Here is a 110,494-nt window from a genome sequence, read left to right as displayed (position 1 = left end):
TCACAACGTCGTGTTCGCGGGGTTCTCGGCGGAGGCGCTGGCCAACCGGATGGGGCGCGCCGAGTCGCGATTTCTCGTCACCTGCGACGGCTACTACCGACGCGGGGCCGCGACCAACCAGAAGAACAAGGCCGACAACGCCCGCATCGGCCTGGATCACGAGGTCGAGGCGACGGTCGTCGTCTCCCGCCTGGGCGACGAGACGCACCTGGGCGACCGTCAGTACGGCTACGTCGACCTGCTCGCGGCCCACGAGGGCGACCGGGTCGACCCGGTCGCCCGCCGCGCGGCCGATCCGCTCTTTCTCATCTACACCTCGGGCACGACCGGCGCGCCGAAGGCCGTGACGCACACCACCGGGGGTTACCTCGCACACGTGGCCTGGACCGCCCGCGCCGTCCTCGACATCAAGCCCGAGGACACCTACTGGTGTTCGGCCGACATCGGCTGGATCACCGGCCACAGCTACGTCGTCTACGGGCCGCTCGCGCTCGGCACGACGACGGTCCTCTACGAGGGGACGGCCGACCACCCGGAGAGGGACCGCGTCTGGCAGATCATCGAGCGCAACGCCGTCGACGTGTTCTACACCGCGCCCACCGCGATCCGCGCGTTCATGAAGTGGGGGAGCGAGTACCCCGCCCGCAACGACCTCTCCTCGCTGCGCCTGCTGGGGACGGTCGGCGAGCCGATCAACCCCCGCGTCTGGGAGTGGTACTACACGCACATCGGCGGCGAGCGGTGCCCGGTCGTCGACACGTGGTGGCAGACCGAGACGGGGGCGATCATGGTCTCGACGCTGCCCGGCGCGGACGCGATGAAACCGGGCAGCGCGGGCATGGCGCTGCCCGGGATCGGAGCCCGCGTCGTCGACGGCGACGGCCGGCCGACGCCGCCGGGGGAGCCAGGCTACCTCGTGCTCGACCGGCCGTGGCCCGGCATGCCGACGGCGCTCGCGACCGGCGAGGGCTGGGCCGACTCGCACCCCTGGCGCTCGGCCGACGGCTGGCAGTACGTCGCCGGCGACGAGGCGACCGTCGACGAGGACGGGTACGTCACGGTCCTCGGCCGGGTCGACGACGTGATCAACGTCGCCGGACGGCGGTTCAGCACGATGGAACTGGAGAGCAGCATCGTCGAGGTCGCGGGCGTCGCGGAGGCCGCCGTCATCGGCGGCGACGACCGGAGCACCGGCCGGGCCGTCTACGCCTACGTCAGTCCCGAGCGCGACTGCCCGGGCGACGACGACCTCCGCGCCCGTATCGAGGCCCGCGTCCGCGAGGCCATCGGCCCCATGGCGACGCCGGAGGCGGTCGTCTTTACGCCCGAACTCCCCAAGACGCGCTCGGGGAAGATCATGCGTCGCCTGCTCGAGGACATCGCCAACGACGAACCGCTCGGCGACACGAGCGCGCTACGTAACCCCGAGATCCTCGGTGAGATCGAGTCCGTCGTCCGCGAGGAGCCGACGGACGAGGAGTGACGCCCCGTGGGGGTATTTCGCAAAATTCAGAATTGTCGAAACAGATTCCGCGTCGCACGGGCCGACGTCGGCGCCGTAGGGTCCGAACGTGACGGAGAGCGATCCGCGCGCCGCACATCTCGCCGAACACCGTCGGCTCCGTCCCGAAGCTTGATTTCGCAGCAGTACGATACAGCGAAACATGCTCGCAGGCGAGCGGGACGCCGAGGGGGACGACGTACTCGACGCGGCTAGCTACGAGCAGTTGCGTCGAGCGGCCGAGACGCACCGGGAGGACGTCGTCGTCCGGTTGGGCGGCGAGGTCGGGCTGCACCCGGAGGAGATGACGCGCGTCCGCCTCGTCGACGTACTCCCCCACGGGGAGCACTTCTTCCTGCGCGTCCCCGGCGGGGAATCCGACGCCCGCGAGGCGTACCTCCCGTCCGACGTCGAACACGACCTCCGCAAGTACGCCGACGGGGCCGGGATCGCGCCCGACGAACCGCTGGTGGGAGTGTCGCCGAGGCGCGTGCAGATGCTCGTCGCCGAGGTGGCCGCCCGCGCGGCCGAGACGACCGGCGAGGCGGTCTTCGACGGGCTCTCGACCCGCGACCTTCGGCGCTACTTCGCCCGGCGGCTGCTGGTCGAGCGCGGCCTCGACCCGCGCGTCGTGCTCGCCGTCGGAGCGTACGACCGTCCGGAACGGCTCGCGCCGTACCTCGAACCGGCCGGCCGAGAGGCGGTCGTCGCGGCGTTCGAACGACGGGGCGCGGGCGACGTCGGGCGACCCAACCGGGAGGGGACGGAGCGCCTCCGAACCGTCGCGACGTTGCTCCGGGACGCGAGCGCGGCGCTGACGGACGTGACGACGGAGGACGCCGTCGAGACGGTCGCCTGCGAGCGACTGATGGGGACGACCGCCTACCGGACGGCGACCGTGTTCGACCCGGCGGCCGGGACGGAGCCGCCGGAGGACGGCCCGGCGGCGCAGGACGCGCTCGCGGACGCGCTCGCGGACGACGAGTCCACCCGGACGGCCGTCCGGGCGGCCGTCGATGAGGAGAGGGTTAGCGCGACGACCGTCGAGGTGTCGACGGGGCGGGCGACGGTGATCGTCGTCCCGCTGGTGCACGGTCGGCAGACCTACGGTGCGCTGTGCGCCGTCCCGACCGCGCCGGTCGCCGACGCCGAGCGCGACCTGCTCGCGATCTACGGGGCGCACGTCGCGGCGGCGCTCGCGGGCGTCGAACACAAGCGACTGCTGCTCGCGGACACCGCGACGGAGCTCACCCTCCAGTCGACCGCCTGCTCCTTCCTCGCGACCGCCTCGAGCGAGCTCGACTGCACGTTCCGGCTGGAGGGACTCGCCCCGGCCGAGGCGGGATCGTTCCTGTGTTACGTCACCGTAGACGGGGCCTCGCCGGACGCGGCGCTCGAACGGGCGGCGGACGCCCGTGCGATCGAGGACGCGCGGCTAGTCAGCGGCAGACCGGAGGGCGCGCTGCTCGAACTCGTCGTCACCGACTCGCCGGTGAGGGCGCTCGTCGAGTGCGGCGGGACCGTTCGAGATCTCGTCGTCGAGCGCGGAACGGCCACGCTCGTCGGCGAGGTCGCGAGCGACGTCGACGTCCGCGAGGTGGTCGAGGCCGTCCGATCGGCGTACCCCCGGACGCGACTGATCGCGAAGCGGGAGGTCGAACGACCCGTCCGATCCGACGGCTCGTTCCCCGAGCGGCTCGACGACATCCTCACCGACAGGCAGCTGTCGGTCCTCCGGGCGGCGTACTACGCCGGCTACTTCGAGTGGCCCCGCGAATCGACGGCGGAGGAGCTCGCCGACTCCGTCGGGATCTCCTCGCCGACGCTGCACAATCACCTCCGGCGGGCGCAGCAGAAACTCCTGACCACCGTCCTCGATCAGGACCGACGCTAGCTGTCTAGGGGGCTCGAGTCGACTGCGCGACGACGGTCTGCCGCGAGTCACGACACGGACCGATCGGACAGCGGTCGACGGCATCTAAATCCGGTGATTCGCCGCGGAGGAAACGGTCTACGTGCATTTTTTATGCAATTAGGCACGTCGCTTATCTAATTGGTGGTACACCGCCTCAATCGTCATGCTATTACAGGGCTCGGGACAGGGAGTACGATCGGCGACCCGGTCGGCGCGCGCGTGGCGAGTGCGCGCGCGATCGCCGGCCGCGCCGCACGAACCGTCCGCGACGGGACGGGGGGAACGATGACCGACCGGGATACGGAGGTAGCGGACGATACGGGTCGGACGGTCGCGGGCGACGATTCGGCGACCGTGGCGGACGGCGGGCACGCGGCCGGGAGGAGTCCGGCCGCGGGCACGGCGGGGGCGACCGACTACCTCGACGCCGAGGTGAACCTGCTGTCGCCGAGCACGCCGTACATGCGCGATCACCTGCGGATCATCTGGACCGGGTTCGCTATCTGGTTCGTCGCCGTCTTCGGCCCGGTGACGCTGACGGCCATCGCGCCGGACGTCATGACGACGCAGATGCCCGTCATCGGGTTCCCGCTGCACTACTTCCTGATGGCCATCGGCGCTCCGACCACCGGACTGATCCTCTCGTACTGGTACGTCCGCAAGCGCGACCAGCTCGACGATAAGTACGGCATCGAACACGGTACCGGGGGTGAGGCGTAGATGAGCGCGAGCCTCCTGCTCCAGACCGGTGAGCTGCTGCCCGAGGGGCTGAACGTCTCGTTCAAGCTCATACCGGCCGTCCTCGTCCTGTCGATGCTGGGGCTGTTCCTCGCGATCGGGTTCGTCTTCCGCGTGGCCGACGCCGAGGACATGTGGGTCGCCGGCCGCTCCATCGGCAACCTCGAGAACGGCGCCGCGATCGGCGCAAACTGGATGTCTGCGGCCTCCTACCTCGGCATGGCGGCGCTGATCGCGCTGTCCGGGATCTACGGGCTGGCGTTCGTCGTCGGCTGGACGACGGCGTTCTTCATCGTGCTGATCTTCATGGCCGCCCAGATGCGCCGGTTCGGGAAGTACACGGCGCCGGACTTCGTCGGCGACCGTTTCAACTCCGACGCCGCCCGCGCCATCGCGGCCGTCACGACGTTCCTGATCGGGTTCGTCTACGCCATCGGGCAGGCCCGCGGCATGGCGCTGGTCGGCCTGTACGTGTTCGGCGACATCGGCCTGCTCGGCCTGAGCGGCTACCAGTCGATGGTCATCTTCATGATGGCCATCACGGTCGGCTACCTGACGCTGTCCGGGATGTTGGGCGCGACGAAGAACCAGGCCGTCCAGTACACCATCCTCATCGCCGCGTTCCTCGCCGGCCTGTACGCCGTCGGCTTCACGCAGGGGTACTCGACGGTCATCCCCCAGCTCCAGTACGGGCAGCTCATCGGCGAACTCGGCCGCGAGTTCTCCGAGCCGTTCGTGACCGGGAGCTACTACCTCTGGATCGCCACGTGCTTCTCGCTGATCGTCGGGACCGCGGGACTGCCCCACGTCCTCGTGCGGTTCTACACGGTCGAGAACGAGCGAACCGCCCGCTGGTCGACCGTGTGGGGGCTGTTCTTCATCTGCCTGCTGTACTGGAGCGCCCCCGCGTTCGCCGCGTTCGGGACCAAACTCTACGCGGCGAACATCGGTCCGGTGTACGGCGCCGACGGCATGGACAGCGCGGCCGCCGACGTCATCGTCGTACTGGCGACCCAGCTGGCCGGCCTGCCCGACTGGTTCGTCGGCTTCGTCGCGGCGGGCGGCATCGCCGCCGCCATCGCGACGGTCGCCGGCCTGTTCATCGCCGGCTCGTCGGCCATCTCCCACGACATCTACACCAACATCATCAACCCCGATGCGACCCAGCGCCAGCAGGTGCTGGTAGGCCGCCTCAGCATCATCCTGCTGGGCGTCATCACGACGCTGGCCGCGCTGGACCCGGCCGCGCCCATCGCGGCGCTGGTCGCGTACGCGTTCTCGCTGGCCGGATCGGTGCTGTTCCCGATGTTCTTCCTCGGGCTCTGGTGGGAGAACACGAACCGCGAGGGCGCGCTCAGCGGCATGATCACCGGGCTCGTCCTCTGGTCGATCCCGATGATCAACGAGGTCGTCCCGAACTACCTGAGCGGCCTCGAAGCCCCGCTCGCCCCGGCGCTGGCCCAGTGGATGCCCGCGATCGGGTCGGCGCTGATCGCCACGCCCGTCGTGTTCGCGGTCACCATCGGCGTCTCGCTCGTCACCGAGGAGCCGGACCTGCAGACCAAGCAGCTCGTCCGGCAGTGTCACAGCCCCGAGCCGATGCACGACACGACGGCCGCCGAGGCCGTCGCCGCGAAGAGCGGCGGTGAAACCCCCGCGGACGACTGACCATGTACGACACCATACTCGTCCCGACCGACGGAAGCGACGTCGCCGAGACCGCAGTCGATCACGCGCTGGACCTCGCCGAACGGTACGGCGCGACTGTCGACGCGCTGTACGTCGTCGACATCGACGCGATGGAGGTGAGCCTCGGCACCGAGCAGATCGACCGGCTCCGCGCGGGCAGGTTCCACGAGATGGACGAAGTCCGAGAGCGCGCGGAGGCCGCGACCGGCTACGTCGCCGCGGCGGGCGCAGAGCGCGGCGTCGAGGTCGTCGAGCACGTCAGGGCGGGCGTCCCACACCGTGTCATCGCGGACTACGTCGAGGATCACGACGTCGACCTCGTCGTGATGGGCAGCCACGGACGCTCGGGCGTCAGGCGGGCGCTCCTCGGGAGCGTGACCGAGCGCGTCCTCCGGTCGACCAAGCGCCCCGTCCTGGTCGTCGACGCGCGCGCGGACGACGAGTGACCGCGATGGTGGACGTGGACGTGACCGCCGTGGCAGACCGCCCCGGCCCCCGTAGCCGCGGCGCGGCCGCGACCTCACGTCGGGCCGGAGGTTCGACCGCGAGCGAGGACGGGTTCCGACTCGCGCCGGACGCCGGCGCTCGGGGGGGTCGCCCGCGTCCGTGAGCCTCGCAGACCGACTCCGCGAGCACGTCGCCGAACACCGGTCGGGGATGGTCGCCGACCTGGCGTTCGCCGTCGTCTGGGTGACGGTCGTCAGCCTGCTGTTCGAGGTCGTCGACGGCCCGCAGTGGGCGTACTACCTGTTCATGCTCGCCGGCGTGGGCGCGTACTTCGCCTTCTTCTGGTCGCTACGGGTGGCGCGCGAGCAACAGTAGGGGCCGGGGCGGTCGTCCCCGCTTGGCCGTCGGCGGACGACGCCGTACTCGTTCCGACGGCCAGCACCGACACCTCGGACAACGCCGTCGAACACTCAGCCCGGGCGTCCTCCATCGCTCGTCGCGGACTATCGCGGTCCGATCGGATCGCGGTCGGAATCACACCCCGAGGATCTCGGCGAGGTCGTCGAACGAGTCGATGGTGAGGTCGGGGGAGACGTCGGCGAACGACTCCCACGGACCCTTATCGCGGTTGATCCACGATCCCTGCATGCCGGCGTGCATTGCCCCGAGGACGTCGAAGGCCGGGCCGGCGACGTGGACGATCTCGTCGATCGGCGTCCCGGTCCGGGCAGCGCCGTGACGGTAGATGTCGGGGTGCGGTTTGAACGTCCGGATCTCGTCGGCGCTTATCGTGTCGGCGACGACGTCGGCGATCCCGGCGTGTCGGACCATCGACCGAAGCATCTCGGGGTTCCCGTTCGAGAGGACGTACACCGGATAGCCACCGGCGCGAAGTCGCTCGATACCGTCGCGCACGTCCGGGAAGACGTCCAGTTCGTGGTAGGCGCCGAGGATCTCGTCGCGTTCGGCTGACGAGAGGTCCACGTCGTGGGCGTCGAGCGCGTATTCGAGGGCGTTGCGGTTCATCTCGTAGAACGGCTGGTAGTAGCCGATGAAGTTACCGACCATCGTATACATCAGCGAGCGCGAACGCCACAGCTTCGAGACGGGTTCGGGGTCTGGCACACGCTCCGCGAGGCGTGCCTCGACGGCGTCGGTGTCTACGAGCGTGCCGTAGGAGTCGACGGTGATGGTCGTGACGCGATCCGGATCGAACGTCGTTGTCGTGTTCATAGTCGATGTGTCGTGGGTTGATCTGTCGTCGATGCGCTGTCGAGTACCGCTACGGCCAGGGGAGCAATCCCCACCAGAGGACGGGAACGGCGATACACACGAGTGCGACCAGCGGCCACACGCTAGAGAACCGCTCGACGTCGTCGTCCGGGTAGCCGTGCATCTCGTTTACGAGACGCTGGTTGGCGTCGCGCCCCACGTCGAGTCCGCCGACGCGTTCCGCCGCCAGCGAGACGCCGATCAGGAGGATGAGCGAGACGGGCACGGCGACGAACGCCGCGTCGAGCCCGATCGCCGAGGTGATCCCCCCGGGACCGATGGTGATCCCGGGGAGGACGTGTGGAGAGAGACCGATAACGAGGCCGGCGGAGACGAGACTCGCGGTCAGGGCACCGTACTCGTTGACGCGGCTGGACCAGACGCCGAGCACGAGCACGGGGGTGATGGCGGCCGCCGTGACCGAGAACGCCCACAGGATACTCACGACGAGAAACGCCGGCGGATTCAACGCGATGAGCGCGACGAGAACGCCCGCGCCGGCGATAGCGGCGTAGCCCAGCCGCGTCTTCCGGTCCTCGGGTAGATCGGGCTTGAAGACCTCGACGAGGTCACTCGCGACCGCCGCGCTGATCGCCATCATGTGGCCGCTGACGGTCGACAGCGCGCCGGCAATGGCGCCAGCGACGACGTATCCCGTGATGGCGCTTCCGTTGAACGCGAAGTTCAGGAAGAAGATCACCTTGTCGAGGTCGGCGTCCGGGATCTGGATCCCCTGCTGCTGCGCCCAGATGACGCCCGCGAACCCGACGGCGTAGACGGTCGTGAACAGGAGTCCGGTGACGAGGACGAACCAGAACACGGAAACGCGTCCCTCGCGCACGCTGTTGCTCGTGAACACTCGCTGGGCGAGGTGTGGAAGGCCGATCGGTCCCAGCGCCATCCCGATGAACAGCGCAACGTACCACTTCAGACCGAATTTGAGGTCGAAGAAGCCGGGGTAGGCCTGTTGCATCTGACCCGTGAGGTTCGTGTATCCAAGCGGTGGGAACCACCATCCGCTCGCTCCGAGATCCCTGAGGATGAACACCAGTGGGACGAACGCGGCGGTGAACATGATCCAGAACTGGAGCGCCGAATTGTACGAGACACCGTACATTCCGCCGATAATGACGTAACCGATGACGACGACGGCGATGACGAACAGCGACAGCTCGAACGGCCAACCGAACAGTACGTTGCCGATCTTGGCCAGGCCGATGAACTGCCCGAGTGCGTACATGACCATGACGAGGACGATGAGGAGCGCCATCAACACGGCCATACGGTCGCCGTAGCGCTCCTTGCAGAACGTCGCCGGCGTGTACGACCCGAGCCGTCGAAGCGTCTGGCCGTAGAGCAACACGATGAGCGGGATCGAGAGCAGGAAGTTCGTCCACATCGCGATGAACGGGAGTTGGAGGCTCACGATCAGCGCGATAACGCCGAGGAAGGTGGCGAGGCTCTCCCAGGTGGCCGCCATCGCACAGCCGTTCACGAACGACCCGATCGACTGATCCGCGAGATAGAGGTCGCCCGTGTCCTGAATCCGGTTCTTGAAGTAGTAGCTGACCCCGTAGTAGACGACGAACAGCGCGAGAATGATCGCCACCGGAACGGCGACCTGATCGAACGTCTGCTGGTACCCTTGCTGAAACCCGTGGACGGTTTCGAACACGGGTTACCCCCTCTCAGTTCTCGACTGCTCACCGACGACCGCGGGGGGACGATCCTCGACCCGCGCATGGTCGTCGCCGAGTCGACGCTTCTCCTCCTCGATCCCGTCGACGACGCGGTGATATCCCCAGTAGATCGCGAAGATCGAGGCCCAGGCACCGACGACGAACCAGAAGTAGTGAAACGGCCAGTTCAACACGGTCACCTCCGGAACACCGAATAGACTGAACCAGATTCCCGCGTGGACGGTACCCACGAGGGCGAGAAACGTCACCAGGGTCGTCGTCGCTTCCTTGACATGTGTTTTCATATCTCACGTCGGCAGAGCGAGAGCAACAACATAAATTATTTTTCATCTCAAATGATAGAATTGGGCCGCTCCGCTCCGTGAATACCGGCGTCAGTGAGACGTTCCCCCGCTCTACGATCCGTTCGTACCGAAGGCCAAGGTTTAAATCAAAACGAGTTTCGAATCATGACTATGTCTAAACCTGAAATTACGTCCGTCCCTCCGCCGCCGCCGCCGGACGCGCCCGACGCGTGGTACGCGCCGGACGTGTTGCGACAGGAGGAGGTCCACCCCGGCGTCGTCGTGACCGTCCGTCGCACCGGGGACGGGTTTCGCTACTCGGCCCGGGAGCCGTCGCTGTCGGCTCCCGGCGAGCGGGCACTCGAGCGCGTCCGGGCGTACTTCTCGAGGGCGAGCGCGACGCCCCCGCTGACGCGGGAAGGCGCGGTCGAGCGGATGGCCGCGGGGTTCGGCCCGAAGTACGAGCGCGCGGTCGACCGGTTGACGGACCTCTCGACCGCGATGGAGCGGCGGATGACCTACCACGCCCTCGCCGAGGCGCGGTGTCTCGGGCCGCTGACGCCGCACGCGCTCGACGACGCGATCGAGGTCGCGGACGAGCGCGACGGGGAGGTGATCGTCCACACGGCCGACTACGCGCCGGCGCTGACGGGGATCGCCGGGACGGCTCACCTCGAACGCTTCGCCAGCGAGCGCCTCTCGCGCTACTCGGTGTCGTTCCTCGACTTCGACGTCCCCGTCGTGCTCTACCGCGAGAACGTTCTCGGCAACGACCCCTTCGCGACGAAGTACGCCATCCGGGAGCCGGACCTCCTCCCGGGCGACCGCGAGCTGATCGACGAGTGCAAGGAGCGCATCTGGGAGGCCCCCGTCGAAGGGGGGCTCCTGGACGAGGGGGGCGCGGCGGGCGAGGACGCCACCGCGTTCGTCCGCGAGCGCGCCGAGGCCGTCCTCTCCCGCCGACTCACGGCGGAGGACGCCCGGACGTGGCTCGACGCGCTGCGCTACCGCGCGCGGGCAGCGCTCGCGGCGTACGACCTCGCGGTGCCGCCGGTCGACGGACGCTTCGCCCCCGACCGGCTCTCGGACCTCGTCTACTACGTCCTGCGCGACTACGTCGGCTACGGGCACCTCACCGTCCCGATCCGCGACGGTCGGCTGGAGGACATCGAGGCGAACCGCGTCGGCGAGCGCGTGAAGGTCGTCCCCCGGGGGTTCGACGAGCGCGTCCCGACGAACCTGGCCTTCGAGCGCGAGACGGAGTTCGTCAACGTCGTCACGCAACTCGCCGCGAGCGACGGCGTCGAGGTGAACGCGAGCACGCCCAGCGCGAAGGTGAACCTGCGCCCCCCGGGGTCGGAGGAGACGATCCGGTGTGCCGTCGCGCTCCCGACCATCAGCGAGGGCGGCCCCCACATCTCGATCCGCAAGCAGTCGCCCGACCCGCTCACCCCCGTGGACCTGGTCGAGGCGGGGAGCCTCCCGACCGAGCTGGTCGCCCTGCTCTGGCTGCTCTACGAGCACCACGGCGTCGTCCTGTTCGCGGGGCCGACGGGCGTCGGGAAGACGACCCTCATGAACGCCCACGTCCCGTTCATTCCCTTCGACGACCGTCCCGTGAGCATCGACGAGGGGTCGCGGGAGGTGTGGCTCCCCCACGAGACGGGCGTCTCGCTCACCACCCGCGACCACGAGCGCGAGTACAAGCGCGTGACGATGGCCGACCTGATGACCGAGACGAACTACCTCAACCCGGACGTGGAGATCATCGCCGAGATCAACACGCCCGAGAGCTTCGCCTCCTTCGCGCAGATCGTCTCGACCGGCCACGGCGTCCTCGGCACGACCCACGCCGAGGACGTCGAGAAGCTGATCAACCGCGCCGTCGAGCAGGGGCTCCCGGCCTACCTGCTCGCGGAACTCGACCTCGTCGTCTTCCCGAAGCGGGCCGGCGGCGAACGCTACGTCGGCGAGGTCGTCGAGTTCACGGACGGCCCGACGACCGGCTCCGGCGGCGGCGTCATCGAACGCGACGGGACGACGATCCACTACGACACGGTCTGCGAGCGCACCGTCGACGGCGACTTCGCGTTCGCGTACGACCATCCCGCGCTCGGCGACGAGGCGCGCGACCGCCGGACGGCGGTGTTCGACCGCGTCGCGGACCGGACCGATCGGCCCGTCGAGGCCGTAGAGCGCGAGTTCCTCCGCAAGCACCGGTACGTCGAGTACCTCGTGAGCGAGGGCGTCCGCGACGCCGACGAGTTGTTCGGCTTCCTCGCCGACCTCCGGACGAACGAGGCGGCGACGGTCGAGCGCGTCGCGCACGCGCGCCGGAGCGAACGAGGAGCGGGCGGCGGAGAGGACGCCCGCGAGGGGGAGACCGACGGCGACGGGGTGGGCGCGCGGACCGACGGTGGTGGCGATGGCGACGCGTAGGGCCGCAGGGGCGCTGGAGCGCGGCCTCCACGCGCTGTTCTCGCGCCACGCCGACCGGCGACGCCACGAGCGCGACCGACGGCGCTACCGCGGGGCGGCCGTCGGGGCGAGCTTCGATCGGTACATCGCGCGGGTGTACGGCCTCTCGTGGGCGGCGTTCGCGCTCGTCGCGGCGGGGACGACCGCCCTCGCGCTGGCGGTACCGCCGGGGGTCGTCGACGGTCTCTCGGCGTTCCTCCACGCGGGGCTCCCGATCCTGAACCGGGGAGACGCGCCGGACCTCCCGCGGGGGCCGGTCGCCGTCGCGGCGGGCCTCGCGGTCGGACTGCTCTGCAAGCGGACGGTCGTCTGGGGCGGCGGACAGTACCTCCGCTGGGTCGCGTCGGCGCGCCGGGCGAACATCGAGCGGACGCTCCCCGGCGCGGTGCGCTACCTGCGGACGCTCGCCGTCGGGGCGGACGACCACCGGACGATGCTGCGCAAGGTGGCCGAACAGGAGGCCTACGGCGAGACGGCCGCCTCCGCTCGGGCCGTCCTCAACCGGGCCGCGCTGACGGGAAGCCTCGACGCCGGGCTCAGGATGGTCGCGCGCGACACCCCCTCGCGGGACCTGCTCTCGCCGTTCCTGCTCAAGTTCCGCGAACACGCGGCCCAGGGGGAGGACGCGCTCGCGGGCTACCTCCGCCTGGAGTCGCGCATGCTCTCGCACCGCCAGGCCCGCTCGCGACAGCAGGCGACGGACTTCCTCGAACTGCTCGCGGAGCTGTTCATCGTCCTGCTCGTCCTCCCCGCGCTGCTCGTCATCATCGTCACGGTGATGGCGGTGCTCGCGCCCGGCCTCTCCGCGTCGGTCGCGACCCCCCTCGGAACGACGACGGTCAAGACGCTCGTCGTCGCCGGGAGCGTCGCCTTCGTCCTGGCGGTGGGCGCGGCGACGGCGTGGCTCATCGCCGCGCTCCGCCCGCCCGACCAGGCACCGCCGACGTACGCGTCGGCCCCGACGCTTCGGGGCGTGCTCGCCGGCGCACGGGGGAACCCCTCCGACGCGGCGCTCGTCTGCGCTCCCCTCGCGCTCGCCGCGGTCGCCTACTGCCTGCCGCTCGGCTATCACCCCGTCAACGCCGGGCTGTTCGGCTACGTCGCCTTCGGCCTCCCGGTCGGCGCGGTCGCGGTTCGGCGGGCGCGCCTGGACGACGCCAAGGACCGCGAGATCAAGGACTTCGTCCACGCCGTCGCGGGGCACGTCAGCCTCGGGCGGCCGTTCGGCGAGGCCGTCGCGCGGGTCGCCCGGGACGTCGACCTCGGCGCGCTGCAGTCGGACGTCGACGCGCTCGCGTTCAACCTCTCGCTGATGACCGGTACGGGCGACGACGTCCGCGCCGCGGCGCTCGACCGCTTCGTGGAGCGCGTGGGGACCCCCCTCGCCGCGCAGACGATCGGGCTCGTGACGGGCGCACTCGACGTGGGCAGCGACGCGGAGGAGGTGTTCGAGACGCTCCAGACGGAGGTCGGGCGGCTCTACCACGAGCGGAAGGCGCTCCGGTCGTCGATGCTCGTCTACGTCGCCGTCGGCTGGACCACCGCCCTGCTCGTCGTCGGCATCACGGTCGCCGTCAACGGCTACGTCCTCGACGGGTTCGCCCAGCTGTCGAGCGTCTCCGGGACGACGGCGGGCGTCGCGCTCGATCCCGACGCCGTCGACCCGGAGCGGGACCGCTTCCTGTTCTACGTCGTCACGCAGGCGACGATGCTCGCCTGCGGCTGGTTCGCCGGGATGGCGAGCCGGGGACGGTACGAGGCGCTGCTCCACTCGGGGGCGCTCGTCGCCGTCGCGTACGTCGTCTTCGCGGGGGCGGGGATGCTGTGACCGGGATCGTGAACTCCCCTGATCGAGGGCAGTCGCACGTCGTCGGCGTCGTCCTCCTGCTCGGCGTCGCCGTGATCTCGATGGGCGCGCTGACGGCCAGCATCGGAGCCATCGTGGAGGAGAACGCCGCCGAGGCCGACGCCGCGCGGGTCGCCGCTGACGTGGACCGCGCGCTCCGACCCGTCGAGGTCACGGGTGCACACCGCGGACGGGTCTCGTTCGCCCGGGGGGAGTTGCGGACGGTCGAGCGCGACCTCAGGCTGCTCGACGGGAACGGCGGGGTCGTCGAGACGGTCGCGGTCGACGGCCTCGTCTTCGAGTCGGGCGAGCGCCGCGTCGCGTTCGTCGCCGGGGCGATCGTCCGCGGACGGTCAGAACGCGCCCGCCTCCGACGACCGCCCCCGATCACCGCGTCCCCGGGATCGGGCGGCGTTCTCGTGATCGGCGCGCCGCGGCTGAACGCGAGCGAGACGGTCGCCGTCTCGGGCCGCGGCGGCGTGTCGGTCGCGCTCGCGACGGACGTGACCCACCGCCGAACGCGGGTCGGAAACGGGACGTACGGGCTCGCGATCGAGACGCGCACGCACGAACCGTTCGAGCGGTACCTGCGCGAACGCGGGGCGACCGTCGAGCGCCGCGACGTCGACGGCGACGGGGTCGAGAGCGTCGTCGCCTCGTTCGAGGGCGAGCGGACGACGTACCTCGTCGTCCACGACCTCGCGCTGGAGGTGCGCGATGGATAACCGCGGCGCGACGCCCGTCGTCGGGAAGGCGCTCGAAGCGGGCATCGTCGTCCTCTACATCGGCCTGCTGACGACGACCCTGTACGGCGGGGTCGTCCCGGGGTATCGGACGGCCGCGGGCGACGCGGTCGGCGACCGGACGCTCGCGGCGGCGGCCGAGCGGGTCCAGCAGTCGGTGCCGCCCGAGGCGGCGGCGGTGGACGTGCGGGTGCGGGTCGACCTGCCGCGGACGATCCGCGGGGAGCGGTACCGGATCCGCACCGACGGGAGCGCGCTCGTGCTCGATCACCCGCATCCGGAGGTCGGCGGGCGCGCCCGCCTCGCCCTCCCGCCGCAGGTCGTGCGCGTCGAGGGGTCGTGGGCGAGCGACGAGCGCGCGCTGGTGCGCGTCCGCGGGACGGACGAGGGCGTCGTCGTCCGCCTGGACGAGCGGAAGGGGGACGGATGACGAACCCCCAGCCCTCTCGACTCGCCCGACCCGCGCGCGGACAGGCCAACCTCCCGGCGCTCGCCGTCGCGCTGCTGGTGCTCACGACGACGACGAGCCTCGGCCTGCTCGTGGCCGACGGCGCGTTCGCGGGCGCGGGGCGCGACCCGGCGGAGCGGCGCGCGGCGGTCGCGCTCGGGGAGCGTCTCGTCTCGGCCGAGTCGCCGCTGACGGCGCGGCCGAACGTCCTACGGTCGAGGAACCTGAGCGCGCTCGACGCCGCGCGACTCGACGAGGCCTTTCCCGTCGCGAAGGGACGGGACGTTCGACTCCGCGTCGGGGGGGAGACGGTCGTCCAGCGCGGCGATCCCACCGGCGGGACGACGGTGCGTCGGATCGTGCTCGTCCAGCGTCGCCAATCGGTGACGCTCCCGGCGACGGCGGGCGACGCGGTGACGCTCCCGCGTCGGAGTCCGCGCGCGACGCTCCTGCTGCGGCCGCCGGAGGGGACGACGGTGCGGACGGTGCGCGCGAACGGCCGCGTCGTCCTCCACGACCCGTCGGGCCTGGAGGGACGGTTCGACATCGCGCTCTCGCGCTTCGAGACGACCCGCCTCCGGTTCGAGCACGACGGTCCGCTCCCCCGAGGGAGCGCGCGCGTCGCCTACTATCCCGCCCGGACCACGAAGGCGGAGCTGGTGGTGACCGTCGATGGCTAGGGGACAGCTGTCGCTGTCCGTGGTCGAGGCGGGCGTCGGGGCGGTGCTCGTCCTCGCGGTGACGACGGGGTTCGTCCTCGGCGTGCCGTCGCCGGACGTGCGCGAGGCGCAACTCGACGCCTACGCGAACGACGCCGCGACGGTGCTCTCGAACGAGCCGCCGCGTCACGGCGGGACGACGCGGTTGGCCGAGGTCGCGCGCTCCCCCGACGCGTTCGACCGGGAGCGCGCGGCCCTGCAGCGGCGCGTCGAGCGCCTCCTCCCGGACAACCTCGCGTACCGCGTCTCGACGCCGCACGGATCGGTCGGGTACCGGAAGCCGGCCGGCGTGGCGGTGGGGCTGGCGAGGGTGACGACCGCGCACGGCGAGGTGACGATACGGGTGTGGTACGCGTGACGCGCGATCGCGCACAGCTCGTGCTGACGGCCGCCGCGGTGATCGCCGTCGCGCTCGCCCCGGCCGTCCTCGCGTACCTGCAACTGGGCTACCACCCCGACGTGCGGGCGAGTGCCGAGTACGACGACCCGCTGGGAAACGCGGATCGGCTGCTCGAGCGGGCCGTCCACGACGCCGGGGCGAACGTGACGGGGAAGTATCGGTGGGGGGAGCGGCGGAAGGCGGCGACGGCGGTGCGCGACCGTCTCCGGCCGCGCGTCGAGACGCTCGAGTCGTCGCGCGTCGCCGCCGGAACCGGCTACGAGGTGCGGTACAACGGGAGCGCGGCGCGGACGTGGGCGACCGAGCGGTGTCCGCGCGGAGCGGGACGCCGCTTCGGGGCGTGCAGAGCGATCGACGGCGTCGTCGTCCAGAACCGCGCCGGCGAGGCGCACGTCCTCGGCGTCGCAGTGGACGTGCGCGCGACGACCGAGCGAGGGCGATACGGGGCGACGTACCGCGTCCCGGTGGTCGAATCGCTCGAGGAAAACCGCTGATGCCGCTGATGGTCGTCCGCGGTCCGTGCGCTCCTCCGGAACGCGTCAGTTCGACCCGGAGGTGTCGCTTACGGAGACGTTCTCCAGCTGGAGTCCGACGTTGTCGACGGTCAGCGAGATGGCCCCGATGCGGTAGGGCGTGTCCTGGTAGACCACGACGAACCCGTCCGTGGAGACGGTCGCGTCATCGACGGTGTACGACGCGTGGTCGACCGAGGACTCGGGAAGTCCCGTTCCCCGGATGTGCGTGTCGGAGACGGTTACCGTGACGTCACGGAGTTCGAGGTTCTGGGGTCCGATCGTGACGGCTTCGTCGCGTGCGTCGCCGGGGTGCCCCAGCGCGCTCGCGGGCATCGCACCCGCGAGCAGGACCAGCGCGAGCAGCACGGGTATAGCGCGTCTCATGGTAGTGCCACGCCGACGACTACGTCACGCTCGGTACATAATCAACGCTGTCGTTGCGTACAGTTTCCGACTGTTTCACCGATCCGAGAGGGAACGTTTCGGACGGGTTCGAACCGGTTCGCGGCGGGAGCGATCCGATCGGCGCGTCCCGGAAACCGGCGGCGCGATCGAGGGACGACGGCCGTTTATGTGCCGACTAGCCGACCGTCGGGTGACGAGCTATCCGCGGACCGACTGGTCGGCGAACGGCGGTCTCGCGGACGCGACGGTCACCTCGGCCCGACCTGCGGACGTTAGACCGGAGACCCGTACCTCTAATTCGTCGGGCGGCCATCCGCGTGACATGCATCGCCAGGCGCGAGCCTACGCCCCGGGGAGCGTGACGACCGTCTTCGCCCCCGGTGACGAACCCGGCGGCGGGTCGCTCGGCGTGAGCGTCGCCGTCGAGGACGGCGTCGTCGCGACGGTCGAACCGGCGGACGAGACCGTGATCCGACTCGACGGCGAGGCGACGTCGTTCGAACCGGTCGAACGCGCGCTCGACCGACTGGGCGTCCGCGCGGTCGTGTCGCTCGACGCGGGCGTCCCGGTCGGATGCGGGTTCGGGGCGAGCGGGGCCGCGACGCTCGCGACCGCCCTCGCGGCGAACGAGGCGTTCGTGCTCGGCGAGCCACGCGGGACGCTCGTCGGCGTCGCCCACCGGGCGGAGGTGGCGGCCGGGACGGGACTCGGCGACGTGTTCGTCCAGTCGCGCGGCGGCCTCGTCTGGAACGTCGGGGGTGGGATCCGTCGCGCTCGGTGCGACGCGCGCGTCGAGTACGCCGCCCTCGGCGGCATCGCGACCGAGGCGGTCCTGGGCGACGAGCGCGCGCTCGCTCGGGTTCGAGAGGCCGGTCGCGCGACGCTCGACCGAATCGACCCGACGGGCGCCTTCGACGCCCTGCTCGATCGATCGTGGGCGTTCGCCCGGCGAACGGGGCTGGCGACCGACCCGGTCGTCGAGGCGGTCGCGCGCGTCCAACGCGCGGGCGGCGTCGGGACGATGGCGATGGTCGGCGAGACGGTGATCGCGACCGGCGTCGAGGGCGTCCTCGACCGCGAGACGCGAGTGACGAACGAGGGCGCGCACGTCCGGTAGCGACGCGCGTACCGGTTCAGGACGGGAGCCTTCAACGCGGCGACCTCCGCTACGACGACGTCGACGTCCGCCTCGTCCACCCCGTTCTCGCGGAGCGCGGCGGCCAGGTGGTCCGCGACGGCCTCGAAGGCGGCCTCGCCGATGTCGGGGTGGGCGTGCGCCTCGCGCGTGTCCCCCCGTCGTACTCCGCGGGACCGCCCGTGACGGCGCTGACGAACTGCACCTGGTGGGCGCGGAGTTCGGTCACGCTCGCGTCAGTGAAATAACCGCGCAGGCGATCGTCGCTCAGGACGCGGTCGTAGAAGTCGTCGACGACAGTTTCGATCGCGTCACGGCCGCCCACCCACTCGTACAGCGACCGCTCTCTCACAGTACCGTCGGCGGATCGATCCGACGGACAGTGAAACCCCGGGCGAACCTGTTCGGGTTCCCCGCGTCGCTCCGAACGCAGTTCGAACCCATCCTTTGCCGACACAGCCCCAGAGACAGCAGATTCCGAGGGAATGAACTATTCGTTAAAGGTGTATTTTTCATCCTACACACGTCAATAACTAATTATCATTCACTGAAACGTGTTTTCGCTGCATTGGGGAAATCAATGAAACGAAGAAACGACGCCGAACGAGAGACTACTGAGCAACTGACGATGACTCGTCGAACGACGCTCGTCGGTCTCGGGGGGCTCGTCGGTGCGAGTGCGCTCGGCACCGCCGGGGCGCAACGCTCCGAACCGGAAGCGACCGACAGCCGGTCGGACAGTTCGTTCGACGACATCGGCGGACAGCCGTTCGAACCGATCGACCGCGACCTGTTCATCGAGGAGATATACTCTAGAACGCCCGAACGGGAACCCGAGGGACGACGATTCTGGCCGGAGTACAGGGTCGAGACGTTCCTCGCCGCGTTGTTCGCGGACCGTTTCGAGAGCCGCGAACGCGTCGAGGAGGCGGTCCAGCAGTTACACGATCCGGCCCTCGTCGAGACCGTTCCGGGGCTCCACTTACGGGCTGCGATCGTCGCGATGCAGGGGACGGCCGCCGAACCCGCGTTGGAGGCCTATCGCGACGGCACGATCTCGCACGTCGACGTCTCGCTCTTACCGACGAGTTCGCCGACGAAACCGGTCGCTCACGTCGGCTTCCCGTCCGGCGCACCGGAAGTGTACGTCAGCGACGCGTACCGGTTCGAGGACATGCGGCTCCTGTTGCCGGTCCTCGCCCTCGCGGCGCTCTACCAGGATCGACCGGTCTCGGACCGCGAGCGGCTTATCGCCCACGCGCTCGTCTCCCTGGTCTACGGGGAACTCCTGGTCGAGTCCCCGCAACTGGCGTGGAGTGGGACCGAACTCGCTCGGCGCTGGAACACGGAGCTACTCGCCCGCCTGAACACGAGGGACGAGCGCGGACGGCTTCGCCTGCTCGAGGCGGGGGAGACCGTCTACCCCCACAGCGAGGTGCCAGTGGACAACTTCGCGGCCCCGTTCGACTGGCGCGACGCCCGGTCGACGGGGGGGAACGACGTCCTTCGGGGAATGCTTCGGGAGGTCGTCGGCTGGTCGTTCCCGGGGCTGGCGTTCGACACGAGGGCCGTCAGGCTGCTCGACTACCGACAGCGGCTCCTCGACTCGTGGGAGGTCCGATTCCTCATGCACGTTCTCGGATTGACGCCCCTGGAGAACCCGATCGACGGGCCCGAGGGAGAGACTCCCGCAGTACCGGCGCTCGGATGGCCGTGGATCACGGTGGGGACGTACTGATGACGGTGCATCGGGACGCAAACGCACTCGCGATAGATCGAGAGAATGCCTACGCCACACAACATCACCTTCGATAGAACGCTGAACGCGGTCAACGATCTCGGCTGGGATCCGACTGGACGCACGCCGATCAACCTGGAACCGTACGTCCAGACCGGGACGCTCATCGAGGTGCCGCCGGGGACCTACACGGTTCCGACGAGCCAGGACGTCGTCGCGCGGAAGGACGGCATCTCACGGTTCGGGATCCGCGGAACGGGTGCCGACCGACAGGACGTCGCGTTCCGAACGGCCGGAAGCGGGTCGACGTACCTCCTCTGGCTGACCGGGGGGAGAGATCTCCTCCTCGAGAACTACCGAATCCTGTACGGTACCCGGAGTCAGCCGGGGGCCATCGGTCACGTCCTGCTCCCGAACGACGGGCTGTACGTCCGAAAACTGCAGAAAAACGGGTTCACGCCCTCGACCGCAAACGGCGACCGCTGGTTCCTCTTTCCGGCGATCAAGGATGCGGCCGGGACCGGGTACATCGAGGACATCAGGTACTGGGGACCCGCCGAGATAACGGGCCACGCCGCATCTCGCGGCTTCGGCGGCGCGTTCCAGAACCACGCCGGGACGCTCTACTGGCGGAACCTGAACATCTTCAACAATCCGGGGGACGGCGCTCCGTACGTCGGTACCCACGGGACGAACCGCTTCGAGGACTGCCTGTGGGTCAACTGCGCGATGGCGGCCGCCCGCAACGGCGGGAGCGGTTCGTACGTCCGTAACTGCCGGATTCACATCGACCTGAACAATCAACACCCTCAGAATACGGGCACCTACGAGGCCATCAACGGCGTCTACTGGGACCCGCAGACCTCCGAGGAGGCCGGCGGGCGCATCGAGAACTGCACGATCCGCATCGAGGCGCCGACGAACCCCAACGGGGCAGGCTACAGCGGCAGTTCCCTCCCGGGGTTCGGCATCGTCATCGACTCCTCCGGCGGCGACGTGTACGTCGAGCGAAACGACATCACCGTCAACGCGGACCGGGTGCCCGCGTTGATGGCCCACGCGCCCGAGAAACGGTGGGACCGCGCCCCGGCGGACGTCGACGACTGGGGGATCGTGGTGAACGACAACGACATCCGCGGGAGCGCCACGCTCCGCGAGGGCGACGGACTCAGACGGGCCGCGATCGTGCTCGAACGCAGACCCGGGTCCGGCGTGACCGACGTGCGCGTCGACTGGCCGCAGGCGGCCTACGCCGTCGCGCTCGTTCCGTGGCGGGACGAACAGACGCAGGCGATCATCGACGACCTGGAGTACGACGTTCGCGTCGCACCCATCTACGATCCCGCGAACAACGCGGACGTGGGTGACCTGACGGAGCTGTGAGGGCGCGGACACGTTCTGTCGACCTACGCTTTGGCTCGTTCTACCGTCCACTTCAGCAGCGACGGCGTCAGCAGGACCGAGACGACGAGCACGACCCCCGCGAGGATCTCCCCGAGGAACTCGGGATAGCGGAGCCGGTCGATCGCCTCGCTCGGGCCCGGCGAGAGCAGGACTCGTTACGATGACGAGGTAGATCTCGAGCGACGACGGCTACGGCGATCGACCCGTGATCGCGTCGCGTCCCCGCGCTCGTCCCACGTCGAGCGGTAGTCGTCGACCGCCGGCATGGTTATACGGTGCGAACGGACGGTTAATACCGGATTTCCGACGACGGTGACGGCTTCGCCGCGGCGGGGTTCGACGAATCGATCCGCACTACTGCGCGTCGACGACCGCCACCGTGGCGAGGTTGACGATGTCCTTGACCTCGTCGCCGCGCTGGAGGACGTGGACGGGACGATCCATCCCCACCAGCATCGGCCCGATCGCCTCCGCACCCCCGAGGTCGTGGAGCAGTTTGTAGGCGATGTTGCCGGCTTCGAGGTTGGGGAAGACGAGGACGTTGGCGGGTTCGTCGAGTTCCGCGAAGTCGTAGGTGCCGGTGAGCATCTCCTCTATGACCGCCGTGTCCGCCTGCATCTCCCCGTCCACCGGGAAGTCGACCCGGGGGTCGCTACGGAGCGACCTCGCGGCGCGGCGGGGTTTGGCGGTGCCCTCGTTTCTGACGGAGCCGAAGTCGGAGTACGAGAGGAAGGCGACGCGCGGTTCGACGTTGAACCGGCGGGCGAGCTCCGCCGTGTGGCGCGCGATCTCCGCCAGTACCTCCTCGTCGGGGTCCTGATTGACGGTGGTGTCGGCGCAGAAGACGACGCGGTTCTTGAAGGTGAGCATGTAGACGCCGGCGGCGTAGTTCGCGTTCCCGGCGGTGCCGACGACCTGGAGCGGCGCGCGAAGGGCCGTCGGGTAGTGGTGGGTGATCCCCGTCAGCATCGCGTCGGCGTCGCCCATCTCCACCATCACGCTCCCCAGGTAGTCGCCGTCGCGTTCGACGAGTTCCCCGGCCTCCCTGCGCGTGACGCCCTTGCGCCGGCGGAGTTCGTGGAGCCGGTCGGCGTACGGCGCGAGCGACTCCTCGCCCGGATCGACGATCTCGGGATCGAAGTCGAGGCCGAGCGACGCCGACAGCTCCCAGATGCGGTGGCGGTCGCCGACGAGGACGGGTTCGGCGATCTCCTGCTCGATCAGCTGGTAGGCCGCGCGGACGATCCTGGGGTGATCGCCCTCCGCGAAGACGAGGCGCTTCGGATCGCTCCGGGCCTTCGCGACGACGACCTGCATCATCTCGCGGGACGTCCCGAGGCGCGCCTCCAGTTCCCGGCGGTACTCGTCGATCTCGACCGCCGCGCGGGCCACCCCGCTGTCCATCGCGGCCCGCGCGACCGCCGAGGACACCTCGAAGAGGACGCGGGGGTCGAGTGGTTTGGGGATGATGTACTCGGGGCCGTACTGTAGCGGCTGGTCGCCGTAGGCCTTCACCACCGCGTCCGGCACGTCCCGTTTCGCCAGGTCGGCCAGGGCGCGGGCGGCGGCGACCTTCATCGCCTCGTTGATCTCGGTGGCGCGGACGTCGAGCGCGCCGCGGAAGATGAACGGGAACCCGAGGACGTTGTTCACCTGGTTCGGGTAGTCCGAGCGCCCCGTCGCCATGATCACCGTGTCCCCGCGGGCGCTCTTCGCCGTCTCGTAGTCGATCTCGGGGTCCGGATTGGCCATGGCGAAGATGATGGGATCGTCGGCCATCGAGCGGACCATCTCCCGATCGACGATCCCCCCGACCGACAGACCGACGAACACGTCCGCGCCCGCCATCGCGTCGCCCACGTCCCCGGGCGGGACGTCCCGCGCGAAGGGTTCGTTGTAGGGGTTGAGGTCGCCCGCCTCGGCGCGCTCGGCCGTGAGGATGCCGTCCACGTCGACCATCGTGATATTCTCGCGCCGGACGCCGAGCGAGACGTAGAACCGGGCGGTGGCGGTCGCGGCGGCCCCGGCCCCCGAGAAGACGACGTCGAGGTCGTCGAGGGACTTGCCGGCGATGTCGGCGGCGTTGAGCAGCGCGGCCCCCGAGATGATGGCGGTACCGTGCTGGTCGTCGTGGAACACCGGGATCGACGTCTCCTCGCGGAGGCGGCGCTCGATCTCGAAGCACTCGGGGGCCTTGATGTCCTCCAGATTAATCCCCCCGAACGTCGGCTCTAGGGCGGCGACCGACTCGACGAACGCGTCCGGGTCGGCGTGATCGAGTTCGACGTCGAAGACGTCGATGTCGGCGAAGCGCTTGAACAATACGCCCTTGCCCTCCATGACCGGTTTCGACGCCTGTGCGCCGATGTCACCGAGTCCCAGGACCGCGGAGCCGTTCGAGACGACGCCCACGAGGTTGCCCTTCGCGGTGTAGGCGTAGGCGTCGTCGGGGTCGGCGGCGATTTCGAGGCAGGCGGCGGCGACGCCCGGCGAGTAGGCCAGCGAGAGGTCGCGCTGGGTGTTCGTCGGCTTCGTCGTCGAGATCTCGATCTTGCCCGGCGGCTCGCGCCGGTGGTATTCGAGCGCGTCTTCGTCGAGTCCCATACGGGTCCATTCGCCCGAGCGGTAAAACGGGCTGTCATCGAGGCGTGCGACGAGCGGCGCGGCGGGAGCTCACGCCCGCACGAAGGTCACCGGACACGGCGAGTTCAGCATCACCTCCTGGGCCGTGCTCCCGAAGACGGCCTTCCCGGCCGGCGTACGCTTTCGCCCGCCGACGACGACGAGGTCGGCGTCGGTTCCCCTCGCCAGCGCGACGATGCGCTCGCCGTGCGGACCGACGGCCCCGCGGATCACGTACTCGACGTCCGCGTCGTCCAGCGCGGACGTGAGCTCTCGGACGGTGGCGTGCCGGGAGGCGACCTCGTCGGCGTCGATCGGCCCGTCGGGGTCGTAGGCGAGCTGTTCGGTGACGGCGGCGAACTCCGCCTCGGTGAACACGTGCGCGAGCGTGACGGTCGCGCCGGCGGGGCCGGCGACGTCGGCGACGGTCCGGGCGAGCGCGTCGGTGCGATCGGCGTCACCCTGTCCGATCGCGAGCAGGACTGACTCGAGTGGCATGTCGATAGCGAACGCGGCGCAGACCAACATACTTTCGGCTCGTGATGGTGAGCAAGGAGATCAGAGCGCTATCAGGTGCGCGTCGCACGCCCGACAGGCGAGGACGGACTGCGGCCCCTCCCGCGGGTTCGTGACGCCGCCACAGCAGGACGCCGACGACGTCTCGACGACCGGATCGCCGCACGTGGGACAGGTGTCCAGAAAGAGCCGGAACGCCCGGGCTGCGGACAGCCGCGCCGCGTCGTCGAGTCGGGCGACCGCGGAGAGCGCGCGGACGGCGGCGACGTCGGCAGTCGCGGCGGGGCGCGGCAACCACGCCCCCCGCGCGGGCGCGTCGGTCGGCGCGTGGACGGCGACGTACCGTCGCCCGTCCACCGACACCGGCGTCGCCGTACGACCCTCGCCGACGACCGCGTCGGCGGCCGCCGCGAGCGCGTCGTCGTTCAGTTCGGCGAGCGCCGCCATCTCGTCCTCCCACCGCTCGCGGATCGGCGGCGACAGCGCGAGGTCGTCGCCGGCGGGGACGACGACGCCGGCGGCGATCAGCGCCTCGAGCACCCGCTCGCCGTCCCCGTCTCCCGCTCCATCTCCCCCCTCGGGCGCGAAGGACGACGCGAGGGGTGGCTCCCGCGGCGGTCGCCCGAGCGCCGCGCGGACGCGACGGACCACCGCGGGCGCGAACCGCGGCGTGTACGGGACGAGGTACCCCCTGATCGCGACGAGCGCGCCCCCGACGACGCCGACGACCGCGGCGAGGAGTGGCCGACCGGCGAGCGCCAGCGCGAGGCACGCCGCGACGAGCAGGGCGCCGTTCGCGACCGTACAGGGCCAGCAGCGCCGCTCGCCGGTGTGCTCCGGGCGCGCGAGCGACGCGAGCGGCGATCGCATACCCACCCGTTACCGCGCGGGGTACTTCAACGTCCACCCGCGGGGCGGCAAGGGTTTACGCCGCGCCCGTCGATTAGTACGACATCCATGGAGACCGAGGCCCTCATCGAGACGTTCCGCGAGGCGGGACTGTCGCCCTACCAGGCGAGCACGTACGTCGCCCTGCTCGACGTCGGCGCTACGTCGGCGACTGAACTGGCCGCCACCGCCGACGTTCCGTCGGCACGCATCTACGACGTCCTGCGGGCCCTCGAATCGCGAGGATACGTCGAGACCTACGAGCGCGAGCACCTCTGCGTGCGGGCCCACAGCCCCGCCGAGGTCCTCGACGACCTCCGCTCGCGCGCGCGAGAATTCGAGGAGGCGGCGGAGGAGGTCGAGACGCGCTGGGAGCAACCGGACATCAAGGGCGCGCGGGCGAGCCTCGTGCGACGGTTCGACACCGTCGTCGATCAGGCCCGGGCGTTCATCGAGGCAGCGAGCCACCAGGTCCAGCTCTCGGTGTCGCTCGACGAGTACGAGTCGCTGCGCACGGCGCTGCAGTCGGCTCACGATCGCGGCATCTCCGTGCGCGTCACCGTCTACACGTCGCCGGACGAGGGCGCGCCGCCCGAGTCGCCGTTCGCGGGCGTGTGTACCGAGGTCCGCCACCGCCGCCTCCCTGGCCCGTTCGTCGCGCTCATCGACCGCCACCAGACGTGCTTCGCCCACCACGCCGACTCGGTCGACCGTTACGGCGTCCTCGTCGACGACCGCGCGCACACCTACGTCTTCAACTGGTACTTCCAGACCTGCCTCTGGGACCCGTGGCCCCTCGTCTACTCCGACCGCCCGAGCGACCCCCCGATGGAGTACGTCGACCTCCGCCAGTGCATCCGGGAGATCGCCCCGATGGTAGCCGACGGGGCGGCCGTCCGCGTGACAGTAGACGGCCGGGATCTCACCACGGGCACGGCGCGCTCGGTTCGGGGCGTCGTGACGGACGTACTGGTCGCGGAGGGCGTCCCCGAAGGGGACGTCCCGATGCGGGACCTCGTCGGCCAGGCCGCGATCGTCGTGGAGAGCGAGGGACGGGACGGCGGCGGGATCGATCAGGGGACGTACACGATCGGTGGGTGGGGCGCTATCCTGGAGGACGTCGAGGCCGAGCGCGTGACAGTCACGTCTATCGACCTGAACTGAACGGGGGGTGGCGCGACCTCTCGGATTTCCTATTTACTACTGCCGTTGTAGTACAGTAATTATATTGATGAGACGGGTGATTCCAGACTGGTAATGTCACGAGGTAGCAGGGGGGAACGTCAGAGCGGCGGGGTCTCCCGCCGTCGCTTCATCGCGGCGGCGGGGGCGTCCGGCGTCACTGCGAGCCTCGCGGGATGTATCTACAGCGATGTCGAGACGGCGGGCGGGACGACGCTCGTGCGATGGGGATTCGACGCGGCGGCCTCGCGGCAAGTCGGCGACGAGATACGCGCGTTGTTCCACGAGGAGGGCGGCCTCTCCAAGGACATCCGCATCGAGTTCGAACCGGGGGTGCAGGACTCCGGAGCGCGCAGGGACCAGTACATGCGACAGCTCAGCGGTGGGGAGGACGACCCCGATATGTTCCTGATGGACTCGGGGTGGACGAAGACCTTCATCGACCGCGAACTGGTACTCAACCTGACCCAGTTGCTCCCCGAGGGGTTGTTGAAACGGATCCAGTCGAACTACCTGGATCCGAGCCTCTCGACCGCGACGAGCACCGACGGCGACCTCTACGGCGTGCCGCTGTTTCCCGACTTCGCCGTCATCCAGTACCGGAAGGACCTCGTCCGCAACGCGGGGTTCGACCCCGACGGGGAGAACTGGGCGACGGAGCCGATGACCTGGAAGCGGTTCGCCGACGTCATCGCGAGGACGCTGGAGGCGAACGCCGACGACGAGTCGCTCAGGTACGGCCACGTCTTCCAGTTCGACGCCTACGAGGGGCTCTCGTGCTGTACGTTCAACGAGTTCATGACCTCGTGGGGCGGCGCGTACTTCGGCGGCCGGGACAACCTCTTCGGCCCCATCGGGGAGCGCCCCATCACGGTGGACACGGAGCCCGTGACGAACGCCGTGCGTATGGTCCGGTCGTTCATCTACGGCCCGGACGACCCCCACGGACTGGACGGCTACCGGCGCATCACCCCAGAGAGCGTCCTCTCGTGGTCCGAGCCGAACACGCACAACGCGATGGTGAACGGACAGACCGTCGCGCAGCGCAACTGGCCCTACTCGATCGCGGAGAACGCGAAGGAGGAGAACTACGGCACCGACTACGGCGCGATGCCGCTGCCCTACGCGACCGAACCGTCGAACGCGCAGGCGTCCGGAACCGGCGGATCGACGTCGGCGCTCGGCGGGTGGAACATCACGGTCAACCCGAACAGCACGAGCCTCGACGCCGTCACGGAGGTCATCGAGGCGGCAGCCACCGACGAGGTGATGCTCGGGCTGTTCCGCATCTGGGGGTGGCTCCCGCCGAACCTCGAACTGCTCAAGACCCAGGCGGCGAGGGACATCGAACCGACCGGGCGGTACGCTGACACCCTCTACGTGGCCGGGCAGAACAGCATGCCCCGGCCGGTGACGGTGCTCTGGCCCCAGGAGTCGAGCGCCATCTCGGGGACAGTCAACGCATCGGCGTCGCGTAAGAGCGCGCCGGACACGGCCATGACCGAACTCAAGAACGAGCTGCGAACGATCGAGGAGAGCATCTAACGATGGGAACGGAGACAGATCAGCGAACCGCGCGCGAACGTCGGTCGGACCGTTCGGGCGTGTACGTGTCCGCGGTACGGTGGATAGAGACGCTCGACGAGACGCAGTTCGCCTACCTGTTGCTGACGCCGGTGTTCCTGCTACTCGGGCTCATCGCGTTTTGGCCGCTGCTCAGCACGTTCCAGATGTCGCTGCTCGCGGACCAGGTCACCGGCGCTCAGCGTCTCGGCGAGTTCGTCGGCTTTCAGAACTACGTCGAACTGTTCACGGGGCAGAAGGCGCTCGTCAATCCGTTCTTCAGCCTCGAGACGCCGCTCCAGAGCGCGCTGGTGGTGACGCTCGTGTTCACCGTCGTCAGCGTCTTCTTCGAAACCATCATCGGATTCGGCCAGGCGCTGGTGCTCGATCAGGACTTCCGCGGTCGCCGGTGGGTGCGCGTCGCCATCATCCTCCCGTGGGCGGTGCCGATCGTGATCCAGGGGATGATCTTCTACCTGATGTTCCAGCCGGGGGTCGGCTTCGCGGTCGAACCGCTCGCGAACCTCGGGCTCATCACGAGCCAGCCGCTCAACGACCTCGGCAGTTCGTTGCTGCTCATCATCGTCGCCGACATCTGGAAGACCTCGGCGTTCATGGCGCTGCTCATCCTCGCGGGGCTACAGAGCATCGACCGGTCGCTGTACGACGTGGCGCGCGTCTCGGGGGCGAGCCGCGTCCAGCAGTTCCGGTTCATCACCCTGCCGCTCGTCCTGCCCACCGTGGTGGTCGCCATGCTCTTCCGGACCATCGACGCGGCGCGCGTCTTCGGCCTGATCGAGGCCTCCGGCGCGGGCTGTACGACGGTGCCATCGCTGTCCTGTCAGGTGGTGACGACGTTCCTCACCGTCGGTCGCTACGGCACCGCGGCCGCCATCGCGTTCACGACGGCGGCGCTCATCGGGCTACTCGTCGCCGTGAACATCTACCGACTCGCCAAGGAGGGGATCTGAATGTCGACCGAGTCCAACGACGGGCCGTTCACCCGCTGGGTGCAGGGGTCCATCAGCGACCCCCGGAAGACCTACCGGGCGCTGTTCTACGTGGCGATGATCTTCTTCCTCGTCACGACGCTGTTCCCGCTCTACTACCTGCTGGTCATCGCGCTCACCCCGACGAGCGCCATCCAGGACATGGGGCTCGCCCCGAAGGGGTTCAACCCGGGGGCGTTCGTCGAGATCTTCGAGGTGGTGCCGCTCCACTTCTACCTGTTCAACAGCTTCGTGCTCGCCACGATCACGACGGTCATCATCATCGTGCTGGCGTCGCTCGCGGGCTACGTCTTCGGCCGCCTCGACTTCCCCGGCCGGACGCCGCTCATGCTCATCGTACTCGCCATCTCCTACTTCCCGCCCGCGGCGTTCCTGCTCCCGCTGTACCAGCTGTTCCAGGGGGACGTGATCGTCTTCGGCGTGCAGGTGTTCCCGCGGGTGATCAACACGCCGCCCGCGATGATCCTCCCGTTCAGCGCGCTGTTCCTGCCGCTCTCGATCTTCATCCTGACGACGTTCTACAGCCAGATCCCGGACGGACTCGAGGACGCCGCGCGCGTCGAGGGATCGACCCGACTGGGCGCGCTCTTTCGGGTCATCATTCCGCTCTCGGCACCGGGCGTCGCGACCGCCGCCGTGCTGACGTTCATCGCGGTGTACAACGAGTTCTTCTTCTCGTACCTCATGGTCACGAGCGGGAAGTACACGAACTGGGCACCGCTTCTCTGGGGCATCCTCAACTACCAGACGCAGTACTCGACGCTGTACAACCTGATGGCGGCCGCGTCCATCGTGGGCGTGATCCCGATCGCGATCCTCGTCGTCATCGCACAGGAGAAGATCGTCAGCGGCCTCACGGCAGGGGCCCTCAAGGAGTGATACAATCATGGCAACCGTCACACTCAACGAAGTCTCGAAACGCTACCAGGACGTCGTCGCGGTCGACGACATGAACCTCGAGATCCGGGACGGCGAGTTCCTCACGCTCGTCGGCCCGTCGGGCTGCGGGAAGTCGACCACCATGGAGATGGTCGCCGGACTCACCATGCCCACCGAGGGCGAGGTGTACATCGGCGACCGGGAGGTGACGAACCTCCCGCCGAAGGACCGTGGGGTGGCGATGGTGTTCCAGAACATCGCGCTGTTCCCCCACATGAACGTCTACGACAACATCAGCTTCGGGCTCCGTCTGCGGGACTACGACAAGGAGGAGATCGACCGCCGGGTGAACCGGGCCGTCGAGACCGTTCAACTGGAGGGGATGCTCGACCGCATGCCGGACGAACTGTCGGGCGGGCAGCGCCAGCGCGTCGCCATCGCCCGCGCCATCGTCCGCAACCCCGACGCGTTCCTGATGGACGAGCCGCTCGCGAACCTCGACGCGAAGCTGCGGGTCCACATGCGGACCGAACTCCAGCGCCTGCACAGGGAGCTGGAGACGACGACGATCTACGTCACCCACGACCAGGCGGAGGCGATGACGATGTCCGACCGCATCGCCGTCATCGACGGGGGGGAACTCCAGCAGCTCGCCCCGCCGCTCGTCTGCTACAACGAACCGGCGAACCTGTTCGTCGCGGGCTTCATCGGATCGCCGAGCATGAACCTCGTCGACGGCGTCTTCGAGAACGAGAGCTTCGCCTGTCCGGCGTTCTCGGTGGAGGTCGACAGCTCGGTCCGGATCGCCGACGGAACGGCGGTCACCCTCGGCGTCCGTCCGGAGGACATCTACGCCGTCGAGCAGGTCGAGGAACTCGACGCGCCCTCCGAGGTGATCCAGGCGCGGACCGACGTGCTCGAACCGATGGGCGACGAGATCTTCGTCACGCTCATCGTCGAAGGCGAGGGCGAGGGCGAGGACGATGAGACGGAGTTGCTCATGAGCGTCTCGCCGGACAGCGACCTCACCGAGAACGAACCGGTCGAGATCGTCCTCGATCGATCGAAGGTGCACCTCTTCGACACCGAGAGCGGCGACGCGATCGTCCACGGCGTCACCCGTTCGCCCGAGGTGGCCGCAGACGGGGGTGACCGCTGACGTGGATCCCGCGCTGTACGTCGGGGGCGTGACGCTCCTGTTTTTCTTCTGGGTCTACGGCATCGTCGCGTTCGTCCGCGACGTCCGGCGGCGGTTGATCCCGACCGTCAGACAGTTCTGGCGCGGCCGCCAACGGTTGCGTGAGCAGGCACAGAAGGAACGCGAGCGCGAGGAACGCGAGCGGCAACTGTACTAGCCCTCGTGCTCATCTCGTCAGGGGTATTGTACTCTAGAACGTAGGCACAACACGACGATCACTGTATGAACACGAGCACGAACAAAACAACATCTGCACCACCGAGAGTCGGCCTCATCGGCCTCGGAAGCATCGGGCACATCCACGCGGAGCACCTCCAGTCGCTGGCCACCGAGGGGGTCGTCGAACTCGCGGGGGGTATGGATATATCCTCCGAGGCGTGCGAACGCTTCGAGAATCGCTTCGGCGTCCGCGCGTACGAATATCCCGAAGAACTCTACGAGACCGTCGACGCCGTCATCGTCGCGACGCCGAACCGATTCCACGAGGAGTACGCCGTCGACGCGTTCGAGGCGGGGCTCGACGTCTTTCTCGAGAAGCCCCTGGCACACAACCTCCAGAGCGCCGAGCGCATCGCCGACGCCGCCCACGCGGCCGAGGGGATCGGGATGGTGGGCTTTCTCAATCGTTTCAACGACGCCGTCCGCGTCTTCAAGCACTACCAGCGACAGGGTCGTTTCGGCGAGGTGACGCACGTCGAGGCCAACTACGTCCGACGGCGGGGCGTCCCCGGCCGCGGCTCCTGGTTCACCGACAAGGCGGTGTCGGGCGGCGGCGCGCTCGTCGACATCGGCGTCCACGCCATCGACCTCGCGCTCCACCTCCTCTCGTTCCCCGAGGTCCGCGAGCTGACGGGCGTGACCCGCTCGCAGTTCGGCCACCAGGAGGACTACACCTACCTCGAGATGTGGGGCGAGGACGGCGAGGGGGTCTTCGACGTGGACGACTCCGCGAGCGCGTTCATCCGCTGTGCGGAGGATCGAACGGTGTCGCTCGAGGTCGCGTGGGCGACCAACCGTCCGCCGACGACCGAGTTCGTCGTCCACGGGACGGAGGGCGGAGCGACGCTCGACCTGGACGGCAATCTCACCATCTACGAGGCGAGCAGCGGCGGCGCGCCCCACTTCGAGGACACGGAGGTCGCCACCCAGCGGCTCCCGGCGATGCGCTCCGAGCTGCGCGCGTTCCTCGCCGCGGTCGCCAGCGACGAACCCCCGACGCAGAACACTGTCGACGAGGCGCTCGTCGTCCAGCGCGTCCTCGACGGCATCTACCGCTCCGCCGAGACCGGTACCGCCGTCTCCCTCCACGAGACCCCCATCTCGGCCAGCGACTGATCACGCAACTGATCACCGCGGCGGGTCGACCGTCGGCGCACCGACGCCCGAACGACTACGTACACTACCCACGATAGGGGACGACACGAACCATGCATATCGGCGTACTCACCGTTCCGCTCGGCGATGAATCGCTCGAAGACGCGCTCTCCTACCTCTCGGGGATCGGGGTCGGCGCGGTCGAGCTCGGCTGCGGCGGCTTCCCCGGCGAGGACCACGTGGACCGGGAGGCGCTGCTCGACGACGACGACGCGCGGGCCGCCCTCCGCGAGACGCTCGACGAACACGACCTCGTCGTGAGCGCGCTCGCGACGCACAACAACCCGCTCCACCCCGACGACGAGCGCGCGGAGCGCGCGGACGCCGAACTGCGCGAGGCGATCCGCCTCGCCGACCAGCTCGGCGTCGACGCCGTCACGTGCTTCTCCGGGTTACCCGCCGGCGGGCCGAACGACGAGGTTCCCAACTGGATCACCGCGCCCTGGCCGAGCGAGCACGCCGAGGCCCACGACTACCAGTGGGAGGTCGCCACGGAGTACTGGTCGGCGCTCGCCGAGCACGCCGCCGAGCACGGCGTGAACGTCGCGGTCGAGATGCACCCGAACATGCTCGTCCACGAGCCGACGGGGCTGCTCCGCCTCCGCGAGGCGACCAACGAGTACGTGGGCGCGAACTTCGACCCATCGCACCTCTACTGGCAGGGGATCGACGTGCTCGCGGCCATCCGCCTGCTCGGCGAACGGGGTGCCATCCACCACGTCCACGCCAAGGACACCCGCGTCTACGACTCGGTGGCCCGGGAGAAGGGCGTCCTCGACACGACGCCCTACACCGAGGAGCCGGATCGCTCGTGGCTGTTCCGGACGGTGGGATACGGCCACGGCGAGGCCCACTGGAAGGACGTCGTCTCCACGCTGCGGATGGTCGGCTACGACGGCGCGCTCTCGATCGAGCACGAGGACTCGCTCACCTCCTCGCGCGAGGGGCTGGAGAAGGCCGTCGAGCTGCTGGACCGCGCCGTCTTCGAGACGACTCCCGGCGACGCCTACTGGGCGGAGTAGCGCGAGTCGCCCGTCTCTCGACCACCCCGAACCACTTTCTCCCCTCCGCGCGAGGTGACCACGAGATGACGCTCCGAATCGGAATGCTGGGGTACCGCTTCATGGGGAAGGCGCACGGCAACGCGCTGGCCCGCCTGCCGATGTTCTTCCCGGACGCGCCGGAGACCGAGCGAGCGGTGCTCGTCGGGCGCGACGAGGAGGCGCTGTCGGCGGCCGCCGACCGCCTCGGATTCGCGGCCACCGCGACCGACTGGGAGGAGGCGATAGAGGAGGTGGACGTGCTCTACAACCTCGGGCCGAACTACCTCCACCCGGAGCCGTCGATCGCGGCGCTCGACGCGGGCGTCCACGTCCTCTGCGAGAAGCCGCTCGCGCCGACGCTCGAGGGGGCAGAGGCGATGACCGAGGCGGCGCGGAGGAGCGACGCCGTCGCCGGCTGCGCGTTCAACTACCGCTACGTCCCCGCGATCCGCCACGCCCGGCGGTTGATCGACGACGGCGACCTCGGCGAGATCCGCCACGTCCGCGGGCGCTACCTCCAGGACTGGCTGGTCGCTCCCGACGCGCCGTGGTCGTGGCGCAACGACGAGGAACTCGCGGGCAGCGGCGCGCTCGGCGACCTCGGGGCGCACTCGCTCGACCTCGCGCGCTTCCTGGTCGGCGACCGCGTCGGCGAGGTCGAGCGCGTCAGCGGTCACCTGCGGACGTTCGTCGAGGAGCGCCCGGTGGAGGGCGAAGACGAGAGCAGGCCGGTCACCGTCGACGACGCCTACTCCGCGCAGGTCGCCTACGAGGCCGGCGCGATGGGCACCTTCGAGGCGACCCGCGCCGGGACGGGGCACAAGAACGACCACACGATCGAGGTCGAGGGGACCGACGGCGCGCTCCGCTTCTCGCTCGAACGGCTGAACGAACTCGAGGTGCTCCGGGAGGACGACCGGGGCTTCGAGACCGTGCTCGTCACCGACGCGGACGACCCCTACGTCGAGCACTGGTGGCCGCCGGGCCACGTCCTCGGGTGGGAGCACACCTTCGTCCACGAGAACTACGAGTTCCTCCGCGCGGTCGCCGGCGAGACGGAGTTCCACGCGAACTTCGAGGACGCCCTGGAGGTCCAGCGCGTCCTCGACGCCGTCGAGCGGAGCGACGAGGCGGCCGAGTGGGTCGACGTCGAGCGCTCATGAGTCCGGAGGCCGGCTTCGACTGGCGCGAGCGGACGGACCGCCTCGACGCCTACCTCGACGGGAACGGCCTCGAGGCCGTCTGGTTCGCCCGTCCGAACGGGTTCGCGTGGCTCACCGGCGGCGACAACGTCGTGGACCGCGCGGGCGACGTCGGCGTCGCCGCGGCCGGCTACGACGGCGACGGGCTGACCGTCGTGACGGACACGATCGAGGCCCCGCGCCTGCGGGACGAGGAGCTACCGGCCGACGCCGACGTCGTCGCGTTCGACTGGTACGCCGACGACCTCGCGGGAGCGATCGCGGACGCGAGTCCGACGCCCGCCGCCGCCGACTTCCCCGTTCCCGGCTTCGAGACGGTCGACGCGAGCGCGCTCCGGCAACCGCTCGCGGACGCGGACGTCGAGCGCTACCGGGCGCTCGGTCGCGACGCGGCCGAGGCCGTCGAGGCGGTCTGCCGAACGTGCGAGTCGGACGAGACCGAGCGCGCCGTCGCGGCCCGCCTCCGGGGTGACCTCGCCGCGCGCGGGATCGACTCGCCCGTCGCGCTCGTCGGCGGGGCGGAGCGCGCGGGGAGGTACCGCCACTACACGCCGAACCCCGTCGAACTGGGCGACTACGCGCTCGTCTCGGTCACCGCCGAGCGCGGCGGCCTGTTCGCCAGTTGCACCCGGACGGTCGCGTTCGACCCGCCCGCGTGGCTGGCCGAGCGCCACCGCGCCGCGATGCGCGTCGAGGCGTCCGCGCTCGCGGCGACCCGGCGCGTCGGGCGCGAGGGCGGCACCGCCGGCGACGTCTTCGCCGACGTGCGGCACGCCTACGACGAGGTCGGGTTCGACGGCGAGTGGCGGCGTCACCACCAGGGCGGGGCCGCCGGCTTCGCGGGCCGGGAGTGGATCGCCACGCCCGGTCACGGGGCGACCGTCGAGCTACCGATGGCCTACGCCTGGAACCCGACGGTGCAGGGTACGAAGAGCGAGGACACGACGCTCGTGACCGCGGACGGCTTCGAGGTGCTCACCCGGACCGGCGACTGGCCGAGCGAGGCGGTCGAGTCCGTCGGGGGCGACGCGACGACCGAGCGGCACCTGCCCCTCGACCGCTCCTGACCGGAGTGCGGGTCAGTCCCGCTCTTCCGTCGTCTTCGACCCGACGCGATCGCGGAACGCCTCGACCGCCCCCCGGTCGGGGAGGGCGGTCATCGCGCCCGACCCCGTCGTCGTCCGCGCGGCGACCGCGTTGGCGAACCCCAGCACCTCCTCGAGCGAGCGCCCCTCGGCGAGCGCGGCGACCGTCCCCGCGAGGAAGGCGTCGCCCGCGCCGGTGGTGTCGACCGCGTCGACCGCGTACCCGGGGTGTGCGCGCTCCGCGGGACCCCACGGCGCGTCGGCGGCGGCGACCGCGATCGAGCCGTCGCCCCCGAGCGTGAGGAGGGTCGTGTGCGGGCCGCGCCCGCAGACCGCGCGGGCGAGCGCCTCGGGATCGAGACCGGCGTCGAACCCCGCCAGTTCGAGGTCGTCCGGGCTGGCCTTCACCACGTCCACGAGCGGGAGCACCTCGTCGATCGCCCGCGCGAACTCCCCCTCGTCCCACAGCTCCGGGCGGGCGTTCGGGTCGAAGACGACGGTGCAGTCGCGCTCGCGGGCGCGGCGGACGAGGTCGAGCAGCGCCCGCCAGCCTGCGCCCGTCGAGAGGACGACGCCGCCGAAGACGACCCAGTCGACGGCGTCGAGGGCGTCGTCCGGGACGGTACCCGGCTCGAACCGCGCGTCCGGCCCCTCCGCCCGGTAGAAGGAGAAGGTGGGAACCGCGTCCTCGTCGTGCGTGACGAGCGCGAGCGTCGTCCTCGCGTCGGCGTCGCGCTCGACGAACCGCCCGGGGATCCCCTCGGCGTCGAGCGTCCGCCCGAGGAAGTCCCCGAGCGGGTCCGTCGCGAGGCGCGTCCAGAACCACGGCACCTCGTCCAGTCGGGCGAGCGCCACCGCCACGTTCGCGGGCGCGCCGCCGGGGCGACGGACGAACCGCTCGACCCGGTCGAGCGGCCCGCTGCGCTCGGGCAGGAGGTCGACGAGCGTCTCGCCCGCGACGAGGACGCGAGGGGTTGACATGGGTTCGAATCTCCTCGGGAACGAAAAAAGCTCACGCTTCCCCCGCCGGATGAGCCTTTCCCCGGTGTGCGCTCGTCGCCCCCGACCGCCCCGACGGCTATATGCCCGCCGCCCCTCGGTTCGGGTATGTCACTCGAAGGAGAGCAGGCACCGGAGTTCACGCTCGAGAGCACCGCCGGCGGCCAGGTATCGCTCTCTTCCACCCTCGATTCGGGTCCGACGATCGTCCTCGTCAACCGCGGCCACTGGTGCAGCTTCTGCGCCGAACAGCTCCAGACGTTCAGCGAGGTGTCCTACGACCTGTGGTTCAACGAGGGCGTTGACGTGCTTCCGGTGGTGACGAGTCCAACCCCGAAGCTGGTCGAGATGCGCGACCGATTCGACCTCGACTTCCAGTTGCTCGCCGACCCCGACGGCGAGGTCGCCGACGCGTACAGCGGCACCGAGGAGACGAGCCACGGGGTGACGGGTATCGCCGGGACGTACGTGATCGACACGGACGGCGTGGTGCGCTACGAGCAGGTCGCCGACCACCCCGCCGACCGAACCTACGGCAACTGGGTGCGCTACTTCGTCCGCAACGACTTCGAGGACCCGTTCGGGGAGTGAACGCCCGGTAACTCCGCGGTCGTAGATCCGGTCACTACAGTGGTTCGAGTCGCCCCTCGAGCGACGCGTCGTCGATCCCCCCCGGCTCCGCGGCGAGGGCGGCGACCGCGTCGAGGAAGGCGATCTTGTAGCTCGCCGGACCGCCGTACTCCGCGTCCGCCGCCCGCTCGCCCGCCAGCCCGTAGGCCAGCACGGCGTCGAGGGTCGCTCCCAGCGGGTCGGCGACGGCCCCGCTGAAGGCCGCGAGCGTGACCCCCAGCATGCACCCGGTGCCGACGACCCGGCCCATCATGGGGTGGCCGCCGTCGACGGCGTAGGCGTCGCCGCCGGTCGCGACCACGTCGGTCTCCCCGGAGGCGACGACCACGGCGTCCGTCTGGGCGGCGCAGGCCCGCGCGGTCGCCGCGATGTCGGCGTACTCGCCGACCGACTCGACGCCGCGCACCGCCGACTCGGCACCCGCGAGCGCGCTGACCTCGCCGTAGTTACCCTTCACGACCGCGAGGTCGAGTTCGTCGGCGAGTCGCGTCGCGACCGCCGTCCGGGTGGGCGTCGCCCCCACGCCGACGGGGTCGAGGACGACCGGGACGCCGCGCTCGTTGGCCGCGCGACCCGCCGTCAGCATCGTCCGCTCGCCGCGCTCGCTCACGTCGCCCGCGTTCAGCAGGAGCGCGTCCGCCGCGGCGACCATCTCCGCGACCTCCCGCTCGTCGTCGGCCATCACGGGCAGACCGCCCCAGTGGAGCGTGACGTTCGCCACGTCGTTGACCGTCACCGCGTTCGTGATCGACTGGACGAGCGGCCGGGCGGTCGCGAGCACGGCGAGCGAGTCCGAGAGCGAGGGCGTCGGCGGTCGCTCGCTCACCGGTTCTCACCTCCGGCCTCGTCGGCCAGCGCCCGCGTCGCCTCGCGCACGTCCGTCGCCCCCGTGATGGCGCTGATGACGGCCACGCCGTCCGCGCCCGCTGCGAGCACGTCCGCCGCGTTCCCGGCCGTCACCCCGCCGATCCCGACGAGCGGGAGGTCCACCGCCTCGGCGATCTCCCGGACCCGTTCGAGCCCGATCTCGGCGTCCTCGGGGGCGACGTCCTTCGAGCCGGTGGCGAACACCGCCCCGACGCCCAGGTAGTCCGCGCCCGCCTCGCGGGCGGCGCGGGCCTCCCCGACCGAGGAGGCCGACCGGCCGACGATCGCTTCGGGCCCGAGCAGGTCGCGGGCGACCGACACCGGCAGGTCCTCGTCGCCGAGGTGGACCCCGTCTGCGTCGAGCGCGAGCGCCAGGTCGACGCGGTCGTTGACGACGAACGGAACGCCCGCCTCGGCGGTCAGCTCGCGGACCCGCAGGCCGACCTCGTACCGTTCCCTGGCCGGGCGACCCTTCTCGCGCAACTGGACGAAGGTCGCGCCGCCGTCGAGCGCGGCCGCGACCACCTCCGGCGTCGTCCGCCCCGCCGAGAGGCTCTCCTGGGTGACGAGGTAGACCCGCAAGTCGTCGGGATTCATGGGTGATATCTCCCGGTGATTTCGGGGCCGGGGCGATGAGCGTTGCGGTCGGCGGTCCGGCCGATCAGCGCCGGGGCTCGTCGCTCACGTCGCGCTCCGTCCGTTCGGCGACGAGGCGGAACGGTCGCGTTCGCGCATTCGTAACACTCGCCACACTCCGCCGTTATAAACTTACTCAAGTCCGGAAACATTATTCTGCAATACATACGAAACCATGTAGAGTCATACTTTGCCACGATACCAACCCCCATGGTCGTTCGGGCCGTCGCTCAGGACGGTTCCACAGTTACCGTCTGTCATTCCACCGCGGAACGGGAACCACGGCACTCTGGAGCGCGAGCGCTCCAGTCGTCTGCCGTCATGTATCCACACGGACGCTGGTGGGCGTTCCCCCCACCACGTGTTCCGGTCGCGAACGGACGCCGACAGGTCGCCGAGTGGCGACGCGGACCGCGAGGCGCGACGGGGTCGTTCGCGTCCTGGATCCGTAAGTGATATGGTAGCGAGGTACGACCGTTGGGTAACGTGCGTTTTCGCGGCGGTGCGCCCCGTCGCACCCCGTCCGCCGCCCGATGAGGCCGGTATCGGCTGAGGGCCGGCGGTGCGCGGACGGGCGGTCGCGAACCTCTGACGCGATCCGACCCGAAGGCCCGTGCGACCGTGCGACTCGCGCGGGGTCGTCCGTCCGCGCCGCGCTGTTTCGCCAGGGTGCACCCGGTCACGGTGTGCGACCGGGGAACCCCACCTACGAGGTGACGCCCCAGAGGACGTAGATGCCGACGACGGTGACGACCGAGAGTAGCGCCTGTAGCGGCGCGCCGACGCGGAAGTAGTCGGTGAAGCGGTAGCCGCCGGGGCCGTAGACGAACAGGTTCGTCTGGTAGCCGATGGGCGTGAGAAACGCCGTCGAGGCGGCGAACGTCACGGCGAGGACGAACGCGAAGGGATTTGCGCCGATCTCGGTCGCGGCCCTCGCGGCGACGGGGATCATGAGGACCACGCTCGCGTTGTTGCTGATGACGTTCGTCAGCACCGCCGTCGCGACGTAGAACACCCAGAGCACGCCGACCGCCGGGAGCGCGCCGGCCGTCGACGCCACGAGCGCCCCGAGGAGGTCGGCCGCGCCCGTCTGCTGGAGGGCGTTACCCAGCGGGATGACGCCCGCGAGCAGGAAGATCACGTTCCACTCGACGGACTCGTACAGTTCGTTCGGCCGGAGGACGCCCGTCGCCACCATCGCCACCACCCCCGCGAGCGCGCTGACGAGGATCGGAACGAGTCCCAGCCCCGCCGCGGCGACGACGCCCGCGATGACGGCGAACGCGGGGACGATCTTGTCCGTCCGGTACTCGGGTCGGTCGGGTTCGCGCGCGACGATGAAGTCGGGGTTGCGCGCGAGGCGGTCGAGCGTGTCCGGCGTCGTCTGGACGAGCAACGTGTCGCCCACCTGGATCTGGACGTTCTCGAGGCGGTCGTGGAGGAGCTCACCCCGGCTGCGGAACGCGAGGACGTTCGCGTCGTACCGCTGGCGGAATCCCGACGACGCGAGCGTCTCGCCGACGAGGAACGACCCGCGGGGGACGACGATCTCGACCAGCGTCGGGTCGGCCTCCACCGGGGTGAGGTCGGACTCCGTCTCCGGGCCGCCGCGCAGGCTGAGCCCGTCGGCCCGCATGAGCCGACGGAGCGTCGGCCGGTCCGTCCGGACGCGGAGGACGTCGCCCGCGCGCACCTCCTTCTTCCCCAGCGGTTCCATGAAGCGCTCGCCGTCGCGCTCCAACTGGAGGATGTCGGCGTCGAACGACGCGTGATCGATCGCCGCCTCCACTGTCGTGCCGACCAGCGGCGAGCGCTCGCCCACGACCACGTCGGTGAGGTAGCCCTCGATCTCGTACTCCTCGACGAAGTCCTCCTCCGGCGGGACGCGCTCGGGGATGAGCCGCGGGGCGACAAAGAGGAGGTAGGCGGAGCCGACGACGAGGACGATCGCGCCGAGTTCCGTGAACTCGAAGACGCCGAACGCGTGGAGTTCGGGGTACTCCCCGGAGAGCTCCCGCGAGATCTCGCTGGCGAGGATGTTGGTCGAGGTGCCGATCAGGGTGAGCGTCCCGCCGAGCATCGAGGCGAACGAGAGGGGCATCAGCAGCGTCGACGGGGAGGTCCTGCCCTTGTGCGCGAGGTCGGAGATGACCGGAACGAGGATCGCCACGACCGGCGTGTTGTTGATGAAGCCGGACGGAACGCCCGTGACGCCGATCGTCGCCGCGAGCTGCTTGCGCCGGTCGGTACCCGCGAAGGCGGCCATCCGCCGCCCGAGGATCTGAACCGCCCCGGAGCGGCTGATGCCGGCGCTGAGGATGAGCATCGCCAGCACCGTGATCGTCGCCTCGTTGGCGAACCCGGCGATGCCCTCGGCCGGGGAGATCCGCGTCCACGGCTCCAGGAGAATGAGGAGCACCATCACGACGATGGCGGTCACGTCGACCGGCACCAGTTCGGTGGCGAAGAGCGCGAGCGCGACGAGGATGACCCCGAACACGACGACCATGTCCGCGGTGAGCGGCGGGACCTGTCCGCCGCTCTGTAGCAACGCTCCCCACATAGGTACCGATAACTTATTCGCAACGAATATTAAACGCTCGGATAATTCACAAAACGCTGTCGGACGCCGTCGCAGTCGTCGCTCGCGTCGATCCGCGACGGTCTGACGACGGACTGGACCCCGCGATCAGGCGAGCGAATCGAAGACGCGCTCGGTGATCGTCTCGCCGACGAGCGAGCAGAGTTCGTCGCTCTCGTCGGCGAGGATGCCGAAGAGCCCGAGCGGGAGCGTTCCCCCGGCCATGTCCTTGTGACCGCCGGCGTTCCCCACGTCGTCGAACGTGCGCCGCATCACCGCGCCGATGTCGACCCGCGAGTCGCGCGAGCGCGCGCTTATGTGGACGGTGTCGCCGACGACGCCGAAGACGACGGTCGTGGTGATGCCCTCGAGGTTGAGGAGGTGATCCGCCGCCTGCGGGAGCGCGTCGCGCTCCGCGGTCCGTCCGACGTTCGAGACGAGCGCCGAACCGCGGACGACGCGATTGCGCGTCGCCTCGGCGATGGAGTCGAGCGTCGCGGGCGTGAACAGCGAGTCGGAGAGCCGTCGCAGGAGGTCGACGTCCGCGAACGGGTGGAGGAACTCCGCGGCGTCGTACTCGGCCTCGGTGACCCCGCGCATGAACCCGAGCGTCTCCCGGCGGATGCCGAACAGCAGGCCGGTGGCGACGCGCTCCTCCACGTCCACGTCGGTCACCCGGAGGTACTGCGCGAGGATCGACGCCGTCGCGCCGACCTCCTCGCGGCGGTCCACGAACGTCCCGGCGACGCCCTCCATCGGGTGGTGATCGATGACGATGTCGGGAACGTAGTCGGGCGGGACGGCGTTGTTCACGCCGGGGATCGAGTGGTCGACGAACGCGACGAGCTCCGTCGACGCGAGGCGGTCGTGGGCGTACTGCACCGCGTCGATGTCGAGGAGGTTCACCATCGCGCGGTTCTGCTGGTGGGTGATCTCGCCGGCGTAGAGGATGTCGACCCGTCCCACGTCGCACGCCTCGGCGATCGCCTCGAGGGCGAGGGCGCTGCCGAGACAGTCGGGGTCAGGGTTGTTGTGACAGACGACGGCGAGCGAGTCGTGGGACTCGAGCAGGTCGAACAGCGCGCCGACGTCGTCCGACGTACCGTCGGCGCGATTCGACGAAGTGCCCTCATTCGCCACCGTCTGTGGGTGTGAGGATTCGGTCATGCCGACCTCGGTGCTTTGGGTGCACGGCGCGATGCACTAAAGCACTGCTGGTCTAGATTCGTACAAGTCACGTATCCGATCCGAAGAGTATTCCGCCGGAGTCCGCCGATTTCACCGAACCGCCATCATGTCATACTAGTATAATTTAAAGAGAGTGTTGTTATTCTGAATCTATGGTGATGGGTGAGGTGTCGGTCGCTCCGAGTGCGCGGGGCCGACCGAACGCGCCGCTCGTCGACTCACCCCTAGAGCCCCGATGAACGTCCCCGTCAGCGCCGATCACGCCCGTTCGCCCTCGATACGACTCCGCCGGCGCGTCGAGCGAGTGTCCGCCCTCGTCGGCCGTCCGACGGCGCGGGCAGAGAGCGGCGGTCAACAGAAGTTCTGCGTGACGTACACCGTCACCGGGACGCCCTCGGCGACGGCGACGCCGATGCCCTCGCGCCGCCAGAACTCGGCGAGCAGGTTGCGCCGGTGTCCGGGCGACTCGAGCCAGCCCTCGACCGCCCGCCGGGCGATGGCGTCCTCGTCGAGCGACGACGGCGCGAACCCCACGTAGAACAGGTTCTCGCCGCCCGTCGCGTACTCGAACGCGCCGGTCGGGGCGCGACAGTCGTAGCCGAAGCGATCGTAACGGTCCTCGACCGTCTCGCCCTCCGGCGACTCGTGGGCGAAGTACTCCCGCTTGGCCATGTCGGCGCTGTGGTAGCGCGCGATGCGGCGCAGGGCGGTGTCGAAGTCGAGCGTTCCGAGGTCGCGCGCGCCGCGGGCGTCGTTCACCTCGTCGTGGACGCGTCGTTCGAGCGCGACGGGATCGATTCCCGCGGTCGGCGTCGGTTCGGGGACTGACGGGGGCGGACCGTCGCGCTCGGGGGAACCCGGGACCTCGGGGAGCGAGGGATCGCCCGGAGGGAGGTCGAGGTCGGCGCACCCCGCGAGCGACGACGCGCCGGCGGCCAGCGCCCCGAGGAAGGTTCGGCGTCGCATCGGCTCACTCGCGACGGTCGCGGTCCCACCAGCGAAGCCACTCCGCCAGCGTGGCGCGCATTCCCTCCGTCCGCACCGTGACGGTGCCGTCGAAGCGCCAGCTCGCGTGCTCGGCGTCGGGACCCATCTCCAGCGGGACGTCGATCCGCAGGTCGGAGAGGGTCGCTTCGAGTTCGTCTTCGTCGTCGATGGCGGCGTCGAGGACCTCGTCCACGACGTCGAGCCACGACGTCGATCCGCGAGCGCCGTCGGCGGGGGCCGGTTCCGCGACAGCGTCGTCGTTCCGTTCCATACCCTACTCACGACCCCCGCACCGATATGCTTCACCCGCGTTCCGCCCACCGTCTCGGAGCCGTGAGGGACACGGAAGGCGAACGGAGACGCGCGGTTTTTCCCGCCGTTTGTCATACACTGACGCATGAGTACGGAGCGCGGAGCGGCCGAACGCATCCGCATACAGATCGACCGGCGGGAAGTGGGCTGGTGGCTCCTCGGCTTCGTCATCGCGGGGATGCTCCTCCTCGTCGGCTACCGGTTCGTCGGGACGCTCGTGCTGGGGCTGTTCGCCTACTACGCGGCGCGTCCGATCAACCGGCGGCTGGCGGCGCGGACGGGCCGGACGAAGGCCGCGACGGTGACGCTGTTCGTCCTCGTCGTGCCGTTCCTGGCGCTGCTCGCCGGGCTCGTCGCCGCCGCGGTCGGACAGCTCCAGGCGCTCGACCTGCTCGATCCGGGCGTGTACGCCCGGTTCGTCGAACCGTACGCCGACCTCTCCGCGCTCTGGAACGATCCGCAGCGGCTGTTCGCCCGGGCGCAGGAGCTGCTGCGGGAACCCATCGTCAAACGGGGCGTCGACACCGCCTTCGGGGTCATCGGGACGCTCGGCAGCGTCTTCCTGCACACGACGCTCGTGCTCGCGCTGGTCTTCTACCTCCTGCGCGACGACGACAGGCTGGCGGCGTGGTTCCGGGACGAGGTGGCGAGACCGGGGACGGTCCTCGAACGCTACCTGGAGAACGTCGACCGCGGACTCTCGACGGCGTACTACGGGCAGATGCTCACGGTCATCGTCGTGATGTTCGTCGCGGCGGTGGTCTACACCGGACTGAACCTCGTCGCGCCGCCGGGACTGACCATTCCGCAACCGGTGCTCCTCGCCGTCCTGACCGGCCTGGCGACGTTCATCCCGCTGATCGGCCGGGGGATCGTCTACACCGCCGTCCTGCTCCTGCTGATCGTCCAGGTACTCGGCCGGGGGGAGCTCGTCCTCCTCTGGTTCCCCGCGCTCTACTACGCGGTGACGTTCTTCGGCATCGACTCGCTCATCCGCTACTTCGTCCGCCCGTACCTCTCCGGCCGGTCGCTGCACACCGGCCTGATGCTGTTCGCGTACCTCCTCGGGGCCGCCATCTTCGGCTGGTACGGCGTCTTCCTCGCCCCCCTGCTGCTCGTCGGATCGCTGGAGTTCGTTCGCGTCGTGTTCCCCCGCCTGCTCGCCGGCGATCTGGGGTCCGAGTCGCCCGCGGACGCCGCACGACCGGGGGCGGGCGACGCCGAGCGGGCGAGCCCGCCGCCGACCGGCCCGAGCGACGAGGAGACGCCCGCGCCGGGCGACTGACCGGAACGCCGCTGTCGCTCGCCGGACGGTCTCGCTCCCGGCGGGCGACGGCGCGCCGGGAACGAACGTGTCGGTAGAGTCTCAGTCGGAGAACGATCGGATGGAGTGGCGGGCCGCTCCGTCGGCGGACGTCCCCGCGGCGGGACTCGGTCGGACGTCGAACGTACCGTCGCCCCGGACGCGAACGGCGTAGCCGCGGTACTCGAACGAGACCACGAGGTCGCAGGGGCTCACCGCACAGAGTTCGTCGAGCGCGTCGGCGTCGATCACGTCGTTGAGCGGGGGATCGAGTTCGAGGGGATCGACCCCCTCGAGTTCCGCTATGCGTTCGATGAGGACGACGCTCGGTCTCGCGGAGTCGTCTCGTGACGATGGCTGCATACACCACCACTCGTGTGGAAGAACGACATAAACTCGCCGTCAATACGTATAGCGCGGGCTCGGTACCGCGTCCCACGGCGCTCGTCTCGCGCGATTAGCGCAGGTGTCATCGATTCGAACTCTCTCGCTCCGGCGAGCGCGTCAGCGCCGCCGGAGCGCGAACAGGGCGGCCGCGACGACCGCCAGCGCGCCGCCGCCCAGCGTGAAACCGGGACCGCTCCCGCGGGTCTCCGGTTCGGGCGTCCGCGGTTCGATTCGGGCCCCGGCCTCGCTCGTTTCGTTCCCCGCGTTCCCGCCGGTCGCCTCGCCCCCCGAACCCTCCTCGGTCGTCGTCTCCGTCCCCTCGGCGGGCTCGGATTCGGTCGGCCGCGGCGTCTCGGTCGCCGTCTCCGTCGCCGTCGCCGTCGCCGTCTCCTGGGGCGATTCGGTGGGCGTCGGTTCCGGCGTCGGCGTGGCCGTCCGGTTCGGCGTGGGCGTAGGAGTCGGGCTGGGAGTCGGCGTCTCCGTCCGGTTCGGCGTCGGCTCGGGGGTCGGTTCCGGCGTCGGCGTCTCCGTCCGGTTCGGCCCCCCGAGCACGAAGTTCACCGTCGTCCGGCCTCCCGACCGCCACTCGACGGTCCGCGAGCGGTCCTCCACGGAGATGGTGACGGCGCTACCGTTGCCGTCGACCGCCCGGCGCGGAACGTCGAACGCGTACTCACCCCGCCCGTCGGTGATGTCGGTGGCGACGACGGTCCCGTCGTGCGTCGCCGTCACGATCTTTCCGGGGACCTCCTCGCCGCCCGGGTAGGTGACGGTACCCGAGTAGCGGTGCGGTTCGGCCGCCGACGCGACGGCGGGCGCGACCGCGACGACGACCAACAGCGCCAGCGCGAGCGCTCGCCGGGAGCGCGCTCGACCGCGTTTCTGGTTCGCTTCTGACCCCTCGTTCATGCGTCGGCGACCGTACGACCCGGACGACAGTTCGCCGTCCGTGTATCTACCCCGACGCTCGAAAACCACCCACATGAAGGAATCGGTTCCGCGATAGCCAGAACAGCTATAACCCCGTCGGACGCCCCCGACGGATCGCTCCGGCGACGGGCTTTACACGCCCGCCGCGGAAGGACGGCCGTGACACGTCACGAACGCCGGGCGCTCGCCTGCCGGGATCGGCTCGACGCCCTCGACGCCGACGCAGTGGTGCTGTTTCCCAGTCGCAACCTGTTCTACCTCACCGGCTTCGACGAGACGCCGGGCGAGCGCCACCTCCTGTTCGTCCTCCCGCGGACGGGCGATCCGGTCTTCCTCGTCCCGGAGCTCTACGGCGAGCAGGTCCGCGAGGCCACGCGGGTCGCGGACGTCCGGACGTGGGCCGACGACGACGACCCGCTCGCGCACCTGGAGCGGGCGGTCGCCGACTGCGACCTCTCGGGCGGCCGCGTGCTCGTCGACGACACGATGTGGGCGCGGTTCACCCAGGACCTCCGGCGCGTCCTTCCCGACGCGAGCTTCGGACTGGCGAGCGAGGCGATCGCCCCGCTGCGCCTGCGCAAGGACGCGGCGGAGGTGGACGCCCTCCGGCGGTCGGCGGCCGTCGCCGACCGGGTCGCGGAGGAGGTGCGCGCGCTCGGCGGCGACGCCGTCGGGATCACGGAGGCCGAACTCGCGCGGGAGATCGAGCGCCGCCTCGCGGACGCAGGGGGCGAGGGCGTCCCGTTCGAACCGCTCGTCGGCAGCGGTCCCAACGGGGCCAAGCCCCACCACGCCCACGGGGACCGCGAGATCGGGGCGGGCGACCCCGTCGTGCTCGACTTCGGAACCGTCGTGGACGGGTACCCGAGCGACCAGACCCGCACGGTCGTCTTCGCGGGCGAGCCGCCCGAGCGGTTCCGCGAGGCCCACGGGGTCGTCCGCGAGGCCCAGGAGACCGCCGTGCGCGCCGTCGCGCCGGGCGTCGAGGCGGGGGCGGTGGACGCCGCCGCCCGCGGGGTCATCGAGGACGCCGGCTACGGGGAGTACTTCGTCCACCGGACGGGCCACGGCGTCGGACTCGACGTGCACGAGGAGCCGTACCTCGTCGCCGGAAACGGGCGCGAACTGGAGTCGGGGATGGTCGTAAGCGTCGAGCCGGGCGTCTACCTCCCCGGCGAGTTCGGCGTCCGGATCGAGGACCTCGTGCTCGTGACCGAGGACGGCGCGGAGCGGCTGAACGACGCGGATCGCGGGTGGCGCTGTTCCGCGCCGAGCGCCTGATCGCGGTCGAGATCAGGCGCTCTGACGATCGGACGGTCAGGCGTACTGTTCGGGGCTCTCCTGGAAGTCGTCCTGACAGTTGGGACAGCAGACGTAGTACGTCTCCCCGTCGCGTTCGATCTCCTCCTCCATGAGCTGTTCGGCCAGGGTCTTCCCGCAGACGGCGCACTGGGGCATACGCCTCCTGTAGGGCGGCGTGGTCCTCAGTGCGGTGCCTTCACCTGCAGGCGCACATGTAGGCCGCAGCATTTTAACGGCGCTCGGCGAAGGCCGACCATGGCGAACACCGTCGGCTGGTCGCTGGCCACCTCGGGCGTCGTGACGCTACTGCTCGTCTGGTTGCCCGGCGACTCGCTCTACTGGGGGATCGGACTGCTGCTCGTCGGACTGCTGTTGCTGGCTCGACGCTTCTAAAAACGGCGAACGGGGGTTACCGCTCGTTTACCTCGAGCACCTTCCCGGCGGCGATGGTCTGGCCCATGTCGCGCACCGCGAAGCTCCCGAGTTCCGGGATCTCCGACGACGGCTCGATGCTCAGCGGCTTCTGCGGACGCAACGTTACGACGGCCGCGTCGCCGCTCTTGAGGAAGTCCGGGTTCTCCTCCTCGATCTCGCCGCTCGCCGGGTCGAGCTTCTGGTCGAGCGACTCGAACGTGCAGGCCACCTGCGCCGTGTGGGCGTGGACGACCGGGGTGTAGCCGGCGGTGATGACCGAGGGGTGCTGCATCACGACCAGTTGCGCCTTGAAGGTCTCGGCGACCTTCGGCGGGTCCTCGGCCGGACCGCAGACGTCGCCGCGGCGGATGTCGTCCTTCCCGATGCCGCGCACGTTGAACCCGACGTTGTCGCCCGGTTCCGCCCGCGGCACCTCCTCGTGGTGCATCTCGACGGTCTTGACCTCGCCGCTCACGTCGGAGGGCTGGAACGAGACGCTCGCGCCCGTCTCCAGGACGCCCGTCTCGACGCGCCCCACCGGAACGGTTCCGATGCCGGAGATGGTGTAGACGTCCTGGATCGGCAGCCGCAGCGGCGCGTCCGTCGGCGGCTGCGGTTCGGGGAGGTTGTCGAGCGCCTCCAGGATGATCGGGCCGTCGTACCACGACATGCTTCCCGTTCGCTCGGCGACGTTGTCGCCCTCGAACGCCGAACAGGGGATGAAGCTCGCGTCGTCGGTCTGGAAGCGAACCTGCTGGAGGAGCTTCTTCACGTCGTCGACCACGGCCCGGTAGCGGTCCTCGTCGTAGTCGACGAGGTCCATCTTGTTGACCGCGACGATGAGGCGGTCGATGCCGAGGGTGCGCGCCAGGAAGACGTGCTCCTGGGTCTGGGGCTGGACGCCGTCGTCGGCCGCCACCACGAGCACGGCGTGATCGGCCTGGCTCGCGCCGGTGATCATGTTCTTCACGAAGTCGCGGTGGCCGGGCGTGTCCACGATCGTGAAGTAGTACTTGTCCGTGTCGAAGCGCTGGTGGGCGATGTCGATGGTGACGCCGCGCTCGCGCTCCTCGGCGAGGTTGTCCATCACGTAGGCGAACTCGAAGCCGCCCTTGCCCTTCTCCTCGGCTTCCTCGCGGTACTGCTCGATGACGTGCTCGGGTACGTTCCCCGTCTCGAAGAGCAGTCGACCGACGAGGGTGCTCTTCCCGTGGTCGACGTGGCCGATGATGGCGAGGTTCTGGTGTGGCTTGTCGCTCATGTGTACCTCCCGTCGCGGGCTGACCCGCTCGGTAGTATCGATTATTGCGTAGCCGAGGGCAAAACGATTGTGCAGACTACAGGAGTAATCACGCCGATCGAATCGTCTCGGCGAGGAACCCGTCGAGCCCGCGTCCCGGTCGACGCCGTCGACGGACGAGCCGCTTCCCCTACGCGACGCCCGACTCGTCGAAGAACAGGACCTCGCGGACGAGCACCTCGTGTCCGCGCCGCAGGCGTTCCGAGAGCGCCTGGTGGGAGACGTCGAGCTCGTCGGCGAGCTCCGAGAGGCTGATCCGCCTCGGGACGTCGAAGTAGCCGCGCTCGCAGGCGGCGCGCAGCGCCTCGCGCTGCTCGTCCGTGAGGTCGTCGATGCGGTAGGGCGACCGCGTGAGGTCGCCCACGTTCTCGTTCCCGTCGGCGAGCGTGTGGACGTGCTCGATCTCCATCGAGGGGCCGTACCGCGAGCAGCGTTCGAACGCCTCGGAGAACGCCTCCCGGCTCGAAAACACCAGCCGCAGGTGCCACACGGCGTCGGTCGCCGTGGCGCTCGTGACGGAGCCGCCGCGCGTGAGCGTCCGGAACGCCGCGTCCACCCCGGGCGCCCAGTCGAAGTCGTAGAGCCATCCGCCGTCGAACGAGGTGAGCAGCGACCAGCGCTCGACGCTCACGTCGGCGTCGAGCGCCGTCTCGAGCTCCCACCGGTCGTCAACCACCGCGTGCAGCAGGGAGAGCTCCGCGTACTCACACAGGACGAGCGGCTTGCACTCGAACCTGAGGTCGGGGACCGTCGCGAGACTCTCGTGAAGTGCCAGCTCCTCCGTCGGTACCCGGACGCTGGCGATGGTCGCCATGGTTGTTCTGTCATACGGCGGGGGATAGTAAACCGTGCGGCCCGGCCTATGTATTTGAGCCGCAATCTCGCGAACTCCGCGAGTCGGACGTCCGCCAGTCGGGACACTGACGAACGCGAGTCGGTCCCGGCTCCGTGGCCCGGCCGATCAGCGGTGGAGGGGGAGTCCGGTACGGGACTCGGTCGGGGTCGATCCGGCGCGGGGGTCGATGCCTGCCTCGTCGACGAGGGGGAACGCGTCGAAGTAGCCGCCCTCCGCGTTCTCGAGGAGCGTTCCGTCGCGCGCACCGTCACGCGCGGCGTGGTCGACCGCCTCCCGGGCTCCCGCCTCGTCGGCCAGCGGGACCAGCGAGACGGAGGTCCCCCCGGGGGAGACGTCGAACAGGAGGTAGGCCGGCGGGAACGAACAGCCCGCGGGGGTGGTGAGGTGGGACACCCCGTCGACCCGCGCGGCGGCGGGCCAGTGGACGTGCCCCGAGACGACGAGGTCCACGTCGTTGCGCGCGAGCGCCGCGTTGACGGCGGCGGCGTTCGCCAGTTGCAGGTGGTCGGAGTCGGAGAACGTCGGGACGTGCTCGCGGATCGAGAAGATCGGGTGGTGGAGGACGACGACGGTGGGGCGGTCCGGTTCGACGGTCGCGTCGAGCCACTCGATCTGGTCGTCGCTGATCCGACCGCCGTGGGTGTCCTCCAGCGATCCGTCGGGGGCGGCGGCGCTGTTGAGGCCGATCACGTCCACGCCGCCGAAGCGGGTGCGGAAGGGGAGCGATCCGGGGGTGTAGGACTCGACGAACGCGTCGAGCGCGGGCGTCTCGTGAGGATCGAACGACTTCGGAACGTCGTGGTTGCCGGGGACGGCGACGTACGGGACGGCGAGTTCGTCGAGCAGGGAGTCGACGGCGGCGAATTCCGCCGGAGACCCGTCCTTCGTGAGGTCGCCGGCGAAGACGACGCCGTCGAGGCCGAGGCGGTTCGCGTCCGCGACGGCCGTGGCGAGCCTCGACTCCGTACGGTGAAACACCTTCCACGTGCCCGTCTCCTCGGAGGAGACATGGACGTCGGACACGACGGCGAGCGTTACCCCGTCTGCGGTCGGTCGCGCGAACCGAGCGAGGACTCGGTCGCGCTCGGAGGCGAACGTCGGTTGCGTTTCCACGCATAACGATAGAAGGCCGATTTACTATAAACACAGCGCATTTTATATATAGTGAGATACGTAGACACGGACAGGGGTGACTCGGAGTTCCGGGCGGTCGCATGAGCGTCAGCGAACGCGATCAGGGAGCGACCGGCAGGAGCGACGGCAATCGCAGTCGCTCCCGGCAAAACAACCGGACGCGACGACGAAAGCGTTTTTTGTCACGGACGATATCGACAGACGAGACAAGGGTCCCATGATCGACATCACCCTCGACATGGAGCAGTACGACTGCCCGTTCATCGACGCGAGCGACGAGTGTGCGGCGTCCTTCTCCGCGTCGCAGTGGGAGTTCGACCGCCGGACGGACTGCCTCGAGACGCGGATGATCGCCGAGGGGGCGGACAGGGACGCGCTCGACAACGCCCTCGAGGTCCTGCGGACGCACCCGCACCTCCACGAGTACGAGTTGCTCTCGCGGCGCGGCGCGGCCGCGCACATCCGCACGACCATCGACGAGACGGCGGCGATGCACACCATCCGCGAGTCCGGGGGTTACGTCACGGGGCCGTTCCACATCGAGGACGGAAGCGAACTCTGGCACGTCGGGTTCGACCGGGAGGACGGCGCGAACGGGACGCTCTCCCGGTTGGAGCGGGACAACGAGTTCGACGTCGTCTCGCGGCGGAGCGTCGAACTGGCCGACCTCCGGGGGTTCGTTCGGAACGCGACGGCGGCGATGACGCTCATCGAGGGCTGTCGCGACCTCTCTCCGACCGAGCGCCGGACGCTCGAGGTCGCCGTGAACGAGGGCTACTTCGAGAGCCCCCGCGGCGCGACCCTCGGAACGCTCGCCGAGCGCTTCGACGTCTCGAAGCCCGCCGTCTCGAAGACGCTACGTCGCGGGCAGTCGAAGACCATCTCGCGGATCACGGAGGCGCTCGAAGCGCTGGAGTGACGACCCCCGCGCCGGCGGCTACTTTCACTTTCACCGCGCGCATGGCTGACGTTCAAGTCCGTTCCCGCGAACCGACAGGTATGGACATCGACGTCGTCAGGACGCGTGCAACGGGCGAGAACGGTCCCGCACAGACGTCCGACCGGTCGGACAGTCGCCGCGCGATCGACATCTCCGACGTGCCCGCCACGCGCCTCGAGGAGTACGCTCGAACCGCCGTCGACCACGACCGCGTCCACCTCGAACACCGGGGCGGTCGCACCTTCCTCGTCGCCGACGACTGATCGCCGTGGCGGCGCCGGGGACGCGCCGCCGTACCCCATCCTCCCGTACTCCGTCGAATCGTACCACGGCCTACCGCCCGGTCGCCTCGGCGGTGCGTCCGCTCCGAACTCACCGCCGAGGCGCGCGTTCGGAGCGTCTATGAATACAAAAACAGTTCGTTCAAATATTCATAACCCGTAACACGCGCGTGAGCCGACGATGACCGCCATCGAGACGAGGGGGTTGACGAAGTACTACGGCGACGTCCGGGGCATCGAGGACCTCTCGCTGACCGTCGAGCGCGGCGAGGTGTTCGGCTTCCTGGGACCCAACGGGGCCGGGAAGACCACCACGATCCGCACCCTGCTCGGGTTCCTCTCCCCGACCGCCGGCGAGGGGCGCGTCCTCGGGCGCGACGTCACCGACGAGCGCGCCCTGCTCGAGGCCAAGCGGCGCATCGGCTACCTGCCGAGCGATCCCGGCTTCGACGAGGGCGTCACCGGTCGGGAGTTCGTCGCGTACCACGCGTCGCTGAAGGGCGACGAGCGCAGCGAGGAACTGATCGAACTGTTCGACGTGCCCGTCGATCGGAAGATACGCGAGTACTCGCGGGGGAACAGGCAGAAGGTGGCCATCGTCCAGGCGTTCATGCACGAGCCGGAGCTGGTGATCATGGACGAGCCCACCTCCGGGCTGGATCCGCTCGTGCAGGAGCGGTTCAACGGCCTCCTCCGCGAGGAGCGCGACCGCGGCGTGACGCTGTTCACCTCCTCGCACGTCCTGAGCGAGGTGCGGAAGGTCTGCGATCGCGTGGGCATCGTCCGCGACGGGCGGCTCGTCGCCCTGGAGGACGTGGAGGCGCTGCTCGACCGCAGCGGCAAGCGCGTCCGCGTCCAGGTGGCGGAGTCCGTCGCGCCCGACGACTTCGCCCTGCCGGGCGTTCACGACCTCCGCGTCGACGACTGGGTGCGCTTCACCTACACCGGCCCCTACGACGCCCTGCTCGAACGGCTCCTCGACTACACCGTCGTCGACCTCGACATCGAGGAAGCGCCGCTCGAGGACGCCTTCATGCGCTTCTACGGCGACGAGGGCGGCGGTAAGGGGGACGACGGTAAGGGGGACGGTGGGGACGGCGGGGCCGCCATCGAGGAGGGGGACGACGGCGCGACGACGGGGTCGACCGATGTTTGAGATCGTCGCCTACGAGGGGCGACGGCGGATCCGCGGGACGATCGCGCTCGTCGTCGCGCTGGGGCTGTTCGCGGCGCTCTACATCGGCCTGTTTCCCTCCGTCTCCGCGGGCTTCGACTTCGAGCAGTACGCCGAGAGCCTGCCGCCCGCGATCAGGAACGCGTTCGGCATCACCGCACTCGGCACCATCGAGGGGTACCTCTCGACGCAGCTCTACCGCTTCGTGTGGACCATCCTCCTCGGCCTCTACTTCGCGTACGCGGCGGGGTCGCTGATCGCGGGCGACATCGAGCGCGACCGGCTCGAACTCCTGCTCGCGACGCCCGTCTCCCGCGCCCGCGTCGTCGTCGAGAAGTTCTGTGCGCTGCTGGTTCCCCTCCTCGGCCTCTCCGCCGCGGCACCGGTGATGGTGTACGCCATGACGGTGCTCATCGACGATCCAGTCCCGCTCGCCGACCTCGTGACGGTCACCCTGCTCGCGATCCCCTACCTCCTCGCGTGCGCGGCCGTCGGGTTGCTCCTCTCCGTCCTGGTCAGCCGGGCGGACCTCGCCCAGCGCGGCGCGATGGCGGTCGTCTTCGGCCTGTTCACGCTCGACTCGGTCGTCGCCGACACCGACGTGGAGTGGCTCGGTCGGGTCAGTCCGACGCACTACTTCGACCCGTCGGCCGTACTCGTCGAGGGCGAGGTACCCCTCGCCGACCCGCTCGTCCTGCTCGCGGCGACGGCCGCCCTCCTCGCCCTCTCGGCGCTGTGGTTCCGACGGAGGGACGTCCCGTGACCGGGCGCGGGTTCAGCGAGGACGAGCGCGAGCGCGTCGCCGCCGAGATCCGCGAGGCGGGCCGCGAGTGCTTCGCCCGCTACGGCCTCGATAAGACGACCATCGCCGACCTCACCGAACCGGCTGGGATCGCGAACAGCACGTTCTACCGGTTCTTCGAGTCGAAGGAGGCGCTGTACGTCGAGATACTGCGCGAGGAGGGCGAGGAGATCGCGGCGCGCACGCTCGCCCCCTTCGAGGAGACGGCCGACCCGGAGACCGCCATCCGACGCTTCCTGCGGCTGATCGTCGGGGAGATCGAGACGAACCCGCTCACGCGCCGGTTGCTCGTCGGCGGCGAACTGGACCGCATCAGGGCCTCGCTCACCGAGGCCGAGCGCGAGGCGCTGCGCGAGGAGAAACTCGCGTTCGTCGTTCCGCACCTCGCCCGCTGGTTCGAGGAGGGTCGCCTGCGCGGGCCCGATCCCGAGACCGTCGCCGGGGCGATCCGCGCCGCCACGTTCGTCACCCTCCACCGCGAGGACCTCGGCGAGGAGCGCTACCCCGCGGTGCGTGATCTGCTCGTCGAGAGCGTGGCGGCGGGCCTCGTCAGAGACGTGGCGGGGGGATCGAACGCGGGAGGGAAGGCTGACACGCGCGGGGAGGCCGACGCGGGTGGGAGTAGGAGGACTGACGCGGGTGGGAGGACTGACGCGGAGGAGGGGTCGGACGCGGACGCTACATGATGGACCGTTCGTCGGACCCGATGCGGTCCTCGTCGAGCACCGCGATGAGGTTCGCGTAGGGGACGAACGCGATGAACTCCTCCGCGTCCGTGTAGAGTTCGACCCCGTGATCGCGCTCCTGATACTGACTGCACTCGATGTCCCCGTCCGGCAGGATGGCACGGTACGCCATACCCACCCATCGGGTCTCGACGCACTTGAACGTACCACCGAAGGCTCGGCGGCCGCCGTCCGCGACGATCCGCTCCGCGCGACGATCTACCCCGACGGATCGCCGCCTCCAGTCCCCGAGTCGAGGTGTCCCGCGAGTCCCCACTCGGCGGCCCGCCGCTCGGCCTCGGCGCGGGCCTCCTCGCGGATGGCGTCGATGCGCGCCTCGTCCTCGAGGAACGCCTCGAGCGCGTCGAGGCCGTCCCCGCCCTCGTCGAGCCGATCCGCCGGCGCTCGCTCGCGCGTCCGGTCGACGAGCGACGGGTCGCCGGCGAGTCGCTCCGCGGGCATGCCCGGCGGGACGCGCACCTCGGGGGTGTCGTGCGCCTCGCGGAGGTGTCGCGGCGCGAGTTCGTACAGGTCGAGGCGACAGGGACCGCAGGGCGCGAGGTCCGCGAGCGCCCGCGGCCCGCCCGCGTCGGTGCCGACGTGGTAGGCGAGCACCGGCACGCCGTCCTCGAACGTCAGGACGGCGCGGTCGTCCTCGTCGAGCAGGAGCGTCTCCTGGGGAACGAGCACGGCGTACCCGGTCAGCGCTCGCGAGAGCGCGTCCGCGAGGACGACGTCGACGCCCTCGACCACCCGCGAGCGGACGAGGCGGCCCCGCGGGATCGAGAGCGCGTCGACGCTCATGGCGGGTCGGGGATGACGGCGCTGCGGAAGCGGGCGGCCACGTCGTCCGCGTCCCCGGTCCGCACGTCGAGCGCCCGGGCCGCCTCGCGGAACGCGCGGGCCGCCGGGGCGTCGGGCGCGTGCGCGAGCAGGGGCTTGCCCGCGCGCCTGGCCGCCCCCGCCGCGTCGCTCTCCGGCACGGTACCGAGCGTCGGACCCTCGAAGTAGCGCTCGGCCTTCGACGCGATCCGATCGATCGCGCCGTCGTCGCGCACGCGGTTGAACAGCACCCCGGCCGTCCCCGTGCCGTAGGAGCGGGCGTACTCCTGGACCTTCAGCGCGTCCGACAGCGAAGGGATGGTCGGCTGGAGGACGACGACGATCCGATCGGCGAGCACCACGGGCAACACGGCGCTCCTGCTCCCCAGCGCGGCGGGCGAGTCGAGCAGGAGGACGTCGGCGTCGCTCGCCAGGTCCGCGACGACCTCGCGCAGGCGGATCGGATCGGCCTCCCGGAAGGCCGCGAGGCTCGTCCCGCAGGGGACGACGCGCATCCCGAAGCGGTCGTACGTCGCGCGCTCGACCGGCGCGGCCCCGAGCAGCACGTCGTGCAGCGTCGTGTCGGCGTCGTCGAGCCCCGTGTGAAAGAGCAGATTCGCCATCCCCGTGTCGGCGTCGACGACCGTCACGTCGTGCTCCTCGGCGAGCGCCATGCCGAGCGCGAGCGTGCTCGTCGTCTTCCCCGTGCCGCCCTTGCCGCTGGCGACCGCGAACGCCTCGACCATTACCGTCCCTGGGCGCTCGATACTATCTAAACCTTGAGGTTCACTCCTGGCGAGGAGTCGCCGCGAGGAGCGGGTCGAGCGTCCCGTCCCCATCGAGGAGGACTAGGCCGGCGCGGAGGACGAGGGGAGCGAGAGCGCCTCCAGATCGACGTGTTCGCGGACGAGGGCCGCGGCGCGGTCGTACGGCGAGTCGGCCGCCCGCCCCGCCGGGCGCTCGAGTCCCGCGTGCGCGAAGACCGCGTCGAGGAACGCCTCGCGCGCGCTCCGGTTCTCGAACAGCCCGTGGAGGTACGTGCCGAACACGCGGTCGGTCGCCGCACCCTCGGCTCCGCGCTCCCCCTCCGCGGGAAACGGCCGTTCGATCGGCGCTCGCGGCCGCGTCCGACCCATGTGGATCTCGTACCCCGTCACCGGACCCGACGCGCCGTCGAGCGGCCCGCACCCCGTAAGGGTACGCGTCACCGGTTCGACCCGCTTCGCCCTCTCGAATCGGGTCTCGACCGGGAGGAGCCCGAAGCCGTCGAGGTCGTCCGCGTCGCCCGTCCCCTCGACGCTCGCGTTCGCGAGCCGTTCGCCGAGCAGTTGATAGCCGCCGCAGAGCCCGACCACGGGGCCGTCGAAGGCGGCGAGGCGGTCGTCGAAGCCCGCCGCGCGGAGCGCGAGCAGGTCGTCCACGGTGTTCTTCGTCCCCGGGAGCACGAGCGCGTCCGCGCCGTCGAGCGGCGCGTCGAGCGGGAGGTAGGCGACCCGGACGCCCGGTTCCCGCGCGAGCGGGTCGAGATCGGTGAAGTTCGAGATGCGCGGGAGCCGGGGGACGGCGACCGTGACCGCGCGGTCGTCGGGGACGCCGTCGTCCTCGCCGCGAACCGCCGCCCCGCCCCCCGCCGGGAGCGAGACGCTGTCCTCCTCGGGGAGGCCGGGGTCGTCGTACGGGAGGACGCCGAGGACCGGCACGCCGAAGCGGTCCTCGAAGGCCTCGACGCCGGGATCGAGCAGCGAGCGGTCGCCGCGGAACTTCGTGATCACGCAGCCGGCGACGCGCTCGCGGAGGTCGTCGGGCATCAGTTCGAGGGTGCCCGCGAGGCTGGCGAAGACGCCGCCGCGCTCGATGTCGGCGACGAGGACGATCTCCGCGCTCCCCGACCCGCGGTCCGCGAACCGCGCCGTCTCGACGTTGGCGAGGTCGCGGTGGTGGAGGTTGATCTCGGCGACGCTGCCCGCGCCCTCCGCGACGACCACGTCGTGGTCGGCGGCCAGCCGTCGCCAGGACGCCTCGGCCGCGGCGCGGGCGCGCTCCCAGTGCTCCTCGTAGTAGTCGCCCGCGGCGAAGTGACCGACCGCGCGTCCGTCGATCACCAGCTGCGACTCGCCCCCGCCGCGCGGTTTGAGGAGGACGGGGTTGTGGTCGGTCGTGGCGGGGATCCGGGCGGCCCGCGCCTGCACGTACTGCGAGACGCCGATCTCGCCGAACCCGCCGTCGGGCGTCGCGACCGCGCGGGCGTTGTTCGACATGTTCTGGGCCTTGAACGGCGCGACGCGCACGCCGGCGTCGGCGAGGACGCGACACAGGCCGGCGGCGACGGTCGACTTTCCGGCGTGGGAGGCGGTCCCCGCGATCAGGTACGTGCGAGCCATCAGTCGGCGTCCCCCCCGCGCGGTCGAAGCGCGACACCGGCGACGAGGGGCGTCCGTGCGCGTGACATGTTCGGGACGTGGGCGGCCGTCGGCCTGAACCTGTCGGGGGCGCTTCGATTCTACGGAACTGGGAACCGGCGTCCGGGTATATCGGAGTGGGGGGACTATCCTCATCCGTAAGGTGAGAACAATGACCCAAACGACCGCGAACCGGTTCGAGACCCGCCTCGGCGGCGTGACCGTCACGGGCCGCGCGCACAGTCTCAGCGCGTGGTTCGTCCTCGCGCTCCGGCTCATGATAGGCTACGCGTTCCTCCACTCGGGGTGGACGAAGATAGCCGCCGCCGAGCCGTTCGGCGCACAGGGCTACCTCCTGAACGTCGCCGCCACCAACGGCAACCCGCTCGAAGGGCTGTTCTACTGGATGGGCACCACCGACTGGTTCGTCGCGTTCGCGAACCTCGCCGTCCCGTGGGGCGAGCTACTCATCGGCCTCGGGCTCATCGTGGGCGCGCTGACCCGTCTCGCGGCGTTCTTCGGCGCGCTGATGATGCTCACGTTCTACTTCGGGAACTGGGACGTCGCCCACGGCCTGGTCAACGGCGACCTCGCCTACATGCTCGTGTTCCTGACCGTGGCCGCCCTCGGCGCGGGCCGCATCCTCGGCCTCGACGCGCTCATCGAGCGCTACGAGATCGACGGCGAGGCGCTCATCGAGCGCTACCCCGCGCTCGAATACGTCCTCGGCTAGTTCCCGGGGGACTCCGGGATCGCCTCCCCCGCTCTCCGCTTCCCTCTCCTCTCTTCTCCCTCCCGTTCCTCCGCTGTGACCGATCCGGCCGTCAGTACTCCGTCCCCTTCCGGGCGCGCTGCCCGGCGTCGATGGGGTGTCTCTCCTTCGCGACGCGCGTCACGAGGTCGGCGCGCTCTGCGAGGTAGTCCGGTCGCGCGTGGCTCCCGGTGAGGACGAGTTCGAGCGCGTCCGGCTTCGACTCGACGAGTTCGACGACCGCCTCGGGCGAGACGAGGCCGCGGTCGGCGGCGTAGAGCAGTTCGTCCAGGATCAGCATGTTGACCCCCGCCTCCGGCGGCCCGTCGGGGTCGAGCGGCCGCGAGAGGTCGGCGTCGCGGGCCGCCTCGACGAGGTCGGTCGCGCGCGCGAGGCCCGCTCGCGCCTCGCGCTCGTGGTCCTCGTCCGCGCTCCCGTCGTTCATCGCGTGCCAGCCGTAGTGACCCGCGTTCTCGTAGGAGAACCCGGGAAGGGCGGCGATGGCGTTGTACTCGCCGCGGACGGCCTCGACGCTCGACGCGCCACCCTTCATGAACTGGAGCAGGTGAACGCGGTAGCCGTGGCCGACCGCGCGCATCCCCATCCCGAGGGCGGCGGTCGTCTTCCCCTTCCCGTCGCCCCACCAGACCTGCACCAGGCCGAACTCTTCGGGGGCGGCGGGGTCAATGGTCCGTGCTTCGGGCGTGACGCCCCGTCCGGGGGTGGCGTCGAGCCGCGCGTCGCGGGCGTCGGTGTCCGGGTCGTCGGTCATGATCGTTCGGGTTCGAGAGGGTACGGTGAGGGTCGGGATGAGAGTACCGACTGCCCCCGCCGCGTAACGGAGCGGATAACCGTGACTGTCGTCGGTTACGAATCGCGTAACTATGCCCGACCGCGGCCTTCGACGCGTCGTGTCTCCGATCGTCTCCGTCCGCTGTCCGAACTGTACCGCGGTCGTGGAGGCCGAACCCGACGACGCCGGAGCGAAGCGCCGCCTCCGGGGACGGGAGGTCGGCTGCGACTGCGGCCACCGGATCGACCTCTACTACTACTGAGCGCGGGCCACGGCCGGTTGCGTCCGCGTCGCGACCGCGTCCGTCCGGAGCGCGGCCGGTGCGTTCGTGACGGTCACGCCGTCGGACCGCTTCCGGCCGGGTAGCCACCGATAACCTGTGGATCTTCATGCGTAGGATACGGGGATATAGTATTGTGTAGTTGACCCAAAACCGTTAATACGAGCAGCCGGCTAGCCGGTGACGGAGAGGAAAGCATGATTCGCACACGATCGCTGCGACGGCCGACGGAATGGAACTGACGATGCTCGGGTCGGAGCCGCTCGCCGGGTTCGTACAGGCCGCGACGCCGGTCGGACTGGTACTCGTCGAATCCCTGGTACTGTACGTCGGATACGGTGGACTGTCCCGGTTCGCGGGCCCGCACGTGAAGGAAGCGCTGGTACGCGAGTGAGATGTCGGTCGAGTTGTTCGGCGTGAGCGCCGTCGCGTTCGCGCTGTTCGTCGGGTTCGGGACGCTCATCGGCGTCCTGTTCGGCTTCTTCGGGATGGGCGGGTCGTTCCTCGTGACGCCCGCGCTCCTCGCGATGGGGTATCCGTCGAGGGTCGCCGTCGGGAGCGGGCTCGCGTTCGTCTTCGGAACGTCGGTCATCGGGGCGCTGCGCCACCGGGATCTGGGACAGGTCGACTACGGACTCGCGGCGCTCATGACCGTCAGCGTCACCGCGGGGATCGAGGTCGGAAAGCGGGGCGTGCTGTGGCTCGAAGCGCTCGGCCTGGCGGACGCCGTCGTCTCCGGCGCGTACGTCGTCCTGCTGACGCTCGTCGGCGCGTTCGTCGTGCGCGACTCGCGATCCCGGCGGACGGACGAACGCGAGCCCGAGGGGCCGAAGGGACTGTTCGAGAGCGTCTCGATCCCGCCGACGATGTCTCTCACCGGCGGCCCGGCGGTATCGGTCTGGGTGATCCTCGCGATCGGCACCGTCGTCGGCGTGCTCGCGGGGTTCCTCGGCGTCGGCGGGGGGTTCCTGCTGATGCCCGCGATGACGTACGGGTTCGGCGTCCCCGCCGCGGTCGCGGTCGGAACCGACATCCTCCAGATCACGGTGTCGGGGGCCGTCGGCAGCTTCCTCTACGCGCAGTCCGGCGGCGTCGACCTCGGCGTCGTCGCCCCCCTGCTCGTCGGCAGCGCCTTCGGTGCCCGGATCGGCTCGGCCGCGACGCGGCTCGTCGACGAGGAGGGGATCACGGGCTACTTCGGCGCGATGCTCCTGCTCGGCGCGCTCGCGGTCGCCGTCCGCCAGGTCGGCGTCGCCTACGGCATCGACGGCCTCGACGCAGTGAGCCTCGCCATCATCGTCGTGGCCGCGCTGCTCGTGAGCGGGGCCGTCGTCTACAGCAGCGTCGCCGCGCTCCGCGACGAACGGACGTCCGCGCCGTCGGCGGACTGAACGGGCTGCCCGCGGCGGCACACCGTCGATCCGGGGCGGCTCACCGGTTCCGGCCCGCCGGTGTGCGCGGTCGTGCATACACTGCACAACCCTTTTCAGGGCCCGATACCTACCTCGAGCCGAGATGGCAGACTCGATGAGCGAGTACCTCAAGCAGGACATGGAGTGCGAGGGCTTGCTCGAGTGCATTCACGGGCTGAAAGACCTGGACAAGGAGGTCTTTCGCGTCCTCGTCGAGAGCGACGGCTCCCTCACCGTCGACGAGGTGGCCGACAGGGTCGACCGCGAGCGCTCTACCGCCTACCGGTCGATCCAGCGGCTCCTGCAGACGGGGTTCGTCCAGAAGGACCAGGTGAACTACGAGCAGGGCGGCTACTACCACGTCTACCGGCCGACCGACCCTGACGCGATCGCGGACGACATGCAGCGGCTGCTCAACGACTGGTACGCGAAGATGGGTCAGCTCATCGGCGAGTTCCGCCGGAAGTACGACGAGACGGCCGCCTCCCCGCCCGTCGAGCAGTAGCGGAGACGGATCGATGAAGGTACCGTCGGCCGCCGGTCGCGACGATTTATAGGGTCGTCATATCCGGGCAGTGCCGCTTTGCGGACGAATCGCCAACGACGATCGAGGATCGACGACGGAGAGACGATGGCCCGACACGACGACACCGACTCCGAGTTCGACCCGACCGGGGAGCGAGAGCGCAGCGTGGGCGAGGGGTTGTTCGACGAGACGATGAGCCCCGGGTCGGCGTTCGCCCACCTCTACCGCGGCGAGATCCACCGCATGAAGTTCTGGCGCGAGCGCCTCGACCGCACGACCAACTGGGCGGTCACGATCATGGCCGCCATCCTCACGTGGGCGTTCAGCAGCCCCGACCGACCTCACTACATCATCCTCGTCGGCGTGGCCGCGGTGACGATGTTCCTCGTCATCGAGGCGCGCCGGTACCGCGGCTACGACATCTGGCGATCGCGGGTGCGCCTGCTCCAGGAGAACGTCTTCGCCAACGCGCTCGACCCGAGTTCGGGCGTCGAGGACCGCCAGTGGCGGCGCGAGCTGAGCGAGGACTACCGCCGCCCCGTCGCGAAGATCGGCAGGGAGGAGGCGATCGTCCACCGCCTCCGGCGGATCTACCTCCCGCTGCTCTCGCTGCTCCTCCTCGCGTGGCTCCTCCGCGTCGCCGTCCTCACGCCCGACGCCGAGTGGCCGGCGAGCGCCGCGGTCGGGGCGATATCGGGACTGCTCGTGACCGCCGCGGTCGCCCTGTTCTACGCGCTGCTCGCGTTCGTCGCGTTCCGGCCCCGACAGTGGCACGCGATGGGCGAACTCCGTCGGCAGGACGTCGGCGCGTGGGAGGACGAGGACTAGAGCGACTCGACGAAGCGGTCGAACGCGCCGCTCTCGGCGTGGACGTGCGCGTACGTGCCGAGCGTCCGGTACTCGAGGAGGCCGTCGCGCTCGCCGTCGATCCCCCGGCCGCGCGCCACGTCGAACGCGAAGCGGGCGTCGCCCGCGGGGCGCGCCTCGGAGTAGTGGAACTCGTGACCGCGCAGCGTCTCGCCCGCCCGCGCGGTGGGTGCGTCCCGCCGCGCGAGGAGTTCGACGTGATCCAGCGCCCGATAGCGGTCGCACATCCGCACGTCCGCCGGGAGGACGCCGGCCATCTCGTGGGTCTCGCCGTCCGCTTCGAGCGTCTCCGCGAGCGCCATCAACCCCCCGCACTCCCCGAAGACGGGGAGCCCCTCCGGCGCGCGCTCCCGGATCGTCTCGAGCGCGGGACTCTCCGAGAGGGCGGCGGCGTGGCGCTCGGGATAGCCGCCGGGGAGGTACACCCCGTCACACTCGGGGAGGTCGTCGCCGGCGGTCGGCGCGAACGTCTCGACGACCGCTCGCTCGCGCAGGCGCTCGACCGTCGCCGGGTAGAGAAAGCGGAAGGCGTCGTCGCGGGCGACGGCGACGCGCGCGCCGGTCTGCGGCCCCTTCTCTCGCGGTTCGGGGCGGGGCGGCGCGCGCGCCAGTTCGCGCACGCGCTCCGCGTCGAGGTGCTCCGCGGCGGCCGACAGCGCCTCCCGGTCGAGCGGTGCCTCGTCGCCCATGTGGAGGCCGAGGTGGCGGTCGGGGATCTCGAGGTCCTCGCGCGGCGGGAGCCGCCCGAGGTACGCGATGTCGGCGGGCAGCGCCTCGCGGATCCCCCGCTCGTGGCGGCCGCCGTGCGCGCGCTGGGCGATCAATCCCACCACGTCCACGTCGATCCCGGCGTGCGCCGCGTACTCGCGGAAGCCGAGCGCCGTCGCGGCCACGCTCTCCATCCCCGCGCTCGCGTCGACGACGAGCACGACCGGCAGGTCGAGGAGCGCCGCGACCCGCGCCGTGCTCACGTCCCCGTCGTAGAGTCCCATCATCCCCTCGACGACGCAGACGGGGGTCGATCCCGCGCTCCGGGCGGACGAGCGCGACCCACAGGCGTCTGCCGCGCCGCGGTAGTAGTTGCGACGCATCCCCTCCTCGCCCTCGAGCCACGGATCGAGCGTCCGCGAGGGGCGGCCGGCGACCGCGGCGTGGTGGCTCGGATCGATGAAGTCCGGGCCGGCCTTCGCGGGCTGAACCTCGTACCCGGCGGCCGAGAGCGCGCGCAGCGTCGCGAGCGTGGCGACCGTCTTCCCCACGCCGGAACTCGTCCCGGCGACGACGATACCGTCCATACCGGGGGTTCGCGCCGGGGGGTAAGGAGGCTACGGCCGGGGGCGAAAGGTAAGTTGGGGTCGGGGGAAAGTGCGCTGGGATATCTGACAAACTACTTGCGCGGGGGGACACAAAGGGAGGTATGACAGACGGCGACCGCGACGTCTCGGTCCTGCGGAACAAGCGGGACGCCTCGCGCTACCAGATCCTCGTCGCCATCGCCGCCCGCCAGCCGGCGGTGAGCCAGCAGGAGATCGCCGACGCCGTCGGCGTCACCGCGCAGGCGGTGAGCGAGTACGTCCGCGACCTCGTCGACGCCGAGTACGTCGAGAAGCACGGCCGGGGACGCTACGAGGTGACGAAGGAGGGCGTCGACTGGCTCATCTCCCGGACCGAGGACCTGCGGGACTACACGGAGTTCGTCACCGAGGAGGTGATCGGCCAGGTCGAATCCGAGACGGCGATCGCCGACGACGCCGTCAGAACGGGCGATCGCGTCACGCTCTCGATGCGCGACGGGACGCTCCACGCGATCCCCGGCGGGACGGACGGCGCGCTAGCCGTCGCCATCACCGACGCCGAGGAGGGCGAGGACGTCGGCGTCGCGGAGTTCGAGGGACTGCTCGACTACCGACCGGGACGGGTGACCGTCGTCGTCCTCCCCGGCGTCCGCGAGGGGGGTAGCCGCGCGATCGACGCGGACCGCCTCGCCGCCCTCGCCGCCGACCACGATCTCGTCGCCGTCGCGGGGACGGAGGCGCTCGCGGCCGTGAGGCGGGCGGGGCGCGAACCCGACGTGCGCTTCGGAACCGCACTCGGGGTGCAGGAGGCCGCCGTGCGTGGGCTGTCGGTCCTGCTGGTGCTCACGGCGCGCGAGCGCTCCGCGCACACCGACCGCCTGCGCGAGCACAACGTGAGCTACGAACTGGTGGACGCGAGGGAGTGAACGGCGGACGACTGACCGCGCCCCGTCGTCCGGCGCTACTCCTCGCCGGCGTCCCACCGCTGTGCAACCCGCCGTTCCACCGCCGCGAGTACCGTAGACAGGACGTCGAGCGGGTGGATCGACCCCAACGAGAGGCCCTCGACGCTCGTTCCGTCGGGCGGTCGATGAAAGTGAAGCCGAGGGTCGTGCGAGTGGGGGTGGCGATCCCACCGACAGGTCAAGCGCGCGCCGTTCGCCGCCGTCTCGACGTACTGGACGGAGAAGTCGCCGCTCGTGAACCACCGAACGTCGAGCCGAGCGGCCTCGACCGTCGGCGGGTACCGCGCGGCGTCGAGTCGCCCGACGCGCTCTACGATCTCGTCGATCGAGAGGTCGGCGGCGATTCGGCTGGCCTCCTGCCACTCCAGGTAGGCGTCGTTGCGCTCGTAGCGCACCGGGCGACTCCCGCGATCGGCCCGGACGATTCCCATGTCCGCGAGGCGGTCGAGGTGCTTCTTCGCCGCGTTCGGCGAGCACTCGGCGCGCTCGGCGATGCGGGGAGACGGCGTCGGTTCCGAGATTCCGAGGACGACGTCGTACACTCGCCCGACCGTGTCGGTCCGATCGCGCCAGCGACGACGGACCGCGTCGACGGCGTCCTGCGGAGGCGCGGGGTCAGGGTCGCCAGCGCCGCGACCGACGATAGTGAATCGGCCGCGGGCGAGGCGTTCCGGCAGGAGTCGAACCTGCGTATGGGTTCCCGACCGGCGGGCGGAACGCGCGACCCGAGTTCGCGAGCGAGGTCACGCCTCCGCCTCCACCGTCGCCTCCGCCTCGATGACGCCGAAGCCCGCTTCGAGGTCGGCGGCCTCCGCGTCGGCGACGAGCACGACCTCCGCGCGGAGGTCGACGCGGATGTCCGTCGCCGTGGGGCGAAAGCCGCGGACGTCGAGCGATTCGACGCGTTCGATCGCCGCTACGCCTTCGAGGACGCTCCGCGCGCCGCCGGCGAGATCGCCGGCGGCACCGCGGGGCACCCAGAGCCTGACGGCCACCGACGTGGCCGCGAGTTCATGCAGGGGCATGAGGCGTCCGCCGGGGGTCGAACCCGGAGCGTGGCCGCTCCACGCGGACGCGGCCCACTGGACGAGTCGCGGGGACTCGCGTCCGCTCGCGAAGAGTGGCGTCGGGGAGAACGCTGGCGCACTCGGTCCCACCCGACACCGTACGGACGGGGCGTCGCCGTCCGGTTACGCGAGACGGGTGGACCGAGTGCAGCGGTGCTTCGCCGCGCCGACCACATACCCCCCGCTGACCGGGATGGCGAGCGTCGGGATGTGGTTGAACGCGGTCATGTGCGAGCACCGGCGCCCTGAGTCGGGCGCGTGGCACGTCCTCTCGTATCGGCGGCACCCCCTTAGTCGTTGTGCAGGACTGACACGAAGTGTCACACCCCGGCGCTTTTCGTCGTCCGGCGCGGTGTCACGGCACGTGGACCCGATCGCACACACCGTCGAGGCCCGCGACGGCCTCGCGCTGAACCTCTGGGAACGGACCGCCGCGGACGCCGAGGAGGCCGTCCTCTACGTCCACGGGAGCATCACCTGCTCGCGGGCGCTGTTCGACCCGCCCGTGACCGGCGACGACTCCCACTCGTGGCTGGCCGCGACGGCCGATTCGGGTCGGACGGCGTTCGCCCTCGACGTGCGGGGGTACGGCGACTCCGAGCGCCCGCCCGAACTGGAGGAGCCACCGGGGGAAAACGGTCCGCCCGTGCGCGCCGACCTCGCGGCGAACGACATCGCCGACGCCTACGCGGTCGTCCGCGAGGAGTACGACGCGGTCCACCTCGTCGGCGTCTCCTGGGGAACGAACACCTGCGGGCGGTTCGTCGAGCGCGACGCGCCCGACGCGCGCTCGCTGACGCAGGTCGCGCCGGTCTACAACGTCCCCTACGACGTGGAGGAGGGCCTCGCCGCGCTCGGCGTCGATCCCGACTTCGGCGCGTACTACTACCAGGAGTACGAGACGGTGAAGGAGCGCCAGGGGGAGGCCGACGAGCTGTTCGAGGCGATCTGGCGGACGCAGGTGGAGTCGAACCAGGGCGTCGACGAGGACCGCTACCTCGCCCAGACCGGGGCGCTCGCGGACTACTACGACTGCGGGCGGGGCGAGCCGCCGTACGACGCGGCGAACGTCGAGGTGCCGACGCTCGTGATCCGGGGGAGCGCGGACGCCATCTCGGTGCGCGAGGACGCGACGACGCTCTACGACGAGTTGGGAAGTCCGGACGACGAGGCCGAGTACCACGAACTCGCGGGCGCGGACCACTACGTCATGCACGGCCACCGCCGGCGGGCGCTGTACGACGTGGCGGGGGCGTTTCAGGATCGGGTCGGACGGATCTGATCGGTATCGAGGGTCACAGACGATCGGTGAGTCGATCGAGAACGGCCCAGAGTGTTCGTGACGGCGTCTCTCCACCGAAGGTAGCCGTCTCGTACTCGTAGCCGTCGGGCGCATCACGCTCTTGATAGTGTGTCTTCCCTTCGACGTGTGGATTCGGTTCGCGATGCCAACCGCAGTCGAAGCCCGTACTGTCGCTGTAATGAAACGCGAATCCCGGGTCGTCGGGTGCAGGCCACCACGCAACGCGAAGCGTCGCACGCTCGGCACCGCGACCGAGTGCCGTAGGGTCGAGATCGGCGTGGAGTTCGCGGAATTTTCCGTCCGGAACGCCGCGTGCTCGCTGTACGGCCGGATGCCGTTCGAGCTCGCGTCGCAATTCACGGAGGATACGGTGGCGTTCCTGGCCGAGATCGCGCGTCGAATCTCGACCGTCGTCTGCGACTGCGGCGACGGCCTCGCGCCCCGATACTGGCTGGCTCATACCGGCGCTAGGCGCGCAGTGAACTCGGCGTAGCGTTCGAGCGCATCTTCGATGAGAGAGAGGCGGTACCGGGCGTGCTCCCAGTCGCTCACGACGCGCCGACGCTCGCAGGCTTCCTCTGCGGACACATCTCCGGCGGCCACGCCGCCGCGGACGTCGTCCGGCACTACCGCATCGTACTCGTCCTGCCACCGTTCGATGTCGACTTTGAGGTCCACGGCGAGGCTGGTGAGTTCGTCTCGGTCGTGTTCATCGACGAGCGACCGTAACTCCCGAGTACGCACGTATACTGGATCCGGATAGTACGTCGTCGCATCGCCGTCGGTATCGGCGGTGAGCACGTTCAACTCGGCGAGTCGGGTGAGGTGGCGACGTGCGGTGTTCTCCGCGACGAAGGCCTCCTCGGCGACCCACGATGCGGTGTGAGGCTCAGACACGGTGAGCGCGACGCTCTGTACGCGGTCGAACGCGGTAGTGTGCTCCTTCCACGTCGTAGCGCCGCGCGAGTCGTCCGCGGAGCCACTCGTTCCCATCTCTGGATATCAGCACCCCAAGTAGATAATCGTTCTCCCACCTCAAATTATTGACCGCCATGGGCGGAGCCTCGGACCCCCTCCGCATGCTCGTGGTAGTACGCGAGCGCCGAGTACATCTCGCCCAGCTAAAGGTCGAGTCGGCCAGAGCGGACGGATTTCGGGCTGAACGCCCGCCACGGGGTCTCTCTCGGTCCGCTATCCGCGCCAATCGGTCGGGACGTACTGTCGGAAGTTCGGCTCCGGGGCGGGGCCGAGGGGACGGAACGCTCGCTCGCCACCCACTCGGAAGCCACCGATGCGCGACTGACCGGGACCGGTGAGATAGCCGACGTACGCCATTGCGAGCGGATACGCCACGTCGTGTCGGGCAGGGTTAACGGGAATGATCGCGTACTCGTTTCGAAGCAGTCGCGGCGGATCGTCGATGCCGTGGTCGACGTGGGCCGCAAGGACGCCCTCGTCGCTCACCGTGAGGAAGGTCCCGCGGTCGGTCAGCGTGTACGCCCCCGCCTGTCCGGCGGCGACGAGCGTGTCACCCATCCCCTGGCCGGTCTCCCGGTACCACGACCCCGAGGGGTCGACACCCGCTTCGTCCCACAATCGGCGCTCGCGGAGGTGCGTCCCCGAGCGGTCGCCCCGCGATAGGAACGTCGCCTCCGCCCCGGCGATGCCGCGGAACGCCGCTACCGGGGTCCGTCCGGACACGCCCGCTGGGTCGTCTGTCGGGCCAACTATCAGGAAGTCGTTGACCATGACCGTCCGTCGATTGATACCGTATCCGCTCCGGAGGAACTCGTCCTCCAGGGGACGGGCGTGGACGAGGACGGCGTCGCAGTCGCCGTCACGGGCGATCCGAAGGGCGGCGCCGGTCCCGCGCGCGACCGTCTTCACCGACGCACCGGAGGTCTCCTCGAACCCCGGAGTGAGTGCCCCGAGCAGGCCACTGTCGTGTGCGGTCGTGGCGGTCGCGAGCGTCAACGTCCCCTCGGTCGCCGTTGCCTCCCTGACCGAAGTGGAACCGCCGGTGCACCCGGCAACCGACAGCACACCGCCGAGACCGAGCACCTGGAGGCACCTCCGTCGGTCCATACGATGAGTAACTCATTCCGGTTACAAATCAGTTCTGTAGTAACCTAGCATGGTTCCCCGGCGTTCGAACGGCTCGCCGGACGGAGAAGGCGACCGGTAGACGGAGCGGGCGGAGCGGACGGCGACCTGACGCCGTGGCGTGTCTTCACTCCAGTTCGAAGACCGCGGCCCGCTCGTCGGTCACGACGCCGTACTCCGCCGCCGCGACCGTCCCCGGCAGTTCCCAGCCGTCCTCCGCGTAGCGCGACGCGAGGCTCGCCCGGACGGCCTCCCTGACACACGCCCGCGCCGCGCCGCCGACCGCGGTGGCGCTGCCGGCGAACGGGTCGGGATCGTCGCCCGGCGGACAGCCGACCGCCGCGGCGTCCGTCGTCGTCCCCGGAAAGCCCGTCTCGGCGAGCAGCGCGGCCGTCTTCGCCTCGACGACCACCCCCAGCAGCGACGCGAGCGCCCCGTCGGTCAGGGGCGTCTCCGCGCCGAGGAGGACGTTCACCGTCCCCGGCGGCTCGTCGGCGGGCGAGGCGTCCGACGAGGCGTCCGGCGGGTCGATCGGGGCCGCCCGGACGGTCGCCTCCGCCGTCCTCCGCGGCTCCATCGGGAGCGCCGCGGGGTTCGAGACGCCCGCCGTGGCGAGACAGACGACCCCGCCGAGTCGCGCCCCGCGGGCGTGGCGGGCGTCGACGCCGGTGAAGAGCGTCGGACCGGGGGCGTCGAACCCCGCCCGCTCGCGGCGCGATCGGCCGTACTCGTCGAGGTCCACCTCGGGCCATCCCTCGGGGACGCCGACGTTGTACGCCGCCCGCGCCCCGCGGAAGCCCCCGCGCCACCCCGAGGAGAGCCACCGGACCCGTCGGTCCGCCCGCAGGCGACACACCCCCTCGCTCGCGTCAGTCGAGTACACCGTCCACCTCCGCGAGCGCGTCGAGCAGGCGGTCGGTCGCTCCCTCCGTCCGCACCGCGACGCGGACGTGCGAGTCGAGCCCCCGGAACGTGGTCGCGTCCCGGAGGGCGATCCCGCGCTCGCGGAGGGCGGCGAGCAACGGCGCGGGGTCGCTCCCGACGTCGCACAGCAGGAAGGGGGCGTCGGAGGGGGACACCTCGAAGTGCCGCGCGAGCCCCTCGCGGAGGCGCTCGCGCTCGCGGGCGACCCGGCGGCGCGTCTCGCGGACGAAGGCCTCCTCGCGCATGCAGCGCGCGCCGACGCGCGCGGCGGGCGTCCCGAGCGCCCACGCCGGAACGGCCGTCCGCAGGCGCTCCCCGAGGCGGCCGTCGGCGACGGCGAACCCCGCGCGGAGGCCGGGCAGGCCGAACACCTTCGTCAGCGACCGGGCGACGATCACCCCGTCGGCCCCCGCGAGCGACGGGCGGTCCGTGAAGTCGAGGAACGCCTCGTCCGCGAGGAGCGGCGTCCCCGCCGCGCGACAGCGGTCGAGGAAGGCGTCGAGGCGGTCGGGATCGGGGAGGTCGCCGGTCGGGTTGTTCGGCGCGCAGATGACGGCGAGCGCGCGCCCGTCGGGGTCGGCGTCGAGGAGGTCCGCGTGCGGGACGAACTCGGGGACGCCCCCCTGCAGGCGCACCTCGCGGGCGTACTCGCCGAAGGAGGGGTACGGGACGAGCGCCGAGTCGCCCGGCGCGACCGTCACGCCGACCGCGAGGCGGATCGCCGCGAGGCCGCCCGGCGTCGGCACGACCCGCCCGGGATCGCACCCCACGTAGTCGGCCGCCGCCCGCCGGAACGCGGGGTAGTCGTCGCGGGGGTAGGTCCGGGACGCGTCGAACGCCCGGTCGTACGCCGCGCGCGCGCCGTCGGGGGCGAACGGGTTGCAGTTGGCGCTCAGGTCGAGGTCGACCGAATCGTCGCTCCCGTGGGGCACGCGGTCGACGGCGTCGACGCTATCAGCGTCCATCGTCGGTCCCCGCGTCCGTCGCGCCGGGTGCGGGTGCGTCCTCACCCGCGTCCGCGCCAGCGCCCGCGAGCAGGCGGTCGTAGACGATCCGGATCCGGTCGCGGACCGCGGGGAGCGCGCCGCGCTCGGCCGCGAGCGCCAGCGCCCCGCCCATCCCGACGCCCTCCTTGCCGACGCCCGCCAGGTAGTGGCGCGTCGCGACGTGTTCGTCGGTGAATCCCGGATCGGTGATCGTCGGGTCGAGGTCGAGCGCGGCGCAGGCCCCGCGGAGGTCGGGCGTCGAGTCCGCGACGAAGGAGGTGGTGGCGAGTTCGAGCGGCCCGTCCGCGAACGCTCTACAGACGGCGGCCGCCGCGAGCATCTGCGTTCCGCCGCCGAGGACGACCTCGGTCCCCGAATCGAGCGCGCCCACGGCGAGGCCGGCCACGCCGGCGAGGACGGGATCGCCCATCGCCCGGACGGCGAGCAGCGGGTCGTCCGCGGCGTCGCCCGGCTCCAGCCCCGAGGCGTCGAGCCCCGAGGCGACCACCTCGCGCTTCAGTTCGAGGGGGTTCTCGGGGAGCGAGGAGGAGACGCCCGCGTCGTAGCCGAGCGCGGTGAGCGTCCCGAGGGCGGTGGTCGTCCCGCCGGGGATCGTCTCCGCGAGGACGAGCGGTCCCGGCAGGGAGCGACCGAGGCGGCGCGCGCGGTCGAAGATCCCGTCGGCGTCGGGGACGGCCTCCGGGGCGCGCACGTCGCGCCCCGGTTCCGCCCCGAGCGGGACGACCGGCGCGCCCGTCGGCGCGGCGAGCCCCGCGTCCACGACGGTGGCGTCGAAGCCGAGCACCTCGCGGGCGGCGCGGGTCATCACCGCGGGCGTCGGACAGCCCTCCGGGCTGACCGGCGTCGGGTGGGTCGTCCCGTCCGGGGCGGCGACGGGCGCGCCGTAGGTCAGGATCTCGGCGTCGGCGCTCGGCGTGTGACGCATGAGCGCGGGGTGCGCCCCGGCGGCGCTGATCCCCTCGACGGCGGCGACCTCGGTCGCCCCGGCGACGAGGACTAGTCGCATCGCTCCTCCGCGATTCGGACGTCTCTCGGACGGTTCACGTTGACGGCGAGTCGGTCGTTTTCGGTGATCATGATGGAGTCTGGGTCGGCGGCGACGACGTTGCAGCCGGTCGGGGCGAGTTCGCGCCCCTCGTGCTCGAACGCGGTATCGACGCTCGCGCCGAGGGCGCGCTTCAGCGACGCGGGGACGCAGACGGCGAGTGACCCGCGCTCGGCGGCCGCGTCGAGCACGGCGTCGAGCGTCGGCCCGTCGAGCAGCGGGAGGTCCGCAACGACGGTGAGGACGGGCGGCTCGACCCGCGAGTCCGCGAGCGCGCGGTCGAGATCGGCCACGTAGCCCTCGCCGGGCGTCTCGATCGACGGGAGGTCGAGGCGCTCGCGGGCGACGCGGGCGGTCTCGGGGGCGTGCGGAGAGGTGACGGCGTAGGTCGCCTCGACGCGCGAGTCGGCGCAGGCGGCGGCGACGCGCGCGACCATCGGTTCGCCGCAGACCTCGGCGAGGGGTTTCTCGCCGCGGCCGAGGCGCGTACCCCGCCCGCCGCACATCAGGAGAGCGTCCACAGGATCACCCCCACGTGGAGCGCGCAGACGCGCCCCACCTCGTTCGCCGCGCCGAAGACGTCGCCGTTCGCGCCGCCGAGCGCCCGTCGCGCCCACCAGAGGACGGCGAGTCCGCCCGCGAGGCCGGCGAGGACGGCCCCCGCCGCGGCGATGGAGGGGCCGGTCAGCGCCAGCGCGGGGACGGCGGCGACGGCAGGCCCGACGAACTGGGCGGCGTCGGCGCGGCGGGTGAATCCCGCTCCGAGACCGTCGTGGGTCGCCTCGCCAAGGCAGGCGACGGCCGCCATCGAGAGCTTCGCGCCCACCTCCGCGGCGATCACGACGCCCGCGAGCGCGAGCGGCGGGAGCGCCGCGAGCGCGAGGCCCGCCAGCGCGAGGCCGACGAGGAGCGTCCCGAGCGCGAGAAGCGCCCCGACGCCGACGGTCGTGTCCTTCATGACGGCGCGGCGCTCCGCCGGGGAGCCGTGGACCGCCGCCGCGTCCCCGAGGTCGGCGACGCCGTCGGCGTGGTTCACCCCCGTCACGAGCGCGAGCGCGACGAGCAGGGCGAACGCGACCGTCGGCGCGGGGAGCGAGAGCGCGCCGGCGAGCGCGACGGGGAGCGCCGCGAGCGCGCCGATGGGGTACGCCGCGAGCACGAACGCGACGGGCGCGCGCCGGAAGGCCTCCCACGCCGCCTCGGTGCGGCCGACGGGGAGCCGCGAGAGGAAACCGAGCGCGCCCGACAGCGCGGTCAGGACCACCCGATCACCCCCGGGAGCGCGGGGAGGGCGAGCGCGAGCGCCGACACCGCGAACGCCAGGCGCGCGGCCCGGTCCGCGACGCGGATCCCCCGCTCGGCGGCGGCCCGCGAGGGGAGCGGGGCGTCGGGGTTGAGTGCGTAGACGCCCGGCTTCTCGAGGCGCGCGCCGGTCGCCGCGGCGAGCGTCCCCATCGGCCACCCGGAGTTGGGCGAGGGGACGCCCGGAAGCCACGGCCGCGCGGCCGCGAGCGCCGCGGGCGAGCGCGCCGACAGCGCGAGCAGGAGCGCGCTCGCGCGGGCGGGAAGCCACATGACCGCGTCGTCCAGACGGGCGCTCGCGGTGCCGACCCGTTTCGAGCGGTAGCCGAGCATCGAGTCGAGGGTGTTCACCGCCTTCACCCACGCGGCGGCTCCCGCGCCGAGGGCCGGACCGCCGACGAGCGACCCCGCGACGAACGCGAGCAGCGGCGCGACGAGCCCGTCGGCGAGGTTCTCGGCGGCGCTCTCGACGGCGGCGCTCCGGACCTGCTCGGCGGAGAGGGTAGTCGAATCGCGACCCGCCAGCGCGCGCAGTTCGCGCCGCGCGCGCGGCAGGTCGGTGGCGGACGCGGCGACCACCTCGCGGGCGACGTCGACGAGCATCCTGCGGCTGGTCGCGGAGAAGAGGGCGAGGGCCGCGAGGAGCGCCCCCGCGAGCGGATCGAGCGCGGACGCGGCACGCACTGCGCCCCACGCCGCGCCCGCGGCGAGCAGCGGGAGCGCGGCGGCGACGCACCCGCCGACGAGCCGCGGGCGTGCCCACTCGCGGTCGAAGGGGGCGACGAGACGGCCGAACCGGGCGACGGGGTGGAGGCGCGCCGGCGGCTCCGCGAGGAGCGCGTCGAGCGCCCAGGCGAACAGGACCGCGCCGGCGGCCGCGAGCGACATCTACCCCCCCTCCAGCCAGTCGGGAAACTCGGTCAGCGGTACGTCGGCCACGTCGAGAAAGCGCCCGCCGACGGCCTCGACGCCGGCGTCCGTCCGGGGGTCGTCCCCGACGTGGAGCAGCGAGTCGGGGGGGACGTCGAGCGTCCGGGCGGTCGCCTCGAAGATCCGGGCGTCGGGCTTGCGCCAGCCGCAGGCGACGCTCGTCACGACGGCGTCGAACAGCGCCCGGTCCACGTCGGCGCGGACGAGCGCGCGAGCGGCGAGTTCCGGGACGCTGCAGTTGGAGCAGACGGCGATCGGGCCGCGGGCGGCCGCGGCGGCGACCGCCCCGGGCGCGCCCGGTACCGTCTCCACGTCGGGGTCGAAGGCGGCGACGACCGCGCGGCGGGCGGCGTTCGCGGGGGCGTCCACCCCCCGACTGCGGAGGGCCGCCGCGACGTGCGCGGGGAGGGGGACCTCCGCGCCCCCCGGCGCGTCGACGTGCGGCTCGCGGTAGGCCGCCCCCCAGTCGTCGGGGACGGCGACGCCGCGGGCGGTCAGCTCGTCGGCCACGGCGCGGGCGGGGTCGCCGGGCGTCGTCGCCCGGACGAGCGTTCCGAAGAGGTCGAACGTGATCGCCACTGCCGTGTGATTATCCCAACCTGACTTGAACGCCGCGGTCCGGAGCGAGACGTACCCGGCGAAAACAGTTTATCCCCGGACGCGACAGTGTGCGCATGAGTGACGATGGGGGGTTCCGATCGTTTCTCGGCGGGGGCGGCGGCGCGAGCGACGCGGGGGCGTGGGAGGGGGTGGACCTCGAAGCGTACGAGATCGACGACCTGGAGCGGCTCGTCCGGGCGCTGTACGTGGCTGAGGGGTGTACGATCGAGCGGACCCCGCCGAACAGCGAGGCCGGCGTCGAATACGTCGCCGTCCGGTCGAAGCTCATCGGATCGACGCGGACGGTCGTCGCGGTGAAGCGCGCCGACAGCTCGGTGTCCGCCGGGACCGTACAGCAACTCGACCGGGCGCGCGGGCTGCACGGCGCGGACCGCGCCGCGCTCGTCCGACCCGGGACCTTCGACGAGCGCGCGGCGGCGGCCGCGAACGCGTCGAAGGTCGAACTCGTCGACGGGGCGACGCTCAAGGGACGACTGGCGGCCGCGGGCGTCACGCCCGACAGCTCACCGTAACGGTCGCGTATTAGATACTTGCTACCATATGGCAAAGAAATATAGCCGGCGCGCCCGAAGGGCGCGTATGTCCCGATCAGCGCTTCGGGCGGCGAGGCGCGAACTCGTGACCGCCGCCGGATGGACCGAGGGACGGATCGAACGACGACTCCACGGGGAGGTCATCGAACTGACGAAGCTGAGCGCGGAGGGGCCGCCCCCCCGCGATCGACTGGACGCGCACATCGAGACGCTCGAGGAACTCGCGCCGGACGCGGGCGACGGGGCAGATCACGTCGAGCGGGCGGTCGACCGCATCCGCGAGGTGCGCCGGGAGATCGCGGAGTGAGCCGAGGTCAACGGTTTTGTCGGACGGTCGCGTAGCGGCCGTCATGGTTCGAGAGGAACTACAGGCGGCGAGCGACGAGCTGCGCGAGGCCGCGTCGACCGCCGACGGCGAGATCCGGGATCGCATCGAGGGGCAGGCCGACCAACTCGCCACGCTCGCGAGCGCCGAGCGCGGCCCCGACCAGGGCCGGCTCGACCGACACATGAACATCCTGCGCGAACTGGCGGACGACGCCGGCGAGGGTTCCGATCACGTCGAGCGCGCCCTCGAACACGTCGAGGAGTACCGGAAGGGCGTCAGCGGTATCTAACCGCTCCGCATCGAGTCCTTCCCGCCGGGACCGCGATCGCCTCGGCGGCGTCGCTGTTCACCCGATCGGCCGCCGGAACGACGTACCGAGGGTTCACCGGCCCCAAGGGCAGCGTGACTCGCACCGAGAGCCGGCGAGTCCGCGTCGGCAGTCAGCGTAGTTCAATCGCGGTGGTCGTCACGGCGGAACACCCGTCCGAGGAACACCCAGTGGAGCGAGGGGCTTCCGTCAGGTTTGACCTCCTCGTACACGTGATACAGGTACGGGCCGTGTGGGCAGTCCGAACAGTCCTCGCCGCACGGTTCGCGCTTTATCACCTCCGTGTACCCCGGTCGTTCTTCGACCGTGATGATCTCCTCCCCGGGCGCTGCTTCTATCTCGTCCGAAACGGGCGACTGTAGCTCACGTATCCGACGCTGGACGTAGTGGACCACCTCCCGTAGTTCGTGGCGCTCGAGACCGTCGAGCGCCGTAACGAGGTGCTCCGGGAGGGCCGGATCGTCCCCCGGCATCGGGTCGTCTACCATAGTGATTGCTTGGTCCCCCCATACTTAATCTTCCCTATGGATCTACTCATCGAGTAATTATATCTCCTATTGTTTCTCGATGAGCAAATCGATGCCCTTTCAATGTGACTTCGACAATCACATCTCATGTATATCATCGTTGTCGGAGGAGGGAACATCGGGAGACCCCTCATCGACATTGCTACTGCGTCAGGGAACGAGGTAGTCGTAATAGAGAGAAACAGTTCGAAGGCGGAGACAGTCGCGGAAGAGTTTGACTGTCTCGTCATCAACGACGACGCGACGGTCAAAGACACGCTCCAAGATGCCGGCGCCCAGAGAGCCGATGCCATCATCTCGACGACTGACGAGGACGCTACGAACATCATGATCTGTCTACTCGCCGAGGAGCTTGGCGTACCCGACGTCGTCTCAGTCGTCCATAATCCCGAACATATGTCATTATTTAATCAGGTTGGCGTGAACACCATAGAGAACCCCCAGCGCCTCATCGCGGAGTACCTCTACCGGGCGGTGAAGCGCCCCACCATCGTCGACTATATGCGAGTCGGAGAGACGGCCGAGGTGTTCGAGATTCGCGTTGCGGACTCGGCACCAGTCGCAGGGAAGCGACTCGACGAAGCGGCAGAGAACGGGCTATTGCCCGAGGACATACTCGTCGTCGCCGTGGAGCGAAGCGGAGAGAAGAACCCGATAACGCCGCGGGGAAACACGGTGATACACGAAGGTGACCTCCTGACCGTCTACTCCGCTCGGGGAGCGACGCCGGAGGTGACCGATGTGTTCGGGCACTACGAAGACCACGCTGGAGCGTCCAGACGGAAGAAGTGGATGGACGAACGATGACGACCACTGCCCGAACGGTCGCACGAGACGTAGGACGGATGCTTCAGGCACTCGCCGCGATGATGTTGGTGTCGGTCGCCGTCCCTCTCGTCTGGGGGGAATTCTGGGCTATACCGTCGCTCCTCGTCGGAGGGTTGATTCCGTATCTCCTCGGTCGCGTCCTATCGAGTCACTTCGCCGACGCTCCGGAGCCAGGGAAACTCCACGGGATGGTGATTGCAGCCTCGGGGTGGTTCTTTGTCGCGCTGTTCGGGTCGTTGCCGTTCCTCTTCATCGCGTGGACTATCTACTTCAACCCCGGGTTCTTGGGTGCTCCAGATTTGACGGGGCGAGCGGCGAGCACCGTCGGCGCATTCCGAAACCCCATAAACGCGTTCTCGATGACATTCACGAATTTCCCCGTCATCAAGCAGGTTTTCGAATCAGGGGCAGACGACCGAATGTACGACTCGCTGGTGATCACTGGTCCAGTAGTCGTACTCATTGTTGCTGTGGTAGGTAGGGCAGTCTTCACGGTCGGACTCGCAGTCCTCTATCTGATCACTTTTGTTTCATACCTACTGTACAGAGCAGTCTACGACAGACACGTGACCGTGTAATCGGGTGGGCCATCTGTGAGCGCGGGGCAATGCCTTGTATCGGCGTCCCGGTGTTCGATACACGTTCGGTACGTGGCTGATTCGAACACGAACGGTGAACGGACGCCGCCGAACTTACATCCCGTAGGCTATCGAATGGGCGGCCGAATCAGCAACAACGGTGGCTGTTGGTGAGTGGATAGCTGAGGTGATCGGTCAATAAATACACGCGGTGGAGTGCGTGTCGGTTCAAATCGATTATTTCGCTGTAGACGAAAGGGCGACACATGAGCGACAGACTGGACGAAGTCGACAAACGCATCCTCTACCGGTTGGCTCAAAATGCTCGCGAGACCTCGGCTCCGGCGATCGCAGAAGAGGTGAACGTCTCGGCGGGGACGATCCGAAACCGGATCGCGGGGCTAGAGGAGGCGGGGATCATCCGCGGATACCACGCGCTGATCGACTACCAGCGCGCGGAGGGCCGCCTAACGAACCTCTACATCTGCACGAGCCCGGTTCCCGACCGGGACCGCCTCTACCAACAGGTCGCCGAGATCCCCGGAGTCGTGGGGGTTCGACAGCTCATGAAGGGGCAGAGCAACCTCCACGTGACGGCCGTCGGTGACGACATTCAGGAACTGACCCGCGTCTCGAACGACCTCTCTAGCATCGGTCTCGAGATCGAGGAGGAGAACTTGCTCCAGAGCGAGCAGATCCTCCCGTATAACAAATTCGGCCCGGATACGTCGCGCGACGGCCACACCATCGCCGATTTCATGAAGTTGAGCGGGGGCGCGGAAGTCGTCGAACTGACGGTCTCCGCCAACGCCGAGATCGCCGGGCTCACCCTGAGCGAGGCCAACCAGCGAGGCGTCATCCACCCGGACATCCTGGTCGTTTCGATCGAGCGAGACGATACGATACTGACGCCGCGGGGAGACACGACGGTCCGGTCGGACGACCTGGTGACGGTCTTCTGTCGGAGCGGACTCGACAAAGAAACGCTCGATGCCTTCGGAGAGAAGAGGTAAGACGATCGGTAGTCCCATCTCGACGTCGTAGTCGAGTGCTCCGGCGGTAGTTGTTACGCGCGCGATTCAGCCAGATGCGTCGCCTTCGCACCTCGCCCAACCCACTTTCGAATGAACCCCTTTACGGCCGACTGTACGGGTCGATGCTTCCGGACCATGACGACTTCTCCATCGAACGCCGCGCCGACGGTCTCCGGCACTTCGCCGAAGAGCGCACGCCGAAGGATTCCCTCCCCGGCCGCGCCGATTACGATCGAGTCGAAGCTCCCGTCGCGGGCATGGTCGAGGATCGTCCCCGCGATATCGTCGCCCTCTTCGACGGCGATGTCGACGTCGACGCCCTCCTCGGCCAGCGCCGCTCGTTTATCGGTGAGGAACGACGTGGCACCGTCAACGTCACCGTCGGTTACCGCGTGAAAGAGCGTCACCTCGGCACCGGATTCCGCGTACGCGGCCGCGAAGTGCTCCGCGAGTTCCGCGTTTGAACCGCCGGCAGTCGGCACGAGCACGCGGCGCGACAGGGACGTACCGCTGGTCTTTATCACGGACACGTCGCACGGGGCCTCCTCGACGACGGTATCGATTATCGAACCGAGAGCGTAGTCGGAGACCCGTTTACGCTGGCCCCGCCAGCCGAGCAGCACGAGATCGCTGTCGCGCTGATACGCGACGTTGTTGATGCTCTTCGCGACGTCGTGTCCGATCGTCACCGTGCGGTGGGCTGGCACGTCGTCCGGGACGTACTGCATCGCATCCTCGAGTAACTCTCGCTGTCTGGTGGCGTAGCGGCGTCCCTCGGAGAGCGGCGTCTGTTCGGGGACGGTCGCTACGCTCGTGAGGAGCAGTTCGCCGTCCGCTCGTCGAGCGACTGCGCTACCCACCCGGACGAGCTGTTCCGCGTGATTCGGGTTCGCGATCGGAATGAGGACCTGGTAGCCACGGTCCTCGGGCGCACGTTCCTCGGTGATGAGGCGCGTCTCCTCTCTCGCTTCCGTCTCGCGAACGCGACCCTGCGAGTAGAGGAAGAAGATACCGACGCCGACGAGGATCCACGCGATCGCGCCGTACCAGGCCAGCGGGCTGTAGTTGAACAGGTAGACCGCGAGGGCGAGCTTGGTGAGGATTCCGATGATCGGGACGTACGGGAAGTACGGCATGACGTAGCCGTAGTCGATCTGGTCGCCCCACCGTCGGCGTATCACGATGGCCGCGTAGTTCACCTGCAGGAACAGCAGGAGGAACATCACGTCCGTCGCGGCTGCGACCGCCTCGATCGGAAGCACGACCGCCATGAAGACGATGAGCGCCCCCGAGAGTGCGGTCGCGATGTACGGCGTTCGCTTCTCGGGATGTACTTCGCTGAACGCGTCGGGGAGGACGTGATCGCGTCCCATCGCGAACGACACTCGCGTCGACGAGTACGTCGTCGCGTTGAGGGCCGACAGCGTCGAGAAGATCCCCGCCACGAGGATGATGATCGTTCCGAACGGCATGATCTGCGCGGCGGCGCGGGCAAGCCCTAACTCACCGAGATGGCCCAGGATCTCCCAGACAGCGGCGTCTTCCATACTGGAAGGGATCTCGGGGAGGTTTCCCGCTCCGTGGCCGCCGCCCGCGGCCCCTGCCTGGGCGAGTTGGAACAACTCGGACGTGACCGCGACCGACCCGATCAGGACGATCGCCACGAGCATGTAGATCGTGACGACGATGGCCATCGAGTAGAAGACCGCCTTCGGCACCGACTTCTTCGGATTCACGACCTCCTCGCCGGACTGGACGATGATCTCGTAGCCCTCGAAGGCGATGAACGTCAGCCCCATCGCGATGAAGACGCCACCGAACCCGCGCGGGAGAAACGGTCGGAACCGCCCGGACGCTTCCGCAGGATGCCCGAAGATGTAACCGAGCCCGAATGCGATCAGAATGATGATGACCGTGACCTTGACCAGCGTCACGACGTTACCGGCGAGGCCGGTCTCTTTCGCCCCGCGGAAGTTGATGTACGCGAACAGGGCACCGGCGAAGGCGGCCAGTATCTTTTCCGGACCGACGGTGATAACGAGCAGGTCGATCGGCTGGAACAGTCGAACACCGAAGTAGTCCGTGATGAGTAGATGGACGAACGCACCGAAGCCGAGCGTGTACAACGACCCGGCGACGGCGTGAGCGAACCACGACATCCATCCCGCGAGGAACGCTTGAGATCGGCCGAGCGCCTCGCGAACCCACAGATAACCCCCGCCGGCCTCGGGGATAGCGGATCCGAGTTCTGCGTACACCATCCCGGTGAAGATCGTGATGAAGCCGTTGAAGGCGAACGCCATCACGAGTCCCGGGCCGGCCTGTCCCGCGGCGAGTCCGGTGAGAACGAAGATCCCGGCACCGATCATCGCACCGATGCCGATCATCGTGATATCGAACAGGGAGAGATCGCGGGCCAGATCCTCGGTTTCGTGATGGCCGGGAAGCCCCTCGTCGTTACTCACGCGACTCACCGCCGTTGGAGCGATCTAACGGCCCCTTCTCGTACTCCCCAGCGTCGATCCTGTCAACTACGTATTTACCGTGGATGACAGCGACTAGTAGCCCGATCCAGGCGAGTAGCGTGAGGATAGCTCCGATCACCAAGGTAGTGACCATAGGACGTTTTATCGAGGAGGTATTATAAAAGTAGTTGCTGAACCAGTAGTGAAGTTCTTAAATGAATTTGCTTATCTGTATTCGTCTGCGTGCGCTGACGAGTACCGTCGGGCGCGTGTTCGCCGAGGTGGCTGGGCGGGGTGGACTCCCCGAGAGACGCCATCGTCGTCGGGCTACCCGACGACTGCCCCCCGGGAGGGTGTGACGTAGTACACAGAGTACCCGATAGGCCGATGTCCGTCGCCGCTCCCCGCACCGCTATGTCCGCTCATCGCATACGGTCGATGGTGAACGGTCATGACAGTGGATGACTCGCCCGGAAGCGACGCGCGGGAGGAGCGCGAGTCCCGACTTGCCCTCGTCGAGGAGCACGTCCGGCACGAGAACCGACACGACCTGAACGCCGTGATGGACACCTTCGGCGCGGCCCCCGAGTACGAGGATACGCCGTGGCACGACCATCACACGGGTCGGGACGGCGTCCGCGCGTACTACGAGGGATTGCTGCGGGCGGTGCCCGACCTGCACATCGACGTACAGCGCCGTCACGTGACCGACGAGCACGTGATCCTGGAGGTCGTCATCGGCGGGACCCACACGGGACCGTGGCGAGGGCTACCGGGGACTGGCCGCCGGGTGGAGTTCCCGCTGTGTGCGGTCTACTCCTTCGATGAGCGGGGCAAGCTCGCCGGCGAGCGCATCTACTACGACCGGGCCACCGTACTCCGACAACTGGGCGTCTTCCACGAACCGGACCGCGGGATCGGTCGACTGCTCACGCCGCTCGCGCATCCGCTCACTGTCGGACGTGCTGTCTGGCGCACCGTTCGGGACTGAGAGGGGCAGGGGGAATCCGACGACCCGCTGGGCTCATCTCGGTCGGGTCTGCAAGACGAATTCACCCTCCCCCGATTTCGTGCTCGGAGGGACGTTTCGCTGCTCACACCGTTCGCAGGAAAAGTCCGCCCTCCCCGATTTGAACGGGGGGCAAGTCGATCTACAGTCGACTGCTCTGCCAGACTGAGCTAAGGGCGGTCTACCAGAAACGAGCACGGGACCGGATTTAACCCTTATCCTTCGGACTCGTGTCAGTCGTTCGTCCGACGACGCAGGAAGATTCATATGCCTCTGCCAGCATGTGATACACGATCGAATGAGCAAGATCACGTTCCGCGCCGACGACGACCTCATCTCCCGGTTGGAGGAGTACGACGCCTCCAAGAGCGAGGTCATGCGCAAGGCGCTCCGAGCGTACCTCGACGGCGCGCGAGACGCGGGCGCGGAAGACGCGGCGGATGCGTCTCCGTCCCCCGCGTCCGACGACGCCGACCGCGAGCGTGATCTCGACGGACGCATCGACCGGAGGATCGACGCCGCCCTCGACGAGCGCAGCGACGACATCGCCGACGCCGTGCTCCCCCAACTCCTCCCCCGGATTCTCCCCGACGTTCTCGCGTACGTCCGCGAGGCGAGCGCGCCCGAACCGACGGGCCGAGGGCAGGACATCAACCTCACCGTCGCGGTGGAGGGGGCGGGGACGGTCACCGAGACGTCGGAGGGGAGTTCGCGTAAGACAGCGACGCCTACGGACGCCGACGGGAGCGCGGGCGAGGCGCTGAACGCGACGGCCGGGACGGACGCGGTGGACGCGGCGAACTCGCCGGACGCGCGCGAGCGCACGCGGCCGTGCGGTCAGTGCGGGGAGGAGCTGTCGGCGTCGCACGTGTTCTGCCCGAACTGCGGGGAGAAGGCGAGCCACCGGGTCTTCTGCGACTGCGGCGACGAGGTGCGCTCGGACTGGAGCTTCTGTCCGGGCTGCGGCCGTCGCACGCCGGCGGCCGACGTGCTCGACCGTCAGTAATACGTCGAGTCGGGATCTGTCCCCCGTCGTGTCTTACACGAGGGCAAAGATTTATTATACGCCGGTATATGTAAACACCTGCGTAAGACGTTCGTCTTACACGGGGCGGTGCCGGGATGATCCCCGCGCCGTCTTGCGGTTTCGACGTGTAAGACGACGGGCCGGTGTGACAATGGCCCGCCGTCTTACCGGACACAAGGGGAAAACTAACATGGAGCGTGTGACACTACGGATTCCGAAGCAGCAGATCGAAGAGGTCGAACGCATGGTCGAGACCGGCGAATACCCGAATCGGAGCGAGGCGATCCGGGCGGCCGTGCGCGACATGATCAACGAAGAGAACGCCGAGCGTCGGCAGAACAAGCGTCCGTGGGCGAGAGCGTAGATGCAGGACATCGTCAACTCGGCGCTCGAGAACGCCGAGAAAGAACAGCGCAAGATGTCCGGATCGTCGGACGACGACGAGTTCGGTGAGCCGCGCATCGTCATCGTCGGCTGTGGCGGCGCGGGCAACAACACGGTCAACCGCCTGTACAACATCGGCGTGGACGGTGCCGAGACCGTCGCCATAAACACGGACAAGCAGCACCTGAAGATGGTCGAGGCCGACACCAAGATCCTCGTCGGCAAGTCCCTCACCGCCGGGCTCGGTGCCGGCGGCGACCCCGAGATGGGCGAACGAGCCACCGAGATGGCCCAGGGGACGATCAAGGAGGTGCTCGGCGAGGCGGACCTCGTGTTCGTCACCGCCGGGATGGGCGGCGGAACGGGGACCGGCGCGGCACCCGTCGTCGCGAACATCGCGAAGGAGCAGGGCGCGATCGTCGTCGGGATGGTCTCGACGCCGTTCAACGTCGAGCGCGCACGCACCGTGAAGGCCGAGGAGGGCCTCGAGAAGCTCCGCAACGAGGCCGACTCCATCATCGTCCTCGACAATAACCGCCTGCTCGACTACGTGCCCAACCTCCCCATCGGCAAGGCGTTCTCGGTGATGGACCAGATCATCGCGGAGACCGTCAAGGGCATCTCGGAGACGATCACCCAGCCCTCCCTGATCAACCTGGACTACGCGGACATGTCCACGATCATGAACCAGGGCGGCGTCGCGGTGATGCTCGTCGGCGAGACCCAGGACAAGAACAAGACCGAGGAGGTGGTCAAGGACGCGATGAACCACCCGCTGCTCGACGTGGACTACCGCGGCGCGTCCGGCGGCCTCGTCCACATCACCGGCGGCCCCGACCTCACGCTGAAGGAGGCCGAGGGCATCGCTCAGAACATCACCGACCGCCTGGAGGCCAGCGCCAACGTCATCTGGGGCGCGCGCATCCAGGAGGAGTACAAGGGCAAGGTCCGCGTCATGGCGATCATGACCGGCGTCCAGTCGGCCCAGATCCTCGGCCCCACGACCCAGAAGCAGGCCGACGCCTCCCGGCGCGCGCTGGACGGCGAGAGCACCGAGAACTACAGTTACAGCGAGACCGACGGGGGCACTCCCGAACTGGAACAGAACAACGGACTCGACGTCATCCGCTGACCTCGCGGACGCGGATACCACCTTATCCACCCGTTCTTCACGCCGAGCGCCGCCGGCGTTCGCGGCTTACGGCGGTCACCACGTGTACGACGAGTACGGCGACCGCGACGGTCGCGACGGAACCGAAACCGGTGAAAACGGGCGTTTACGCCGCCTCGACCGCCTCGATCAGTTGGCACTTTCGGCACAACCGTCGCGTCGTCGTTCCGCCGCAGCGCTCACACTCGCGCATCTCCGGCCCCTCGCCCTGGCGGTAGCGCTCGGCGGCGATGCCCGCGAGTTCCTCGTAGCCGGCCATAATGGAGTGGCGCGTTCCGGGGTGGTTCTCCTCCAGGTCGAGCAGGAGGCGCTGGATCTCCCCGCGGTAGGCCTCGCTCGCGTGTGGGCACTCGGTGATGTGTGCGGGGAGGTCACGCAGGTGGGCGTAGAGGGCGACCTCCTTCTCGGGGACGTCGCGCAGGGGCTTCGCGCGGGGAACGAACTCGTCGACCTCGGCGCGCTCGTCGAACCCACCGAGGCTGGCGTCGAAGTGCTTCGCTACCTGGCTCACGTCCCCCTCCAGAATGTTCATCAGCGCGGTCTGGGCCTCGTCGTCGAGGTTGTGGCCCGTGAGGAGCTTGTCGGCGCCGAACTCCTCGGCGTACCGCGAAAGGAGATCCCGCCGAAACACCCCGCAGTAGGCGCAGGGGGCCATCCCCATCGGATCGGACTCGGCGACGTCGTCCATGCGGAGGCCGAACTCGTCCTCGTAGGTCACCACCTCGTGACGGAGGTCGAGGTCCGCCGCGAGGTCGCGGCAGGCGTCGAGCGACGCGTCGCGGTAGCCCTCGATCCCCTCGTGGATCGTGAGCGCGATCAGCTCCACGCGGGGGTCCTTCGCGAACGTCCCGTGGAGGACGTGGGTGAGCACGACGCTGTCCTTCCCCCCCGAGAGGCCGACGACCCACGTCTCGGGGTCGTCGGGGGTCGCGTCCGGGGAGAGCAACGCGTCCTCGCGGATCCGGCGGCGGACGCGCTTCTCGACCGACCGGCAGAAGTGTCTCTCGCAGAGGTGCAGCCCCGAGTACGCGGCGTGCATCACCGCCGGATTGCCGCACTTCTCGCAGTCCATCACCCCTGGCTATCCGATCGAGCGCAATCACCGTTACGCATAGAGAGCGGCGGGAGCAAACCGGGGGAGGGGCGATCGAGGAGAGGACGACGAGAGGATGCGGGGAGAACGGCGTCAGTCCGAGATCTGCTCCTCGCGGGGGCCGTCCTCGCCCGCCCCCTCCTCGTCGAAGGCGGCGAGGAGTACCGCCGCGAGCGCCCCCATCACCGCACAGAGTCCCGCGAGCACGGCCGCGGCGACGAAGTGCAGTTGCGCGAGTTCGACGACCACCACGAGTCCCCCGGCGAGCAGGAACGCGCCCGTCGGCGAGGGGAGCGACGGGCCGACGCCCGAGAGGACGTCCGTCCGTCGGCCGATCGCCGAAAAGACGAACGTGAGGAGCGTGACGACGATGAGGTCGAAGCTAAGCAGCATGAACAGCGCCGTGGCCCCGGCTGGCGTGGCGTCCGAGATCTGTACCACGGACAGCGGCACCTCTACCGGCAGAGAGGTCATGATCGATGACTGCGCGCGCTCGCTGAAATAGTTCGCGGCCAGTTGTTATCCGAGACTGATTTCGTATCGCGACATATAATTTATCGCGATACAATCGAGCGGAATAGACGGGCGGAGAAACGGTTTTTCGTCCGCGACGGTTACACACGGCGATGACTCTCTCCCGCCGGGAGGCCGCCGAACGCGTCGAGCGCCTCGTCGAGACGGTCGAGCGCGAGACGATGCCCGTGCCCGTCCGCGAGGTGTGGGTCTACGGCGACCTCGCGCTCGGCCTCGACCCCGTCGAGCGGATCGACGTCTACCTCACCAAGGACCTGCTCTTTCACGGGGACGCGGGCCGGGAGGCCGAGTTCGTCGAGAGCCACGGCGTGCGCGGCGTCGGCAAGACCGTCGCCGCCGAGTGGGCCGACGAGCACCCCGGGGCGATCCGCGCCAACCGCAACGGGCACGTCGCCCCCGAGCAGTGTCTCGCCGCGCACCTCCTCGCGCCCGACGAGCCGATCCACCTCGAAGTGTGTAACACGGGGTTCGAGAACAACGTCACCCAGCGGCTGAAGGGCGCGGTCGCGCGCGAGGCGTACGAACAGATCCTCGATCCGCGCGGCGTCTGCCTGTGGATCGACGGCACGCGCTCGGAGACGGCGTTCGAGAAGCTGCGTGAGGGGGACCTGATCTTCCCCACGCTCGACGACGCGCTCGCGATGCTCGGCATGGACGAGGACGAGGCGCGCGAGGCCGCCGATGCGGTGAAAGCGTACCGCCGCGAGCAGGAGGGAATGACCGTCCGCGGCGACGTGGTCTGAGGGCGAACCAACGTCGCCCCTCGGTCCGCTCGCTCGGCGCACTCGTCGCGGACGGCTTCGTCGTCCGTTCGCGCTGTCCGCGGCCGCCACGCCGGCGTCGGCGGTGGCGCTCGAATCGGGCGTTCGGTCCGTATATTTATGACGGAAAGTGGGACCAGAGCCTCCATGACGTGAGAGTCGTCGTGAGGTGCTCCGCGGTTGTGCGACGCCACACCTCACGGAATCGGTCGCGGCGTCGCCTGTCCGCCGAGAGGGTTTGCTGTCGTCCTCGGAACCGCTTCGCGGTTCTAACGGACTGTCCTCCACGGAAACCGCCCCTCGTCTCGTCGCTCCTTCGGGGGGTCGGCGCGTCCGCTCGCTCCCTTCGCTCCCCCCCAGACGGATCGACGCGGAGCGCCCACTCCGACCGCGTCGGTCATGGCACCCGTCCGACCGTCACGTGGAAGGGGACGACCTCGCGGCGACGGTACTCTCCCCTCCCCATCTGCTCGACGACGCGCCGCCCCATCGCGCGCCAGTCGGCCCGGAGCGCGTCGTACTCGTCGTCGGTCAGACCGCCGGCGAGTAGCGTCTCACGCTGACTCCCGAGTCGCGACCCCGTCGCCTTGCGCCTCGCTCCCTCCAGCGACCGCTCGTCGTACGGCGGTTCGACGACCCGCGCGTGGTCGTAGCGGCGCGTCTCGACGTCGACGAGCCCCGCCTCGCGGAAGAGCCCCGGCACCGCGCCGAGGGTCACGTCCGTCGGGACGCCGGCGACGTAACGCTCGCGGGCGCGGGCGGCGAGGCGCTCCTCCGCCGGGACGGTCGACTCGACCGTCACCGCGCCGTTGTCGGGTTCGACCGCCGCCACGAGGTCGGACGACGCGCGCCGGAACTCGCGCACCGCGGCGACCGGGTCAGGGAGGTTGATCAGGAGGGCCTGACAGACCACCAGGTCCGCCGCCCCGTCGCGGACGGGCAGCGAGAGCGCGTCGGCGCGGACGGGGTGAACCGGTTCGGGGACCGCTCCCAGGAGGTCGGCGTCGCGGTCGAGGCCGACCACGCGGGCGGCGTCGGGTGCGTCCGCCGCCAGCACGGCCGAGAGCTCGCCGGTCCCGCAGCCCACGTCGAGGATCACCGCCCGGTCGGACAGTGAGAGCGGGGCGAGCGCGTCGCGGACCTCCCACATCCCCTCGCGGGTCGCAGTCAGGTAGTCGGCGGAGAACCGGCGCATTACCGGGCGGTGGGGAGGTAGCGTGAAAACGGTGCGGTTACGCGCCGAACCGGCGGCGGCGATCTCGGCGTCGAAACCGCGTCAGTCCTCCCGCAGTTCCCGGACGCGCTCGATGTTCCACTCGAAGCCCCTGCCGTCCTCGGTGGGCGTCTCGAGCACGAGCGGCACGTCCTCGATGCGCGGGTCGTTGATGAGCGTCGTCATGCCCTCGACGCCGATCTCCCCCTCGCCGACGTGGGCGTGTTCGTCCTTGTGCGTCCCGCAGGCGTGCTTCGAGTCGTTGAGGTGAATGCACATCAGGTGCTCCAGACCGACCACGTCGTCGAACTCGGTGATCGTGTCCTTCGCGCCCTTCGCGGTCGAGAGGTCGTACCCCGCGGCGAAGGCGTGGGCCGTGTCGAGACAGACGTCGAGGTCCCGGTCGCAGTCGTCGAGGACGGTCGCGAGGTGCTCGAACTCGCCGCCCAGCTTGGTACCGCTGCCCGCGTCGGACTCGACGAGGACGGTGACATCATGTGGAATATCGAGTTCGGAGAGCGCGCTCGCGGCGTTGGCGAGGCCGGCCTCGACGCCCGCGCCGGTGTGCGCGCCGAGGTGGACGTTCACGTAGGGGATGTCCAGCTTGGCGGCGGCGTCGACCTCCCGCTGCATCGAGGCGATGGACTTCGCGCGCAGATCGTCCTTCGGGGTGCAGAGGTTGACGAGGTACGAGGAGTGAATGACCCACGGTCCGTCGAGGTGGGCCGCGGTCCCCTCGCGGAACTCGGCGGCCTCCTCGTCGTCGATGTTCGGATCCTGCCACACCTGCGGCGAGTGGGTGAAGATCTGCCCGCAGTTGCCGCCGACCGCCACCTCGTTCTCGACGGCGTTGTGGACGCCGCCCGCGACCGAGACGTGTGCTCCGACTCGTAGCATTTCTAGCCATAACTACTCGTTGTCGGGCATAGGCACTTCGGAAACCGGCTAGCGGTTGCTGGAGGGGCCAAAGAGACAGGAGCGAAAACGCCTGCAAAGCCCTCGCCCTTTGCGATTCCGCCAGGAGCCGCGCCGGGATCCCTACCCGACTCCGTCGGGCGCGCAGAGAAGCGCGCCCAGCCGCACGGCGACGTGGCCGGGAGGGCGGCCCGTCGCCCGACCCGGGGGAGGGCAGGCGTACGGTGCGGTACGGCGCGGTGCAGTCCCTGGTGTCTCCGTGAGCGAGCGGCGCGAGCGAACGGGGGCTCAGGAGACGAGTACGACGAGTCTCCTGGCGGACCGAACGGGCGTTCCCGCGAGCCGGGCGGGACCTCCGGTCCCGCTGGAAGCCGGCCATCGGCCGGCGATGAGGCGAGCGGGAGCTCGTCGGAGCTGCGCTCCGACGGCGAAGGGGGTACGCGAACCCGGAGGCCGCAAGCACCGCAACGAGGGAGCGAGTGCAACGGCGAACCGAGCGAGGAGCACAGCGTGTCTCCCGGGAGCGTAGCCGCCGAGGGCTTTCGGGGTAGTCTCTGTCTCCTCCCTTCGAAACGAGGGCTTTCGAGGTCAGCGTCCCGGACCAGAAACGCGAGACGTACCGAGTCACCCCAACGGATCGACCCGCTCCCGGTTCCACGCGTCGCTGTCGAACTTCTCCGCTGCGATCTCCTCTGCGCGCTCCAACTCCGCGTCGGTCCAGGTGCCCGCCTCGGCGTCGGCCCACTCCCGGAGCGACGCCTCCAGCGTCGCGACCGCCTCCTCGCGGGAGATGTCGCTGTGTTCGTCGATGCCAGTGACGCGCTCGCGGTACTCCTCCGGCGTCACGTCCGCGCCGGTGAAACAGCCGAGGGTGCGCTCGGCGCGCACCGAGTAGGTGAGCGAGCCGTGCTGGATGACGCTGTCGCGGCGGCGATACTGCGCGTTGCCCGAGAGCTTGCGCCCGGCGTAGACCACGTCGTGGGCGGGGTGCAGTTCCCGGAGGTAGCACGCGGGCTGGTAGAGCTCGGGGTGGCCCACCTCGACGAAGTCGGCGGGAACGCCCATCGCCGCGCAGGCGTCGAGGAGCGGGCGACAGAGCAGCTCGTAGGTCTCCATCAGGTCGCCCGGGAGTTCCGCGGCCGGGGCGACGATCGAGTAGGAGACGTCGCCCTCGCGGTCGTGGTAGATCGCGCCGCCGCCCGTCGGACGCCGGGTGACGGTGATCCCCTCGCGCTCGCAGAACGACCAGTCGACGTCGGCGGGGTCCTGGTGGTAGCCGAGCGACAGGGTGCTCGGATCCCACTGGTAGACCCGGACGGTTCGCGGCCCGCCGGCGGCGGCAGTCTCGGCGGCGACCGCGTCGAGCGCCATGCACATCGGCCCCGGAAGCGACTCCTCGCGGATCAGCCGCCACTCGCGGTCGGCGAGGGAGTCCGCGTCGGTTGCGTCTGCCTCGGCTTCCATGCCCGTCCTACCGGGGCGGCCCGGGAAAGCGGTTGCGCCGCGCGAACTACGGACGGGAGGACGAGGAGAGCCGAGGAGAGGTCGAGATAAGGGAAGGGTGAGGAGAGAGGAGAGGAGCGTCGAGGAGCCAGCTAAAGGGTTCTTTAGCGAGGGCTTATCCGGCGGGCGCGTCCAGAACGGGTATGGAAAACGACGCGGTGCTGAAGACCGGCACCACCACGGTCGGCCTCAGGACGGCCGAGGGTGTCGTGCTGGCCGCCGACCGCCGGGCCAGCCTCGGCGGGCGGTTCGTCTCGAACAAGCGGGCGATGAAGATCGAGCAGGTGCACCCGCGGGCCGCCGTGACGATGGCCGGGACGGTCGGCGGGGCGCAGGCGTTCATCCGCCAGCTCCGAGCGGAGGCGAACCTCTACGAGGCCCGCCGCGGCCGACCGATGGGCCTGGACGCGCTCGCACAGACCGCCGGACAGCTCCTGCGCGGAACCCCCGCCAGCCCGGTCCTGGGCGGCGTCGACGTGCCGACCGCGTCGGCCGGTCGAGTCGGGGACGACGGGAGAACCGGAGACGACGCGGACGCAGACGCGGACGGCACCGTGGAGCCCCGCGTGTTCAGCATCGACGGCGCGGGCGGCGTCCTGGAGGACGCCTACACCGCGAGCGGGAGCGGCACGACGCTCGCGACCGGCGCGCTGGAGCGCGGGTACCGCGAGGACCTGTCGCTGGAGGAGGGCGTCCGGGCCGCCGCGGGGGCGGTCGCGAGCGCCCTGGAGCGGGACACGGCAAGCGGAAACGGCATAACCGTCGCGCGTATCACCGCCGACGGCGTGACTATCGACACCCACGACGACGTCAGGGAGGTGCTCCAGTGATGCGAGGCGACGACCGACAGGCGTACGATCGCGGCAGCAACATCTTCTCGCCCGACGGGCGGCTCTACCAGGTGGAGTACGCCCGCGAGGCCGTAAAGCGCGGGAGCGCGAGCGTCGGCGTCCGGGTCGAGGAGGGCGTCGTCCTCGCGGCGACGCGGCGGGTGCGCTCGCCCCTGCTCGAACCCCGTAGCGTCGAAAAGCTCCACGCGATCGACGAGCACCACGGCGTCGCCAGCGCGGGACACGTCGCGGACGCCCGACAGCTCGTGGACGTGGCGCGCCGCTCGGCGCAGATCGAGCGACTGCGCTACGGCCAGCCCATCGCCACGGAGGAACTCACGACCGAGGTGAGCCGCCACATCCAGGAGTACACCCAGTCCGGCGGCGCGCGCCCCTTCGGCGCGGCGCTGCTCGTCGGCGGGTTCGTGGAGGGGGAGGCGCGACTGTTCGAGACCGACCCCTCGGGGACGCCCTACGAGTGGCGCGCGACCGCCATCGGCGGCGGCAGCGACGGCATCCGCGAGCGACTGAAGGAGCGGTACGATCCCGAGATGGGCCTCGACGACGCCGTCGCGCTGGCGCGCGACGTGCTGAGCGAGGAGGACGACGTGGAGGAGGAGTTCATCGCCGTCGCGGTGATCGACGACGACGGCTACCGCGCCGTCGACGGCGCGGCGGGGGCGGACTCAGACGCCGAGTGACGCTCCGCCGCGACCACGGTTCCGTCGCGACCCACGAGCAGTTCTAGCGTCTCCCCCTCCAGTTCCGTCGAGACGCGCACGCACCACGGATCGGCGGAGAGCACCGCCTCCCGCCACTCCCGCCCCACGTTCCAGATCGGCCGCTCGCGCAGGTCGATCCCGTGGTCGTAGTAGAAGGCCACGACCGCCGGGTGGTCGAACACCGCCAGCGTGACCGGACAGCGGAGCGCGTAGCCGCAGGCCGTGCAGGCGAGGTGCAGGCGCGGCGGGCGCGGGGACGTCGCGGCGTCCGCGGCATCCGCGGCATCCGTAGCGTCGCCCTCACGGTCGGCGTACTCCGCGCGCGCCGTCGCCCGCCCGCCGCACTCCGGGCAGGTGCCGCCGACCAGCAGCGCCACGCGGTGGCGGTGCAGGCGGTCGAACGCCGCCGGAAGCGACTCGTCGTCGTTCGTCCGGTGCCCGCCGGGCGGGAACGGGAGCGCGAGCACGTCCCGCCCGCAGCCGTGACACGAGACGGAGACGGTGTTGTCGGTCGCGGCGGCGTGCAGCCCCGCCTCATCGCAGAGCGGACAGGGATCCGGGATCTCGACGGGTTCGCGATCGACGCTCTCCGTGTACGCGCCGCTGACGATGGCGCGGGCGACCTGCAGTCCGGCGTAGGTAAAGGTGTAGCCGTCGTCGGTCTCCTGAAGGTAGTGATCGGTCAGCTGTCGCAGGTGGTAGGCGAACCCCGCGGTCGTCTCCGCGCCGCTCGCCTCGAACAGCTCCGAGAAGGTCTTCGTCGCGGGCGCGACGCCTGCCCCCTCGCCCTCCTCGGGTTCGAGCAGCGCGGCGAGGGTGCGCGTGCGCACCTCGTTGCCGAGCGGGCGGAACGCCTCGCTGGGGTCGGGCGCGTCGGCCGACGCGCGCTCGCTCCCGGTCATGCCACCCGTATCCCGCCGCGCCGGATAAACCGTGCGGCGCGGTCGCCGCGTCCGACGGCTTCCCCTACCGCCGCTCGTACTCCAGTTCCGTCGCCACCCGATCGGCTATCTCGGCGTCGGCGAGGCGCTCGATGAGGTGAAGCGCGAGATCCAGCCCGGAGGTGACGCCGCCGGCGGTGACGACGTCGCCGTCGTCGACCACGCGCTCCTCGCGCACCTCTGCGTCCGTCCTGCGCAGGTCGTCGAGTGCCCCGGCGTGCGTGACGGCGGGGCGGCCGTCGAGGACGCCCGCGCTCGCGAGGATCATTCCGCCGGTGCAGACTGAGGCGAGCGTCGTCCCGTCGGCGTGGAGGCGCGCGACGGCCTCCGGGAGGTCGCCGCGCTCGACCTCGCGCCACGCGCCCTGCCGACTGCGGTCGTTCCACCCACCGCCGGGAACCACGAGGAGGTCCGGATCGTCGAGGACGCCGTCCGGTTCGACCCGGAGGCCGTGACTCGCCTCGACCCGGTCGCGCTCGTCGAGCGTCACCAGCGAGACGTCGATCTCGGCACCGAGGGCGGCCGCCGAGGCGAACACCTCGTACGGGCCGACCGCGTCGAGTTCGTCGAACCCGTCGTAGACGAGAATCTGCACGTCGGTCATACCTCCGCCTTCGGCTCCGAGGGGATAACCGCTCCCCCTACGGGCGTCGATAAATCACACTTCGCGATATGAAATACGAGAACCGCCCGGTGACCTGCCGCGTACGCGCCGAGCGCACCACTCGTTCGACGGGCGTCGCCTACCGCTCGAGGCCGAACGCCCGCGCGACGTTGACCACGCCGTTGCCTTGCTCGGTCGCGTCGAGACCGACGTCCTCGGCGGTCTCGCGCAGGCGCTTGCGCGCCTCGACGTTCGAGCGCCTGTCGGCCATCAGCAGCGCCGCCGCGCCGGCGACGTGCGGGGAGGCCATCGACGTGCCGGAGTTCGCCCGGTAGTCGCCGCCCGGTACGGTCGAGTAGATGTCCTCGCCCGGCGCGGCCAGTTCGATCTCCGGGCCGGTCAGCGAGAACTCGGCGAGTTCGCCGGTGCCGGTCGTCGCGCTCACCGCGATCACGTCGTCGTACGCCGCGGGATAGCGGACGATGCTGTTGTCCTCCCCCTCGTCGACGTTCCCGGCGGACGCGACGAGCAGCACGCCCTTCTCGTAGGCGTACGTGCAGGCGTCCCCGATCACGCCCGACGGTTCCTCCTCGCCGATGCTGAGGTTCGCGACGTCCCACCCCTGATCGCCCACGAACTGGATGCCGGCGGCGACGTCGGAGGCCTCGATGCCCGATTCGGAGCCGATCTTGACCGCGTGGAGGGTCGCCTCGGGTGCCACGCCGACGACGCCCTGCCCGTTGTCGACGGCACCCGCGATGCCGGCGACGTGCGTGCCGTGCCCGTGGTCGTCCTGCCACGGGGGGAGATCCGAGTTCTCCTCGGCGTCGTCGTCGATGATGATCTTCGTCCCGTCCTCGTCCTCGTCGACGATCACCTCCTCGCTGCGTTCCGCGAACGCCTTCCCGTCGCCCAGGTTCGGCCGCAGGTCGGTGTGCGTGCTCCCGATCCCGGTGTCGAGGACCGCGACGGAGGCCCCCTTTCCAGTGATCCCGCTCTCGTGAGCGGCGGTACCCTCGATCCGTTCGACGCCGTTCGGGACGGACTCCGGACGGGACGGTCGCTCCTCGCTCGTCTCGTCGTGGTCGTGGAGGCGCAACTGACTGTTCGCCTCGACGTACCGGATGTCCGGCTGCCCGGCGAGCCACCCGGCCACGCTCTCCGGGAGGCGAAGTGTCACGGCGTCGAAGTCGAACTCACGGACGACCTCCGACGCCTCGGACAGTGCGGCGTCGAGCCCGCTCTCCTCCGCGTAGCCGACGTTGACCTCGACGAACTCCTCCCGATCGAGGAACGTCCAACCGCCGACGCCGAGCGTGGCTATGCCGCCCACCGCACCGGCCGCTCGCAGGAACTGGCGCCGGTTCACGGGCGTAGATGTATCTCTATGGATCATGATATGTCGGTTGTTTTATCGCCGTTCCGTTGTGGGCCTGGTTACCACCCAGTAACCACCCAAGCTTGGTATCGCTTATTAAATATTCCGATTCGCCTACCGTTCTTTACAGTAGCACATCAAATAAACGCACATACTCCCATTAATTCTCCAAATTGTCCAAAACTGTCGGTGGGTCGTAGGGGTCGGCGGGGACCGGGCTGCGCTTCTCGAAGAACAGCGACGCGAAACGGCGTTTCGGCCGTTGTATTCCCGTATTTCCGGAGCCCTCACGTTACGCGCGAACCTCCGTGATCCGATGCGTCATTCGTCCGGACGACGTTCGGTCCCAGGCACATGTCTAACGTCGATCAATTAACGTGAGCGAGCTCTCGGGGCGTACGTGTTTCCACTCGTCGGGACGTGTTCGCCCGCGCGCGAGCGTCCGGGGTCGGGCGCGCACGACCCCATCGGTGACCAGTTCATATAGGTGCGGTGTCAATTACCTCCGAGGGTGGCGGGGTCGGCCTGCCCGAGAGGGGTGAGATGAACGGGAAGTACAACCTGACACTGATCGCACTGATCGCCGTCGTCTGGGTCAGCACCGGTGCGCCGGCGGTACCGGTCGACGACGCGCGGACCGGCGCTCCGGTCGCGGGCGAACCGCCCGGCGGATACGCCAGTACCGCCGACGGCGCGGAGGCCCGGATCGGAGTCGGCGACGGCGACGACAGCGGCGAGAGGGACACTGACGGCACGGCCGTCGAGATCGAGCGAGCCGACGGCTACACCAGTGTCGAGGGCGACGGCTTCGACTACGAGAACGACGACGGCAGCGTCGAGCTCGACACCGACGGCGGCCTCGAGATCGAGATCGATCGCGACGGCGACGTCGACATCGAGGGACCGGGCTACGGGATCGAACAGCGCGGCGACGAACTCGACGTGACGGGAGACGGCATCGACTACGAGAACGACGGCGGAAACGCCGACGTGGAAACCGCGGGCTGGGAGATCGAGCAGGAAGCCGGGCACACCAGCGTCGAGGGCGACGGCTTCGACTACGAGAACGACGACGGCAGCGTCGAGCTCGACACCGACGACGGCCTCGAGATCGAGATCGACCGCGACGGCGACGTCGACATCGAGGGACCGGGCTACGGGATCGAACAGCGCGGCGACGAACTCGACGTGGAGCGGGACGCGCCGGAGCCCGCCGAGGCCCCGTGACAGTGATTCGCATAGGCCCGCGTGCTCCTAACTGATTAGGCGGACAGTACACTTCTGTCGGTCGCCAGTGTATAGCCGAGCATCAACACCGAACGGACGGACGGGAACGGCCAGACACGTTCGTCTGTACTATCGGGGGCGCGAACGCCGCGCGGATCGCGGGCGCGCGGGCACGGATCCACGGTTCGACCCGCCACGATGCCGAAAAAAGTCCAGGAGACCCACATGAACTACGTGAACGACACCGGAGCGGGGACCACCCAACCGCCGGGCGACACCGCTCGGTACGCCGTGCTGGAACTCGAAGCCGACGAGGCCCTGCTGTACGACTGCGACAACCCCCGGGCCTGGATCTGGACCACGATAGTACTCGCCATCGACGACTATCGGTGACGGTCGTCGATCGTCGCTCCTCCTTCGTCGCTCCTTCTTCGTCGCTCCTTCTTCCGTGATATCGTGGGTACCGACCCGCGAGACCGAGCCGAGCGTTCGCCGACATCGCTACCCGTGCGAGCGTCGGTGTCGAAAAATCGGGGCGTGGGTTCCGGTCAGCGGGTGCGATCAGTTGTGTTCGATGTCGGCGCGCTCGCCGTCGCTCTCGACGTCGAAGCCGTCGTTGCCCTCGACTTCGAGGCGGTCGTCGTCCTGCTCGACGTCGTGGTCGTCGTCGTCGTACTCGACGTCACCGTCGCCGCTGTTCTCGTACTCGACGTCGTCGTTCTCGTACTCTAGGTCGCCGTCGCGCTGTTCGATCTCGTCGTCGGCGGACTCGATGTCGACGTCGCCGCTGTCGCTATCGAACTCGAGGTCGACGGGGCCGTCCACGCTCTCGAAGTCGAGATCGCCGTCGGCGGTCGTCTCGTAGTCGATGTTGTCGTTCTCGACTTCGGCGTCGTCATCGGACTCCTCGATCTCGAGGTCCTCGCTCTCGAGGTCGACGTCGTCACCGTCGTTCGCGGTCTCGTAGTCGAAGTCGCCGTCGCGGTCCTCGACCTCGACGTCACCGTCTTCGGTATGTTCGATCTCCTGGTCGTCGCTCTCGATGTCGAGGCCGTCATCGACGCTCTCGACGTCAAACATGTCGCTTCCGCCGCCGTTTCCGTCGCCGGGGGACACGTTGCCGTCAGTGTCGTTACCGTTACCGTTCGCCTGGTTACCGTCGTTCTGCGCCGCCAGCGCTCCCATGGATCCGAGGACCACGGTTACGAGGACGACGATGACCAGCGCGGATTTGAGTGTTCTCTTCATGGTTGGTTCGGGCGTTCCGATTGCGTTTTCCACTCCCACTCTCCGTGGGATACTCCGGGGTTGCACCGCCACCGGCGAGTAGTAGCGACCTACAGACGTAGGCGGACCGCGACCTACGGGATTAGGTCACTGCGAGGTCGTCCGTCGGTCGGCGGCGCGGCGGGCGGCGGGCGACGACCTACGGGGTTAGGTGCGGGCGGGGGTCGGTACCTACGTTCGATCCCGCGGGCGTCGGTCTCGACACCCCCGCCGGACTGCGGACGGGAGTGGCGGGAGGGCACCTACACGTGGTGATCCTGCGCCTCGCTGATGAACGCCTCGAGGAGTTTCTGCTCCGCCTTCCGGAGGTGCTGATGGAGCGTCGGCGACGAGATCCCCAGGGAGTCCGCGAGTTCGGCGGCGGTGTTCTTGCGCGGCCAGTCGTAGTACCCGGAGGCGTAGGCGGACTCGATGGCGGTCTTCTGCTTGTCCGTGAGCCGATCCTCGAGGTCGTCGCGGAACTCGGCGGCCGTCTTGACGGGACGGTTGACGTCCCGCTTCGCGACCAGCGTCGACTCGGGATAGAGCGCCCGGAACGCCTCGACGATGTTCCGAACGTCCGCGGTCAACGGCGCTTCGGCGACGAGGCGGCCTACGCCGTCGGTCGCGACCGTGCTCCGGACGGTCGCGCCGACCCCCATCAACACCCGGGAGGCCGACCCCGTCTTGACCAACTCCAGGAGGATCTCGCCGTCGTGCTCGCCGATGATCCGAGAGTCCTCGACGGCGTCGACGTCGTCTGCCACCGCCAGCACGTCGGCGACGGACGCGTCCCGCACCCTGAGATAGCAGAGGAACTTCCCGTCCTCGAGGGCGGTCTCCTGTTCGAGCTGACACCGACTGCCGAGTCGATCGGAGAACGTGACGGCGACGCTTCGCGGATCGGTCACCTCGAACTCGAGTTCGACGACCGAATCCGAGAGGAGCAACTCCCTGTTCAGCGCGGCGTTGATCGCGAACCCGATGACGTCGCCGAGCACGCCGAACCCGATCTGGGTCTCGCTGAACACGTCCTCGCGGGACGTGCTGACGACCAGCACGCCGTAGATCCGGTCCCCGTACGTGATCGGGATGGCGGCGACCGCCTCCACCTCCCGGGGAACGGGCTCGTCGTCGACGTGGATCTCGGGTTCGTGTTCCGCGACCTGGTACTGGCGGATCACCTGAACCTCGCCGCTCCGGATGGCCCGGGCCACGACGCCGTTTCCGATCTGCGAGACGGGCATCGCGTCGAGCGCGTCGAGGTAGCCGTCGTCGACGCCGGCGCCCACCTGCGGCGTGACGTCCTCGCCGGCCATCTCGACGGCCCCGATCCACGCGCTCTCGTAGAAGTCGGACGCGGCCAGTCGGTCGCAGACGACCTGGTTGATCTCCTCGCGCGTGGTCGCGTTGATGAGCCGCCGGATGAGTTCCTGGACGAGGGTCGTGATCTGGTTGAACGTGTCGAGCTGGTCGTGCTGCTGGCGGAGTTCGCGCTGGTTCCGGCGGAGGATCTGTTCGCGCTCGTCGCGCTCGAGCGCCGCCCTGACGTCCGCCGCCAGTAGCTCGGCGCAGTGGGCGTCGAGCTCCTCGACGGCGTTCGACCGCGTGAAGACGGTTAACGTCCCGTAGTCGCCGAGCGGGAGGTGCAGGCTCACCTGGTTCGGCCCGCCCCGGCAGGGTTCACCCTCGTCCGCCGTGGTGATCACCATCTCGCGCTGTCGGTAGGCGCGGCCGGCGAGCGTCGCGTCGAGGTCGAACGCGACGCAGGACTCGACGAGTTCCCTCGCCCGGTCGGTCATGGCGACCGGTTCGAGCACGTTCGTCTCCGGGTCGAACAGGCGAACGCAGCTGACGTCGGACCCGAGGACGCGCTCTACGGTCTCGAGCGCCCGGCGAGCGATCACGCCCGTGGTCTCGGCGACCATCAGGTCGCGGCTCGCCTCGTTGAGCGCCTCGAGCTTCCGCTCGTGGGCCTTGCGCTCGGTGATGTCCCGGACGGCGTACACCAGCACGCCGTGGTCGAGTTCCGTCAGCGTCAACTCCTGGGGGAAGGTGCTCCCGTCCCTGCGTCGCCCGACCGCCTCGCCGCGCCACCGACCCTCGCGCCGAACGGTCGGCAGGACGTCCGACGCCAGGCGCTCGATCTCCGCCTCGTCGTAGAGCCGCTGCCAGGTCTCCCCGACGAGGTCCCCGGGATCGTCGTAGCCGTAGATCTCGGCGTGGGCCTCGTTGACGTAGACGTACGTCTCGTCCTCGTCGAGGATTGCCATGCCGTCGGTCGCCGTCTCCATGGCCGCCGAGCGCTGGCGGATCTCCCGCTCGTGGCGTCTGCGCTCGGAGACGTCGCGGACGAGCGCCAGCACGTGCGGTCGATCGTCGATCTCGATCCGGGACGCCGAGATCTCCGTCGGGAGGACCTCCTCGCCGGACGTGTAACAGCAGAGTTCGTCGGTCCAGCCGGCACCCTCGGCCAGGACCTCGTCGATGAACGCGCCGAACTGCGACAGCTCGTCCACGTGCACGTCGGACGGGGTGAGGTCGAGCAGTTCGTCCCGGGAGTAGCCGAGCAGGTCACACGCCTGTGGGTTGCACTCCTCGTACTCGTTTCGCTCGGGGTCGAAGATCAGGATCGCGTCGTTCGCGTGCTCGAAGATCGTCTCGAAGCGCTTCTTCGCCTCCCTGATCTCCCGCTCCCGCTGCTTCCGTTCGGTGATGTCCGCGTAGATCGCGTAGGCACCGGGGGTACCGTCCGCCTCGAAGAGGACGACGTGGGCGAGGAACTCGCGGGGACCGTCGACCGTCTGACGCCGAACCTCGGCCTTGACCTCCTCGTCGCGAAGTAGTCGGCCGACGAACGAGCGGTGCTCCTCGTACTCCTCTTCGGGGACGAGGACGTCGTCGATGGTGCGGCCGACGACGTCCTCGGCGTCGTACCCGAACACGCGCTCGAAGGCGTCGTTGACCGCTCTGATGACCGGCGCGCCGTCCTTGAAGTCGCAGTCGACGATCGGATCGCTCGAGTTCTCGAACAGCGTCGCGCGGCGGTGGCGCTCCGCTTCCAGCCGGTGGTTGGGGCCGCGGCGCTCGGGGGCCTCGCGCACCGTCACGGTGTAGAACTGCTCGTCGTCGTACTCGATGTCGCGAGCCGAGATCGTGACCGGAACGTCGTTCCCGTCGTGATCGGCGAGCACGAGCCCCTGTTGGCCGCCGTCTGATCGAGCGCGGCCCCGGTCCGCGCGCGCTCTGATCAGGTCGAGCGGCGGGATCGTGTTCTCGGAGAAGAGCCGGTCGATAGGTCGGCCGCCCAGTTCGCCGCGGTCGTACCCGAGAAGGCGCTCGACGTACCGATTAGCGAAGACGATGGCCCCGCCGGTATCGAGGACGAGGATGCCCTCGGCGGTGGTCGCGACCACCGCCCGGAAGAGGGCACTATCCACCCGTGAGTGCGGCTGAGACATACCTGGCGTGACAGTATGCGATCGGGTTGAAAGTGAATGCTACCTCGATCTCGAGGCACCGTCGGTAGCCGCGGGGAGTCATTCGCTACTTCGAAGAGATCCGGCCGGGAACGGAGGTCGCTAGCGGGACGGAGACGGCTCGGACAGCAGATCGAGGTAGTTCTCGATGAGTTTCCGCTCGGCCGCCTGTAGGTGCTGGAAGAGCGTCGATCCCGAGATGTGGAGGTCGGCGGCCACCTCCTGGCCGGTGCTCTTGCGCGGGAAGTCGTAGTAGCCCGCGAAGTAGGCGGTTCGAAGCGCGGTCAGCTGTTTCTCCGTGAGCCGTTCCTCGAGTCGCTGGCCCATCCGCTCGGTCGTCCGTACCGGCCGATCGACGGTCCGCTTCCTGGCCAGCGTCCAGTCGGGCGAATGCGCCCGGATGACGTCGACGAGTTCGTCGAGATCGTCGTCCGAGGCGGCCTCGATGACCACCCGGTTCTCGTCGGGGTCGGCGACGGCCGTCCGGATCACCGCACCGACGTCGACGACGTGGTTGAGGAAGTCGGACGGCTTCACCCGGATCTCGAACCGATACTTCCCGTTGTACCGGGCGATCATCCGGTAGTCCTCGACCACGTCGGCCGCTTCGATCACCTCGCGGACCCGCCCCGGCCGGACGCCCTCGACCGTGAGGAAGTGGAGTAGCGACTCCCCGGGGCCCCGAACGATGTCGTCGACGCGACAGCGGCAGCGACACTCCGCGGCGAGCGTGGCGAAGAACGCCGCCGGTTCGGCGGCTCGAAGCTCGAGTTCGACCACCGTGTCCGCGAGGAGCAGGCGCTCCTGCTTGAGAGCGTAGATGGCGAATCCGATCGTCTTCGCCAGGGTTTCGAGCGACGTCCGCTCGTGTCCGTCGAAGGCGTCCGGCCGGTCGGAGTGCACTACGAGCACGCCGTAGATCGTCTCCCCGTGCATGAGCGGAAGCGCGATGCCCGACCGCTCCCCTCGGTCGCGCGCGAATCGCTTCACGGGCTCGGGAACGAGCGGGTCCTCGTCGATCCGCCGGGAGACGAAGGTGCCCCCGCGGAGGAGCGTTTCGCCCATCTCGCAGTCCTCGATGGCGTCGGGGGCAACCTCGGCGAGCATCCCGCGGACGGCCTCCCGGCCCGTCCCTGCACGGGGGACGAGCCGTCCGTCCCCCACGCTTCGCTCGCCGATCCACGCGGTCGTGTAGAACGGCGTCCCGGTCAGCCGCTCGCAGACCGCCGCCTCGAGTTCCTCCCGCGTCGTCGGGACCACCAGCCCCTGGATGATCTCCTCGATGAGGTGATGGATCCCGTCGAGCATCTCCAGTTCGTCCCTCTGACGCCGTAATCGCCGTCTGCGTTCCTTGCGTTCGGTGATGTCCTGGGTGACCATCACGAAGCCGCGAAGCTCGCCGTCGTCTCGGATCGGGGTGAGCGTAACGGCGGTCCAGCACGTCGACCCGTCCCTCCTCCGGCACAGGGTCTCGCCCTCGAACCGACCGGCCTCCGCGGCGCGCTCGAGCATCCGCCAGGGCTCCTCGCGGGCGAGCGCCTTCCGCGACCCGAGAGTCGAGAGCGGTTCGCCGATGATCTCGGAGCCGCTGTAGCCGTATATTCGAACGCACCCGGCGTTCCAGCTCGCTATCGTCCCGTCCGGGTCGAGCGCGGCGATCGCGTACCCATCGACGTCCCGCACCGCCGATCGAAGCGGCCGACCGCTCACGTCCCGCGCGGCGTCCGGGTCGGTTCGAGCGGTATCGCTCACGGCGACCACGTCCGCCGTAACGCGTCCGCATCCGTCGACTCGCGCGGCCCGCCGCCGAACGGATCGCAGTCCCGCCGTTCATTCATCGTCGAAGGGTATTCGCGATCGCACCACAGTACGACCGCCAAGCTACTTGTTACCATTCAACTCACGATGGCACGGAGTTGGTTCCGTAGGTAATTCAAACGAGTTCGTATAAAGTCGAAATGAGTGCGACTAATTCGAACGGGGTACCGCTGGGTAAGCAAGCGAGAGCAAGTAAAGCGTTGGACCGGTTCGTCGTTCAACGACGAACTGGACGTGTCAGTGAATGGTACGTCGATGCCCGAGCGACGGTCGCGCCGGAAACCGGATCGACGGTCCGCCTTCGGCCGACTGCGCGGCACCTCTCCGGATATCATCCGCACGGTGATCGTCCGACGGGCACGCCTCATAAAGTGAATTTCGCTATACGAAATGCTCTGCGGCGTGATCTCCGCCATGACGTACCTGTTCACGTACCTATCCGGAATCGTTTCCGGACGAACCGACCCTCCAAAAGGAGGTGGCAGGACCGAATCGACCTCGAAGAGCTCGTTCGTTTCGATGGATGGGAGTAGACCACGCGGCCCACCTGTAGTCCTGTTTTCGAGCCACCACCTTTAATGACTCGATTATATTACACAGTAATACATGACGCAACTCCAGCGAGCGCGGGACGGTGAAGTGACTGACGCAATGGTACGTGTCGCCGACCGTGAAAATCGTGATCCGGAGTTCGTCCGCAAGCGGGTAGCGAACGGACAAGCGGTCATCCCGCGGAATCACCGCCACGAGGCGCTCGATCCGATGATCATCGGTCGCGAGTTCGCCACCAAAGTCAACGCAAACATCGGCAACAGCGACACGACCAGCGATCTCGAAGGTGAACTCCGGAAGCTCCACACGGCGATTCACTACGGCGCGGATACCGTGATGGACCTCAGTACGGGTAGTGATCTCGACACGATCCGGGAGGCGAACGTCGGACATTCGCCCGTGCCCGTCGGCACTGTCCCGATATACGAGGCTGTCAAGCGTGCCGGGAGTCCCGAGGGGATCACGACCTGCTGCTCGAAGTCATCGAGCAGCAGGCCGAGCAAGGTATCGATTATATGACTATCCACGCCGGCGTACTGTTGGAGCACCTCCCACTGACCGACGGTCGCAAAACGGGTATCGTCTCTCGGGGTGGGTCGATCCTGGCAAAGTGGATCGAGGAGAACGGTATGCAGAACCCTCTCTACGCGAGGTTCGAGGAGATCTGCGGGATTTTCGCCGAACACGACGTCACGTTCAGTCTCGGCGACGGACTCCGACCGGGATCGCTCGCAGATGCCAGCGATGCCGCGCAGTTCGCCGAACTCGAGACGCTCGGCGATCTTACTCGCACTGCGTGGGACCACGGCGTGCAGGTGATGGTCGAGGGGCCGGGCCACGTCCCGATGAATCAAGTGACGGAAAACGTCGAACGCCAGCAGGAGGTCTGTGACGGTGCGCCGTTCTACCTCCTCGGTCCGCTCGTGACCGACATCGCGCCCGGTTACGACCACATCACGAGCGCGATCGGGGCTGCTATCGCCGCGGAAGCGGGGGCCGCAATGCTCTGTTACGTGACCCCGAAGGAACACCTGGGGCTGCCCGAGGAGGGGGACGTTCGGGATGGACTCGCGGCGTATCGAATCGCGGCCCACGCGGGAGACGTAGCGAACGGCCTCCCGGGGGCGCGAGATTGGGACGACGCGCTCTCGGAAGCGCGATACGAGTTCGACTGGCGTCGTCAGTTCGATCTGGCGCTGGACCCCGAACGGGCCCAGGCCTACCACGACCAGACGCTCCCCGGGGATAATTACAAAGAGGCGCGGTTCTGCTCGATGTGTGGCGCGGAGTTCTGTTCGATGCGGATCGATCAAGACGCTCGGGACGCCGACGGGGAGATGGAGACGATTGACGACTCGACAGACCTCGGCACGTCGGATGCAGCCGAGGCGAACCTCCCGCCGACCGGGACTCACGATATGAGTCGAGTGCCCCAGATGCCGGAGTTCACGGGGATCGGCCACGACCGGTCGGAGGAAAATCCGGCGGACGACTAGCTGCAAACAGGACCCCCGGGTCGAGTCGTGTAGAAGTTCCGCCGTCCCGGGTTCGCGCTCGATCGCTCCGCGAGCACGTGCCGGACACGCCGGCTGACGACGGAACGTCGTCGCCGGCTTCGACTACTGTTATACTGTCCGCTGTACCCGTTTCGAGGCATTCGGCATTCCGAGTGCCGAATACCCCCCATCGACGTACAGCGGACAGTATATGTTCGCCGGGTCGCAGTGACGGACATGGCAACCGACGAGGAGACCGTCGAGGTGACGCTCTCGGCCGACGAGTACGACCGGCTGCGCGACGTGACGGACGACCCCGCCGCGCTGGTGCGCGAGGCGGCGCTCGATCGGGTCGATCTCGAGGAGGCGATCGCGCTCACGCGGGACGGCGGGTTCCGCGAGGCGATGGGACGCGAGCGGATGACGGGCGAGCCGATCCCGCGCCCGCCCGTGGGTGAGCTCGTCGGGTTCGACGTCGAGGCGGTCGCGGACGGGGAGTCGCGCCTGACGTTCGAGGCCGGTCCGGAGCACGCGAACCCGATGGGGACGCTCCACGGAGGGATCGTCTGCGACGTGGGCGACGCGGCGATGGGGACCGCCTACGCGAGCACCCTCGATGAGGACGAGTCGTTCACGACCCTCGAACTCTCCGTCAACTACCTCCGACCGGTCTGGTCCGGCCGACTGGAGGCCGTCGGCCGGGTCGTCGAGCGCGGCAGCACGATCGGCCTCGTCGAGTGCGACGTGACCACCGAGGAGGGAAAGCGCGTCGCGCGGCTCTCGAGCACGTGTATGACGCTGCGGGAGGACAGAGCGGCGGGGCGGTAGTTCGCCCGACGAGGGTGCCCGGGCCAATCTTATACCCGCGCGTCGCCTACCCCTCACGTGGCAGACAAAGACCTCAGCGACATCGCCGGTCTCCCGAGCGACCTCGGCATCGGCGAGGACCTCGCGCGCGCCGAGCAGGTGCTCTCGGTGCGCGTCGAACGCCGCCGCTACGGCAAGCCAGTGACTATCGTCGAGGGGTTCGACGAGCACGCCATCGACCTCGACGAGCTGGCCTCGACGCTCAAGCGCCGCCTCGCCACCGGCGGAACCGTCGACGACGACCGGATCGAACTCCAGGGCGACCACGCGAATCGACTCCCCGACGTCCTCCGCGACGAGGGGTTCACGGTCGAGTAACCGCCCGCAGCGACCGCACCCGTTTTCGAGCCGTATCCGCACCGAGAGCGATAGCGGTGGACGGTGCGGGATCGACCGATCGGCTCAGTTCCCCGTCTCGAACGTCCCGGCGGGACCCGGCCCGTCGTACGTCACCAGCGCTCGGTCGACGGACTCCGTACCCTCCCTTCGACAGCGGACGAACAGGGTGGCGAGTTCGACTTCGCCCGCACCTCCGCCGCCTCCCTCGCCGCGCGTTCCCGACGTGAGGTAGGCGTGAACCGCGCCACCGCCGTCTTCCTCGACGACCCGATCCAGACGGAGAGCCAGGTCCCGAGAGGGCAGGACGACCTGGACGATGAGGAGGAACGACCGCTCGAAATCAGTCCCTTCGACGAGCGAGATCGCCGCCCGCTCGCCGAGTACTTCCAGCCGGTCGCGGTTCACGAGCCGTAGTTCGTCGTCGTTCCTCACCAGCCACGCCCGCCGCCGATCCTCCGAGTGGCCCGTCAGCCCGTCCTCTATCACCGGCGGCGCGTCCCCGGGCGAGGGTTGCTCGACGAGACGGTGCTCCACCCGAATCCCGTCTCGCGCTCCCTCCGCCCGGTTGGATAACGGGTTCGCGAGGCAACCGGCCAGCGCGCCCCCCACGCCGGCGTATCCGGTAACGAGTACCGCACGTCTAGTGACATCGGGGACCATACGCGTGTACGCGAACGCGCAGCACAATCACGATTCCGGTCACGACCGCCGCCCTCTCGACGTTCGTCCCGGTTTCGGAGCGCCCGACGCGTTCGGTGCGTCGGGGACGATCACCGGCGGACGACATTTCGTATCCCGACATACGGTTTATCCCCCTGCGACGCGGGGCGCTTTTACCGCCCCGCCCGGTAGAACGTCCATGGTGCGGAACGTCGCCAGCGAGTTTCTCGAGCTCGAGCCCGAGGACTTCTATCTCCTCTCGGGAATCGAGCACGGGATGCGGTTCAGCCGGTGGGTCGATCGGGAGAAGGTCACGGAGTTCTCGCGGCTCGATCCCGAGGAGGTCGACTACCGGCTGGACCGGTGTGAGGACCGGGAGCTCGTAGAGCGCAAGACCGTCCACTACCAGGGGTTCCGCCTCACGTTCGAGGGGTACGACGCGCTCGCGCTGCGGGCGTTCACCGAGCGCGACACGATCCGGGGGTTCGGCGCACCCCTCGGCGTCGGCAAGGAGAGCGACGTCTACGAGGTCCAGTCGTACAAGCCCCTGGCGCTCAAGTTCCACCGCGAGGGGTACACGAACTTCCGCGAGGTGCGCCGCGAGCGCGAGTACACCTCGGAACACCGCCACGTCTCCTGGTTCTACACCGCGCGGAAGGCCGCAGAGCGCGAGTACGAGGCGCTCGAGGCCGTCTACCCCGAGGTGCGCGTCCCCCGCCCGATCGATCAGAACCGCCACGCCATCGTGATGGAGAAGCTCCCGGGCGTCGAACTCTCCCGGGCTGAACTCGACCAGGGGCAGGTCGTCGGCGTCCTCGATCTCGTCCTTCGGGAGTTGACCGCCGCCTACCGCGCCGGCTACGTCCACGCCGACATGAGCGAGTACAACGTCTTCGTCGACACCGACGGCGTCACGATCTTCGACTGGCCCCAGGCCGTCCCGACCGACCACGAGAACGCGGACGAGTTCCTCCGGCGCGACGTGGCGAACCTCATGCGCTACTTCCGGCGGAAATACCCACAGCGGATGGACGAGGAGGACGCGGACGCCGTCGCGGCCGCGATCCGCGCCGACGAGTTCGACACGGTGCGCGCGTTCCGATGAATCGAAAGGCGCTATACGAAATACGGAGCCTGGGCGAGCGGCGGAGAGCCCCCGAGCGCGAGCGAGAAGCGGGACGCTTATTCGCCGCACTTCCATCGGTCACACCGATGGCGAGGAATCGGCCGGGGACGAGTCGACTCGACAGTCGACCCGAGAGCGTCGGCGATCACCTGAAGGGGACGGCGATAATCGTGGCGCTGTTCATCGTACCGCTCAGCGCGATCCTCGTGTTCGTCGTCGGCGTCGGCCCGGGGCTCTACGACTTCACCGCCGCCGAGAACGCGACGAACGGGTCGGACGCCGGAAACGCGACCGACGGACCCGGCGGCCCCGGCCGACCCGGAGCGGCGGCGTCGACCGGGGCGTCCACGGAGACGCCCGCCGAGACGCCGGCAGCCGACACCCCCGAGGGGACTCCCCCGGACGAATCACCGACCGAGACGTCGTCGTCGACGCCTACCGGGACGCCCGAGGCCACCGCGACCGCGACGGAGACCCCCGCGTCGACGGAGACGCCGACCGAGACGCCGGCGTCGACGCCGACGCCCGCTCCGACCCCCGCGCCCGAGAACCGGACGCTGGTGGTCGAACGGACGGACGAGAACGCGTCGGCGAACTACACGGTGAACGTGACCGGGGGGATTCGGGCGAACGACTCCGTGGAACCGGACGACGCGATCGGCGGGGACGGTCGGAGCGTGACCGGGACGGTCGACGACGCGCGCGACGCGTACACGTTCACCGGCGAGGTCGAGCGCGCGGAGGTGGTCGGGAACGCGACGATCAGCGTCGACGGCGAGATCATCGCCCCGCGGTCCGACCGCGACTCGAACGACACGAACGACACGAACGAGACGAGGAGTTCGAACGACACGAACGA

At 69.5% G+C, this 110,494-nt stretch carries 115 protein-coding genes, 1 tRNA gene and 2 pseudogenes (2 of these 118 running past the window's edge); 63 read left to right on the top strand and 55 right to left on the bottom strand.

Annotated features, from left to right (window positions below; genetic code table 11):
• The 6 genes from acs to P1K31_RS12750 form a co-directional block, all read left to right on the top strand.
• On the top strand, positions 1 to 1,483 hold the 3' portion of the coding sequence (gene acs, locus P1K31_RS12775; RefSeq protein ID WP_276303706.1) for an acetate--CoA ligase. It extends 479 nt beyond the left edge of the window; only the last 1,483 of its 1,962 coding nucleotides appear in the window; the start codon falls outside the window, past its left edge; it ends in the stop codon at positions 1,481 to 1,483.
• Positions 1,484 to 1,664: 181 nt separating this feature from the next.
• On the top strand, positions 1,665 to 3,395 hold the full coding sequence (locus P1K31_RS12770; protein ID WP_276303705.1) for a bacterio-opsin activator domain-containing protein: 1,731 nt from the start codon (positions 1,665 to 1,667) through the stop codon (positions 3,393 to 3,395).
• A 306-nt stretch (positions 3,396 to 3,701) separates the two neighbouring features.
• Positions 3,702 to 4,136, top strand: coding sequence for a DUF4212 domain-containing protein (locus P1K31_RS12765; protein ID WP_276303704.1), 435 nt, complete (start codon positions 3,702 to 3,704; stop codon positions 4,134 to 4,136).
• The gene (locus P1K31_RS12760) at positions 4,137 to 5,822 is read left to right on the top strand and encodes a sodium:solute symporter family transporter (RefSeq protein ID WP_276303703.1); all 1,686 of its coding nucleotides are present in this window, start codon (positions 4,137 to 4,139) and stop codon (positions 5,820 to 5,822) included.
• Positions 5,823 to 5,824: 2 nt separating this feature from the next.
• Positions 5,825 to 6,289, top strand: coding sequence for a universal stress protein (locus P1K31_RS12755; RefSeq protein ID WP_276303702.1), 465 nt, complete (start codon positions 5,825 to 5,827; stop codon positions 6,287 to 6,289).
• Between the two features lie 160 nt (positions 6,290 to 6,449).
• A complete protein-coding gene (locus P1K31_RS12750) occupies positions 6,450 to 6,665 on the top strand; it encodes a DUF8119 family protein (RefSeq protein ID WP_276303701.1) in 216 nt (71 codons plus the stop codon).
• Between the two features lie 159 nt (positions 6,666 to 6,824).
• On the opposite strand, the gene P1K31_RS12745 is transcribed toward P1K31_RS12750, so the two are convergent.
• Genes P1K31_RS12745 through P1K31_RS12735 form a run of 3 tightly spaced genes read right to left on the bottom strand, consistent with a single transcriptional unit; the run spans position 6,825 to position 9,546 of the window.
• Positions 6,825 to 7,523 (bottom strand): haloacid dehalogenase type II, encoded by a 699-nt coding sequence (locus tag P1K31_RS12745; RefSeq protein WP_276303700.1) that lies wholly within the window; start codon positions 7,521 to 7,523, stop codon positions 6,825 to 6,827.
• A gap of 49 nt (positions 7,524 to 7,572) precedes the next feature.
• Complete coding sequence (locus P1K31_RS12740; protein ID WP_276303699.1) at positions 7,573 to 9,237, bottom strand: solute symporter family protein; 1,665 nt, start codon at positions 9,235 to 9,237, stop codon at positions 7,573 to 7,575.
• 3 nt (positions 9,238 to 9,240) lie between these two features.
• Positions 9,241 to 9,546, bottom strand: coding sequence for a hypothetical protein (locus P1K31_RS12735; protein WP_276303698.1), 306 nt, complete (start codon positions 9,544 to 9,546; stop codon positions 9,241 to 9,243).
• A gap of 165 nt (positions 9,547 to 9,711) precedes the next feature.
• On the opposite strand from P1K31_RS12735, the gene P1K31_RS12730 reads away from it, so the two are divergent.
• From P1K31_RS12730 to P1K31_RS12700, 7 genes are read left to right on the top strand one after another with little or no spacing between them, the layout of a single operon-like run.
• On the top strand, positions 9,712 to 11,985 hold the full coding sequence (locus P1K31_RS12730; protein WP_379794164.1) for a type II/IV secretion system ATPase subunit: 2,274 nt from the start codon (positions 9,712 to 9,714) through the stop codon (positions 11,983 to 11,985).
• Complete coding sequence (locus tag P1K31_RS12725; RefSeq protein WP_276303696.1) at positions 11,972 to 13,852, top strand: type II secretion system F family protein; 1,881 nt, start codon at positions 11,972 to 11,974, stop codon at positions 13,850 to 13,852. The genes P1K31_RS12730 and P1K31_RS12725 overlap by 14 nt, the downstream gene beginning before the upstream one ends.
• Positions 13,849 to 14,595 carry a DUF7289 family protein gene (locus P1K31_RS12720; RefSeq protein ID WP_276303695.1) on the top strand — a complete coding sequence of 249 codons (747 nt, stop codon included), beginning with the start codon at positions 13,849 to 13,851 and terminating at the stop codon, positions 14,593 to 14,595. Before P1K31_RS12725 ends, P1K31_RS12720 begins: the two co-directional genes overlap by 4 nt.
• Positions 14,588 to 15,043: a DUF7266 family protein gene (locus P1K31_RS12715; protein WP_276303694.1), complete on the top strand. Its 456-nt coding sequence runs from the start codon at positions 14,588 to 14,590 to the stop codon at positions 15,041 to 15,043. Before P1K31_RS12720 ends, P1K31_RS12715 begins: the two co-directional genes overlap by 8 nt.
• Entirely contained in the window at positions 15,040 to 15,741 is a 702-nt protein-coding gene (locus P1K31_RS12710; RefSeq protein ID WP_276303693.1) for a DUF7263 family protein, read from the top strand. Before P1K31_RS12715 ends, P1K31_RS12710 begins: the two co-directional genes overlap by 4 nt.
• Positions 15,734 to 16,138: a DUF7262 family protein gene (locus P1K31_RS12705; RefSeq protein WP_276303692.1), complete on the top strand. Its 405-nt coding sequence runs from the start codon at positions 15,734 to 15,736 to the stop codon at positions 16,136 to 16,138. The genes P1K31_RS12710 and P1K31_RS12705 overlap by 8 nt, the downstream gene beginning before the upstream one ends.
• Complete coding sequence (locus P1K31_RS12700; protein WP_368410809.1) at positions 16,126 to 16,674, top strand: DUF7261 family protein; 549 nt, start codon at positions 16,126 to 16,128, stop codon at positions 16,672 to 16,674. Before P1K31_RS12705 ends, P1K31_RS12700 begins: the two co-directional genes overlap by 13 nt.
• A 45-nt stretch (positions 16,675 to 16,719) precedes the next feature.
• On the opposite strand, the gene P1K31_RS12695 is transcribed toward P1K31_RS12700, so the two are convergent.
• Positions 16,720 to 17,079: a hypothetical protein gene (locus P1K31_RS12695; RefSeq protein WP_276303691.1), complete on the bottom strand. Its 360-nt coding sequence runs from the start codon at positions 17,077 to 17,079 to the stop codon at positions 16,720 to 16,722.
• A gap of 343 nt (positions 17,080 to 17,422) precedes the next feature.
• On the opposite strand from P1K31_RS12695, the gene P1K31_RS12690 reads away from it, so the two are divergent.
• Positions 17,423 to 18,217 carry a GHMP family kinase ATP-binding protein gene (locus P1K31_RS12690; RefSeq protein WP_276303690.1) on the top strand — a complete coding sequence of 265 codons (795 nt, stop codon included), beginning with the start codon at positions 17,423 to 17,425 and terminating at the stop codon, positions 18,215 to 18,217.
• A gap of 11 nt (positions 18,218 to 18,228) precedes the next feature.
• Here the strand turns inward: P1K31_RS12690 and P1K31_RS12685 are convergent.
• A pseudogene (locus tag P1K31_RS12685) lies at positions 18,229 to 18,587 on the bottom strand (group I truncated hemoglobin); the annotation flags it as partial.
• 276 nt (positions 18,588 to 18,863) lie between these two features.
• Between P1K31_RS12685 and P1K31_RS12680 the strand changes: the two are divergent.
• The gene (locus tag P1K31_RS12680) at positions 18,864 to 19,973 is read left to right on the top strand and encodes a hypothetical protein (protein WP_276303689.1); all 1,110 of its coding nucleotides are present in this window, start codon (positions 18,864 to 18,866) and stop codon (positions 19,971 to 19,973) included.
• Between the two features lie 45 nt (positions 19,974 to 20,018).
• On the top strand, positions 20,019 to 21,356 hold the full coding sequence (locus P1K31_RS12675; RefSeq protein WP_276303688.1) for a right-handed parallel beta-helix repeat-containing protein: 1,338 nt from the start codon (positions 20,019 to 20,021) through the stop codon (positions 21,354 to 21,356).
• 375 nt (positions 21,357 to 21,731) lie between these two features.
• On the opposite strand, the gene P1K31_RS12670 is transcribed toward P1K31_RS12675, so the two are convergent.
• From P1K31_RS12670 to P1K31_RS12660, 3 genes are all read right to left on the bottom strand, one after another.
• A complete protein-coding gene (locus P1K31_RS12670) occupies positions 21,732 to 23,981 on the bottom strand; it encodes an NADP-dependent malic enzyme (RefSeq protein ID WP_276303687.1) in 2,250 nt (749 codons plus the stop codon).
• Positions 23,982 to 24,050: 69 nt separating this feature from the next.
• Complete coding sequence (locus P1K31_RS12665) at positions 24,051 to 24,497, bottom strand: universal stress protein (protein WP_276303686.1); 447 nt, start codon at positions 24,495 to 24,497, stop codon at positions 24,051 to 24,053.
• Positions 24,498 to 24,557: 60 nt separating this feature from the next.
• The gene (locus tag P1K31_RS12660; protein ID WP_276303685.1) at positions 24,558 to 25,385 is read right to left on the bottom strand and encodes a DUF8054 domain-containing protein; all 828 of its coding nucleotides are present in this window, start codon (positions 25,383 to 25,385) and stop codon (positions 24,558 to 24,560) included.
• 87 nt (positions 25,386 to 25,472) lie between these two features.
• Between P1K31_RS12660 and P1K31_RS12655 the strand changes: the two genes are divergently transcribed.
• The 10 genes from P1K31_RS12655 (at position 25,473) to P1K31_RS12610 (ending at position 35,921) form a co-directional block, all read left to right on the top strand.
• Entirely contained in the window at positions 25,473 to 26,567 is a 1,095-nt protein-coding gene (locus P1K31_RS12655) for a TrmB family transcriptional regulator (protein WP_276303684.1), read from the top strand.
• Positions 26,568 to 26,660: 93 nt separating this feature from the next.
• Positions 26,661 to 28,130 (top strand): extracellular solute-binding protein, encoded by a 1,470-nt coding sequence (locus P1K31_RS12650; protein ID WP_276303683.1) that lies wholly within the window; start codon positions 26,661 to 26,663, stop codon positions 28,128 to 28,130.
• Between the two features lie 2 nt (positions 28,131 to 28,132).
• Complete coding sequence (locus tag P1K31_RS12645; RefSeq protein WP_276303682.1) at positions 28,133 to 29,119, top strand: carbohydrate ABC transporter permease; 987 nt, start codon at positions 28,133 to 28,135, stop codon at positions 29,117 to 29,119.
• Entirely contained in the window at positions 29,120 to 30,037 is a 918-nt protein-coding gene (locus P1K31_RS12640) for a carbohydrate ABC transporter permease (RefSeq protein WP_276303681.1), read from the top strand.
• A gap of 7 nt (positions 30,038 to 30,044) precedes the next feature.
• Positions 30,045 to 31,196 (top strand): ABC transporter ATP-binding protein, encoded by a 1,152-nt coding sequence (locus tag P1K31_RS12635; RefSeq protein ID WP_276303680.1) that lies wholly within the window; start codon positions 30,045 to 30,047, stop codon positions 31,194 to 31,196.
• Positions 31,186 to 31,392: a DUF8005 family protein gene (locus P1K31_RS12630; protein ID WP_276303679.1), complete on the top strand. Its 207-nt coding sequence runs from the start codon at positions 31,186 to 31,188 to the stop codon at positions 31,390 to 31,392. Before P1K31_RS12635 ends, P1K31_RS12630 begins: the two co-directional genes overlap by 11 nt.
• A gap of 65 nt (positions 31,393 to 31,457) precedes the next feature.
• On the top strand, positions 31,458 to 32,570 hold the full coding sequence (locus tag P1K31_RS12625; protein WP_276303678.1) for a Gfo/Idh/MocA family protein: 1,113 nt from the start codon (positions 31,458 to 31,460) through the stop codon (positions 32,568 to 32,570).
• A gap of 92 nt (positions 32,571 to 32,662) precedes the next feature.
• Positions 32,663 to 33,631: a sugar phosphate isomerase/epimerase family protein gene (locus tag P1K31_RS12620; RefSeq protein ID WP_276303677.1), complete on the top strand. Its 969-nt coding sequence runs from the start codon at positions 32,663 to 32,665 to the stop codon at positions 33,629 to 33,631.
• A gap of 65 nt (positions 33,632 to 33,696) precedes the next feature.
• Positions 33,697 to 34,815: a Gfo/Idh/MocA family protein gene (locus tag P1K31_RS12615; protein WP_276303676.1), complete on the top strand. Its 1,119-nt coding sequence runs from the start codon at positions 33,697 to 33,699 to the stop codon at positions 34,813 to 34,815.
• Positions 34,812 to 35,921 (top strand): M24 family metallopeptidase, encoded by a 1,110-nt coding sequence (locus P1K31_RS12610; protein WP_276303675.1) that lies wholly within the window; start codon positions 34,812 to 34,814, stop codon positions 35,919 to 35,921. Before P1K31_RS12615 ends, P1K31_RS12610 begins: the two co-directional genes overlap by 4 nt.
• 12 nt (positions 35,922 to 35,933) lie before the next feature.
• Here the strand turns inward: P1K31_RS12610 and P1K31_RS12605 are convergent, their stop codons facing one another.
• Complete coding sequence (locus P1K31_RS12605) at positions 35,934 to 36,920, bottom strand: carbohydrate kinase family protein (protein WP_276303674.1); 987 nt, start codon at positions 36,918 to 36,920, stop codon at positions 35,934 to 35,936.
• A gap of 126 nt (positions 36,921 to 37,046) precedes the next feature.
• Here P1K31_RS12605 and P1K31_RS12600 point away from each other — a divergent pair, with 126 nt between their 5' ends.
• Positions 37,047 to 37,529: a peroxiredoxin family protein gene (locus P1K31_RS12600; RefSeq protein ID WP_276303673.1), complete on the top strand. Its 483-nt coding sequence runs from the start codon at positions 37,047 to 37,049 to the stop codon at positions 37,527 to 37,529.
• Between the two features lie 34 nt (positions 37,530 to 37,563).
• Here P1K31_RS12600 and thiM read toward each other — a convergent pair whose 3' ends face one another.
• The 6 genes from thiM to P1K31_RS12570 form a co-directional block, all read right to left on the bottom strand.
• Complete coding sequence (gene thiM / locus P1K31_RS12595; protein ID WP_276303672.1) at positions 37,564 to 38,394, bottom strand: hydroxyethylthiazole kinase; 831 nt, start codon at positions 38,392 to 38,394, stop codon at positions 37,564 to 37,566.
• On the bottom strand, positions 38,391 to 39,032 hold the full coding sequence (gene thiE / locus P1K31_RS12590; RefSeq protein ID WP_276303671.1) for a thiamine phosphate synthase: 642 nt from the start codon (positions 39,030 to 39,032) through the stop codon (positions 38,391 to 38,393). The genes thiM and thiE overlap by 4 nt, the downstream gene beginning before the upstream one ends.
• 745 nt (positions 39,033 to 39,777) lie before the next feature.
• Positions 39,778 to 41,580 (bottom strand): SLC13 family permease, encoded by a 1,803-nt coding sequence (locus tag P1K31_RS12585; RefSeq protein ID WP_276305745.1) that lies wholly within the window; start codon positions 41,578 to 41,580, stop codon positions 39,778 to 39,780.
• Positions 41,581 to 41,760: 180 nt separating this feature from the next.
• Complete coding sequence (locus P1K31_RS12580; protein WP_276303670.1) at positions 41,761 to 42,819, bottom strand: DHH family phosphoesterase; 1,059 nt, start codon at positions 42,817 to 42,819, stop codon at positions 41,761 to 41,763.
• 372 nt (positions 42,820 to 43,191) lie between these two features.
• Positions 43,192 to 43,806 (bottom strand): CAP domain-containing protein, encoded by a 615-nt coding sequence (locus tag P1K31_RS12575; protein ID WP_276303669.1) that lies wholly within the window; start codon positions 43,804 to 43,806, stop codon positions 43,192 to 43,194.
• A 4-nt stretch (positions 43,807 to 43,810) separates the two neighbouring features.
• Positions 43,811 to 44,098: a hypothetical protein gene (locus tag P1K31_RS12570; protein WP_276303668.1), complete on the bottom strand. Its 288-nt coding sequence runs from the start codon at positions 44,096 to 44,098 to the stop codon at positions 43,811 to 43,813.
• A 126-nt stretch (positions 44,099 to 44,224) separates the two neighbouring features.
• On the opposite strand from P1K31_RS12570, the gene P1K31_RS12565 reads away from it, so the two are divergent.
• A complete protein-coding gene (locus tag P1K31_RS12565; RefSeq protein ID WP_276303667.1) occupies positions 44,225 to 45,424 on the top strand; it encodes an AI-2E family transporter in 1,200 nt (399 codons plus the stop codon).
• Positions 45,425 to 45,505: 81 nt separating this feature from the next.
• Here the strand turns inward: P1K31_RS12565 and P1K31_RS12560 are convergent, their stop codons facing one another.
• Positions 45,506 to 45,805 (bottom strand): HalOD1 output domain-containing protein, encoded by a 300-nt coding sequence (locus P1K31_RS12560; RefSeq protein WP_276303666.1) that lies wholly within the window; start codon positions 45,803 to 45,805, stop codon positions 45,506 to 45,508.
• A 141-nt stretch (positions 45,806 to 45,946) separates the two neighbouring features.
• Positions 45,947 to 46,738, bottom strand: a complete 792-nt coding sequence (locus P1K31_RS12555) for a hypothetical protein (RefSeq protein ID WP_276303665.1) — start codon at positions 46,736 to 46,738, stop codon at positions 45,947 to 45,949.
• Positions 46,739 to 46,918: 180 nt separating this feature from the next.
• Between P1K31_RS12555 and P1K31_RS12550 the strand changes: the two genes are divergently transcribed.
• Entirely contained in the window at positions 46,919 to 48,040 is a 1,122-nt protein-coding gene (locus P1K31_RS12550) for a M24 family metallopeptidase (RefSeq protein ID WP_276303664.1), read from the top strand.
• Between the two features lie 36 nt (positions 48,041 to 48,076).
• Here the strand turns inward: P1K31_RS12550 and P1K31_RS12545 are convergent, their stop codons facing one another.
• Complete coding sequence (locus P1K31_RS12545) at positions 48,077 to 48,217, bottom strand: YHS domain-containing protein (protein ID WP_276303663.1); 141 nt, start codon at positions 48,215 to 48,217, stop codon at positions 48,077 to 48,079.
• Positions 48,218 to 48,316: 99 nt separating this feature from the next.
• Here P1K31_RS12545 and P1K31_RS12540 point away from each other — a divergent pair, with 99 nt between their 5' ends.
• Positions 48,317 to 48,454: a hypothetical protein gene (locus P1K31_RS12540; protein WP_276303662.1), complete on the top strand. Its 138-nt coding sequence runs from the start codon at positions 48,317 to 48,319 to the stop codon at positions 48,452 to 48,454.
• Between the two features lie 16 nt (positions 48,455 to 48,470).
• Here P1K31_RS12540 and tuf read toward each other — a convergent pair whose 3' ends face one another.
• The 3 genes from tuf to P1K31_RS12525 all read right to left on the bottom strand — a co-directional run bounded on the left by tuf (position 48,471) and on the right by P1K31_RS12525 (position 51,744).
• Positions 48,471 to 49,736 (bottom strand): translation elongation factor EF-1 subunit alpha, encoded by a 1,266-nt coding sequence (gene tuf / locus P1K31_RS12535; RefSeq protein ID WP_276303661.1) that lies wholly within the window; start codon positions 49,734 to 49,736, stop codon positions 48,471 to 48,473.
• Between the two features lie 169 nt (positions 49,737 to 49,905).
• Positions 49,906 to 50,589, bottom strand: coding sequence for a helix-turn-helix domain-containing protein (locus P1K31_RS12530; RefSeq protein ID WP_276303660.1), 684 nt, complete (start codon positions 50,587 to 50,589; stop codon positions 49,906 to 49,908).
• Between the two features lie 147 nt (positions 50,590 to 50,736).
• Entirely contained in the window at positions 50,737 to 51,744 is a 1,008-nt protein-coding gene (locus tag P1K31_RS12525) for a metallophosphoesterase family protein (protein ID WP_276303659.1), read from the bottom strand.
• A 238-nt stretch (positions 51,745 to 51,982) separates the two neighbouring features.
• On the opposite strand from P1K31_RS12525, the gene P1K31_RS12520 reads away from it, so the two are divergent.
• The 5 genes from P1K31_RS12520 to P1K31_RS12500 all read left to right on the top strand — a co-directional run bounded on the left by P1K31_RS12520 (position 51,983) and on the right by P1K31_RS12500 (position 55,648).
• Entirely contained in the window at positions 51,983 to 52,684 is a 702-nt protein-coding gene (locus tag P1K31_RS12520; protein WP_276303658.1) for a helix-turn-helix domain-containing protein, read from the top strand.
• An 80-nt stretch (positions 52,685 to 52,764) separates the two neighbouring features.
• On the top strand, positions 52,765 to 52,968 hold the full coding sequence (locus tag P1K31_RS12515) for a hypothetical protein (RefSeq protein ID WP_276303657.1): 204 nt from the start codon (positions 52,765 to 52,767) through the stop codon (positions 52,966 to 52,968).
• A gap of 199 nt (positions 52,969 to 53,167) precedes the next feature.
• A complete protein-coding gene (locus tag P1K31_RS12510; RefSeq protein ID WP_276303656.1) occupies positions 53,168 to 54,142 on the top strand; it encodes an ABC transporter ATP-binding protein in 975 nt (324 codons plus the stop codon).
• Positions 54,135 to 54,923 (top strand): ABC transporter permease, encoded by a 789-nt coding sequence (locus tag P1K31_RS12505; RefSeq protein WP_276303655.1) that lies wholly within the window; start codon positions 54,135 to 54,137, stop codon positions 54,921 to 54,923. Before P1K31_RS12510 ends, P1K31_RS12505 begins: the two co-directional genes overlap by 8 nt.
• Positions 54,920 to 55,648, top strand: a complete 729-nt coding sequence (locus P1K31_RS12500) for a TetR/AcrR family transcriptional regulator (protein WP_276303654.1) — start codon at positions 54,920 to 54,922, stop codon at positions 55,646 to 55,648. Before P1K31_RS12505 ends, P1K31_RS12500 begins: the two co-directional genes overlap by 4 nt.
• Here P1K31_RS12500 and P1K31_RS12495 read toward each other — a convergent pair.
• The 4 genes from P1K31_RS12495 to P1K31_RS12480 form a co-directional block, all read right to left on the bottom strand.
• Positions 55,641 to 55,820 carry a hypothetical protein gene (locus P1K31_RS12495; protein ID WP_276303653.1) on the bottom strand — a complete coding sequence of 60 codons (180 nt, stop codon included), beginning with the start codon at positions 55,818 to 55,820 and terminating at the stop codon, positions 55,641 to 55,643. The two genes, P1K31_RS12500 and P1K31_RS12495, sit on opposite strands and share 8 nt — an antisense overlap.
• An 86-nt stretch (positions 55,821 to 55,906) precedes the next feature.
• A complete protein-coding gene (locus P1K31_RS12490) occupies positions 55,907 to 56,491 on the bottom strand; it encodes a DUF8054 family protein (RefSeq protein ID WP_276303652.1) in 585 nt (194 codons plus the stop codon).
• Complete coding sequence (locus P1K31_RS12485; RefSeq protein WP_276303651.1) at positions 56,488 to 57,255, bottom strand: nucleotide-binding protein; 768 nt, start codon at positions 57,253 to 57,255, stop codon at positions 56,488 to 56,490. Before P1K31_RS12485 ends, P1K31_RS12490 begins: the two co-directional genes overlap by 4 nt.
• Before the next feature lie 102 nt (positions 57,256 to 57,357).
• On the bottom strand, positions 57,358 to 58,890 hold the full coding sequence (locus tag P1K31_RS12480; RefSeq protein WP_276303650.1) for a cobyric acid synthase: 1,533 nt from the start codon (positions 58,888 to 58,890) through the stop codon (positions 57,358 to 57,360).
• A 190-nt stretch (positions 58,891 to 59,080) separates the two neighbouring features.
• On the opposite strand from P1K31_RS12480, the gene P1K31_RS12475 reads away from it, so the two are divergent.
• A complete protein-coding gene (locus P1K31_RS12475; RefSeq protein ID WP_276303649.1) occupies positions 59,081 to 59,641 on the top strand; it encodes a DoxX family protein in 561 nt (186 codons plus the stop codon).
• A 91-nt stretch (positions 59,642 to 59,732) separates the two neighbouring features.
• On the opposite strand, the gene P1K31_RS12470 is transcribed toward P1K31_RS12475, so the two are convergent.
• Positions 59,733 to 60,431: a cob(I)yrinic acid a,c-diamide adenosyltransferase gene (locus P1K31_RS12470; protein WP_276303648.1), complete on the bottom strand. Its 699-nt coding sequence runs from the start codon at positions 60,429 to 60,431 to the stop codon at positions 59,733 to 59,735.
• Between the two features lie 139 nt (positions 60,432 to 60,570).
• Here P1K31_RS12470 and P1K31_RS12465 point away from each other — a divergent pair, with 139 nt between their 5' ends.
• From P1K31_RS12465 to P1K31_RS12445, 5 genes are all read left to right on the top strand, one after another.
• Entirely contained in the window at positions 60,571 to 60,714 is a 144-nt protein-coding gene (locus P1K31_RS12465) for a hypothetical protein (protein WP_276303647.1), read from the top strand.
• Between the two features lie 262 nt (positions 60,715 to 60,976).
• The gene (locus P1K31_RS12460; protein WP_438268321.1) at positions 60,977 to 61,126 is read left to right on the top strand and encodes a DUF7512 family protein; all 150 of its coding nucleotides are present in this window, start codon (positions 60,977 to 60,979) and stop codon (positions 61,124 to 61,126) included.
• A gap of 1 nt (position 61,127) precedes the next feature.
• Positions 61,128 to 62,123 carry a sulfite exporter TauE/SafE family protein gene (locus P1K31_RS12455; RefSeq protein ID WP_276303645.1) on the top strand — a complete coding sequence of 332 codons (996 nt, stop codon included), beginning with the start codon at positions 61,128 to 61,130 and terminating at the stop codon, positions 62,121 to 62,123.
• A gap of 124 nt (positions 62,124 to 62,247) precedes the next feature.
• Positions 62,248 to 62,649: a helix-turn-helix domain-containing protein gene (locus P1K31_RS12450; RefSeq protein ID WP_276303644.1), complete on the top strand. Its 402-nt coding sequence runs from the start codon at positions 62,248 to 62,250 to the stop codon at positions 62,647 to 62,649.
• A gap of 126 nt (positions 62,650 to 62,775) precedes the next feature.
• A complete protein-coding gene (locus tag P1K31_RS12445) occupies positions 62,776 to 63,498 on the top strand; it encodes a DUF2270 domain-containing protein (protein WP_276303643.1) in 723 nt (240 codons plus the stop codon).
• Here the strand turns inward: P1K31_RS12445 and P1K31_RS12440 are convergent.
• Complete coding sequence (locus P1K31_RS12440; protein ID WP_276303642.1) at positions 63,495 to 64,832, bottom strand: cobyrinic acid a,c-diamide synthase; 1,338 nt, start codon at positions 64,830 to 64,832, stop codon at positions 63,495 to 63,497. The two genes, P1K31_RS12445 and P1K31_RS12440, sit on opposite strands and share 4 nt — an antisense overlap.
• 122 nt (positions 64,833 to 64,954) lie before the next feature.
• On the opposite strand from P1K31_RS12440, the gene P1K31_RS12435 reads away from it, so the two are divergent.
• On the top strand, positions 64,955 to 65,758 hold the full coding sequence (locus P1K31_RS12435; protein ID WP_276303641.1) for a DUF7839 domain-containing protein: 804 nt from the start codon (positions 64,955 to 64,957) through the stop codon (positions 65,756 to 65,758).
• A gap of 35 nt (positions 65,759 to 65,793) precedes the next feature.
• On the opposite strand, the gene P1K31_RS12430 is transcribed toward P1K31_RS12435, so the two are convergent.
• Together P1K31_RS12430 and P1K31_RS12425 are read right to left on the bottom strand one after the other, a co-directional pair.
• Complete coding sequence (locus P1K31_RS12430; RefSeq protein ID WP_379801551.1) at positions 65,794 to 66,441, bottom strand: DUF7342 family protein; 648 nt, start codon at positions 66,439 to 66,441, stop codon at positions 65,794 to 65,796.
• A gap of 99 nt (positions 66,442 to 66,540) precedes the next feature.
• On the bottom strand, positions 66,541 to 66,822 hold the full coding sequence (locus tag P1K31_RS12425; protein WP_276303639.1) for a hypothetical protein: 282 nt from the start codon (positions 66,820 to 66,822) through the stop codon (positions 66,541 to 66,543).
• Between the two features lie 406 nt (positions 66,823 to 67,228).
• Here P1K31_RS12425 and P1K31_RS12420 point away from each other — a divergent pair, with 406 nt between their 5' ends.
• Complete coding sequence (locus P1K31_RS12420) at positions 67,229 to 68,146, top strand: alpha/beta hydrolase (RefSeq protein ID WP_276303638.1); 918 nt, start codon at positions 67,229 to 67,231, stop codon at positions 68,144 to 68,146.
• 13 nt (positions 68,147 to 68,159) lie between these two features.
• Here the strand turns inward: P1K31_RS12420 and P1K31_RS12415 are convergent, their stop codons facing one another.
• The 10 genes from P1K31_RS12415 to P1K31_RS12370 form a co-directional block, all read right to left on the bottom strand.
• On the bottom strand, positions 68,160 to 68,627 hold the full coding sequence (locus tag P1K31_RS12415) for a hypothetical protein (RefSeq protein WP_276303637.1): 468 nt from the start codon (positions 68,625 to 68,627) through the stop codon (positions 68,160 to 68,162).
• Positions 68,624 to 69,160 carry a DUF7342 family protein gene (locus P1K31_RS12410; protein ID WP_276303636.1) on the bottom strand — a complete coding sequence of 179 codons (537 nt, stop codon included), beginning with the start codon at positions 69,158 to 69,160 and terminating at the stop codon, positions 68,624 to 68,626. Before P1K31_RS12410 ends, P1K31_RS12415 begins: the two co-directional genes overlap by 4 nt.
• 198 nt (positions 69,161 to 69,358) lie before the next feature.
• A complete protein-coding gene (locus P1K31_RS12405) occupies positions 69,359 to 70,252 on the bottom strand; it encodes an ABC transporter substrate-binding protein (RefSeq protein ID WP_276303635.1) in 894 nt (297 codons plus the stop codon).
• A 145-nt stretch (positions 70,253 to 70,397) separates the two neighbouring features.
• A complete protein-coding gene (locus P1K31_RS12400; protein WP_276303634.1) occupies positions 70,398 to 71,153 on the bottom strand; it encodes an adenosylcobinamide amidohydrolase in 756 nt (251 codons plus the stop codon).
• Positions 71,140 to 72,159: an aminotransferase class I/II-fold pyridoxal phosphate-dependent enzyme gene (locus P1K31_RS12395; protein WP_276303633.1), complete on the bottom strand. Its 1,020-nt coding sequence runs from the start codon at positions 72,157 to 72,159 to the stop codon at positions 71,140 to 71,142. The genes P1K31_RS12400 and P1K31_RS12395 overlap by 14 nt, the downstream gene beginning before the upstream one ends.
• Positions 72,149 to 73,207 carry a nicotinate-nucleotide--dimethylbenzimidazole phosphoribosyltransferase gene (locus P1K31_RS12390; RefSeq protein WP_276303632.1) on the bottom strand — a complete coding sequence of 353 codons (1,059 nt, stop codon included), beginning with the start codon at positions 73,205 to 73,207 and terminating at the stop codon, positions 72,149 to 72,151. Before P1K31_RS12390 ends, P1K31_RS12395 begins: the two co-directional genes overlap by 11 nt.
• Positions 73,198 to 73,752 (bottom strand): NTP transferase domain-containing protein, encoded by a 555-nt coding sequence (locus P1K31_RS12385; protein ID WP_276305744.1) that lies wholly within the window; start codon positions 73,750 to 73,752, stop codon positions 73,198 to 73,200. The genes P1K31_RS12390 and P1K31_RS12385 overlap by 10 nt, the downstream gene beginning before the upstream one ends.
• Positions 73,752 to 74,510 (bottom strand): adenosylcobinamide-GDP ribazoletransferase, encoded by a 759-nt coding sequence (cobS, locus tag P1K31_RS12380; RefSeq protein WP_276303631.1) that lies wholly within the window; start codon positions 74,508 to 74,510, stop codon positions 73,752 to 73,754. Before cobS ends, P1K31_RS12385 begins: the two co-directional genes overlap by 1 nt.
• Positions 74,501 to 75,436 (bottom strand): adenosylcobinamide-phosphate synthase CbiB, encoded by a 936-nt coding sequence (gene cbiB, locus P1K31_RS12375; protein WP_276303630.1) that lies wholly within the window; start codon positions 75,434 to 75,436, stop codon positions 74,501 to 74,503. Before cbiB ends, cobS begins: the two co-directional genes overlap by 10 nt.
• Entirely contained in the window at positions 75,437 to 76,057 is a 621-nt protein-coding gene (locus P1K31_RS12370) for an HAD family hydrolase (RefSeq protein ID WP_276303629.1), read from the bottom strand.
• 95 nt (positions 76,058 to 76,152) lie between these two features.
• On the opposite strand from P1K31_RS12370, the gene P1K31_RS12365 reads away from it, so the two are divergent.
• The 3 genes from P1K31_RS12365 to P1K31_RS12355 all read left to right on the top strand — a co-directional run bounded on the left by P1K31_RS12365 (position 76,153) and on the right by P1K31_RS12355 (position 77,249).
• Positions 76,153 to 76,611, top strand: coding sequence for a restriction endonuclease (locus P1K31_RS12365; RefSeq protein WP_276303628.1), 459 nt, complete (start codon positions 76,153 to 76,155; stop codon positions 76,609 to 76,611).
• 67 nt (positions 76,612 to 76,678) lie between these two features.
• Positions 76,679 to 76,939, top strand: a complete 261-nt coding sequence (locus tag P1K31_RS12360; RefSeq protein ID WP_276303627.1) for a DUF7553 family protein — start codon at positions 76,679 to 76,681, stop codon at positions 76,937 to 76,939.
• Between the two features lie 43 nt (positions 76,940 to 76,982).
• Positions 76,983 to 77,249 carry a DUF7553 family protein gene (locus P1K31_RS12355; RefSeq protein WP_276303626.1) on the top strand — a complete coding sequence of 89 codons (267 nt, stop codon included), beginning with the start codon at positions 76,983 to 76,985 and terminating at the stop codon, positions 77,247 to 77,249.
• A 161-nt stretch (positions 77,250 to 77,410) separates the two neighbouring features.
• Here the strand turns inward: P1K31_RS12355 and P1K31_RS12350 are convergent, their stop codons facing one another.
• Positions 77,411 to 77,776 carry a hypothetical protein gene (locus P1K31_RS12350; RefSeq protein ID WP_276303625.1) on the bottom strand — a complete coding sequence of 122 codons (366 nt, stop codon included), beginning with the start codon at positions 77,774 to 77,776 and terminating at the stop codon, positions 77,411 to 77,413.
• 126 nt (positions 77,777 to 77,902) lie between these two features.
• Between P1K31_RS12350 and P1K31_RS12345 the strand changes: the two genes are divergently transcribed.
• From P1K31_RS12345 to P1K31_RS12335, 3 genes are all read left to right on the top strand, one after another.
• Positions 77,903 to 78,622, top strand: coding sequence for a potassium channel family protein (locus P1K31_RS12345; RefSeq protein WP_276303624.1), 720 nt, complete (start codon positions 77,903 to 77,905; stop codon positions 78,620 to 78,622).
• A gap of 38 nt (positions 78,623 to 78,660) precedes the next feature.
• Positions 78,661 to 79,221 (top strand): hypothetical protein, encoded by a 561-nt coding sequence (locus P1K31_RS12340; RefSeq protein WP_276303623.1) that lies wholly within the window; start codon positions 78,661 to 78,663, stop codon positions 79,219 to 79,221.
• Between the two features lie 266 nt (positions 79,222 to 79,487).
• The gene (locus P1K31_RS12335; RefSeq protein WP_276303622.1) at positions 79,488 to 80,234 is read left to right on the top strand and encodes an Lrp/AsnC family transcriptional regulator; all 747 of its coding nucleotides are present in this window, start codon (positions 79,488 to 79,490) and stop codon (positions 80,232 to 80,234) included.
• A gap of 53 nt (positions 80,235 to 80,287) precedes the next feature.
• Here the strand turns inward: P1K31_RS12335 and P1K31_RS12330 are convergent, their stop codons facing one another.
• A complete protein-coding gene (locus tag P1K31_RS12330) occupies positions 80,288 to 82,720 on the bottom strand; it encodes an amino acid permease (RefSeq protein WP_276303621.1) in 2,433 nt (810 codons plus the stop codon).
• Complete coding sequence (locus P1K31_RS12325; RefSeq protein ID WP_276303620.1) at positions 82,713 to 82,874, bottom strand: hypothetical protein; 162 nt, start codon at positions 82,872 to 82,874, stop codon at positions 82,713 to 82,715. The genes P1K31_RS12330 and P1K31_RS12325 overlap by 8 nt, the downstream gene beginning before the upstream one ends.
• A 297-nt stretch (positions 82,875 to 83,171) precedes the next feature.
• Between P1K31_RS12325 and P1K31_RS12320 the strand changes: the two genes are divergently transcribed.
• Positions 83,172 to 83,711: an ester cyclase gene (locus P1K31_RS12320; RefSeq protein ID WP_276303619.1), complete on the top strand. Its 540-nt coding sequence runs from the start codon at positions 83,172 to 83,174 to the stop codon at positions 83,709 to 83,711.
• Between the two features lie 124 nt (positions 83,712 to 83,835).
• Here the strand turns inward: P1K31_RS12320 and P1K31_RS12315 are convergent.
• A tRNA-Tyr gene (locus P1K31_RS12315) sits at positions 83,836 to 83,909 on the bottom strand.
• Between the two features lie 118 nt (positions 83,910 to 84,027).
• On the opposite strand from P1K31_RS12315, the gene P1K31_RS12310 reads away from it, so the two are divergent.
• From P1K31_RS12310 to ftsZ, 3 genes are all read left to right on the top strand, one after another.
• On the top strand, positions 84,028 to 84,735 hold the full coding sequence (locus P1K31_RS12310) for a double zinc ribbon domain-containing protein (protein ID WP_276303618.1): 708 nt from the start codon (positions 84,028 to 84,030) through the stop codon (positions 84,733 to 84,735).
• Between the two features lie 211 nt (positions 84,736 to 84,946).
• Positions 84,947 to 85,120: a transcriptional regulator CdrS gene (cdrS, locus tag P1K31_RS12305; protein ID WP_276303617.1), complete on the top strand. Its 174-nt coding sequence runs from the start codon at positions 84,947 to 84,949 to the stop codon at positions 85,118 to 85,120.
• Positions 85,121 to 86,272, top strand: a complete 1,152-nt coding sequence (gene ftsZ / locus P1K31_RS12300) for a cell division protein FtsZ (RefSeq protein ID WP_276303616.1) — start codon at positions 85,121 to 85,123, stop codon at positions 86,270 to 86,272.
• 145 nt (positions 86,273 to 86,417) lie between these two features.
• Here ftsZ and ncsA read toward each other — a convergent pair whose 3' ends face one another.
• Both ncsA and P1K31_RS12290 read right to left on the bottom strand, forming a co-directional pair.
• Positions 86,418 to 87,383, bottom strand: coding sequence for a tRNA 2-thiolation protein NcsA (gene ncsA, locus P1K31_RS12295; RefSeq protein WP_276303615.1), 966 nt, complete (start codon positions 87,381 to 87,383; stop codon positions 86,418 to 86,420).
• Positions 87,384 to 87,497: 114 nt separating this feature from the next.
• Positions 87,498 to 87,878 (bottom strand): hypothetical protein, encoded by a 381-nt coding sequence (locus tag P1K31_RS12290; RefSeq protein WP_276303614.1) that lies wholly within the window; start codon positions 87,876 to 87,878, stop codon positions 87,498 to 87,500.
• 152 nt (positions 87,879 to 88,030) lie between these two features.
• On the opposite strand from P1K31_RS12290, the gene P1K31_RS12285 reads away from it, so the two are divergent.
• Positions 88,031 to 88,681 carry a DUF7095 family protein gene (locus P1K31_RS12285; RefSeq protein ID WP_276303613.1) on the top strand — a complete coding sequence of 217 codons (651 nt, stop codon included), beginning with the start codon at positions 88,031 to 88,033 and terminating at the stop codon, positions 88,679 to 88,681.
• A gap of 415 nt (positions 88,682 to 89,096) precedes the next feature.
• Here the strand turns inward: P1K31_RS12285 and P1K31_RS12280 are convergent, their stop codons facing one another.
• The 3 genes from P1K31_RS12280 to P1K31_RS12270 form a co-directional block, all read right to left on the bottom strand.
• On the bottom strand, positions 89,097 to 89,894 hold the full coding sequence (locus tag P1K31_RS12280; RefSeq protein ID WP_276303612.1) for a class I SAM-dependent methyltransferase: 798 nt from the start codon (positions 89,892 to 89,894) through the stop codon (positions 89,097 to 89,099).
• Positions 89,895 to 89,975: 81 nt separating this feature from the next.
• On the bottom strand, positions 89,976 to 90,809 hold the full coding sequence (locus P1K31_RS12275; protein WP_276303611.1) for a deoxyribonuclease IV: 834 nt from the start codon (positions 90,807 to 90,809) through the stop codon (positions 89,976 to 89,978).
• Between the two features lie 642 nt (positions 90,810 to 91,451).
• Positions 91,452 to 92,291: a lipoate--protein ligase family protein gene (locus P1K31_RS12270; protein WP_276303610.1), complete on the bottom strand. Its 840-nt coding sequence runs from the start codon at positions 92,289 to 92,291 to the stop codon at positions 91,452 to 91,454.
• 182 nt (positions 92,292 to 92,473) lie between these two features.
• On the opposite strand from P1K31_RS12270, the gene P1K31_RS12265 reads away from it, so the two are divergent.
• Positions 92,474 to 93,160 carry an Ntn hydrolase family protein gene (locus P1K31_RS12265; protein ID WP_276303609.1) on the top strand — a complete coding sequence of 229 codons (687 nt, stop codon included), beginning with the start codon at positions 92,474 to 92,476 and terminating at the stop codon, positions 93,158 to 93,160.
• Complete coding sequence (locus tag P1K31_RS12260) at positions 93,160 to 93,861, top strand: archaeal proteasome endopeptidase complex subunit alpha (RefSeq protein WP_276303608.1); 702 nt, start codon at positions 93,160 to 93,162, stop codon at positions 93,859 to 93,861. The genes P1K31_RS12265 and P1K31_RS12260 overlap by 1 nt, the downstream gene beginning before the upstream one ends.
• On the opposite strand, the gene P1K31_RS12255 is transcribed toward P1K31_RS12260, so the two are convergent.
• The 3 genes from P1K31_RS12255 to P1K31_RS12245 all read right to left on the bottom strand — a co-directional run bounded on the left by P1K31_RS12255 (position 93,813) and on the right by P1K31_RS12245 (position 96,796).
• Entirely contained in the window at positions 93,813 to 94,784 is a 972-nt protein-coding gene (locus P1K31_RS12255) for a DUF7351 domain-containing protein (RefSeq protein ID WP_276303607.1), read from the bottom strand. The two genes, P1K31_RS12260 and P1K31_RS12255, sit on opposite strands and share 49 nt — an antisense overlap.
• A gap of 64 nt (positions 94,785 to 94,848) precedes the next feature.
• Positions 94,849 to 95,427: a DJ-1/PfpI family protein gene (locus P1K31_RS12250; RefSeq protein WP_276303606.1), complete on the bottom strand. Its 579-nt coding sequence runs from the start codon at positions 95,425 to 95,427 to the stop codon at positions 94,849 to 94,851.
• 139 nt (positions 95,428 to 95,566) lie between these two features.
• A complete protein-coding gene (locus P1K31_RS12245; protein WP_276303605.1) occupies positions 95,567 to 96,796 on the bottom strand; it encodes a S8 family peptidase in 1,230 nt (409 codons plus the stop codon).
• A gap of 501 nt (positions 96,797 to 97,297) precedes the next feature.
• On the opposite strand from P1K31_RS12245, the gene P1K31_RS12240 reads away from it, so the two are divergent.
• Positions 97,298 to 98,032 (top strand): hypothetical protein, encoded by a 735-nt coding sequence (locus tag P1K31_RS12240; protein ID WP_276303604.1) that lies wholly within the window; start codon positions 97,298 to 97,300, stop codon positions 98,030 to 98,032.
• Positions 98,033 to 98,230: 198 nt separating this feature from the next.
• Entirely contained in the window at positions 98,231 to 98,425 is a 195-nt protein-coding gene (locus P1K31_RS12235) for a hypothetical protein (protein WP_276303603.1), read from the top strand.
• 168 nt (positions 98,426 to 98,593) lie between these two features.
• Here the strand turns inward: P1K31_RS12235 and P1K31_RS12230 are convergent, their stop codons facing one another.
• The 3 genes from P1K31_RS12230 to P1K31_RS12220 form a co-directional block, all read right to left on the bottom strand.
• Positions 98,594 to 99,280: a hypothetical protein gene (locus tag P1K31_RS12230; RefSeq protein ID WP_276303602.1), complete on the bottom strand. Its 687-nt coding sequence runs from the start codon at positions 99,278 to 99,280 to the stop codon at positions 98,594 to 98,596.
• 281 nt (positions 99,281 to 99,561) lie between these two features.
• On the bottom strand, positions 99,562 to 102,759 hold the full coding sequence (locus P1K31_RS12225) for a PAS domain S-box protein (RefSeq protein ID WP_276303601.1): 3,198 nt from the start codon (positions 102,757 to 102,759) through the stop codon (positions 99,562 to 99,564).
• Positions 102,760 to 102,879: 120 nt separating this feature from the next.
• Positions 102,880 to 104,529, bottom strand: a complete 1,650-nt coding sequence (locus P1K31_RS12220) for a bacterio-opsin activator domain-containing protein (protein WP_276303600.1) — start codon at positions 104,527 to 104,529, stop codon at positions 102,880 to 102,882.
• Between the two features lie 717 nt (positions 104,530 to 105,246).
• On the opposite strand from P1K31_RS12220, the pseudogene thiC reads away from it, so the two are divergent.
• The 3 genes and pseudogenes from thiC (at position 105,247) to P1K31_RS12205 (ending at position 107,828) form a co-directional block, all read left to right on the top strand.
• A pseudogene (gene thiC, locus P1K31_RS12215) lies at positions 105,247 to 106,643 on the top strand (phosphomethylpyrimidine synthase ThiC).
• Between the two features lie 237 nt (positions 106,644 to 106,880).
• On the top strand, positions 106,881 to 107,471 hold the full coding sequence (locus P1K31_RS12210) for a PaaI family thioesterase (RefSeq protein ID WP_276303599.1): 591 nt from the start codon (positions 106,881 to 106,883) through the stop codon (positions 107,469 to 107,471).
• A 57-nt stretch (positions 107,472 to 107,528) separates the two neighbouring features.
• A complete protein-coding gene (locus P1K31_RS12205; RefSeq protein ID WP_368410807.1) occupies positions 107,529 to 107,828 on the top strand; it encodes a translation initiation factor in 300 nt (99 codons plus the stop codon).
• A gap of 84 nt (positions 107,829 to 107,912) precedes the next feature.
• Here the strand turns inward: P1K31_RS12205 and P1K31_RS12200 are convergent, their stop codons facing one another.
• Positions 107,913 to 108,383, bottom strand: coding sequence for a hypothetical protein (locus P1K31_RS12200; RefSeq protein ID WP_276303598.1), 471 nt, complete (start codon positions 108,381 to 108,383; stop codon positions 107,913 to 107,915).
• A 325-nt stretch (positions 108,384 to 108,708) separates the two neighbouring features.
• Between P1K31_RS12200 and P1K31_RS12195 the strand changes: the two genes are divergently transcribed.
• Both P1K31_RS12195 and P1K31_RS12190 read left to right on the top strand, forming a co-directional pair.
• Positions 108,709 to 109,614, top strand: a complete 906-nt coding sequence (locus P1K31_RS12195; RefSeq protein ID WP_276303597.1) for a serine/threonine-protein kinase RIO2 — start codon at positions 108,709 to 108,711, stop codon at positions 109,612 to 109,614.
• A gap of 107 nt (positions 109,615 to 109,721) precedes the next feature.
• Positions 109,722 to 110,494: the 5' portion of a hypothetical protein gene (locus tag P1K31_RS12190; protein ID WP_276303596.1), read on the top strand. It continues 19 nt past the right edge of the window; the window shows 773 of its 792 coding nt (coding positions 1–773); it begins with the start codon at positions 109,722 to 109,724; its stop codon lies beyond the right edge, outside the window.

This window comes from Halomarina halobia (assembly GCF_029338575.1).
Taxonomy (GTDB): Archaea; Halobacteriota; Halobacteria; order Halobacteriales; family Haloarculaceae; genus Halomarina; species Halomarina halobia.
Note: the sequence above shows the minus strand (reverse complement) of the source record. Positions and strands in the feature narration are given on the sequence as shown.

Bases quoted from the DNA above. Each gene is read 5' to 3' on its own strand.
- P1K31_RS12530 (WP_276303660.1), bottom strand. From the start codon at position 50,589: ATGGCGACCATCGCCAGCGTCCGGGTACCGACGGAGGAGCTGGCACTT.
- P1K31_RS12645 (WP_276303682.1), top strand. From the start codon at position 28,133: ATGGGAACGGAGACAGATCAGCGAACCGCGCGCGAACGTCGGTCGGAC.
- P1K31_RS12360 (WP_276303627.1), top strand. From the start codon at position 76,679: ATGTCCCGATCAGCGCTTCGGGCGGCGAGGCGCGAACTCGTGACCGCC.
- P1K31_RS12665 (WP_276303686.1), bottom strand. From the start codon at position 24,497: ATGCCACTCGAGTCAGTCCTGCTCGCGATCGGACAGGGTGACGCCGAT.
- P1K31_RS12490 (WP_276303652.1), bottom strand. From the start codon at position 56,491: ATGAGCGTCGACGCGCTCTCGATCCCGCGGGGCCGCCTCGTCCGCTCG.
- P1K31_RS12560 (WP_276303666.1), bottom strand. From the start codon at position 45,805: ATGCAGCCATCGTCACGAGACGACTCCGCGAGACCGAGCGTCGTCCTC.
- P1K31_RS12755 (WP_276303702.1), top strand. From the start codon at position 5,825: ATGTACGACACCATACTCGTCCCGACCGACGGAAGCGACGTCGCCGAG.
- P1K31_RS12770 (WP_276303705.1), top strand. From the start codon at position 1,665: ATGCTCGCAGGCGAGCGGGACGCCGAGGGGGACGACGTACTCGACGCG.
- P1K31_RS12355 (WP_276303626.1), top strand. From the start codon at position 76,983: ATGGTTCGAGAGGAACTACAGGCGGCGAGCGACGAGCTGCGCGAGGCC.
- P1K31_RS12510 (WP_276303656.1), top strand. From the start codon at position 53,168: ATGACCGCCATCGAGACGAGGGGGTTGACGAAGTACTACGGCGACGTC.
- P1K31_RS12385 (WP_276305744.1), bottom strand. From the start codon at position 73,752: ATGTGCGGCGGGCGGGGTACGCGCCTCGGCCGCGGCGAGAAACCCCTC.
- ftsZ (WP_276303616.1), top strand. From the start codon at position 85,121: ATGCAGGACATCGTCAACTCGGCGCTCGAGAACGCCGAGAAAGAACAG.
- P1K31_RS12230 (WP_276303602.1), bottom strand. From the start codon at position 99,280: ATGAAGAGAACACTCAAATCCGCGCTGGTCATCGTCGTCCTCGTAACC.
- P1K31_RS12610 (WP_276303675.1), top strand. From the start codon at position 34,812: ATGAGTCCGGAGGCCGGCTTCGACTGGCGCGAGCGGACGGACCGCCTC.
- P1K31_RS12735 (WP_276303698.1), bottom strand. From the start codon at position 9,546: ATGAAAACACATGTCAAGGAAGCGACGACGACCCTGGTGACGTTTCTC.
- tuf (WP_276303661.1), bottom strand. From the start codon at position 49,736: ATGAGCGACAAGCCACACCAGAACCTCGCCATCATCGGCCACGTCGAC.
- P1K31_RS12565 (WP_276303667.1), top strand. From the start codon at position 44,225: ATGAGTACGGAGCGCGGAGCGGCCGAACGCATCCGCATACAGATCGAC.
- P1K31_RS12585 (WP_276305745.1), bottom strand. From the start codon at position 41,580: ATGGTCGTCGTGTTCGGGGTCATCCTCGTCGCGCTCGCGCTCTTCGCC.
- P1K31_RS12570 (WP_276303668.1), bottom strand. From the start codon at position 44,098: ATGGAACGGAACGACGACGCTGTCGCGGAACCGGCCCCCGCCGACGGC.
- P1K31_RS12450 (WP_276303644.1), top strand. From the start codon at position 62,248: ATGGCAGACTCGATGAGCGAGTACCTCAAGCAGGACATGGAGTGCGAG.
- P1K31_RS12405 (WP_276303635.1), bottom strand. From the start codon at position 70,252: ATGGACCGACGGAGGTGCCTCCAGGTGCTCGGTCTCGGCGGTGTGCTG.
- P1K31_RS12310 (WP_276303618.1), top strand. From the start codon at position 84,028: ATGAGCAAGATCACGTTCCGCGCCGACGACGACCTCATCTCCCGGTTG.
- P1K31_RS12345 (WP_276303624.1), top strand. From the start codon at position 77,903: ATGTATATCATCGTTGTCGGAGGAGGGAACATCGGGAGACCCCTCATC.
- P1K31_RS12470 (WP_276303648.1), bottom strand. From the start codon at position 60,431: ATGACCGACGACCCGGACACCGACGCCCGCGACGCGCGGCTCGACGCC.
- P1K31_RS12505 (WP_276303655.1), top strand. From the start codon at position 54,135: ATGTTTGAGATCGTCGCCTACGAGGGGCGACGGCGGATCCGCGGGACG.
- P1K31_RS12210 (WP_276303599.1), top strand. From the start codon at position 106,881: ATGGCAACCGACGAGGAGACCGTCGAGGTGACGCTCTCGGCCGACGAG.
- P1K31_RS12455 (WP_276303645.1), top strand. From the start codon at position 61,128: ATGTCGGTCGAGTTGTTCGGCGTGAGCGCCGTCGCGTTCGCGCTGTTC.
- P1K31_RS12250 (WP_276303606.1), bottom strand. From the start codon at position 95,427: ATGACCGACGTGCAGATTCTCGTCTACGACGGGTTCGACGAACTCGAC.
- P1K31_RS12390 (WP_276303632.1), bottom strand. From the start codon at position 73,207: ATGCGACTAGTCCTCGTCGCCGGGGCGACCGAGGTCGCCGCCGTCGAG.
- ncsA (WP_276303615.1), bottom strand. From the start codon at position 87,383: ATGGACTGCGAGAAGTGCGGCAATCCGGCGGTGATGCACGCCGCGTAC.
- P1K31_RS12350 (WP_276303625.1), bottom strand. From the start codon at position 77,776: ATGGTAGACGACCCGATGCCGGGGGACGATCCGGCCCTCCCGGAGCAC.
- P1K31_RS12695 (WP_276303691.1), bottom strand. From the start codon at position 17,079: ATGAGACGCGCTATACCCGTGCTGCTCGCGCTGGTCCTGCTCGCGGGT.
- P1K31_RS12335 (WP_276303622.1), top strand. From the start codon at position 79,488: ATGAGCGACAGACTGGACGAAGTCGACAAACGCATCCTCTACCGGTTG.
- P1K31_RS12690 (WP_276303690.1), top strand. From the start codon at position 17,423: ATGCATCGCCAGGCGCGAGCCTACGCCCCGGGGAGCGTGACGACCGTC.
- P1K31_RS12285 (WP_276303613.1), top strand. From the start codon at position 88,031: ATGACTCTCTCCCGCCGGGAGGCCGCCGAACGCGTCGAGCGCCTCGTC.
- cdrS (WP_276303617.1), top strand. From the start codon at position 84,947: ATGGAGCGTGTGACACTACGGATTCCGAAGCAGCAGATCGAAGAGGTC.
- P1K31_RS12440 (WP_276303642.1), bottom strand. From the start codon at position 64,832: ATGGACGGTATCGTCGTCGCCGGGACGAGTTCCGGCGTGGGGAAGACG.
- P1K31_RS12745 (WP_276303700.1), bottom strand. From the start codon at position 7,523: ATGAACACGACAACGACGTTCGATCCGGATCGCGTCACGACCATCACC.
- P1K31_RS12225 (WP_276303601.1), bottom strand. From the start codon at position 102,759: ATGTCTCAGCCGCACTCACGGGTGGATAGTGCCCTCTTCCGGGCGGTG.
- P1K31_RS12270 (WP_276303610.1), bottom strand. From the start codon at position 92,291: ATGGAAGCCGAGGCAGACGCAACCGACGCGGACTCCCTCGCCGACCGC.
- P1K31_RS12325 (WP_276303620.1), bottom strand. From the start codon at position 82,874: ATGGTCACTACCTTGGTGATCGGAGCTATCCTCACGCTACTCGCCTGG.
- P1K31_RS12280 (WP_276303612.1), bottom strand. From the start codon at position 89,894: ATGCGCCGGTTCTCCGCCGACTACCTGACTGCGACCCGCGAGGGGATG.
- P1K31_RS12655 (WP_276303684.1), top strand. From the start codon at position 25,473: ATGGAGACCGAGGCCCTCATCGAGACGTTCCGCGAGGCGGGACTGTCG.
- P1K31_RS12495 (WP_276303653.1), bottom strand. From the start codon at position 55,820: ATGGCGTACCGTGCCATCCTGCCGGACGGGGACATCGAGTGCAGTCAG.
- P1K31_RS12545 (WP_276303663.1), bottom strand. From the start codon at position 48,217: ATGCCCCAGTGCGCCGTCTGCGGGAAGACCCTGGCCGAACAGCTCATG.
- P1K31_RS12635 (WP_276303680.1), top strand. From the start codon at position 30,045: ATGGCAACCGTCACACTCAACGAAGTCTCGAAACGCTACCAGGACGTC.
- P1K31_RS12415 (WP_276303637.1), bottom strand. From the start codon at position 68,627: ATGAGCCAGCCAGTATCGGGGCGCGAGGCCGTCGCCGCAGTCGCAGAC.
- P1K31_RS12480 (WP_276303650.1), bottom strand. From the start codon at position 58,890: ATGGCTCGCACGTACCTGATCGCGGGGACCGCCTCCCACGCCGGAAAG.
- P1K31_RS12235 (WP_276303603.1), top strand. From the start codon at position 98,231: ATGCCGAAAAAAGTCCAGGAGACCCACATGAACTACGTGAACGACACC.
- P1K31_RS12710 (WP_276303693.1), top strand. From the start codon at position 15,040: ATGACGAACCCCCAGCCCTCTCGACTCGCCCGACCCGCGCGCGGACAG.
- P1K31_RS12410 (WP_276303636.1), bottom strand. From the start codon at position 69,160: ATGGGAACGAGTGGCTCCGCGGACGACTCGCGCGGCGCTACGACGTGG.
- P1K31_RS12660 (WP_276303685.1), bottom strand. From the start codon at position 25,385: ATGCGATCGCCGCTCGCGTCGCTCGCGCGCCCGGAGCACACCGGCGAG.
- P1K31_RS12340 (WP_276303623.1), top strand. From the start codon at position 78,661: ATGCTTCAGGCACTCGCCGCGATGATGTTGGTGTCGGTCGCCGTCCCT.
- P1K31_RS12255 (WP_276303607.1), bottom strand. From the start codon at position 94,784: ATGACCGGGAGCGAGCGCGCGTCGGCCGACGCGCCCGACCCCAGCGAG.
- P1K31_RS12615 (WP_276303676.1), top strand. From the start codon at position 33,697: ATGACGCTCCGAATCGGAATGCTGGGGTACCGCTTCATGGGGAAGGCG.
- P1K31_RS12475 (WP_276303649.1), top strand. From the start codon at position 59,081: ATGACCCAAACGACCGCGAACCGGTTCGAGACCCGCCTCGGCGGCGTG.
- P1K31_RS12575 (WP_276303669.1), bottom strand. From the start codon at position 43,806: ATGCGACGCCGAACCTTCCTCGGGGCGCTGGCCGCCGGCGCGTCGTCG.
- P1K31_RS12730 (WP_379794164.1), top strand. From the start codon at position 9,712: ATGACTATGTCTAAACCTGAAATTACGTCCGTCCCTCCGCCGCCGCCG.
- P1K31_RS12365 (WP_276303628.1), top strand. From the start codon at position 76,153: ATGAGTGACGATGGGGGGTTCCGATCGTTTCTCGGCGGGGGCGGCGGC.
- P1K31_RS12515 (WP_276303657.1), top strand. From the start codon at position 52,765: ATGGACATCGACGTCGTCAGGACGCGTGCAACGGGCGAGAACGGTCCC.
- P1K31_RS12320 (WP_276303619.1), top strand. From the start codon at position 83,172: ATGACAGTGGATGACTCGCCCGGAAGCGACGCGCGGGAGGAGCGCGAG.
- P1K31_RS12260 (WP_276303608.1), top strand. From the start codon at position 93,160: ATGCGAGGCGACGACCGACAGGCGTACGATCGCGGCAGCAACATCTTC.
- P1K31_RS12625 (WP_276303678.1), top strand. From the start codon at position 31,458: ATGAACACGAGCACGAACAAAACAACATCTGCACCACCGAGAGTCGGC.
- P1K31_RS12555 (WP_276303665.1), bottom strand. From the start codon at position 46,738: ATGAACGAGGGGTCAGAAGCGAACCAGAAACGCGGTCGAGCGCGCTCC.
- thiE (WP_276303671.1), bottom strand. From the start codon at position 39,032: ATGAATCCCGACGACTTGCGGGTCTACCTCGTCACCCAGGAGAGCCTC.
- P1K31_RS12425 (WP_276303639.1), bottom strand. From the start codon at position 66,822: ATGCCCCTGCATGAACTCGCGGCCACGTCGGTGGCCGTCAGGCTCTGG.
- P1K31_RS12460 (WP_438268321.1), top strand. From the start codon at position 60,977: ATGCTCGGGTCGGAGCCGCTCGCCGGGTTCGTACAGGCCGCGACGCCG.
- P1K31_RS12435 (WP_276303641.1), top strand. From the start codon at position 64,955: ATGACAGACGGCGACCGCGACGTCTCGGTCCTGCGGAACAAGCGGGAC.
- P1K31_RS12600 (WP_276303673.1), top strand. From the start codon at position 37,047: ATGTCACTCGAAGGAGAGCAGGCACCGGAGTTCACGCTCGAGAGCACC.
- cbiB (WP_276303630.1), bottom strand. From the start codon at position 75,436: ATGTCGCTCGCGGCCGCCGGCGCGGTCCTGTTCGCCTGGGCGCTCGAC.
- P1K31_RS12275 (WP_276303611.1), bottom strand. From the start codon at position 90,809: ATGCTACGAGTCGGAGCACACGTCTCGGTCGCGGGCGGCGTCCACAAC.
- P1K31_RS12445 (WP_276303643.1), top strand. From the start codon at position 62,776: ATGGCCCGACACGACGACACCGACTCCGAGTTCGACCCGACCGGGGAG.
- P1K31_RS12675 (WP_276303688.1), top strand. From the start codon at position 20,019: ATGCCTACGCCACACAACATCACCTTCGATAGAACGCTGAACGCGGTC.
- P1K31_RS12395 (WP_276303633.1), bottom strand. From the start codon at position 72,159: ATGGACGCTGATAGCGTCGACGCCGTCGACCGCGTGCCCCACGGGAGC.
- P1K31_RS12725 (WP_276303696.1), top strand. From the start codon at position 11,972: ATGGCGACGCGTAGGGCCGCAGGGGCGCTGGAGCGCGGCCTCCACGCG.
- P1K31_RS12765 (WP_276303704.1), top strand. From the start codon at position 3,702: ATGACCGACCGGGATACGGAGGTAGCGGACGATACGGGTCGGACGGTC.
- P1K31_RS12640 (WP_276303681.1), top strand. From the start codon at position 29,120: ATGTCGACCGAGTCCAACGACGGGCCGTTCACCCGCTGGGTGCAGGGG.
- P1K31_RS12520 (WP_276303658.1), top strand. From the start codon at position 51,983: ATGATCGACATCACCCTCGACATGGAGCAGTACGACTGCCCGTTCATC.
- P1K31_RS12620 (WP_276303677.1), top strand. From the start codon at position 32,663: ATGCATATCGGCGTACTCACCGTTCCGCTCGGCGATGAATCGCTCGAA.
- P1K31_RS12715 (WP_276303694.1), top strand. From the start codon at position 14,588: ATGGATAACCGCGGCGCGACGCCCGTCGTCGGGAAGGCGCTCGAAGCG.
- P1K31_RS12485 (WP_276303651.1), bottom strand. From the start codon at position 57,255: ATGGTCGAGGCGTTCGCGGTCGCCAGCGGCAAGGGCGGCACGGGGAAG.
- P1K31_RS12580 (WP_276303670.1), bottom strand. From the start codon at position 42,819: ATGACCGAATCCTCACACCCACAGACGGTGGCGAATGAGGGCACTTCG.
- P1K31_RS12650 (WP_276303683.1), top strand. From the start codon at position 26,661: ATGTCACGAGGTAGCAGGGGGGAACGTCAGAGCGGCGGGGTCTCCCGC.
- P1K31_RS12705 (WP_276303692.1), top strand. From the start codon at position 15,734: ATGGCTAGGGGACAGCTGTCGCTGTCCGTGGTCGAGGCGGGCGTCGGG.
- P1K31_RS12265 (WP_276303609.1), top strand. From the start codon at position 92,474: ATGGAAAACGACGCGGTGCTGAAGACCGGCACCACCACGGTCGGCCTC.
- P1K31_RS12760 (WP_276303703.1), top strand. From the start codon at position 4,137: ATGAGCGCGAGCCTCCTGCTCCAGACCGGTGAGCTGCTGCCCGAGGGG.
- P1K31_RS12195 (WP_276303597.1), top strand. From the start codon at position 108,709: ATGGTGCGGAACGTCGCCAGCGAGTTTCTCGAGCTCGAGCCCGAGGAC.
- P1K31_RS12290 (WP_276303614.1), bottom strand. From the start codon at position 87,878: ATGACCTCTCTGCCGGTAGAGGTGCCGCTGTCCGTGGTACAGATCTCG.
- P1K31_RS12680 (WP_276303689.1), top strand. From the start codon at position 18,864: ATGACTCGTCGAACGACGCTCGTCGGTCTCGGGGGGCTCGTCGGTGCG.
- P1K31_RS12605 (WP_276303674.1), bottom strand. From the start codon at position 36,920: ATGTCAACCCCTCGCGTCCTCGTCGCGGGCGAGACGCTCGTCGACCTC.
- P1K31_RS12670 (WP_276303687.1), bottom strand. From the start codon at position 23,981: ATGGGACTCGACGAAGACGCGCTCGAATACCACCGGCGCGAGCCGCCG.
- P1K31_RS12540 (WP_276303662.1), top strand. From the start codon at position 48,317: ATGGCGAACACCGTCGGCTGGTCGCTGGCCACCTCGGGCGTCGTGACG.